Source organism: Dietzia natronolimnaea (genome assembly GCF_002289575.1).
In the GTDB taxonomy this organism is placed as follows: Bacteria; Actinomycetota; Actinomycetes; order Mycobacteriales; family Mycobacteriaceae; genus Dietzia; species Dietzia natronolimnaea_A.
Genome location: NZ_NTGA01000023.1, coordinates 1 through 84,655, shown reverse-complemented (window position 1 = coordinate 84,655; position 84,655 = coordinate 1). Strand labels below are relative to the sequence as shown.

Here is an 84,655-nt window from a genome sequence, read left to right as displayed (position 1 = left end):
GGATCACAGCTTGTTCAGCAGTCTCCTAGAGGATCGCGCCCGGGGTGTACCCGGCGGCCTCCGGGTGGCGGCGGGCGAGTTCCGTGGCCCGCGCGACCACCGCGTCGACCTGGTCTCCCGCCGCCCCCACGAACGCCGCGCGGTCGGACAGCGCCTCGTCGAGCGCCGCGCGATCCAGGGGCAGCCGGTCATCCGCGGCCAACCGGTCCAACAGGTCGGGTTCGCGGCCCTCCTCGCGCATGGCCAGCGCCACCGCGACCGCGTTCTCCTTGATCGCCTCGTGGGCCACCTCCCGCCCGACCCCCGCCCGGACGGCGGCCATGAGGACCTTGGTGGTGGCGAGGAACGGCAGGTAGCGCTGGAGTTCCTTGTCGATCACCGCCGGATATGCGCCGAACTCGTCCAGGACGGTGAGGAAGGTCTCGAACATCCCGTCCAGGGCGAAGAACGCGTCCGGCAGTGCCACGCGACGCACCACCGAGCAGAACACATCCCCCTCGTTCCACTGCGCGCCCGCGAGCTCGGCCGCCATGGAGCCGTAGCCGCGGAGCACCACCTGCAGGCCGTTGACGCGCTCGCACGAGCGGGTGTTCATCTTGTGGGGCATGGCCGACGAGCCGACCTGGCCCGGCTGGAACCCCTCCGTGACCAGCTCGTGCCCGGCCATGAGACGGATGGTCTGCGCCAGCGACGACGGCCCTGCGCCGAGCTGCACCAACGCGGAGACGACCTCGTGGTCGAGCGACCGCGGGTAGACTTGCCCCACCGAGTCGAACGTGCGGGAGAAACCCAGGTGCTCGGCGATCCGGCCCTCGAGCTCTGACATGGCGGCGGCGTCACCGCCGAGGAGGTCGAGCATGTCCTGGGCCGTCCCCATCGGGCCCTTGATCCCCCGCAGCGGGTACCGCTCCAGCAGCGACTCGACCCGCTCGAGCGCGACCAGCAGCTCGTCGGCGGCGGAGGCGAACCGCTTGCCGAGCGTGGTGGCCTGCGCGGCGACGTTGTGACTGCGCCCGGCCATCACGGTGTCGCGGTGGGCGACGGCGTGCTCGGCCAGTCGACGGACGGCCGCCACGCCCCGGTCGCGGACGAGCTCGAGGGAGCGCACCACCTGCAACTGCTCGACGTTCTCGGTGAGGTCCCGGCTCGTCATGCCCTTGTGGATGTGCTCGTGCCCGGCGAGGGCGTTGAACTCCTCGATGCGGGCCTTGACGTCGTGTCGGGTGACCCGCTCGCGCTCGGCGATCGACCCGAGGTCGACCCGGTCGATCACCGCCTCGTAGGCCTCGATCACGCCGTCGGGGACGTCGATGCCCAGATCCCGTTGGGCGCGCAGGACCGCGATCCACAACTGGCGCTCGAGGACGATCTTGTGCTCGGCGGACCACAGCGTGGCCAGGTCGGCGCTCGCGTACCGCGAGGCGAGGACGTTCGCCAGGCGGGGCTTGACGGTCTGCGGGGAAGCGGCGTTCTGAGCGGTCACGCCACCCAGTATCGCAGGGCGGTCAGGAGACCATGGATCCGCCGGTGGACCCGTTGAAGATCTCACTGGCGTTGACGTAGACCTGCTCCACCGTCAACGGGGCCTGCAGCAGCAGCCACGGGCGGAAGATGTACACGGCGGTGGTGATGATCTCGGCGGAACCCATGCGCCGACGGTAGCGTCCCCGGGCGTCCCCCGTGACCCGTTCTCACGGCAGGAGCACCGCTCTCACGGCAACAGCACGGCCTGGAGCCGATCCATGGCCTCGGCGATCGCCTCGGTGCCGCCGGCGAAGCTCAGCCGGACGGTGTGCCGCCCGTCGACGGTGTCGAAGTCGACACCCGGGGTCAGGGCCACCCCGGTGCGGTCGAGGATCTCGGCGCACCACGCCACCGAGTCGTCGGTCCACTGCGAGACGTCGACGTAGGCGTAGAAGGCACCATCCGGCGGAGCGATCCGTCCCACCCCCAGCTCGCCCAGGCGGCGTAGCACCAGGTCGCGGTTGCGGGCGTACCGCCGGACGTGCGAGTCGAGCTCAGCGGCGGAGACCTCTGTGAACGCGGCGACGGCGGCGAACTGGGCGTGCGCGGGCGGGCAGATGGTGAGGTTGCCGATGAGCCGGTCCACGGGGGCGTGCAGGTAGCGCGGCAGCAGCATCCACCCGATGCGCCACCCGGTCATGGAGAAGTACTTGGAGACCGACCCCATCACCACGGATTCGCGGCTGGTCCGCCACGCGCTCGCGCACTCCCGACCGTAGGCGACCCCGTGGTAGATCTCGTCACTGATGAGCAGCGTGCCCCGGTCCTCGCACCAGCGCGCGAGGGCGGCGAGTTCGGCGGCGTCGATGATCGTCCCGGTCGGGTTGGCGGGACTGGCCACGACGAGACCGGCGGGCGCGTGCCCCAGCTCCGCCGCGACGGCCTCGAGTTGGGCGACCGTGGGCTGGTACCGGGTCTCGGGACCACAGGCCACCTCGACGACGCGGCACCCCAACGCCTGGAGGGTGTTCCGGTACGCGGGATACCCGGGGCGGGCCATCACCACCGCGTCCCCGGGGTCGAACGCGGCCAGGAACAGCACGGTGAATCCGCCGGAGGACCCGGTGGTGACGACGACGTCGTCGGCGGCCACCTCGACGCCGTCGACCCTGCGGTGGTGGTCCGCGATGGCCTCCCGTAGCGGCCGGATGCCGAGGGCCTCGGTGTACCCGAGGATCTCGGTGTCCAACGCGCGTCGTGCCGCCTCCAGCACCGGCGCGGGCGCCGGCGTCGAGGGCTGCCCGGCGCAGAGCGAGATCACGTCGCCGTGCGTCTCCTGGCGCCGCGCGGCCGCCGCGAGGACGCTCATGACATGGAAGGGCTCGACGGCCGACCGGCGAGAGGGGGTACGCGCGACGCTCATGCCCCTGACGCTAGCGCCCCCGACACCGAGCGCCGGCGCCCACGTCAGAGGGCCAGGCCGAACACCCACACCATCAGGGTCATGGTGACCAGCGTGATGAGCACGATCCCCACGAGGTTGAGCCAGACACCACCCCGGATCATCTGCCCGATCGTCACGTATCCCGATCCGTAGGCGATGGCATTGGGCGGGGTCGCCACCGGCAACATGAACGCGCAGGTGGCGGCCAGCGCCACCGGAACGGCCAGGAGCATCGGATCGAGCCCGAGCCCCAGCGCCACCCCGCCCGCCACGGGCAGGAAGGTCGCGGCGGTGGCGGTGTTGCTCGTCAGTTCAGTCAGCATCAGGACCCCGCCCGCGGCGACCACGACCAGCAGGACGACCGGCAGCCCGCCGAGGCCTGCGGACTTCTCCCCGATCCACTCGGTGAGCCCGGAGCCGGAGAACTGGGACGACAGCGCCAGCCCGCCGCCGAACAGCAGGAGCACACCCCACGGCAGGGCGAGGGCGGCCTCCCACGTCAGCAGCCGCACGCCACGCGCGGTGCCCGCGGGCATGAGGAACAGCACGAGCCCGGCGATCAACGCGATCCCGGCGTCGGAGACCGGCGGGCTGTCCCACACCAAGGGCACCGCCACCCACGCGACCGCGGCCGCGATGAACACGGCCAGAACGCGCTTCTCGCCCGAGGAGATCGGGCCGAGGCTGCGCAGCTCGTCGTCGAACAGTTTCCGCCCGCCGGGGATCTGCTCGACCTCGGGCTTGAACAGGACCTTGGTGAGCAGGAACCAGGCGATGACCAGCATGACGATGGACAGGGGCAGACCGACCATCATCCACCGGCCGAAGCCCAGGATGATGCCGTGCTCGCTCTCGAGGTAGCCGGCGAGCAAGGTGTTGGGCGGGGTCCCGATGATCGTGGCCAACGACCCGATCGACGCAGCGTAGGCGATGCCCAGCATGAGCGCGGTCCCGAAGTTCGACCGGATGACGGCCTTCTTGACCTCGTCGGATGTCGGGTCCGACGAGGAGTCCATGTGGGGCAGCGCCCCATCCGGGTCCGCCTCCCCACCGGACCCACTCCTGCTCAGCTCCGAGGCCAGCATGAGGACCGAGACCCCGATCGGCAGCATCATGACCGCTGTGGCGGTGTTGGACACCCACATGCTCAGGAACCCGGTCGCGATCATGAACCCGGCGATCACCCGTGTCGAGCGGGTGCCCATCGCGCGGACGGTCAACAACGCGATCCGCCGGTGCAGGTTCCATCTCTGCATGGCGATCGCGATCAGGAAGCCGCCCATGAACAGGAAGATGATGTTGTTCCCGTACTGGGCGCCCACGTCGTCGACCGAGATGTCCTGACCCAGCACCGGGAACGCGATGAGCGGCACCAGCGCGGTGGCCGGGATCGGGATGCACTCGGTCATCCACCAGATCCCCAGCAGGAACGCCACGGCTGCGGTCAACCGCGCGTTGTGCTCCAGATCCCCCGGCATGACCGCGTAGACCACCAACGCCGCCACGACCCCCGCGACGGTCCCGATCACACTGCGGATGAACTCCCCGCGCGGCACGGCCCCGTCACGTTCGCCGGGCGATTTCTGCGCGATCTCCATTCCACGGGTGGGGTCCGGCTCCAGGCCGCTCAGGTGCGGGGCCATGACCATCCTCCGGCCGCTCGGTCGTTCCTGATCGCCGGTCGCCATTCGCCGTCCCCCTCGCGTGTCACACACCCCGGAGCGGTCCCCCGGGGTGCAGTGCACTCACCGTAAACGTGATCCGGGCGCGGGTCAGGCGATCAGCCGCCGAGGGAACCCAACGGTGCCGAGCCGAGTGCGCCCGAGCCCATCGAGAGCGACCCGTCGGGCGCCACCTCGAGGCCGAACACCGCCAGCTCGCGCACCGGCCCACCCGCGTCCCCGACTGACACGACGAGCTCGTACCGCCCCGGCGCGAGGGGCGCGGGGGGTACGAGGGTCACCGCGCGGGTGACGGTGGCACCGGCCTCGACGCTCTGGGGCACCGACGGCCACTGCTGACCGTCGACGAGGACGGGCATCTCCACCCGTTGCGAGCCCGGGCCGGTGAGCGTGGCTCGCAGCTCTCCCGCATAGGCGGCTCCCGTGGAGTCCATCCGCACCGAGGCGTCGAGCACCTGGCGGTCCCGGTCCGGCCGGAGTACCGCGTCCCCGACCGCCGTGAGCCGGACGGGCAGGGAGACGACCGGGTCGGCGGGCCGGGTCGACGACGGGGTGCCGTCGCCCACCACGGGCCACCCGCCGACCCAGTCCAGGCGGTCGAGCATCATGTAGCGCCGCTGCACACCGTTGGGGAGAACGGCGCTGCCGCGGGGCGCGGCGTGGTAGAGCATCCAGTCCTGCCCCGCGTCGTCGGTGGTCACGTCGACGTGACCCGGGCCCACCCAGTCGGCGTCACCCTTGAGGATCACATCTCCGGGGAGCGGCGCGCCCGGCGCCTGCACCAGCGGACGCTGCTGCCGGTCGGTGTACGGCCCCATCACGCTGTCGGCGCGGCCGCCCAGAACCCGGTACTGCGACTGCTCGCCGTCGCAGCACAATCCCGCGCTGGTGAACAGGTGGGTCCTGCCCTCTCTGGTGAGCACGGCGGGCGCCTCCACCCCCGTGCCCGCCACCCGGACGGGGTCCCCGACGAGCGCCGTGCCCGCGGGGTTCATCGGTACCGCGTGGATCCCCTCGAAATTGCCCATGAACATGACGGGCCCGTCGTCGGTGAACACGACCTCGGGGTCCATGGGGTCCAGGTCCTGGTAGGGGGCGTCGGCACCGAAGCAGACGATCGGCGCCGAACCGTGGGTCCACGGGCCCTCGATCCCCGGCGCGGTGGCCATGCCGATACAGGGGGCCGGGCCTCCGGTGGTGTAGTACATGACGGCACCGGTGTCGGTCACGTGGACGTCCGGGGCCCAGAGGAACGAACCCTGGGGCGCCCACGCCGGACGGGAGCCGAAGGCGTCCCCCACGTACTCCCACTCGACCAGGTCGAAGGAACGGAAGTGCGGGATGAGCCGGTAGCCGGCACCGTCCGACCAGTCGTCGGAGGACGCGTAGACGTGGAACGCCCCGTCCGCTCCCCTCTGGACAGACGGATCCGGCGCGATCGACGAGATCACCGGGTTGGCGCCGACGGGGACCGCCGCGGTCGCGGAGACGACGGGGATGACGACGGCCAGAGCTGCGGCCCCGAGGGCGCGGGCACCGCGTGAGATTCTCATCGGCCGATGATAGACCCGCAATCCCCCTTTATGTGACGGTATGTCACTTCGGTCCCGGGCGTCGTTCGCCTACTATCCCTGACTCGCCCGGCGTTCCTTGCGCAGCAGGAAGCGCTGGATCTTGCCCGACGGCGTCTTGGGGAGCTCGCGGACGAAGTGCACCTTCCGCGGGAAGGCGTGGGCGGCGAACTCCGTCTTGACCCACTTCTGCAGGTCCGCCACCGTGTCGTCGTCGCCCTCGACCCCTTCCCGCAGCACGACATACGCCTCGAGCACCTCGCCGGCCAGATCGTCGGGAACGCCGATGATCGCCGACTCCAGGACGTCCGGGTGCCTGGCCAGAACGGACTCCACGTCGAACGGGCCGATCCGGTAACCGGACATGATGATCACGTCGTCGTCGCGGCTCGAGAAGTAGAAGTGACCGTCGGCGTCGAGCGTGGCCGCGTCGCCCGTGTAGTACCAGCGACCGTCCGCGCTGAACCGCTCGGCCGTCTTCTCCGGCGCGTCGTGATACCCCGTGAACCACATGAGCGGGCTGTCGGGGACGTCGATCGCCACGCGGCCGAGTTCCCCGACCGGGGCGGGCTCATCGGCATCGGCCGCGAGCACGGTGCACGCCCAGCCCGGAAGCGGCACGCCCATGGAGCCCGGCCGGACGTCCTCGCGGAGCGAGTCGTGCCAGGGATTGATGATGAACATCCCGTGCTCGGTCTGGCCGTACTGGTCCCGGACCTCGACACCGAACTGCTCGATCGACCACTCGATCACCTCGGGGGTCAGCGGCTCCCCGGCGGAGGAGGCCCGGCGGAGCCTGACGTCCGGGGCGATCTCGCGCTTCGCCCGCATGGTCCGGTAGACGGTTGGCGCGGCAGCGAAGTTGGTGACCCCGTAGTACTGCAGGACCGCGAAGGCCAGTTCCGGGGTGTATCGGGCGTGGAGCAGCAGGCTGCGGCGCCCCACGGCCAGCGGACCGAGGATGCCGTAGTAGAGGCCGTACGCCCAGCCCGGATCGGCGCCGTTCCAGAACACGTCATCGGCGCGCACGTCCAGCCCGGTCTCGATGTACTGATGGAACGCGGCGAGCGCCCGGACGGGGACCACGACGCCCTTGGGGGTGCCGGTGGTGCCGGAGGTGAACAGCATGACCATCCCGGCGTCAGGGCCGGTGACGGCGGCGGCCCGGCCGGACTCGCGGGCGTCGACGATCGTGTGGAGGTCCAGATCCCCCTCCCGGGCCGCGGGGCAGTCCGCGAGCCCCGCCACGACGATCGGCACCGACGTGGTCTCGAGCTTGTCCCGCTGGTCGGCATCCGTCACGATCACCCTGGCCGCCCCGCCGGTGAGCCGCATCTCGATGGCGGGCCACGCGAACGCGGTGAACAGCGGCATGTGCACCGCGCCCAGGCGCCAGATCCCCATGAGCGTGAACACGAGGTCGGCGGACTTGGACATGAGGGTGGCGACCCGGTCCCCCTCGCCCACCCCGAGGGCCGAGAGCGCGGCGGCCACCTTCTCACTCCTCGCCCTGAGCTCGCCGTAGGTGATGTCCCGACCCGACAGGTCGGCATCGATCACGGTGAACGCCACCGCATCGGGATCGTGGCGGTCACACAGGAACTGCGCCGCACTCGCGCCGGGCACGTCGTAGATCGCCAGGAGCTCGTCCGGGGACAACGGGAGGGCGGCGGGTGGAGTGGTCTGGGCCATATCTGCAGACATGTCTCCGGATACTGCTGCACGGACCCGCCGCGCACCACCCACCGACGGGCACCCCCGCTTTCGGGGCTGGTACGACCGCACGGACGCCGTGCACTCTAATGAGACCACCCCTAGCGAGACCACCCCCAGCGAGACCAGCCGACATTTCCCTCAGCGACCCGGAAGGACCCCCATGGCCGTCGACAGACTGCTCCCCAGCGACGAGGCGTACGAACTCCTCGAGATGACCCGCTCAGTCGCGGACAAGCTGCTCGAGCCCGTCGCGGCCCGGCACGAGCGGGATCACACGTATCCCGAGGGTCTGTTCACGCAGCTCGGCGAGGTAGGACTTCTGGGACTGCCCTACCCGGAGGAGTTCGGCGGCGGCGACCAACCCTACGAGGTGTACCTGCAGGTACTGGAGGAGCTGGGCGCCCGGTGGGCGGCCGTCGCCGTGGCGACCAGCGTGCACGGACTGTCGTGTTTCCCTCTGGCCACCGCGGGAACCGACCAGCAGAAGGCCGACTGGCTGCCCGGCATGCTCGCCGGCGAGCAGATCGGCGCGTACTCCCTCTCCGAGCCGCAGGCCGGGTCCGACGCCGCGGCCCTGCGGTGCCGCGCCGTCCGGGAGGGTGACGAGTTCGTGGTCACCGGCACCAAGTCGTGGATCACCCACGGCGGGATCGCCGACGTGTACAACACCTTCGTCCGCACCGGCGAGGGGTCCCGGGGAATCTCGTGCCTGCTCGTGCCCCGGGACACGGAGAACCTGACGTTCGGGAAACCCGAGGACAAGATGGGACTGAACGGCGTCCCCACCACCACCGCCGCCTACGAGGGCGCCCGCGTCGACGCCACCCGTCTCCTGGGCGCCGAGGGCGACGGACTGCGCATCGCGTTCTCCGCCCTGGACTCCGGCCGGCTCGGGATCGCCGCGGTGGCCACCGGCATCGCGCAGCGCGCGCTGGACGACGCGGTCGCCTACGCCGGCGAGCGCGAGGCGTTCGGCAAGACCATCATCGGCCACCAGGGGCTGGGCTTCCTGCTGGCGGACATGGCCGCCGCCGTGGCCTCCGCCCGGGCCACCTACCTCGACGCCGCCCGACGGAAAGACGCCGGCCGGCCCTACTCGCGCCAGGCCTCGATCGCCAAGCTCACCGCCACGGATGCGGCGATGAAGGTCACGACGGATGCCGTCCAGGTGCTCGGCGGCGTCGGATACACCCGGGAGTTCCCGGTGGAGCGGTACATGCGTGAGGCCAAGATCACCCAGATCTTCGAGGGCACCAACCAGATCCAGCGACTGGTGATCGCCCGCGACCTCGCCGGCTGAGATCCCGCGGGCCCGTGGGACCCGCAGCACCTAGAGTTGACGGTATGCCCTCGCCCCCCGACGCCTCCGCCCCCGCCTCTGCGCCCGCCTCTGCCACCACCGAGTACGTGGTCCTCCTCTCGGACGACGGTCGTCCCATCGGCACCGCGGACAAGGCCACCGTCCACACCACGGACACGCCGCTACACCTGGCGTTCTCGTGCCACGTGGTGGACGAGGAGGGCCGCGTACTGCTCACCCGGCGCGCCCTGGACAAGCGCGCCTGGCCCGGCGTGTGGACCAACTCGTTCTGTGGCCACCCCGGTCCGGGCGAGGATCCCGCCGAGGCGATCGTGCGACGGGCCGAACGAGAACTCGGGACGCGGGTCGACGGGATCGAAGAGGCGCTACCGGACTTCCGCTACCGGGCGGTGGACGACTCCGGCATCGTGGAGAACGAGGTCTGCCCGGTGTTCACCGCCCGGATCCGCGCCGATCTGGCCCCGCGGGCGGACGAGGTGTGCGCCTACCGCTGGGCCCGGCCCGAGGACGTCCGCACGGCCGTCGAGGCCACGCCGTTCGCGTTCAGCCCCTGGCTGGTGGAGCAGGCTCCCCGGATGGCCCTCTACGCCCGGGGAGGACAGGCGTGACGCGTCCGGTCATCCCGCCGGGATGCTGATGCGCCCCTCCTCGGCCGCCAGGCCGATGTCGCGACGGAAGTGGCCCCCGCCCAGCTCGACCCCGTCGAGGATCCGGTAGGCCTCCGCCCGCGCGGCGGCCAGGTCGGGTCCCGTACCGACGACGGACAGGACCCGCCCCCCGGCGGAGACCAGTCGTCCGTCCGCGTCCCGCGCGGTCCCCGCGTGGAAGACCCCCGGCTGTTCGGCTCCCTCGAGCACATCCCCCCGGCGCGGCGCGGACGGGTAGTTCTCCGCGGCCAACACGACCGTCACGGCGGCACCGTCGCGCCACACCAGCGGCGGCAGCTCCGCGAGACGCCCCGTGGCCACCGAGTGCAGGACCTCGCCCAGCGGCGACTCCAGCAAGGCCAGCACCGCCTGCGTCTCGGGATCACCGAAGCGGCAGTTGAACTCCACCACCTCGGGCCCCGACGTGGTGATGGCCAACCCGGCGTACAGGAGGCCCGAGAACCCGCACCCCCGCGCCACCATCTCGCGGGCGACGGGCTCGCAGACCTCCGAGACGATGCGATCGACCATTCCCGGCGGCAACCAGGGCAGGGGGGTGTAGGCACCCATCCCGCCGGTGTTCGGGCCGCGGTCCCCCTCGCCGACCCGCTTGTGGTCCTGGGCGGGCAGGAGCGGGACAACCGTCTCCCCGTCCACCAGGCAGAACAACGAGACCTCCGGGCCGTCGAGGAACGACTCGAGAAGCACCGGGTGGCCGTCGTCCAGGCAGGCGAGCGCGTGGGCGTGCGCGGCGGCGCGATCGGTGGTGACCACCACGCCCTTGCCCGCCGCCAGGCCGTCGTCCTTGACCACCCAGGTGGGACCGAACCGGTCCAGCGCCTCGTCGAGGTCGGCGGGCGAGTCGACGACCTCCGCGCGCGCCGTCCGTACCCCCGCCGCGGCCATGACGTCCTTGGCGAACGCCTTGGAACCCTCGATCCGGGCGGCGTCGGACGACGGGCCGAACACCGGGACGCCGGCTGAGCGCAGGGCGTCGCCCACCCCCGCCACCAGCGGGACCTCCGGGCCGATCACGACCAGGTCCACCTCGAGCCGGCGGGCCAGCGCGGTGACGGCCGCGGGATCCGTCACCGCGGTGTCGTGGCACGTGGCCTGAACCATGCCGGGGTTGCCCGGCGCGGCGTGGAGCTCCGTCACCGCGGGATCCGCGGCGAGGGCGACGAGCAGGGCGTGCTCACGGGCACCGGAACCGATCACGAGAATTCGCACAGCGCCCACACTAGTCGCGGCCCCGCTCCGACGTGGCCCCGGTACTGCGGTTACCCGGGGAGTTCGGTCGCGATCCCGTCCGGCAACTCGGCCTGCTCGCGAAGGGCGAGTCCCTCCGGGGTGAGCATGTCCGTCATACAGAGGTCGATCGTGCGGGCCGTCGCGTGGTCCGCATCCGGGGACCCCATCGGCGCGAGTCCGAACATCGCATGCGTACAGAGGCCGCCGATACCGGCCCAGAGCACCTGATGGTCGCTGACCTGGGTTCCCGGCCGGAAGGTCCCGGCCGCGATCCCTCGATCGACGATCGCCTGCATGACGGCGAGGACCTCCGCCGCGGCGAGTGCGACGCCCGGCGACCCTCCCACGGTCTCCACCATCAACCGCGCCCAGGCGGGCTCCGCGACGGCGAACTGCACGACCGCGATCCCCGCGTTGCGCAGATCCACGTAGGCGGCGAGCCCCGGGGCGGAGTCCGCGCCGACGACCCCGGGCAGACTCACACACTCACCCAGCGCGTCGAACCCGCGGGAGGAGACCTCCTCGACCAACTGCTGCCTGTTGGTGAAGTGGCGGTAGGCGGCGGTGGCCGACACGCCGATGACCGGGGCGATCTCCCTCAACACGATCGCCTTCTCCCCGACGACCGCGCCCGCGAGATGGCCTCGTTGATGATGGCGTTACGCAGGTCACCGTGGTGGTAGGACTTCTTCTTCACGGCGTCGTCCGCAGTCCGTGCCGATACCTCGATCATCTGCCCGTCCCTCCGCCATCCTCCGAGGACCCTGCGCCGCTCGTTCTCCGGGTGGCCTACCCGCCATTACACCACGAGAAGCCCTACGAGAACCGCAAGCAGCCGCCCCTGATACGTACGCTGAGAACATGTCGTCCGTATTCAGCAAGATTATCTCCGGCGAACTGCCCGGAAGGTTCGTCTGGGAGGACCCCGAGGTGGTGGCGTTCCTCACCATCGCGCCCGTCGCGGCCGGTCACACCCTCATCGTCCCGAGGGAGGAGATCGACAGGTGGACCGACCTGGAACCCCGACTTCTGGCGCGACTCAACGAGGTCGCCCAGGCGGTCGGCAAGGCGGTCGTGGAGGGTTTCGGGGCGTCGCGAGCCGGGTACCTCATCGCGGGGTTCGAGGTACCGCACACCCACATCCACGTCTTCCCCGCCGAGGACATGTCCGTCTTCGACCTGTCGCGGGCGGACCCCGACACCCCTGCAGAGGTCTCGGACGCGGCGGCCGCCACGATCCGTCGCGCGCTGCGGGACCTCGGCCACGGGGAGTTCGTGCCTTCGGACTGACCGGGCCAGGCGGACAGGGTCAGTGCCCGAGGTCAGTGCCCGAGGTCAGTGCCCGAGCGCGCGCGCCAACTCGCTCATGTCCAGGTAGTCGATCCATTCCCGGACCAGGCCGTCGCGCACCGTCAAGAACGCGCCCGCGCCGAGTTCGATGGCCTGCCCGTCGACGTCGAGGAACATGGTTCTGCTCATCGCGACGGTGTCACCCGAGACCATGATCCGGTGGATCTCGACACGGACGTTGGTGGCGACCTCATGGTTGAACTCGATGAGGTTCGCCAGTCCCTCGCGGCCGTGCGCCTCATAGGACCCCTCGATCCGCATCACGATGTCGGGCGCGCAGAGCGAGGTCGCGGTGGTCACATCCCCACGGAACCTGGACTCGACGAGGGCCCTGGCCACGACGGCGGGGTCGTCGCGGCGCCCATCCTGGCCCATCGGACCGCCTCCGTTCACCGTCTACTCCGTGATCGCGTTCAGCGTGCGCAGGTCCTTGTAGTCCTCCCAGCGCGTGACCAGCCCTTCCTCGACATCGACGAAGGCCAGTGCCGGGATCTCCACTCCCCCCTGGGGCAGGGTGTAGGTCTCGAGTCGCCGGAGGGCGACAGTCCCGGGTTCCGCCACCACCGACTGGACGGTCACATGGATGAACCCGGCCAGGCGCGCGACGTCCTCGATCATGTCGCGGATGCCGTCGTGCCCCTCGTAACGACTGAGGTGCCCGCCGTTGGTGTAGATGATCGTCGGGGCGGAGAGCTTCAGTGCGGCGGCCTCGTCACATGCCGCGACCGCGCGCATCCACGCTTCCGCGACACGCCGTTCGGGATCCACGATCCCGGTTCGGGAGCCCTCGCTCTCGCTGCACACGAGTCACACCCTACCCAGAAGCCTGAGAAACCTGAACCAACGTCCTACGAACGTGGGGCACCCTCGCCGCGCTCCGCTGGGCGAGGTGAGAGCTGGAGACGAGACTTGAACTCGCAACCGCCCGATTACAAGTCGGGTGCGCTACCAATTGCGCCACTCCAGCACGGACCCGGCTCAGCCGGGGTCCGGCACACATCCTAGCCGGATCCCGGCTCGTTCCCCCGACCGCTCCGCCGTGCCCTCGACCACTGTGCCCTCGACCGCCCCGGACTTGACTACGGTGTCCACGTGGAGATCCGCGACGCCGCTGCACCGTTCACCCGCCCGTTGGCGTGGCTGGGTCTGCGCAAGTCCACGATGGACCTGGCGGTCGAACCGCCGCTGTCGCCGATGGCGCCGGTGGACCTGGACGACGACGGCGCCGTCACCGACGTGCTCAATCTCGCCCTGGAGATCGCGGGCATCCTGCTCTCCTCCGGAGAGGGCGCGGCGGACACGGTCGCCCAGGGGGAATCGGTCGCGGCCGCGTTCGGCCTCCCGGGCGCCACCGTCGAGGTCACCTTCACCTCGCTGACCATCGGCGTCAACCGGCGTCGCGGCCGACCACCCATCTCCGTCATCCGGGTCGTCGACTACCGCACCATCGACATGACGAGGGTGACCCGTGTCGCCCGCCTCATCGACCTCATCGTGCGGCGCCAGTTGACCGTCGAACAGGCGACGGCAGAGGTCGAGCAGATCATCGCCTCACCCCACCCGCACACCTTCCGCGTCGCGGTCCTGGGCTGGGCGATGCTCGGCTTCGCCGTCGTCATCCAGCTGGGGGGCAGCCCGCTGGCCGGTCTCCTGTCGATGGTGTCGACGTTCGCCCTGATGTACGCCAACAGGTATCTCGACGGCCACCGCCTGCCGAAGTTCTTCCAGCAGATCGTGGGCGGGTTCATCGCCGCCGCCTGGGCCCTGTTGGCCTACGTGATCCTGAGCGACGACTTCGTGGACATCCAACCGTCCGCCCTCGTCGCCGCGGGGATCATCGTGCTGCTCGCCGGGCTCACGCTCGTCGGTGCGATCGAGGACGCCATCACCGGATTCCCCGTCACGTCGGCAGGCCGTGGCGTGGAGACGATGATCCTCACGGGAGGGATACTCGGCGGCATCACCATCGCCCTGGCGGTGTTCGGACGCCTGGGCTTCTCCCCACCCCCCATCGATCCGACGATCTCCGGCAACGCGCCGCTCTTCCTTACCGTCTTCGCCGCGGGCGTCGGGGCTGCAGGTTTCGCCGTGGCCAGTTACGCGACCGTCCGCGCGACGTGGCTGGCCGCGACCGTCGGGGCCGTCGGGATGCTCATCTTCCAGGTCGTCATCACGACCGGGTTGGGTGTGGTGGTGGGATCGGCTCTCGCGGCCTGTGCGATGGGGCTCTTCGGAGGCATCCTCGCCCGCATCGCGACCGTCCCGCCCCTCATCGTGACCATCGCCGGGATCACGCCCCTCCTGCCCGGGCTCTCGGTCTACCGGGGACTGTCCGCGCTCACCAGCGATCAGACCGGTATCGGCGTGGGGCTGATGTTCCAGGCACTGGCGATCGCGGTGGCCCTGGCCGCCGGCATCGTCTTCGGCGAGTGGGTCACGCGAAATCTGCGCAGGTCCGCGGCCGCCGACCAGTGACGTACGATGTCACCGGACGCCTGCGCCCATCCGGGCCCGCCGTCCCATAACGACACGGGAGGACACACACATGTCAAGCGCCGCAGCGGCCAGCAAGGAGCCCGAGCTCGACGTCGACCTCGAGCCCGTAGCCGACGAGACCGCGTACCAGGCCCAGAGGATCGTGGCCTCGTACGCCGCCGACGCGGACGAGTGCCTGATGCTGCTCGAGATGCTCGGGATCGGTCCCGAGAAGGTCGACCCGGCCGACGCCGAGTAGACCGCATCACGACGATCAACGGGGGTACGGGGATGACGGGCGCGACCGAGCAGGCGCCGGCCGACGCGGGTGCGGACTTCGTCGTCGTGGCCAACCGGCTCCCCGTCGACCTCGTGCGGGGTAAGGACGGCCAGGAATACTGGAAGGCCAGCCCCGGCGGGCTCGTGACGGCCCTGGAGTCCATCCTCAAGGCCAACCACGGGGCCTGGGTGGGCTGGCCCGGAGTGGCGGACGCCTCCCCCGAGCCGTTCGACGCCGACGGGATCCGGTTGCATTCGGTCACCCTGTCCGCCCGGGACGTCGAGCTCTACTACGAGGGCTTCTCCAACGGCACCCTGTGGCCACTCTTCCACGACGTGGTGGTCCCTCCCGAATACCACCGTGAATGGTGGAACGCATACGTGGCGATCAACCGGCGGTTCGCCGAGGCCACCGCCGCGGCCGCGGCCACCGGCGCCACCGTGTGGGTGCAGGACTACCAGCTGCTCCTGGTCCCCCGCCTGCTGCGCGAGATGCGGCCCGACCTCACCATCGGGTTCTTCCTCCACATCCCTTTCCCGCCGGTCGAGTTGTTCATGCAGCTCCCCTGGCGCTCCGAGATCGTCGAGGGCATGCTCGGCGCGGATCTGGTGGGGTTTCATCTCCCAGGCGGCGCGGACAACTTCCGGATCCTCGCCCACCGGCTCTTCGGCCACCCCTCGGCGCGGCTCCGCTCGACGCGGGGGCGGGCGTCCGAGATCCGGGTGGACGACCGGATGGTGCGGGTGGGGGCGTTCCCCATCTCGATCGACTCGGCTGCCATCGACGCGGCCGCCCGCGAGCGCGACACCCGGGCCCGAGCGGAACGCCTGCGCAGCGAACTCGGCTCCCCTGAGATCCTGCTGCTGGGCGTCGACCGCCTCGACTACACCAAGGGGATCGACGTCCGGCTCCGCGCCCTGGAGGAGCTGTTCGAGGAGGGGCGTCTCGAGACCGCCGACGTCACCCTGCTCCAGCTCGCCACCCCCAGTCGCGAGAGGGTCGAGCAGTACCAGATCATGCGCTCGCGCATCGAGGAGTCCGTGGGCCGGATCAACGGCAGCTTCGGCGAGATCGGACACCCTGTGGTGACCTACATCCACCGACCCGTACCCAAGTCCGAGCTCACGGCGTTCTACGTGGCCGCGGACGTCATGCTGGTCACCCCCGTGCGGGACGGGATGAACCTGGTGGCCAAGGAGTACGTCGCCTCCTGCACGGACGGTGAGGGCGCGCTCGTGCTGAGCGAGTTCACCGGCGCCGCCGCCGAACTACGGCAGGCCTATCTGTGCAATCCGCACGACCTGGAGGGCGTCAAGGACGCCATCATGGCGGCCGTCACCGAAACGGAGTACGACCGCCGTCGACGCATGCGGGCGCTGCGCCGGCAGGTGTTGGGCAACGACGTCCACGCGTGGGCACGGCGGTTCTTCGAGACGCTCGACGCCACCTCCGACGAGTAGTCGCACTCAACTCCGACGAGTAGTCGGCGCGCCGCTCACAGCGCCTCCAGCTCACCCAGCTTCCACGTACCGTCAACGCGCTCCATCGACAGACTGAGTCGCGATGCGGAACTGGCCGCCTCGGGATCCTCCCTGGTCGACACCATCCGGTTGAGCATCACCAGTACCGTCACGCTGTCGGCATCCACGACCTCCTGCGGGGCGGCCGCCGCCACGGTCGCGTACACACTGGCCTCCTGCTGTTTGGCCGCGGAGGCCACGGCGGGCATGGATTGCTCGACGAACTCCGTCAGCGCGGGATCGGTGAGTCGCTCGCGGACCGCCGCCAGTTCGGCGTCGACCGTCCGGTGATCGTAGGTGAACATCTGGGTCGCGATCTCGCGCGCCGCGTCCGTCGCCGCGCGGGGGGCGTCCGCGATCTGCTGTTCGGTGGCCGCTTCACCCCTCGCCTCGACGTATTGCCAGGTCGACAGACCGGTGACGACGAGGAGGACCACGGACACCGCGGCCAGGGCGGTGGTCAGCCTGCGCTGACGGGTGGGATCGAGTGGTTCCCGCGACGAGACCGGTGGCGCGGGGGGCGCCGATCCGTCACCAGTGGCCGCCCCGGAACCGCCGTCGGACTCCGCCGCAACCTCGGCCGAACCGGTGCGCGGCATCGCCTCCATTCCCTCGAACAGCCCCCCTGCACGGGCCGCTTCCAGTGCGCGCTCGCGCGCGGCGTCGGCCTTGCGCTGGGCCCGGGCCGCGCGCTCGGCTTCCCGCTGCGCACGCCGGGCGGAGCGGACATCGGGCACGTCGCTGTCGCTCACGGGATGAAGTTCACCCCCGAGACCTTCATCTCGCCGTCATCGTGTCGGTTGACCGTCACCCGGACGCGGTACTGCCGGTCCTGGTCCTCCTGTGACCTCGGGTTGCCGATGGTCTGGTCGATCGCCATGATCACCTCTGCACGCTCGGGGGTGGACTGTTCGACCGCGGCGGCGGAGACCACGCCGTCAGCGACAACGGCTGTGGTCTCGACGACCTCCTCGTAGGAGTCCCGGCGCGGGGTGAACTGCTCGGAGAAGTCTCCCTCGATCATCTCGACGATCCGGTCCACGTCCTCGGTCAGGGTCTCCTGACGGATGGTCATGAGCCGGGTCATCACGTCCGAGGCGAAGTCGCGATAAGACGCGTCCAGTTCGCTCGCGGAGGCCCGGTCGGCGCGGATCGAGGCAGCCTTGCCGCGCTCGGACAACCACAACCCCGAGGACACGAGGGCCGCCACCAGGCACAGGGCCGCCACGACGGACGTGACCGCCAGCCAGCTCCGTCCACCCTCGGTGGGGGTGTCGTCCGGCTGTGGCACTAGATCACTCCGTTCGTCATGATGTCGGCGAGGTCGGCGTCCGCGGCCAGTCTGCTCCCGGTTCCCAGGTTCAGTTGACGATACGTCTTGCCGTCCGCGCCCAGATACTCGCCCGTCGAGGGGTCGTACATCGCCGCGGAGGTCCGGATCTCCCGCTCACCGGTGCCCGACGAGGGCACGACGTTCCACCCGTTGGGGTTGTTGCCGGGCGGACCGACCTCGCTGGTGTCGGGCGGGTTGTGCCCCTCCGGCCGGTAGTCGCCGGCCGCGCATTCCGCCGGCGAGGCGCCGCGGCGGCCCGGGTACTCCATGCAGGGGAGGTTGCGGGCACCACGGACGACCATCTGCGAGTCCTGCGGCACCTTGCAGTAGATGCCGTTGATCTGGGGCGGCACCGACAGGTCGGCGGGAGAGCGACGGTCGGCGGCGGGGAGGAAGCCGGTCGTGCACGGGGGTGTCTCGTTGATCTGCAGGTTGAAGTCCACCTTGATCTCACCGGTGTCGCGGGCGCCCTCGATCGCGGTGAGGATCGAGGAGACCAGCGCCGGGTAGATCACGAGCAGCTGCTCGATCGAACGGTTGTAGACCACGCCCACCTCGCCGACGCTCATGAGGTTGGCCACGAGCACCGGCATGGTCGGCTGCAGATCGTTGAGCACGCGGGTCGCGCGGGCCAACGAATCGGGTCCCCGCTGGATGATCGAGGTGAGCTGGGGCTCGTTGACCCGGAGTTGGTCCGTCACGTCCGCGAGGTTGCGGGTCCACGCCCGGATGGAGTCGGACGACCGGAGCTGGGAGTCCAGGACGGGCTCGGCGTCCTCGATCAGCTGACGGGTGACGCCGGTGTTGACCCGGGCCTCCTCGAGCAGGAGCTGCGCGGAATCGAGGAACTGCTGCAGGTCCCGCTCGGATCCGTTGAACGCGTCGAAGGACTCGCTGATCACGCGGCGCATCTTGGCGTCGTCGATCGACGCCATGAGCACCGTGGCCTGGTCGAGGACGGGGCCGATGCCCTGCGGCATGTCCACCCGGTCCTCACCGAGCACGGTGCCGTCTCTCATCACTCCCCGCGGCTCGCCCTCGGGAACGAACTCGACGTACTGCTCACCCACCGCCGAGACGCTACGGATCTGCGCCCGGGCGTTCTCGGGAACATCGGACCGGGAATCGAAATGGAGGTCGGCCACGACATGACCGGGCTTGAGGGTCACCGCGTCGACCCGCCCGATCACGTTCCCCAGATAGGAGACGTTGGCGTTCTTGTACAGACCGCCGGTGTCGGGCATCTCCAGCGCGACATCCGTGCGCTGCCACCCGAACGCCGTCGGCAACCTGAGGTAGGCGACCGACATGACGGTCAGCGCGATCACTGTGACCACGGCGAAGATCGCCAGCTGGAATTTGACGAACCGGGTCATCGGGGGGCCTCCTCTGGCGTCGCGTCCGGTCCCGGCTCCTCTGCCAGCAGTTCGGCGAAGGGGTTCTCCTCCGACGGTTCCGGCCGGGGGACGTCGAGCGAGAACGGGTCCACGCTCGCCGGCGGGGTGGGTGCGAGACCCACGTACCCCTCGAGCCCGGCCATCCGGTTGCCGAACTCGGTGCCGAGCAGCAGCGTCTCCGCCAGCCGCGGCATCGAGGCATCCGCGTGGATGTAGAGGTTCGCGTAGTCACCTCGGAGGAAGTTGTCGATACCCGCCTGGGGGAACGGGAACGTGATGAGCACGCTCAGTGCCCGGGTCAGGTCGCGACCGGCGTTGGCCAGTGCATCGAGAACGGGCGTGATGTCGCGGAGGTTGGCCACGAGATTCTGCCCGCCTCCGGCGTCGATCACCTGATTGGCCTTGTTTCCCAGGTCCCCGAGCGAGACCATCGCGGTGGTCAGCTCCTGCTTCTGGTCGTTGATCAGGGCCACCGCCTCCGGCATCTGGGCCAGCGCCCGGGCCAGGGTGTCGGTCTGGTCGTTGATCTGCCGGGAGAGCCGGTCCAACCCGTCCATCGCGGCGATGATGTCCGCACGTTGCGCGTCGAGCCCACTGACGGTCGTCTCCAGCTGCTCGATGACCTCCCGGGTGTCGACCTCCCGACCACCCAGTGCGGCGTTGAACTCCTGCGCGATGGTCTCGAACTGCGCCAGGCCACCGTCGGTGAGCACGACCGACAGCGCCGAGAGCGTCTGCTCGGTGGTCGGGTACACGCCGGCCCTGGCCAGGGGGATCACGTCACCGTCCGAGAGGGTTCCCTGGGGGTCACCGTCCGGCGGCGGGAACAGCTCGAGGTGCTGTGATCCGAGGAGGCTGGTCTGACCGATCTTGGCGTGCGCGTTCGCCGGGAGTCTGACCTCCTCGTTGAGCGACACGGTCACTATCGCGGTGTAGTCCTCGACCCTCATTCCGGTGATCGACCCGACGTTCACGTCGTTGACCCGGACCGGGGAGTTGCGGGTGATGGTGGTGACGTTGGGCATCTCGATGGTGACCTCGTACGCGCCGTCCCCCCGGCCCTGCGCTCCGGGCAGCGGGAGGGAGTTCAGGCCCTCCCACGTGCATCCGGCACCGGTGATCAGGACGGCGGCGCCGAGTGCGCCCGCCGCCAGCAATCGCCCCCGGGGGCGCTCGCCGTTCATCTACGCCCCTCCCGTCACGAGGAGGGTGTCGGTCAGGTTGTCTCCCCTGTTGACCACGTTGACCAACGGATCGGGTCGGGCGGACACCGGCTGGACACCCGGGGGGGTGCTGGTCCCCGGCTTCTGGGAGTCCCAGATCTGCTGGGGTTCGGCGGTCGGTGTGATGGGCGGGCTGACGACCCCGTACGGGTAGTTGGAGGTGAGCGAGTTGAACAGCGGCCCCATGTATTCCGCGCACAACTGCGCGTCGGACTCGGCGGTGTTGTTGGCGAGCCCGGCGATGGCACCGCAGATGAAGTTGGTCGGGTTGGCCATCTGGTTGGTGGACAGCACTCCGGTCAGGACGCCCTGGTAGGGCCGGTAGATGTTGTAGAAGTTCGACATCCCGGTGGGACCCACGTGCAGGACCCCCTCCAGGTCCGCCCGCCTCTCCCGGACCACCTCGGTCGCCTGACCCAGCTTGTCGACAGCGGTGCTCACGCGTTCTCCGTTGTTCTCCAGGAATCGATTGATGTCCGTGACGGCGAGATCGAGGTCCCGCAAGGCGGAGTCGATGTCGTCCGTCTGGTCTCCCAGCACCTGGGACACGCTCGCAAGCCTTCCTCCGAACGACACGATCTGCTCCTCGCTCTGGGACAGCGCGGACACGAACAGCTGGAGGTTCTTCAGCGTCGTGAAGAGGTTCTCCCGCCCGTCCGAGAGCAGCGCCATGGTCTGGGAGACCTCGCTGAGCGCGTCGCGGACCTCGGTGCCGTTGCCGTCGAGCATCGCTTCCGCGGAATCGACGAAGTCACCCAGCGGCCCCGTCTCCTCGTCACCGGTGGGAGAGAGCGCCGAGGACAGCTTCATGAGCTGGTCCTTGACCCCGTCCCATTCGACCGGGATGGCCGTGCGGTCGACGGGAATCGAGCCCCCGTCCGGCATCTCCTCGCCCCCCGTGAAGGCCGGGGTGAGCTGGATGAACCGCTCCGCGACGAGAGACTGCGCCACCAGCAGGGCGTTGGCGTCGGCCGGGACGGACACGTCCTCGTCGACCTTCATCGTGACCTTGGACAACCCGCCTTCGGTGGTGATGTCCGTGATGGTCCCGACGCGCACGCCGAGAACCCGGACCGTGTCGTCGACGTAGACGCCCCGGGTCGATTCGAAGTAGGCGCTGATGACCTTGGACCGCGAGGTGAAGAACCACACCGCGGCAACCACGAGCAGGACGACGACGACGAGGGCCACGATCCTGGCCAGCGTGGTCGAGAGAAGTCGGGTCATCGCGGCAGCCTCTTCTCGCCCCAGCCGGGGAATTCGTCCATCAGTGTCAGGCCCGGGACACCCGGCATGGTCGGCTCGCGGACGAGACCCGGTTCGGGCCGGACCCGGTCGTCGATGAGCGGCATGACATCACGGAGGATCGTCTGCTGGTACTGGCCCAGGGAGAGGTTGGAGACGTAGGCGTTGAACCACGGCCCGGAGGCCACGGCCTCGCTCAACGCGGTGGAGTAGGGGACGATCCGGCGCAGACCCAGGTCGATGTCCTCCCTGTTGCGGATCAGCAGGTCCGACACCTGTTCCAACTTGTCCAGGGCGGGCCCGAGCTGCGCCTCGTTGTCCTGCACGAGTCCGGACAGCTGCCGGGCGAGCTCGTCGATGTTGACGATCAGCTCACTCAACGCCCTTCGACGCAGGTCGAGCTGGGTGAACAGCACGTTGCCGTCCACCATGAGCTGGTTGATCTGCTCGCTGCGCTGCCCGAGCACGTCGGTGGTCCCGGCAGCCTTCTCGAGGAGTTGACGCACGCCTTCGTCGCGTTGGTTGAGGGAGGCGGAGAGTCTGGTGATCCCGTCCAGCGCCCCCCTGATCTCGGGCGAGGATCCCTCCATCGTCTCGGCGATCACCGTCAACGCCTCGTCCACCTTGTCGGTGTCCATCGCCTCGACGGTGTCGCTGAAGTCTCCCAGCGCGGAGGTGAGTGAGTACGGAACGGAGGTCCGCTCGAGAGGGATGGTGTTGTCCGGCAGGTCCCCCCGACCGTCCGAGAACACCCCCAGCGCGCGGCGCCCCAGGATGGAATCCGTCTTGACCTGGACGGAGGTGTCCGCACCGAGCGCGACGTCCGTGTCGATGGCGAAGCGCACCCGGACCCTGTCACCGTCGAGCTCGATGCTGCGGACCGAACCGACGTTCATCCCGGCCACCTGGACCGCATCGCCGGTGTTCAGCCCGGCGGCGTCGGCGACGTACGCCGTGGCGTTGCGCGTCCCGTTGACATAGGGGATCCGGTCGTAGTTCAGCGAGATCGCCATCAGCGCTACGGCGCCCAGGGCACCCCAGGCGCCGATGGCCCTGGGGTCGCGGTCCCGGAAACGCAGCTGGCCCCGTGGAGCCCTGGGAGGGGCGTTGTTCGTGGAGTCACTCATCGGGGAAGGAACACCGTCCCGTCGTCTGCTCGTACTGGGGGAGGTAGACGCTCCGGCCCGTGGCGGGGTTGGTGAGCTGCACTATCACGCCGCAGAGATAGAACTGGAAGAAACTGCCGTAGACCCCCAGGCGACTCATCTTCTCGAAGTCGGACGGCAGCCTGTTCATGACGTTCTCGACGAACGGCTCGTCCTCGTTGATCAGAGTGGCCACGCGATCGAGCTGCGCGATGTCCTCCTTGAGCGCGGGCCGCACGTCGGCCAGGAGGGTCGTCATGTTGGCGCTCGCGTCGTTGAGGCGGCTCACCGACTCGCCGATCGGCTCCGAGTTCGCGGCCAACCCCGAGACGAGTTGCTGCAGGTCGTCGACGATCGAGTCCACGTTCTCCTGATTGTCGGACACCGTGGTGAGTACGCCGTTGAGATTGGCGATCACGTCGCCGATGAGCTGGTCGCGGTCGGCCAGGGTCTGCGTGAGTGACGCCGTCGAGGCGAGCAGGTCCTGGACCGTGCCGGCCTCTCCCTGGAACACCTTGACGATCGACTCCGACAGCTGGTTGACCTGGCCCGGGTCCAGGGCGCGGAACAGCGGGCGGAACCCGCCCAGCAGGGCGTCGAGATCCAGCGCCGGGGAGGTCTGGGAGATCGGCAGGGTGCCGCCCGGGTCGAGCGCGGACTGGTCACCCTCACCCCGCTTGAGCTCCATATACCGGTCACCGGTCAGGTTCTCGTAGCGGACCATCGCCTCGGTGCTCTGGTGCACGATCTGGTTGCCCGCCACCGAGAACTGCACTGCCGCGATGTTCCCGTCCTCCAGTCCGATCCGGTGGACACGGCCCACCTCCACCCCGGCGATGCGCACCTTGTCCCCGGACTCCAGTCCGGACACATCGGCGAACACCGCGTTGTATCTCTCCGTATCGCCGGTGCGGAACTCGCTGAAGACCATGACGAGCCCCGCGAGGATGAGCGCCATGACGGTCGTGAAGATCGACAGCTTGATCAGCGTGGCACGGGCGGAGCGTGCGGACGAGCGCCCGGGGGTCACGGGGTCGCCCCGTCCATACCGAGCATGACCTGCAGCAACGTCGGCGGTGCGGGACGGCCGGGCTCGCTGGGAGGGAGCGGACCGAACAGCGGGGCGGGGCGGGACGTGAACACGTCGGGCATTCCCTCCACAGGATTCGAGCCGGTGTCGGTGACGACGAACGGGGCGTGGACCGAGGGGTCCGGGAACGGCAGGCCGTAGCAGTTGGGCCCGGTGCTGGCGTTCACCTTGGGCAGGTCCTTGGGGTACTCGTACGCCCGCGCCCCCTGCTGGAAACCGGACTTGAACACCAGACCGGGTTGGTCCACCCCGCCGAACGCCGACGTCGCGCCCTCGACGCCCTGGTTGAGCCCGACGATCAGGCAGGTGAGCATCGGGTGGTACTCGGCGAGCAGGCTGGTCGAGGCCCGCATGTCCGCCAGGGTCTTGACCAGCTCGTTACCGTTCTCGGACAACAGCCGCTTGCCCGTCTCGCCGGTGCCGATCGCCGAGAGCAACAGCTGCTCGAAGCGCGCCTGGTTGTTGACGACGTTGGCACCGACGTCCGTACCGGAGTCCAGCAGGCGCATGACGTCAGGGGTCACGTCGGCGTACAGATTGGCCACCCTCGACCCCTTGGCCAGATCCCTCTGCAACGTCTCGATCTGCGGATTGATCTCCTGCAGATAGTCGTTCAGGTCGGTGATGGTGCGTCCCACCTGATCACCGCGCCCGTCGACCGCTCCGGAGATCGCGCCGAGGGTCGCGTTCAGCTTCTCCGGCTCGATCGCGGTGAGCAGGTCGGTGAGGTCCTGGAACAGCGTGTTGACCTGGCGATCTCGGCGATGAGACGCAGGGTCTCCTTGGGGTACTGGGTCAACGCACGGGGGGTGGCCACCAGGGAGCGCCAGAAGAAGAGCGCGACGGCACCGAAGTCGTCGACCCGACCGACGGAATACGTGCGGGCCCGCGATAGCCGAGGGAAGCGCGTGGTCTCGATCACCGCCATCCTATGATCCCAACACCTTGACGCCGACCGCCGTGAGGACGGTGTTGACGACGAACAGGGCCATGAAAGCGAAGACGACGGTCTCGTTGACCGCGCTGCCGACCTCTTTCGGGCCCCCACGGACGTAGAGGCCCTTGTAGCAGGCCACGAGGCCGGCCAGCATCCCGAACATGCCTGCCTTGATCTGCGCCAGGACGAGCTCGCCCAGGCCCGTGAGCAGGGTGATCCCGTCGACGAACGCACCCGGATTCACGCCCTGCAGGAGGACGGAGAACAGGAAACCGCCGAGGATGCCGATCGTGCAGACGAGACCGTTGAGCAGGAGGGCCACGAATGTCGACGCGGCCACGCGTGGGACGACCAGGCGCTTGACGGGGTCGATGCCGAGGACCTCCATGGCATCGATCTCCTCCCGGATGGTCCGGGCACCGAGATCCGCGCAGATCGCGGTGGCTCCGGCCCCGGCGACGATGAGGACGGTGACCATCGGGCCGACCTGGGTCACGGCCCCGAGGGCCGCGCCGGCACCGGAGAGGTCCGCCGCGCCGATCTCGCGGAGCAGGATGTTGAGGGTGAAGCTCACCAGGACCGTGAACGGGATCGCCACGAGGATGGTGGCGACCATGGAGACCCGGGCGATGAACCAGGACTGGTCGACGAACTCCCGGCCCTGCCGCAGGATCGACGGGAACGAGACGAACGTGTCGAGACTCATCGCGACGAAGTCGCCGACTCCCCTGAGCGGCGCGTCGAGAACTCTCGGCATGTCGCCCCCTCCTGTCGCGTGCGGCACCCGCCAACCGCCGATCTGAACAAGTGACCGGTTCGGTGTGACGCCGATTACACAGTAGCTAGAACACGTTCTCATTGGCAAGCGGGATCGACCACCCCCGGAGAGTGCCCCTGCCGGCGTGCCGGGAATCTAACACGCGGGCGCAGCACGACAGAGGTCCCCGACGCGTCTCTCAGCAAACGCATCGGGGACCTCATCAGGTCAGGTCAGAGCGTCATGATCTCCGCCGCCGAGAAGGACTTGCCCTCCGGGCGCCCTGACCAGTGATCGGACACCGCGTCGGCGAACGCCCGGCGGCCCCAGACGCCCCCCTCGGCGTCGAACCGCTTCTCCACGACCGGAGCCTCGACCAGCGCGACCATCCCGCCGTATACCACGAACAGCTGGCCGGTGACTTCGGCGGCCGCCGGGGACGCCAGATAGGACACCAGGTCCGCTACCCGGTCGGGCGACAGCGGGTCGGGCCCCTTCGAGTCGTCCCAGTCCTCGAAGACGCCCTCGGTCATCCCGGTGCGCCCCCGGGGGGCGATCGCGTTGGCCGTGCAGCCGATCCTGGAGAGCACGCGGGAGGCCGAGAGTGTGAGTGCGGTGATCCCCGCTTTCGCGGCGCCGTAGTTGGCCTGACCGGGAGGGCCGAAGAGCCCCGCCTCGGAGGAGGTGTTGACGAGTCGTCCGTAGACCGGCGCGTCGGACTTCTTGCTCTCCCCGCGCCAGTACGCCGCCGCGTTGCGGGTGAGGAGGAAGTGCCCGCGCAGGTGCACCCTGACCACGGCGTCGAAGTCGTCGTCGTCCATGTTGAACAACATCTTGTCCCGGGTGATACCGGCGTTGTTCACCACCACGTGCAGGCCCCCGAGTCGCAGCGCCTCGGCCACCATCGCGTCCGCGGTCTCCCGCTCGGACACGTCGCCCACCACGAGCGCCGCCTTCGCTCCCGCCGCCTCGATGTCGGCGATGACGGCGTCCGTCGCCTCGGACGACCGGATGTCGTTGATCACCACGGCCGCCGCGCCCGAGCGCGCCAGCTCCACGGCTTCCGCGGCTCCCAGTCCGGAACCGGACCCGGTGACGACTGCCACGCGTCCGTCGAGGGAGAGGTCCGTCCCGAGGCCCTCCTGACCCGGACCCGGCGTCACTCCGCGACCTTGAGTGCTGCCATCGGACACTTCTCGACGGCCTTGAGTGCTCGCTTCTGCAACTCCTCGGGGACCTCGTCGACGACCACGCGCACCACCTCGTCGTCGTCGTCCAGCTCGAAGACCTTCGGGGCGAGCCCGACGCACACGGCCTGCCCCTCGCAGCGGTCGGGATCCACGTCAATTCTCATACCCGTCCTCCTTGGCCGGGCCCGCGGCCACTGTGGCCGCGGGCATGATTCGATACTATGTGAGTCACGACACTAGAACGTGTTCCACTCGAGACGAGCTTAGGGCATATGGACATCACCTACACCCCGGACCAACAACGGCTGCGCGGAGATTTGCGCGAGTACTTCTCCGCCCTGATGACCCCCGAACGCCGGGAGGCCTTCACCTCCACCACCGGCGAATACGGCCACGGCAACGCCTACCGCGAGATCGTCGCCGAGATGGGCCGCGACGGCTGGCTCACGTTGGGCTGGCCCGAGGAGTTCGGCGGGCGGAACCGCCCGATGGTGGAACAGTTGATCTTCACCGACGAGGCCGCGATCGCCGGAGTGCCCGTGCCCTTCCTCACCATCAACTCGGTCGCGCCGACGATCATGGCGTTCGGCTCCGAGGAGCAGAAGAGCTACTTCCTGCCCCGGATCAGTCGCGGGGAGCTGCACTTCGGTATCGGCTATTCCGAGCCCGAATCGGGGACCGACCTGGCCTCCCTCAAGACCCGGGCCGTCCGCGAACCCGGGACCGGCCAACACGCGGGGCACGATGTCTACCGCATCAACGGCCAGAAGATGTGGACCTCCCTCGTGGCGTACGCGGACTGGATCTGGCTGGCCGCCCGCACCGATCCGGACGCCAAGCGGCACAAGGGCATCTCGATGATCATGGTGCCCACGGACGCCGAGGGGTTCTCGTGGACCCCGGTGCACACGATGGCCGGCCCGGACACCAGCGCGACGTACTACCAGGACGTGGTGGTGCCCGCCAGCAACCTGGTCGGGCCCGAGCACGGGGGCTGGCCTCTGATGACCAACCAGCTCAACCACGAGCGGGTCGCCCTCACCGCCGCCGGTCCGCTCCAGGCCTCGCTGAGGCAGGTCCTGGAGTGGGCGCGCACCACCCGGTCGAGCGACGTCGGGCTCCCCGGTGGCGGCGACGTGATCGACAACGAATGGGTGCGCAGCCACCTGGCCCGGGTCCACGCGATGGCCGAGTACCTGGCCCTGCGCAACTGGGAGATCGTCTCGGCCGACTCCGCGACGCCCACGCGCATCGCGGCGTCGGCGACGAAGGTGTACGGCACCGAGACCGCGTGCGAGGCATACCGGCTCCTCATGGAGGTGCTGGGCACCGCCGGGGCCCAACGCTCCCACTCCCCCACCACGGCCCTCCACGGCCGCATCGAGAGACTGCACCGGTCCGCGCTGATCCTCACCTTCGGCGGAGGCACCAACGAGGTCCAACGCGACATCATCGCCGCCGCCGGGCTGGGACTCCCCCCGGCGCCCCGCATCGCCCCCGCCACGGCCAGCAAGGAGCGCTGACATGGACTTCCGCGTCGACGACACCACCACCGACCTGACCGCCCTCGTCCGCGACATGGGTGAGCGGCTGGTCACCGACGATTCACTCCGCGAACTCGACGCCCGCTTCGGACCCGGCACGGAGGCCGACAGCGGAGGAGACCGGGCGACCGCGCGGTTCCATGCCCGCTACTGGGAGGAACTGGTCCGCGCCGGCGTGCCCGCCGCCCTCGCCCCGGAGTCGCTCGGCGGCGCCGGGCTCGGCGTCGTGGGCGAGGCCCTGGTCCTGCGCGAGCTGGGCCGCGTGCTCGCGCCCGTTCCGCTCTCCCCCGCGATCCGCGCCGCCCACCTGCTCGACGCCGCCGGCCTGTCCGACCGGGCCGCGACCATCGCCGAGGGCCGCGAGATCGCGGCAGTCGGTGACGGGGCCTCACCCGAGGTCGACTGGGCGCCGATCGCCGACGTGATCGTCCAGACCACGTCGGGCGGCCTCCGGGTGACAGATCGGGCCTCCGTCTCGGTCGAGCGGACCGTGCCCGTCGACTTCTCGTGCGCGGGTCTCGTCTCCGACACCGGGCCGGAGCCCAGCACCCTCGAGCCCAGCCCCCTTGCGGGCACGGCCCTGGAGGTCGACGCCCTGCGCCGGCGGGTCCACCTGGCCGCCTACCAGTGGGGCGTGATCGAGGCCGCCCTGGAACGGACCGCCGCCTACGCGAGCACCCGTCACCAGTTCGGCCGACCCATCGGGTCCTTCCAGGCGGTCGCCGCGCGGTTGGCCGACGGGTCGATCGACGTGGACGCCGTACGGCTGAGCACCCTGCGCGCGGCCTATGAACTCGACGCGTGTAGCGGGCTGCCCGGGGCGCCCGCCCACGCCGCGGTGGCATCCGCCCATTTCTGGGCGTGCGACGCCGGTCACCGCCTCGCCCACACCGCGGTCCACGTCCACGGGGGCGTCGGGCTGGACCGCTCCGAGCCCGCCCACCGCTTCTTCCTCGCGGCCAAGGCCGGGGAGTTCCGTCTGGGCGGGGCCACCCGGCAGCTGATCGACCTGGGCGGGGTGCTCGCCGATCACGGCGACCCCTGGGAGTACTCCGCGTGACCGGGTCCGTGCGGACCATCGCGGACGTCGCGGCCGGGCCGCACGCCTCGGTGGCCCGGGCGGTACACGCTCTTCGCGACGTGCGGGACCGCGGCATCTGGTCCGACGGCGAGTTGACCCCCTGGTCGCAGGCGGTCGACGAGGTGGCGGTGCGGATCGCGGCGCTGCGTGAGGTGCTGGGGTCGTCGTCGTCATCATCATCGACCGGTCCGCTGCCCCATGTCGGGCTCCTGCTGTCCGGGACCCCCGAGTATCTCCATCTGCTCGGTGCGGCCGCGTGCTCGGAGATCGTCGTGGCCGGGCTCAACCCCACCCGCCGCGGCGCGGCCCTGGCCCGCGACGCCGCGCTCGCCGACTGTGCGCTGATCCTCACGGACGCCGACCACGCCGGGTTGCTGGACGATCTGACGATCGACGTGCCGGTGATCTCGGTGGATTCCCCGGAGTGGACCGATCTTCTGGCCCGCCACGCCGGCGCCGAGGCGCCGGACCTGTCCACTGTTCCGGCGGGTCCCGACGACCTGGTCGCCCTGGTCTTCACCTCGGGCACCAGCGGCGACCCCAAGGCCGTCCGGATTACCCAGTCCAAGATCTCGGTTCCGGGGCGCATGTTGGCGGACCGGTTCGGGATCGGCCCCGACGACTGCGTGTACAGCGCCATGCCACTGTTCCACTCCAACGCGGTCATGGTGCCCTGGCCGATCGCCCTCTTCACGGGCTGCTCGATCGCCTTGCGCCGCCGGTTCTCCGCCTCCCACTGGCTCGACGACGTCCGTCGCCACGAGTGCACCTTCGCCAACTACGTCGGTGCGCCGCTGTCCTACATCCTCGCCACGCCGGAGAGACCCGACGACGGCGAGAACCCGATGCGCGTGGTGTACGGCAACGAGGCGCCCGCGCAGGTGCGCCGGGAATTCGCCCGCCGCTTCGGTGTGACCGTGGTGGACGGGTTCGGCTCGAGCGAGGGCGGGGTCTCCGTGTCCCGCACCCCGGACACTCCCGACGCCGCACTCGGGCCGCTTCCGGCCGGTGTGTCGATCATCGACCCCGAGACCGGTGCACCGTGCCCACGCGCCCGGTTCGACGCGGCCGGCGTACTGCTCAACGCCGACGAGGCAATCGGCGAGATGGTCGCCGAAGGACCCGGCCTGTTCGCGGGGTACTACGGCGACCCCGCCGCCGACGCCGAACGCATGCGCGGGGGGCGGTTCCACTCCGGCGATCTGGCCTACGTCGATGACGACGGGTGGATCTACTTCGCGGGACGGTCCGGTGGCTGGATGCGGGTCGACGGGGAGAACCTGGCCGCCGCCCCGATCGAACGCGTCCTGCGCCGACACCCCGACGTCGCCGAGGTGGGCGTGTACGCCGTCCCCGCGGGCGAGGTCCGCGGCCCGGGAACGATCGGAGACGCCGTGGCCGCGGGGGTCGTACTGCGGGACGGCGCGGACCCCGTCGGGATGGCCGCGGGCCTGGGGGAATTCCTCGCCGACCAGTCCGACCTGGGCCCCAAGCAGTGGCCGTCACTGTTGCGGGTGACCACCGCGCTCCCCCGCACCGCGAGCTTCAAGTTCAGGGCCCGCGACCTGACCGAGCGGGGGACGGATCCCGCCGGGGATCTCGTCTGGTCGCGTGCGGACGGTCACAGGACGTTCACGCCCGTGTGAGGTGCCGGTAGGTTCTGCGTGTGAACTCCGCACCGCGCCCGAGGGCCGACAGGGCTGACAGGGCCGACGACATGCCCGGCGATGAGGACTTCGGGGTCCCCGCGCTGCCCGAGAAACCGCTGCTCCGCGGGTGGATCCACGCCGGGACCCTCCCGGTGGCCGTGGTCCTCGGTGTGGTCCTGACCGTCCTGGCGGACGGTGCCGCTCTGAAGTGGGCATGTGCGGTCTTCCTGGCCACGTCGTCGCTGCTCTTCGGGATCTCGGCCCTGTACCACCGTCGGACCTGGGGCCCGAGGGCCACCGCGCTCCTGCGTCGGCTGGACCACTCCAACATCTTCCTGCTCATCGCGGGCACCTACACGCCCATGACGGTCGCCGCGCTCGATCCCCCGGCCAGCACGATCCTGCTGGCGATCGTGTGGTCAGGGGCACTGCTGGGTATCGCGTTCCGCCTGTTCTGGCTGTCGGCGCCCCGGTGGCTGTACGTGGTGCTGTACATCGTCCTCGGGTGGACCGCGGTGTGGTTCGCGGGTGACCTCGTGGAGGCCAACCCCGTGGGGGTCGGCCTCGTCCTCGCCGGCGGTCTCGCCTACACCGGTGGAGCCGTGGTCTACGGGTTCAAGCGCCCGAACCCCGTCCCCGGGGTCTTCGGCTTCCACGAGGTCTTCCACTCCTTCACGGTCCTCGCCTTCGGCTGCCACTGGGCGGCGATGCTGCTGTTCATCACGCAGGCCTGACCACACGAACACAGCCGCCCCCGTCGCAGAACTCTCGCGCGCGCATCAGTACAGGCAAGAGTTCATGGACGGGGGCGGCTGTGCGGGAGGGGGGCGGCTGCGGGAGGGGGATCAGCCCAGGGTGCCGCGCAGGCGCTCCACCGCCGCCTCGTACTCTCTCGCGATCTGGGCCATCGTCTCGGCGACCGGGACGACACCCTCCAGGGAACCGATGATCTGGCCCGCCGGCATGGCCACGACCGACGGATCCTGCGCCTCGGAGATCCGCTGGTGCGCCTCCGCGACGAGGACGTTCTGCAGGGGCATCGGCAGCGGGTTCGGGGCGTCCTCGGCAGCCCACGCCTCGGTCCACTTACTCTTGAGCAGGCGTGCGGGCTTGCCCGAGTAGATGCGGGTCCGGACGGTGTCGGCGCTGGTGGCGGCGACGAGCGCCTCCTGCATGGCCTTCGACCCGCCGTCGTCGCCGTACTCGGCGGCGGTGAGCCAGCGGGACCCCATCCACGCCCCCTCGGCGCCCATCCCGATCGCGGCCGCGACCTGCGAGCCACTTCCGATCCCGCCGGCCGCCAACACGGGGGCGCGGCCATCGAGCGCGGCGACGATCTCCGGCACCAACACGAGCGTCGCGACCTCACCGGTGTGACCACCGGCCTCCCCGCCCTGGGCGATCACGATGTCGACTCCGTTGTCCACGTGCGCGAGCGCGTGTTTCTTGGCGCCGGCGAGTGCCGCGACCTTGATCCCGTTGGCGTGCGCGAGATCCACGATGTGCTTGGGCGGGGACCCGAGCGCGTTGGCGATGAGCACCGGGCGGTGCTTGAGCGACATCTCGACGTGCGCCTCGGCGACCGAGTGCAGCCACCCCAGGACACCGGCGTTGTGCTCGGCGTCGTCGCCGAGGGGCGGCACCCCGAGGTCGTCCAGGACCCAGGACACGAATGCCTTGTGCTCCTCGGGGATCATCGCGGCGATGTCGGACGTACTGCCCTCGGTCGGCACCTTGTTGGGCATGACGATGTCGACACCGTACGGCTTGCCGTCGGTGTTCTCGTCCATCCAGGTCAGTACCTCGTCGAGCTCGGCCGCGTCGTTGTAGCGGACGCATCCGAGGACGCCCATACCGCCGGCGCGGGTCACCGCTGCGGCGACCGCCTTGGACGGGGTGAAGGCGAAGACGGGGTACTCGATCCCGAATGCCTCCGCGAGGGGGGTACGAATGCTCACTTGCTGATCTCCTGGCTGTCGTCTGCGGGGCGGGACGCGGCGATCTCCGCGGCCCATCGGTAGTCGGGTTTGCCCGCGGGATTGCGCTTGACCGAGGTCTCTACCCACAGCGCCCGCGGGCACTTGTAGCGGGCGATCTCACGCCGGGCGTGCTCGTTGAGCTCCTCGATCGGCGGGCACTGACCGTCACGCGTGTGGAGGACGGCGGCGACCTTGTGGCCCATGCGGTCGTCGGGGACGCCGATCACGAGCGCGTCGTACACGTCGGGGTGGGTCTTGAGGGCGGCCTCGACCTCCTCGGGGTGGACCTTCTCCCCTCCCGTGTTGATGGACACCGAACCCCTGCCGAGCATCGTCACGGTGCCGTCTTCCTCGACCCGGGCGTCGTCACCGGGGATCGAGTAGCGCCTGCCGTTGTACGTCTTGAACGTGGCGGCGGTCTTGACCTCGTCCTTGTAGTACCCGACCGGGATGTGCCCGGTGCGGGCGACCTTGCCGACGATGTCGGAACCGGGGGGGACCTCGTTGCCGTCGGCGTCGAGGACCGTGGTCTCGCCGTCGATCTTCACGCGGGGACCCCCGGTGTGGGTCTTGCCCTTCTCCGCCAGGGCGATCCCGGAGAAACCGGTCTCGGAGGACCCGATCGAATCCGAGAGCATGACGTTCGGGAAGGCGTCGATGAACTGGTCCTTGACCGAGGGCGAGAACAGGGCCGCGGAGGACCCGATGTAGAACAACGACGACGAGTCGTACTTCTCCGCGTCCCATGCCTCGATCAGGGGCCGCGCCATCGCGTCTCCCGTGATGAACATGAGATTGATCTTGTGCTCGGTCACGGTCCGCCACACCGTCTCCGCGTCGAACTCCGGGATGAGCACGCTGGTGTGTCCGGCGAACAGGGCCATGAGGATCGCCCACTGGGCGCCGCCGTGGATGAGCGGGGGCAGGGCGGTCCGGACCAACACGCCGCCGTCGACGGCCTTGTTCGCGAGCTCCCACTCGTCGGCGACCTTCTCACCGGTGAGGAAGTCGATGCCTCCGCCGAGGACCATGAACACGTCCTCCTGCCGCCACATCACGCCCTTCGGTGAGCCCGTGGTGCCGCCGGTGTACAGCATGTAGATGTCGTCGTTCGACCGCTCACCGAAGTCCCGCTCGGGTGACTGCGCCGCCAGCGCGTCGTCGTAGTGCGCGACGGAGACCCCGTCCGGCGTCTGCGGGTCGGGGGTGTCGGTGCCGTCCTCGATCACCAGGCAGTGCCGGACCCCCGACGTGTGGGGCAGGGCCTGGGCCAGCACGTCCGAGTACCGGCGCTCGTGGACCACCACGACCGAGTCGGAGTTGTCGAGCAGGTACTCGAGTTCCGCCGGGACGTACCGGTAGTTGACGTTGACCATGACCGCGCGGATCTTGAAGATCGCGACCATGGCCTCGACCGCCTCGATGGTGTTGCGGCTGTACACCGCCACCTTGTCGTCCGGCCCGACGCCGACCGATGTCAGGTGGTGGGCGAGTCTGTTGGCCCTGGCCTCCAGTTCTCTGAAGGTGAACGACCGACCCTCCTGGACCAGCACGACCCGGTCCGGAACGCGGTCAACGCTGTGCTCGACGAGATCTCCGATGGTGTACGCCATACACCCAAACTAGAACGTGTTACCGTCAGCCGTGGGCGAAAGCCGTGAACCCGCGTAACTAATTTTTGGAGGCCCGATGACCCGCGTCGAGACGCCCGAGGACCAGCACCTGCTCACCGAACGACGTGGGCACGTCCTGGTGGTGACCATGAACCGCCCCGAGGCCCGCAACGCCCTGTCCGGTCCGATGATGCGCGGCATGGAGGCGGCGTGGGATCTGGTGGACTCCGACCCGGACATCCGTGCGTGCATCCTCACCGGCGCGGGCGGGTACTTCTGCGCGGGCGCGGATCTCAAGGCCATGAACAAGGACGCGCCGGGGGACAAGTTCGTGGGCGGGGGCTGGGACCTGTCCCGTCTGCCCGCGCTGCTCAAGGGTCGCCGGCTGAGCAAGCCGCTCATCGCCGCCGTCGAGGGGCCGGCGATCGCGGGCGGGACCGAGATCCTGCAGGGCACCGACATCCGGGTCGCCGGCCGGTCGGCGAAGTTCGGCGTCTCCGAGGCCCGCTGGGGCCTGTACCCCCTCGGTGGGTCCGCGGTCCGACTCGTGCGCCAGATCCCCTACACCGTGGCCATGGAGGTCCTCATGACTGGCCGCCATCTCAGCGCCGAGGAGGCGGAGCGGTTCGGGCTGATCGGCCACGTGGTCGAGGACGGCACCGCGCTCGACAAGGCACTCGAGCTCGCCGAGCTCATCGCCGCGAACGGGCCCCTGGCGGTGCAGGGGATGATCGAGACGATCCGCCGCACCGAGGGCATGCACGAGGAGGAAGCCTTCCGCGTCGACGCCGAGGTCGGCGGCCGGGTGTTCGCCTCCGCCGACGCCAAGGAGGGCCCCCGCGCGTTCGCGGAGAAGCGCAGGCCCGAGTTCCGCGGGGAGTGACCCGGCGGCGCGGGCCCGGCTGCATTCCCAGCCGGGCCCGCGCCCGGTTACAGGCCCAGCCGGGTCCGGGCCCGCAGCGCCCCGAGGTACCCCGAGGCCAGCCGCTTCTTGGCCGCGGTGAACGGGGGCGTCATGAACTCGGAGACATTGACGTTCCAGGAATGCATGGCCACGGCCCGCTCGTGGCTGAACGTGCGGAAGCCGTAGTGCCCGTGGTAGCCGCCCATGCCCGAGTTGCCGACCCCTCCGAAGGGGACGGCCGGGGAGGCCATCCCGATGCCGAAATCGTTGCCGTAGATGTTCCCCGAGCGCGTGCGGTCGGCCACGAGGTCGAAGCGACTGTTCTTCTCGCCGTACCAGTACAGGACCAGCGGGCTGGGCCGCTCGTTGATGTAGCGCACGGCCTCGTCGAGCCCCCGGTAACCGAAGACCGTGAGCACGGGCCCGAACACCTCGTCCGAGTCGATCTCCATCTCCGGCGTCACGCCAGTGAGCAGCGTGGGGGCGATCTTCCGGACGGACGCGTCCGGTAACCTCTCCCCCGCCGGGGTGGCGTCACGCCGCACCGCGCCCTTGGCCACTGCGTCCTCGATCAGGCCGACGACGCGCTCATAGTTGGACGTGTTGACGATCGCGGTGTACTCGGGGTTGCCCACGATGGCGGGCAGTGTGCGGCGCCACTGGTCCAGGACGGTGTCGCAGAACCTGCCGACGTCGCCCTCGGGGACGAAGACGTAGTCCGGGCACATGCACACCTGGCCACCGTTGATGATGCGGGAGGCCGCGATGCCGCGCGCGGCACGATCGAGGTCGGCGCTGGCGTCCACCACCACGGGGTTCTTGCCGCCGAGTTCGAGGGTGACCGGGGTCAGGTTGTCGGCTGCGTCCCTCGCGACGGACCTGCCGACGCCCGGGGACCCGGTGAAGAACAGGTGGTCGAAGGGCAGGCCGGAGAAGTCCGAACCACGCCCGTGCTCGGGTCCCGCGACGGCCAGTTCGTCGACGGCGAAGTATTCGGGCGCGCGGTCGCAGAGCACCTCCGTCGTGTGGGCGGTGACCGACGACGGCCGGATCATCACCCGGTTGCCCGCCGCGAGCGCCGACCCGGCCGGGACGACGGTCAGGTACAGGGGGAAGTTCCAGGGGCCGATGATCCCGACGACGCCCTTGGGATCATGGCGGACCTGCTGGGTGAACCCCGCCGCGTCTAGGGCCCTGGAGACCCGCGTGGGCTTCATCCACCGGGTGAGGTGGCCGCGCTGATGGTCCAGGTCCGGGATCGACGAGGCGATGTCGGTGATCGTGGAGAACGCCTCGGGCCGGCAACCGTAGTCCTCCCGGATCGCCTCGCTGAACTCGGCCGCGTTGTCCAGCACGAGGCGTTTGAGCCGTTGGATCCGGTCCCGCCGGATCCCGGCGGCGGGCTGTGGGTCGGCGAGGAACGCCTGCTGCTGCCGCTCGAGGATCTGGGCGAGCGTGAGATCACGGGCGGTCGGGGTTCTGGTCATGTGTCCAGGGTAGTGACCGCCCCTCCGGTCGGTTGGGGTTCCGCCTCAGCGGGCGTCCGCCCGGTACGCCTCAGCGGGCGTCCGCCCAGTACGGGTCCTTGAGCGTGCGCTTGACCAGCTTGCCGTTGGCCTGTCGGGGCAGTTCCTCCACCACGTCGATCGACCGCGGCATCTTGAACTTGGCCAGTCGCCCGGAGAGGTCCTCGAGGATCTGGGCCTTGAGCTCGTCGGATTCGACGTATCCCTCGGCCAGCTCCACCACGGCCTTGACCTCCTCGCCCCAGTCGGCGTGCGGGATGCCGAACACCGCCACGTCACGGACGGCGTCGTGGCGGGTCATCTCCGACTCGATCTCGGCAGGGTAGATGTTCACGCCTCCGGAGATGATCATGTCGTTCTTGCGGTCGCACAGGAACAGGTAGCCGTCCGAATCCACGTAGCCGATGTCGCCCATGGTGAACAGCTCGCCGACATAGGTCTTCGCCGTCTTCTCCTTGTCCTGGTGATACTCGAATCTGGATCCGTGCATCTGGAGGTAGACGTTGCCCGTCTCGCCGACGGGGAGCTCGTTGCCGTCGTCGTCGAGGATTTTCAGAGTGGTGGTTTTCCACGGCCGGCCCACGCTCCCGGGCTTGCGCAGCCACTCCTCGCCCGTGATGGTGCAGCCGCCGCCCTCGGTGCCCGCGTAGTACTCGGTCAGGACGGGCCCCCACCAGTCCAGCATCGCCTGTTTGACGTGCTGCGGGCACGGGGCGGCGCCGTGGACGATCGTCCGGAGACTCGACACGTCGTACTTCGCGCGCACGTCCTCCGGCAGTTCGAGCAGTCGCGAGAACTGCGTCGGGACCATGTGGGACTGGGTGACCCCGTGCGCGTCGATCAGACGCAGCATCTCCTCCGGGCTCCACTTGTCCATGAGGACCACCGTCTGACCCAGGTTGAGCGAGATCGCGACGAAGTTGAGCACGGCCGTGTGGTAGAGCGGCGAGCCGCAGATGTGGACGTTGTCCGGGCCCTGGATGCCGAAGCCGGCGAAGAAGAAGTAGTTGGGGACCGTCACCTGATCCGGGGAGGCCCCGGTCAGCGGCCTGCGGACGCCCTTGGGGCGACCGGTGGTGCCCGAGGTGTAGAGCATGGGGGCGCCGAGCGTGCGGTCCGACGGCAAGGAATCCTCGCCGTCTGCCGGGACGGCGAGTTCGGACAGCGGCCGGAACCCCGGCACGTCGCCGATCGCGTAGCAGCGGGCGGGGTCGAGTCCGGCCTCCTCCGCGGCGACGGTGGCCACGTCGGCGAACCTCTCGTCGGCCACGAACACCGTCGACCCCGAGTTCTCGAGAATGTAGGCCACCTCGGGACCCGTCAGGTGCCAGTTGGCGGGAGCGACATAGAGCCCGATCTCCAGGGCGGCGAAGTAGACCTCGAGGAAGCCGATGCTGTTCGGTGCCATCAGGACGATCCCGTCCCCGACTCCCAGCCCGAGCGCGCGCAGCCCACGGGCATGGCCGTGTGCGGCCTCCACGAGTTCGCCGAAGGTCACCTGGCGGCCGGAGGCCTCGATCACCGCGACGCGGTCCGGCTCGGCCTCGGCGATCCGGTAGACGCTGGTGACGTGCTCGCCGGTCCGGGGGTCCGGGACTCCGGCGTCGGCGGGGACGGAGGGTGTGGGTGCGCTCATACCCACCAGACTAGAACGTGTTCCTGTTGTAGGTCCAGGTATTGACTCGGAGGACTATTCTCATCCCATGTCCGCTGACCCCTCCGGGGCCCGGGCGATCCGGGCCACCGATGACGACCGCACCGCGGTCATCACCGCGCTCGACTCCGCGTTGGCCAGCGGCCAGCTCGACCAGTTCGAGCACTACGAGCGGGTGCGGGCGGCCACGTCCGCGCGCGACGTCGACGAGCTGCGCCCACTGTTCGCCGACCTCCAGGGTGTGAGGGTCCGACTCCACGGCGACGCCGGTCCGACCTCCGCGTTGTCGCCCACGGGGGGCGTGACCTCGCGGTGGTCCGCGCCTGAATCGCGTCGGCGCCGACCGTGGGGCGCCCTCGCGGGGGCGCTCGTGGTGGCCGCACTGTTGACCGGGGCGTTCGTGGCGTTCTCCGCCTCCGACGACCCGGACCCGGCCGGACGTGAGGTGACGTCCGTCGACCGCCCGGGCCGTGACGGACAGGGCGAGGCGCGCGTTCTCGACAATCCCGCCCCCCTGTCCCCCGAGGGCCTCGAGCGGATCTTCACCTCCGCCGGCAGGGCGTCCGGGTCCGAGCTGGCCACGAGCCTGGTGGTGCACCCCGAGCACGCGGTGCTGGCCTGGACCGACCCGGTACACCCCAGCCGGACGCTGCGGCAGATCTACCGCGGCGGTTGGTCCGGGTGGGCCGACAGCCCCAGCACCCGCGAGCAGTCGTTCCGGCTGGCCGACCTCGATGCCACCGTGATCGCGCCGGTCGTCGCAGGAGCCGCCGAGAGCCTCGGGATCGCAGGGGAGACCGACGCCTTCCTCAACGTCGCCGCGGACGACGCCGGCCGCCCGAGCTACACCGTCCACGTGCGCAACGACGTCCACCAGAGCGGGTTCCTCGTGGTGGATCACGCCGGCGAGCCGGTGCGCATCATGCCGCCCGGCTGACAGACCGGATCAGTCGATCAGCCGGCTCAGTGACTCGATCTCCTCGACCGAGCGGGCCGTCACCACGAGCATGGTCACGCCCGCGGCCTCCCAGTCGGCGATCTGGGAGCGCACCGAGTCCTCGTCGCCGATGATCGCGGTGGCCTCGACCATCTCGTCGGGCACCGCCGCCGCGGCCTCCTCCTTGCGACCGGAGCGGAACAGCTCGGTGATGCGGTCGACGTCGTCCGCGAAACCCATCCGACGGAACGCCTCGGCGTGGAAGTTCTTCTCCTCGGCGCCCATGCCCCCGGCGTAGAGCGCGGTGAACGGCTTGTAGGCGTCGAGCACCGAGCGCCTGTCGTCGGTGATGTGGAGTTGACACAGGAACGCCACCTCGAAGGCCTCCCGGGTCCGCCGCGCGCCCGGTCGGGCGAATCCCTCGTCGAGCCAGGCGTTGAACTCGTGGGCGGTCCGCGGCGAGGCCAGGAATCCCAGCCATCCGTCGGCGATCTCGGCCGCGAGCGCGACGTTCTTGGGCCCCTCGGCGCCCAGCCAGATGGGCACGTCCTCGCGCAGGGGGTGGAGGATCGACTTGAGCGGCTTGCCCAGGCCGGAGGCACCGGGGCCCTGGTACGGCAGCGCGTAGGCAGGGCCGTCGGAGGTGACGGGAGCCTCGCGGCGGAGCACAGCACGGATGATGTCGATGTACTCCCGGGTCCGGGCCAGGGGTTTGGCGAAGGGCTGCCCGTACCAGCCCTCGACCACCTGCGGGCCGGAGACACCCAGGCCCAGACAGAAGCGGCCGCCGGAGAGGTGGTCCAGGGTCATGGTGCTCATCGCGGTGGCCGTGGGCGTCCGGGCGGACAGCTGCACCACCGCCGTGGACAGGCGGATGCGGTCGGTGAGCGAGCCGTACCAGGCCAGCGGGGTGAACGCGTCCGAGCCCCAGGCCTCGGCGGTGAAGACGGTGTCGAACCCCGCCCTGTCCGCCGCCACCACGAGGTCGGCGTGGTTGGTGGGCGGCTGGGCGCCCCAGTATCCGAGCTGCAAGGCGAATTTCATGGGCCCCAGTGTGACCCACGCCGCCGCGGCGCGGGGCGGGCCCGCGAAAAGCCACACGCCCCGCACTGGAACGTGTTCTACTTGTGGGGTGACATCCAGAGAGATCGTTGTGGACATCATCCCGCCCGACGAGCCCGTGCTCTCGGCATCGCTCGCCCCGTCCTTCGACTACACCCGATCGACCGGGCCGGTCCTCGGCGCGTTCTTCACCGGCCTGCGTGAGGGCCGGCTCGTGGGGACACGCGACTCCCGCGGCGCGGTCCACGTGCCGCCCGTGGAGTTCGACCCCGTCACCCACGAGGCCCTGACGGACCTCGTCGAGGTGGGCTCGGGGACCGGGATCGAGGGCGTCGTCGTCGTCTGGACCTGGGTTCCCGAGCCCGCGGACGTCGCCCCGCTCGACTCGCCCTTCGCGTGGGCCCTGGTCCGGTTCGACGGCGCCGACACCGCCATCCTGCTGCCCCTCGCCGCCGAGGGCCCCGAGGCCGTGCACTCGGGGATGCGCGTGCGTCTGCAGTGGTCCGCCGAGCGGACCGGGACCATCCACGACATCGCGTGCGTGGTCCCCGCGGACGCGGCGGGCGGCACGGGCCCCGGCGACGACGAGCTGAGGCGGTCCTCCGGGGACGAGGCGGTCTCCATGCTCATCACGCCGATCGGACTCTCGGTGACCCACACCGCCTCGCCCGCCGAGAGCGAGTTCCTCCGGGCGATCGTGCAGGGCCGGATGCTCGGGCGCAGACGCTCAAACGGGCCCGAGGTGTACGTCCCGCCGCGGGACTACTGCCCCTCGGACGGGGTGGCGATGGGCGAGTACGTGGAGGTCTCCGACGTCGGGACCGTCACCACGTTCGGCATCGTCAACGTGCCGTTCGCGGGACAGGAGATCACGCCTCCGTACGTCACCGCGTACATCCTCCTCGACGGGTCGGACGTCCCGATCCAGCACCTGGTGCTGGGCTGCGAGGCGTCGGAGGTGCGCATGGGGATGCGCGTCCGTGCGATCTGGACGCCCGAGGCGGACCGCCCCGCCTCGATGAAGGCCATCACGCACTTCGAACCCACCGGCGACCCCGACGCCGACCCCGACTCCTACGCCCATCACCTGTAGAGGACACCCGTGACCCCCACCGCACCCCGGGACGTGGCCGTCGTCGGTTTCGCCCACGCCCGACACACAGAGTCCACATTCGGTACCACCAACGGCGTCGAGATGCTCGCGCCCGTCTTCGCCGAGTGCTACCGCCAGACGGGTCTGGACCGGACCGACATCGACTTCTGGTGCTCCGGCTCCTGCGACTACCTGGCCGGGCGGGCCTTCTCCTTCATCTCCGCCGTCGACACCATCGGCGCGGTGCCCCCCATCAGCGAATCGCACGTGGAGATGGACGCCGCCTGGGCGTTCTTCGAGGCCTACCTCAAGATCGCCACCGGACAGGCCGACACCGCACTGGTCTACGGGTTCGGCAAGGCCTCGGCGAGCACGGACCTCGACTCGGCCATGGCACTGCAGCTCGACCCGTACACGGTCGCGCCGCTCTGGCCGGGTCGGCACCACATCGCCGCGCTCCAGGCCCGCGCGGGGATCGACGCCGGCACGTGGTCGGAGGGCGCGATGGCCTCGGTCGCCGCCCGCGCCACCGGCAGGGACGAACGTGAGCTGCTCGCCGAGCCGTACGTGGCCGACCCGCTGCGCCGTCATGACTGCCCGCCGGTCACCGACGGAGCCGGCGCGATCATCCTCGCCTCCGGCGACCGGGCCCGCGAGCTGGTCGACACCCCGGCGTACGTCACCGGCATCGAGCACATCGCCGACTCCGCCGAGTTCGGCGCCCGCGATCTCACCGACTCCCCCTCGGCCCGCGCCGCCGCCGTACGCGCCACCCGGTCGTCGGGTGACCGGCCCGATCTCGGGGGCGTGACCGTCGCCGAACTGCACACCCAGTACACGCACCAGGAGCTGCTCCTGCGTTCGGCACTGGGCATCGGCGACCACGTGGCCGTGACCCCGTCCGGCGGATCGTTGCTGGCGGACCCGCTGTTCTCCGCCGGGCTCGAGCGCATCGGGTACGCCGCCAACGACGTCATGGAGGGCCGCACCGAACGCGCCCTCGCCCACGCCACCAGCGGACATCTGCTTCAGCAGAACCTCATCTGCCTCCTGGAAGGACGCCCCGCATGAGCGCCCACAGCCCCGGACTGCCCGCGGCCGTTCTCGGCACCGGCCAGACCCACCACGTCGCCCGTCGCACGGACGTCTCCATGTCCGGCCTCTGCCGCGAGGCGATCGACGCCGCCATGGCAGACGCCGGGGTGGGGTGGGACGAGATCGACGCGGTGGTCGTGGGCAAGGCCCCCGACCTGTTCGAGGGCGTGATGATGCCCGAGCTCATGATGGCCGACGCGCTCGGCGCGGTGGGCAAACCGCTCCTTCGCGTCCACACCGCCGGCTCCGTCGGCGGTTCCACGGCCGTTGTGGCCGCCTCGCACATCCAGTCCGGCCGTTACCGCCGTGTCCTGGCCGTGGCGTGGGAGAAGCAGTCCGAATCCAACGCCATGTGGGCCCTGAGCCTGCCCGTGCCGTTCACCGCCCCCGTCGGCGCGGGAGCCGGCGGGTATTTCGCCCCCCACGTGCGGTCCTACATCCGTACCACCGGCGCCCCGGAGCACGTCGGCGCCATGGTGGCGGTCAAGGACCGACTCAACGGGTCCATCAACCCCCACGCCCACCTCAAGCAGCCCGACCTCACCGTGGACAAGGTGCTGCAGGGGCAGATGCTGTGGGACCCCATCCGCTTCGACGAGACCTGCCCGTCCTCCGACGGCGCGTGCGCGATCGTCCTCGGGGACACCGCGGCCGCCGAGGAGGTCGAGTCCACCGGCCGCCGTGTCGCGTGGGTGCACGCCACTGCGCTGCGCACCGAGCCCGGAACCTTCGCCGGCCGCGACTACGCCAACCCGCAGGCCAGTCGGGACGCCGCGGCGGCCCTGTGGGCCGAGGCCGGGATCACCGACCCGGCCGAGGAGATCGACGCCGCCGAGATCTACGTCCCGTTCTCGTGGTTCGAGCCCATGTGGTTGGAGAGCCTCGGGTTCGCGGCTCCGGGCGAGGGCTGGCGCATGACCGAGTCCGGCGCCACCGCCCGCGACGGGTCGCTGCCCGTCAACCCCTCCGGCGGGGTGATGTGCTCCAATCCGATCGGCGCGTCCGGAATGCTGCGCTTCGCCGAGGCCGCCCGGCAGGTCATGGGCCGCGCCGAGGAGCACCAGATCCCAGGGGCGCGCAAGGCCCTCGGCCACGCCTACGGTGGCGGGTCCCAGTTCTTCTCCATGTGGGTCGTCGGATCGGAACGCAGGCGATGAGCAACCCCTACCTGGACGCCGGCGGCATGTACCGGCCGCTCGAGATGAGCGAGGCGGCGTCGGCGAGTCCCGCCTACGCCGCCGCGCGCCGTTCGTGGGCCGCGACCAACGCCGGCGACCGCGACGCCTGGATCGCCGGATGGAACCCCGAGGGCACCATCGAGGATCCCGTGGGGCCGTCGATGTTCGACGCCGAGGGCATCGGTCACACCGGTACTGAGCGGCTCCTGGAGTTCTGGGAGAAGGCCGTGGCCACCCCGGACCACATCGAGTTCCGGTTCGACCGCGGGATCGCCGCGGGCGACGAACTCCTCTGCGTCGGCACCATGCGGACCCACATGGGCTCCAGCATCATGGAGATCGACATCGCCGTGGACTACCGCGTCGACTCCCAGGGGCAGCTCGTGAACCTCCGCGCCTTCTGGGAACAGGACGTGGCCATGGCCTCAGGACTACGACCGCTGACCGACGACGACCGCGCCGCCATCGCCGGTGCCGTCAAGAAGGACGTCTGACATGCCACGTGTAGTGGACGCCGAGTTCTCCGTCCCCATCTCCTTCTCCCCGGTCGACCAGATCATGGACATCGCCCGCGGGGCCGAGGCCGCCGGTTTCGACCGGATCGTCCTGCCCGACTCGCTGTTCCACCCGCGGCGCCAGGACGAGGACTATCCGTACACCCCGGACGGCTCGCGGATGTGGGACGCCGACACCCAGTGGGTCGAGCCCCTCGTCGCGTCCGCAGCCATGGGCGGGGCCACCTCCCGCATCCGTTTCTGCCCGCAGGTGCTCAAGGTCGGCCCGCGCAACCCGCTGCTGCTCACCAGGCAGGTGGCGTCGGTGGCGCTGCTGACGGGGAACCGGCTGGATCTGGGCGTGGGGATCGGCTGGGACCCCAACGAGTTTGAGTGGTGCGGCGCGCCGTTCAAGGGCCGCGGCAAGCGCACGGACGAGTCGCTGGCGATCGTGCGCGAGGCCCTGCGGGGTGAGTGGATGGAGTTCCACGGCGAGCACTTCGACTTCGACGAACTGATCTTCACCCCCGCCCCCAGCGAGCAGGTGCCGTTCTACGTGGGCGGTCACACCGAGATCGCGCTCAAGCGGGCCGCGAGGGTGGGCCAGGGCTGGACCAGCGCCATGATGGGCTACGACGAGATCGTCACCACCGTCCGGCGGCTGGGCGAACTGCTCGAGGCCGACGGCCGCTCACTGGCCGAACGCGGCGACGGGAAACCCTTCGCGATCCAGGTGGTCTGCCTCGACCGCTTCGGCACGCGGGGTTTCACGGAGTTGGCCGAGGCCGGGGTCACCGACATCATCGTGATGCCGTGGATGATCGACGGCCACGGATTCGACTGCTCCACCCAGCAGAAGCTCGACTCCATCGCGGCCTTCGGGGAGAAGTACGGCCTCGGCTCCTGAGCTACTGACGGTCTCGTCAGCCCGCGGCCAGGCTGCCTGGCGGACATGCCCCCACGGTTGGCGGACTTGCCCCCGCGGTTGGCGGACATGCCCCCGCGGTTGGCGGACTTGCCCCCGGGGTTGGCGGACTTGCCCCCGGGGTTGGCGGACTTCTCGTGCGATTCCGGGCCGGTTTTCGGCACCTCCTGCCTGCCAGCTGAAGAAGCATGTCCGCCAACTCGGGGAGCGGGTCCGCCCGGTCTGCCGGACCGCCACGTGAGCCAGGCGGACTGAACTCGTCGTGGTTCCTGTGAATCGTCGTCATCCCCGTCCACATTGACGTCGTCACCCGCCGGTCGACACGTGATGACCGGTCAGGATTGCCGACATGAGACGCGACCGGCGATTCCGAGACACCCGGCCTCCCACCCCGCTCCCCGCCTCGTTGGCGGATGCGGTTGCAGACGGGCAGCCATTCGCGGCGAGCCCGGCCCTCGAGACCGGACTCGTGACGAGATACTCGCTCCGATCGGCGTTCAGAATGATCGTCCCCGGTGTGTATGCCGCGAAGGGGGCACGGTTGAGCAGGTGGGACTTCATACGTGCAGTCGACATCTGGGCGCCTGCAGACGCGGTGATCGGAGGGTGGTCCGCCGCGTATCTCCACGGGGAACACTGGTACTCGACAGAGCGGGGCAACGGCGTCGTCGATGTCTTCACCTCAGCCGAGCCCCGCGTGCCGACCGGGGTTCGGGAGCGCAGGCTGCGGCAACCCATCCCGGCCGCGGACGCGTGCGAGATCGGCGGAATACGAATTACCGCACCAGCCCGAACCGCGGTCGACGTGGCAAGGTGGTCCACTGGCGCTGATCGGAAGATCTGCATCGTGGACTCCGTGTGCTTCGCCACCAACACCAGCGTTCGCGCGGTTGCCGACGCTGCAACGCGGATGCCCGGCCAACACGGGGTCTCGAGGGTGGTTCGACTGCTCGACGCCTGCGACGCGGACGCGCACTCTCCGCAGGAGAGCCTCCTCCGGCTCAGAATCGAGCGCTCTTCACTGCCTCAGCCTGTCTCGCAGTTCGAGATATGCGAACCGTCGGGATATCTCCTGACAATTGCCGACCTCGCGTACGCCCGCGAGAAGGTCGCGATCTTCTACGACGGCAGGCATCACGGAGATCCGGAACAGTGGCGCCGGGACCTCCGGATCACCGCTCGGTTGGCGGACCTTGGCTGGCAGGTCGTCCGTGTGACAAAGGGAATGCGCCCGGAAGAGGTCATCGGCCACATCGCGAGTGCCCTGACCCGCGCCCGACGAGACCTCCGGCACCTGACTTCATCCTGAACGAGCCCTCGCGTGGCAGCTGGCGGACACCCCACCCCGCTTGGCGGCCATGTCCTCGCCGCCGGCGGACACCCCTCGCAGCTGGCGGACCCGATATGCGGAGACCGAGCCTGAAACGCGAGAAATGTCCGCCAGCCCGAAGCTCGTGTCCGCCAGCCAGGCTCGGAGCAGTCGAGGTGATTGCTGGAGAGGTAGTCGGATGCGAGCTCGGGCGGGGGCGGGGTGACATGCGCCTGCCGAGTGCCTCAGGCAGGAACGGAGGCCGCGATGTCCGCCAGGCAGGTGAGGATCTCCCGGTGGGTGTCCTCCGTCGCCTCCAGGTGCATGAGGTGCCCCGCCGGCGAGGAGATCGCGCGGACCATGCGGACGTCGTCGTGGTGTCGCCCGAGTTTCGAGAGCGGATCCCGTCCGTGGAAGCCCTCGAGGTCCGGGTCGTGCTCGGAGTAGAGGAAGTAGAACGGCACCGGGTTTGTCTGTCGCTTGAACTCCTTACGCGCTGACCAGGACACGTCCATCGCCCGATACCACTGCAACGGGCCGGCGAACCCCGTGCGGGCGTACTCGGCCTCGTAGACGTCCATCTCCTCGACCGAGAGCCAGCGCCACGGTAGCGGCGGCGCCTCGGGCAGCGCCTCGAGATAGGTCGACCCCGGGGGGTGCTGCCACACGTCGAGGTAGTGGTAGTCCGCCGACAGTGCGTAGAAGACCCTGGTGAGGAACTCCCGCTCGCGACCGGCGAGGTCGGCCTCGGCCACTCCCGGCTGCGAGAAGTAGTGGAGGTGCAGGAAGTGCTTCTCGGCCATCATCGCCGAGCCCTCCAGCGGCGGGACCGTCCCGGCGGTACCCATGAACGGGTTCTCCATCCCGATCACCGAGCGGACCCGGCCGGGTTCCAGATGGCAGGTGTCGTACGCGACGCCCGCCCCGAAATCGAAACCCACCAGCACGACCCGCCCAGCCCCCTCGGCGTCACACACCGCGAGGACGTCGTCGACCACCTCGCGCGGCGAGTAGGCCTCCACGTCGGCGGGCGCGGCCGACCGTCCCATGCCACGCAGGTCCGGTGCGATGACCCGCCACCCCGCGGCGGCGAGGGCGGGGATCATGCGGTGCCAGGTGAACCAGAAGTGCGGGAACCCGTGGAGGAGGACCACGGTGCCCGGGGAGCCGGCCGTGGGGGCGGGCTCGGGGGCCGGCTCGGCGACGACGTAGTGCAGCCGAACGCCGTCGCGGTCGACGTGGCGGTGGTCGGACACGGAGCCGGACATCAGGACGACGAGCCCCGGGTCAGCGCAGGACCGGGCACTTGTAGTCGACCGTCCACTCGGTGATGCCGTTGAGCCACCCCGAACGGATGCGGGAGGGCTCACCGAGCGCCTCCAGATTGGGGAGATGATCGGCGATGGCGTTGAAGATCAGTTCGATCTGCAGCCGGGCCAGGTTCGCCCCGATGCAGTAGTGCGGGCCGTTCCCGCCGAAGCTCAGGTGCGGGTTGGGGTCGCGGAGGATGTTGAACGTGAAGGGGTCGGAGAAGACGTCCTCGTCGAAGTTCGCCGAGCCGTACATGATGGCGGCGCGATCACCCTTCTTCATGGTCACCCCCCCGATCTCGACGTCCTCGGTGGCGGTGCGCTGGAACGAGGTGATCGGCGAGGCCCAGCGGAGGATCTCGTCATAGGCGGTCGCGGGGCGCTCGGCCTTGAACAACTCCCACTGCTCCGGGTTGTCGAGGAAGGCGACCATCCCGTGAGTCGTGGCGTTGCGGGTGGTCTCGTTGCCGGCGACGGCGAGCAGCACCACGAACCAGCCGAACTCGTCGGCGGTGAGCCGCTCGCCGTCGATGTCGGCCTGGATGAGCTTGGTCACCAGGTCGTCGCGGGGATCGACCTCACGCTTGGCCGCGAGCTCCTGCGCGTAGGACAGGACCATGGCATTGGCCATCTGCGACTCCTCGACCTTGCCGGGCACGTCGTAACTCGTCATCTGGTTGGACCACTCGAAGATCTGGTGACGGTCCTCGAGCGGGATGCCGATGAGCTCGGCGATCGCCTGCAACGGCAGTTCGGAGGCGACCTCGGTGATGAAGTCGCCGCTACCCTTGGCCGCCGCGGTCTCGACGATGACCCGCGCCTTCTCGGCGAGGTGGTCGCGGAGCTTCTCGATGTTGCGCGGGGTGAATCCCTTGGAGATGGTGCGCCGGTACTTCTTGTGCTCCTCGCCGTCCTGATTGATGAACAGCAGGCGGGTCAGTTCGACGATCTCGCGCTCGGTTCCGGGTGCGAAGCGCGGGATCGCCGTGTTCTCGAACGTGGAGAACACCTCGTTGGTGCGGCGGGAGATCTCCTTGACGTCCTCGTGCTTGGTGACCACCCAGTAGCCGTGGTCATCGAACCCGTCGGCTCCGGGTTCGTTGGCACACCACCGGATCGGTTCGGTCCGACGGAGGTGGGCCCACTCGGGATGCGGTAGGCGCTTCTCGTAGAGCTCCGGGTCCGTGAAGTCGAAACCCTCGGGAATGGTGACTGCCTGCACTTGGTACTCCTTGACCGCGTCGGATGCGTCTCGTGCTCGGCGACCGACGACCCCGGGATACTGCGAACCCGGGATCCGAGCGGTAATCTAGAACACGTTCCACTCACCATACTAGAACACGTTCCCCCCGGGCGCCCGATCCGCTGCGCTCGTTCTTCCGGAAGGACCACCATGGGCAATCCCGTCATCGTCGAGGCCGTTCGCACCCCGATCGGCAAGGCGCGCGGCGCACTGTCGGGCCTGCACCCCGCACATCTGCTGGGCGCCTCCCAGAAAGAGGTCATCCGCCGCGCCGGGATCGACGCATCGCTGGTCGAGCAGGTCGTCGGGGGGTGCGTCACCCAGGCCGGCGCCCAGGGGAACAACGTCACCCGCGGCGCGTGGCTCGCCTCCGGGCTGCCGTGGCAGACGGCGTGCACGACCATCGACTGCCAGTGTTCGTCGGCGCAGCAGGCCACCCATTTCATCGCCAACCTCATCCACGCCGGCGCCATGGACGCGGGCATCGCCTGTGGCGTCGAATCGATGAGCTGGATCGCGCTCCGCGCAGCCGTCGGGGACGGCTCCAACGGGATGCCCCGACCGGACGACTGGTCGATCGACCTGCCGGACCAGTTCACCGCCGCCGACCGCATCGCCCGGCGCCGCGGGCTGAGCCGGGAGGACCTGGAGGAGCTGGGCGTGCGGTCCCAGGCCAACGCCGCGCGTGCGTGGCAGGAGGGCCGGTTCGATCGCGAGACCTTTGCCGTCGAGGCCCCCGAACGCCTCAAGGACGGCACCTACACCGGCGAGACGGTGACCGTCACCCGGGACCAGGGCCTGCGTGAGACCACCGCGGAGGCGCTCGCCGGCCTGAAGCCGGTGCTCGACGGCGGCCTGCACACCGCGGGGACGTCCAGCCAGATGTCCGACGGCTCGGCGGCGGTCCTGCTCATGGACGAGGACGTCGCGAAGGCCCACGGCCTCTCCCCTCGCGCGCGGATCGCACACCAGGCCCTGGTCGGCGGGGAGCCGGAGTACCACCTCGACGGCCCTGTCCAGGCCACCCAGCGCGTGCTCGACCGCTCAGGGATGTCCATCTCCGACTTCGACCTCTTCGAGTGCAACGAGGCCTTCGCCTCGGTACTGCTCAGCTGGGCCGCCGTGCACGGTCCGGACATGGACAAGGTCAACGTCAACGGGGGGGCCATCGCGATCGGTCATCCCGTCGGCAGCACCGGGGCTAGGCTCGTCACGACCGCCCTGCACGAGCTCGAGCGCACGGACGGCGAACGCGCCCTCATCACGATGTGCGCGGGCGGCGCCCAGGCCTCGGCGAGCATCATCGAGAGGATCTGACATGAGCAGCACCACCATCGAGACAGCCGCAGCCCGCAGGAACGAGGTCTTCTCGGCCATCTCCTCCGCCAATGGCACGGAGGACGCGGTGGAGGCGATCGCACACCTGCTGGCCGTGCCCGTGGACCAGGCGCGCGAGGTACTCAAGACCCCGCTCGAGGCATTCGTGGGACATACGACCGACCACCCGGTCGGGTCGGGGCCGCACGGTTTCAGCCTGTTCCCGTTCCGCGACACTGCAGATCACGCCGATCTGTACCACTCGCGGTCCTCTGATGAGACGTCGGCGACGGCCGGCGAGTGGGACCAGCAGAAGACGGAAGAGGAGCGGAAGGCCGGCCTGGCACGGGTCGAGGCCGAGTCCGCGATGTGGTTCGTGGCCGTGGACACCTCGCGCGACCAGCCGGTGGGCCTGGTCTTCGGAGAGCAGATCGACGACGGTGATGTCGACGTGGCCATCTGGATCCACCCCGAGGAGCGCAAGAAGGGCTTCGGCCTGGCGGCCCTGAAGGAGTGCCGGCGCGAGCTGGCGGCGTTCTTCCCGGGCAAGCACGTGATCGTCCGCGCGCCGCTCCCGGGCTCGAGGTGAGCGAGGAGCACCCCGGGGTGGAGACCGGCGTGGACGATCCCCGGCGCTCCAAGCCGTGGGTCCTCGGCATCATCAAGGTGATGTCCCGCGTTAACACCTGGACGTATCGCGTCTCCGGTGGCCGCATCGGCGGCAACTGGAGGGTGGGATCGGCGCTCACGGCGCCGGTTCCGGTCTGCCTGGTGACGACGACGGGGCGCAAGTCCGGCGAACCGCGAACGGTGCCGCTGCTCCACCTCCCGGATGGCGACCGGGTGCTGCTCGTCGCCTCCCAGGGGGGTCTGCCCAGGCACCCCCAGTGGTACCTGAACATCCTGGCGAACCCGGAGGTCACCATCCAGGTGGGCCGGAGGACCAGGGCGATGACGGCGAGGGAGGCGTCCGTAGAGGAGCGCGCGGCGCTCTGGCCCCGCCTCGTCGAGCGCTACGCCGACTTCGCCTCTTACCAGGCCAACACGAGCCGGGTGATCCCGGTGGTGATCTGCGAACCGACCGGCTGACTTCGCGACTACCGCCCCGGCCGGGGTCTCTCCACGCGAGAGGCCCCGGCCGTTGTCGTGGCTCTGGGTGTTTTCTTACCTCAGGTGGCCGATCTGACGACTGTTTATCAGTCCATTATCACCTCATTCGTCACTCCAGCACCATTTCCTGAGCAAAGCGTTGACACCCACTCAGCCTTAGAGGATCCTTATGCGCGTTAGATGTCCGGACCTTGGTCCACAGGATCCAGTCGTCCGAGGGGTCATACCACCGAAAGGACCTCCCCCATGAACAAGCCCACCAGGGCCGCCGCGGTCGCGGCATCAGTACTCCTCGCCGCGTCCGGCGTCCACGGCACGGCCAACGCGCAGGACCTGGGCAGCATCATCGATGCGCTCGGCCCGATCACCGGCTCCATCGGTGACCTCGACGGGGGTTCGGCGGGTCTGGATCCGCTCAGCGGTTCAGCCGATCTGCCGGCTCTGAGCTCCGAGCCCCTCGCCGGGTCCACGGCCCTGCCGGGCAGTTCGGACCCGCTCGGCGGATCCTCGGCCCTGCCGGGCAGCTCGGACCTGCTCGGCGGCTCGGCCGAGCTCCCCGGCAGCTCGGACCTTCTCGGGGGGTCGGCCGCCCTCCCGGGCAGCTCGGACCTGCTCGGCGGCTCGGCCGAGTTCGGCTCGACCGACATCGGGTCGCTCGGCATGATGCCCCTGTCGACCGAGCTTCTCGGCGGATCCGCCGAACTGCCCGCCTCCTCCGAACTGCCGCCGTTGTCCACGGACCTGCTCGGCGGGTCTGCGGCGCTCCCGGGCAGCTCGGACCTGCTCGGCGGCTCGGCCGAGTTCGGCTCGACCGACATCGGCTCGCTCGGCATGGCACCGCTGTCCACCGACCTGCTCGGCGGCTCGGCCGACTTCACCTCCTCCGACCTGGCTCCGCTGTCCACCCAGCTGGACCTGCTCGGCGGGTCGGCCGAGTTCGGCTCCACCGAGGTCGGTTCCGCCGGGATGGCACCGCTGTCCACCGACCTGCTCGGCGGCTCGGCAACCTTCACCTCCTCCGACCTGGCGCCGCTCGTCGGCTCGGTGGGCATGGCCCCGCTCTCCACCGAACTGCTGGTGGGCTCCGGGGACGTGGGATCGACCGGCATGACGCCGCTGTCCACGGAACTCCTGGGCGGCTCGGCCGAGTTCGGTTCGACGGAGGTCGGTTCCCTCGGGATGACCCCGCTCTCCACGGAGCTCGATCTTCTCGGCGGTTCCGCCGAGTTCACCTCGTCCGATCTCGCGCCCCTCACCGGGTCCGAGGGCATGGGGTCGCTGGGGATGACCCCGCTGTCCACCGAGCTCAACTTCCTCGGTGGGTCCGCGGAGCTCCCCCCGTTGTCCGCCAACTTCCCGGACGGTTCGACGGCCGGCATCGGCGGCTCCGCTGAACTCGTCGGCGAGGGGATCGCCGGTTCGCTGACCAACGGTTCCGCCAATCAGCTCGCCGGCTCGGTGGAGAGCAACTCCGCCGACCCGATCATCGGGTCGATCGCCGAGGGCGGCATCCTGCCCGCGCTGTCCGGCTCCATCGAGGAGGTCTCCGGATCCCTCTCGGGCAACAGCGGCTCCACGGGCCAGAGCTCGGATCTCATCACCGGCTCGACCGGTGGCAGTGCCGAAGTCCTGACCGGGTCCTTCGGCGATCTCACCGCGGTCAACGGGTCGCTCACCGCGCTCACCGGTTCGCTGGAGAACGGGTCTGTCGAGAGCATGGGCTCGACCAACCTCGGATCGATGGTCGGCCAGGCCGGATCCCTGGAGGCCGCGGCCAGCCTGGGTGGCGAGAGCGGTTCGGGGGTCGCCCTCCTTCCGGTCCTCTCGCTGGGCGGCACGCTCGTGCTCGCCGGTGCCGCGATCAACGGTGGCGTGGCGCTGCCGGCCCTGCCGCCCCTGCCGGGCCTGCCGCCCCTGCCCACGATCTGCGACCTCCCGCAGGAGCAGGTCGACCAGCTCGCAGGCGCCGGATCGGTCGACGCTCAGAACTGCCCGGATCCCGAGAACTGAGCACCTGACCCCGGGCGTCGACCCGGGCACAGAGATGGAGCCCCGCACCGTGACGGTGCGGGGCTCCATCTCTTGATCCCGGAGGACGGCCCCGGGCCGAGCGATTCAGCGGGCGCCGTAGACGGGCACCGGCGACGGGGACGCGGTGAGCAGTCGCGGCACCACCGACCCGAGCTCTACCGGGTCCCACTTCGCACCCTTGTCCTCGGACGCTGCCCGCTGCCACCCGTCGCACACGGTGACCTTCCCGCCCTCGACCTCGAACACACGCCCGGTGACCTCGTCCGACTCCGCCGACCCGAGCCACACGACCAGCGGCGAGACATTGGCGGGGTCCATCGCGTCGAAGGAACCGTCCTCGGGTGCCGCCATCTGTGACGCCATGCCCTCCCCGGCGGAGGTGGTCATGCGAGTACGCGCAGCGGGAGCGATCGCGTTGGCGGTGACGCCGTACCCCTTCATCTCCGCGGCGGTCTGGATGGTCAACAGCGCGATTCCGGCCTTCGCGGTGGCGTAGTTACCCTGTCCGACCGATCCGAAGAGCCCGGCCCCCGAGGAGGTGTTGATGACCCTGGCCCGGCGGGGGCGGCCGGCCTTCGATTCGGCGCGCCAGTACTCGGCGGCGTGGCGCAGAGGCGCGAAGTGACCCTTGAGATGGACGTTGATCACGGTGTCCCAGTCCTGCTCCCCCATACCGACGAGCATTTTGTCCCGGAGGAAGCCGGCGTTGTTGACCAGCACGTCGAGGCCACCGAAGTGGTCGATCGCCTGATGGACGAGTTCGCGTGCGCCCTCCCACGAGGAGATGTCGTTACCGTTGACCACGGCCTCACCTCCGGCTGCCCGGATCTCCTCGACCACCTGCTCGGCCGGGGACTCCCCCACGTCCGATCCGTCGAGACCGGCGCCGAGGTCGTTGACCACGACCCTGGCTCCCTCGGCGGCGAAGGCCAGTGCGTGTTCCCGCCCGATTCCGCGGCCGGCGCCGGTGACGATGACGACGCGTCCGTCGCAGATTCCCATGGTTCTCCTCGGATAGATGTTCGGTGATGTCAGGACGTCGTGTTGGCGTTGGACGCCGACAGGAACGCCGGCTTCTCGCCACCGCCGTGAACCAGGAGCTCGGCTCCGGTGATGTACGCCGCCAGTGGGGATGCCAGGAACGCGGCCGCCTGGCCCACGTCGCGTGGATCCGCCATCCGTCCCATGGGGATGGTGGCGTCGACCGCGGCCACCCCGTCGGCGTCCCCGTAGTGCATCTCGGCGAGCTCGGTCCTCACCGGACCCACCACGACGGAGTTGATCCGCACCGCGGGCGCCCACTCGACGGCCAGGGATCGGGTCAGGGAGTCGATCCCCGCCTTGGCCGCACCGTAGGACGCCGTTCCCGGCGAAGGCCGGTGCCCGGACACCGAGGAGATGTTGACGATCGCCCCTCCGGCCGGCTGCATCACCCGGTTCGCCTCCTGGGCCACCGTGAGCGCGGACAACAGGTTCAGCGCGACGATCTTGGAGTGGAAGTTAGGGCTCGCATCAGCGGCCAGGGCGAAGGGGGCCCCACCGGCGTTGTTTACCACCACGTCGAGCCGGCCGTGCCGATCCACGATGCGGTCGACCATCGCGCGGACCGCGTCGGGGTCACGGAGGTCGACCGAGTGGAACTCGAGATCGGCGACGTCGGACCCTTCGTCGGCGGGGCGCCGCGCGCAGGTGACGACGACGGCCCCGGCTTCGCGGAAGACCCTGCTGATCCCGGCGCCGACGCCGCGGACGCCGCCCGTGACGAGGACGACCCTGCCCGCCAGACCCAGATCGATGTGCGACATGCGTGCTAGCCTACCAAGCAAGCGTTTGGTCAGTCACCCGGCCGCTGAACCACACAGCGTCGGCGTGCGAAGGGAGCACCATGGGCATCACCCTCGACAAGGGATCGGACGGCATCGCGACCGTCACCGTCGACTTCCCCCCCGTCAACGCCATACCCTCCGCGGGATGGTTCGAGCTCGGCGAGCAGATCCTCGCCGCCGGGCGCGACCCGGAGGTTCACGTGGTGATCCTGCGGGCCGAGGGCCGCGGGTTCAACGCCGGCGTGGACATCAAGGAGATGCAGAACTTCGAGGGTTTCGACCACCTGCTCGCCGCCAACCGCGGCTGCTACGTGGCTTTCAACGCCGTGTACGAGTGCGCGGTCCCCGTGATCGCCGCGGTGAACGGCTTCTGTGTCGGCGGCGGGATCGGGCTCGTGGGGAACGCGGACTGCATCGTCGCCTCCGACGACGCGGTGTTCGGCCTCCCCGAGGTGGACCGGGGAGCGCTCGGAGCGGCCACCCACCTGGCCCGCATGGTACCCCCGCACATGATGCGCACCCTGTACTTCACCTCCCGCAACGTCACCGCGCAGCAGCTCCACCAGTGGGGCACCGTGTACGAGGTGGTCCCCCGCGACCAGCTCGACGCGGCCGCCCGGGACCTCGCCGAGACGATCGCCGCCAAGGACACCCGGGTCATCCGCGCGGCCAAGGAAGCCATCAACCACATCGATCCCGTCGACGTGAAGTCCTCATACCGGATGGAGCAGGGCTTCACCTTCGAACTCAACCTCGCCGGCGTGGCCGACGAGCACCGAGACGAGTTCGTCAAGAGCGGGACGAACCTGGACAGACGAACTGATCGAGCCGAGAGGACGGGCGAGAACAAGTGACGACGACCCCCACCCCGCGCGACAAGCGCACCAGTCTCGACGAGGCGGTGTCGCGCCTGCGCAGCGGCATGACCATCGGCATCGGCGGATGGGGCTCACGGCGCAAGCCCATGGCGCTCGTCCGGGCGATCCTCCGCCGGGAGGACCTCACCGACCTCACGGTGATCTCCTTCGGCGGACCCGACCTGGGGCTGCTCTGCTCGGCCGGGAAGGTGTCGAAGGCCTATTACGGTTTCGTGTCCCTGGACTCCGCGCCGTTCTACGACCCGTGGTTCGCGCGTCGGCGCACCGAGGGATCGATTCTCTCCCGTGAGATGGACGAGGGCATGGTCCGGGCCGGCCTCACCGCCGCCGCGCACCGCCTGCCGTTCATGCCCACCCGCGCCGGGCTCGGCTCGGACGTGTTCCGGTTCTGGGGGGACGAGCTCACGACCGTCGACTCCCCCTATCCGGTGGACGGCCGGACAGAGACCCTCGTGGCGATGCCGGCCCTGCGGATGGACGCCGCCCTGATCCACCTGGACAAGGCGGACAGGCACGGGAACGCCGCGTTCACCGGCGTCGACGGGTACTTCGACGACCTCTACGCCATGGCCGCCGACACCGTCCTGCTCGAGGTCGACGAGGTCGTGGACTCCGCCGACGCGCTGATGAACGAGGTCGGCCCGCAGCGCATGCTGCTCAGCCGCATGTTCGTGGACACCGTCTCCGAGGCCCCGAACGGCGCCCACTTCACTTTCGCCGGCGGATACGGCCGCGATGAGGCGTTCCAGCGCCACTACGCCACCGCCGCCAAGGACGACGCGTCGTGGGCGAGCTTCGTCTCCGAGTTCCTGTCCGGGTCCGAGGAGGATTACCAGACGGCAGTCGCCGCCTTCGCGGAGAAGGTCGCCGCCGAGAAGGCCGCCGCTGCCGCAGACAAGGGAGCCAAGTGATGACCGACCCCACCACACAGCCCGCTGCCGCTCAGTCCATCAGCAGGGCCGAGTACTGCGCCATCGCGTGCGCGGAGATCTTCGCCGGTGCCGGGGAGATCTTCGCCTCGCCCATGACCCCGATGGCCACCATCGGGGCGCGGCTCGCGCGTCTGACCTCCGAGCCGGATCTGCTCATCACCGACGGGGAGTACCGCTTCCTCGGCCAGACCCCGCCGCTGGGCAAGGTCATCGATTTCGAGGGGTACATCCCCTTCCCCCGGGTGTTCGACGTCCTGCAGGCCGGCACACGCCACGTGGTGATGGGTGCCAACCAGATCGACCGCTTCGGCAACCAGAACCTCTCCGCCTTCGGCGACGACGTCCAGCAGCCCACGCGGCAGATGTTCGGCCTGCGGGGTGCGCCCGGCAACTCGATCAACCACGCGACCAGCTACTGGGTGGGCAAGCACTCCACGCGCGTGTTCACCGAGGAGGTCGACATCGTCTGCGGCGTGGGTTACGACCGCTACACCCCGGGCGATCCGGCGTTCCGGTACCACCACCTGCACCGGGTGGTGTCCAACCTCGGCGTGTTCGACTTCGGCGGGACCGACCACGGCATGCGTGCGCTGAGCCTGCACCCGGGCGTCACCGCCGAGGAGGTCGCGGAGAACACCGGCTTCGAGATCGAGGGCCTGGCGGGGGCCGCGGTCACCCGAGCCCCGTCCGCCGAGGAGCTGAGCCTCATCCGGGAGGTGCTGGATCCGCGCGGGTTCCGCGACCGTGAGGTGCCGTCCGCATGAGTGCGCCGACCATCACCACAGCCTTCACCGAGCTCGTCGGGGTCGAGTACCCGATCGTCCAGACGGGCATGGGGTGGGTCTCCGGACCCGAACTGACCGCGGCCACCGCAAACGCCGGCGGTCTGGGGATCATCGCCTCGGCCACGATGACGTACCAGGAACTCGAGAACGCCATCGTGCGCACCAAGGAGCTGACCACCCGACCCTTCGGGGTCAACCTCCGCGCCGATGCCGAGGACGCCGCAGAGCGGTGCGAGCTGATGATCCGACACGGGGTGACGGTGGCGTCGTTCGCCCTCGCACCCAAGCCCGAGTTGATCGCGCGCCTCAAGGACAACGGCCTCGTCGTCGTCCCCTCCATCGGCGCGGCGAAGCACGCCGTCAAGGTGGCGTCCTGGGGCGCCGACGCGGTGATAGTCCAGGGCGGCGAGGGCGGAGGACACACCGGCCAGGTCGCCACGACGCTGTTGCTGCCGAGTGTCATTGACGCCCTCGGTGGTGCCGGGAACACCTCCATCCCCGTCATCGCCGGTGGAGGCTTCTTCGACGGCCGCGGCCTGGTGGCCGCGCTCGCCTACGGGGCCGCGGGCGTGGCCATGGGCACACGCTTCCTGCTCACCAGCGACTCCCGGGTCCCGGACGCGGTGAAGAAGCAGTATCTGGAGAAGGGACTGCAGGACACCGTCGTCTCCACCCGTGTCGACGGGATGCCGCACCGCGTCCTGCGCACCGGCCTGGTCAACGCGCTCGAGTCCGGCAGCCCCGTCAAGGGGATGCTGGCCGCGGTCCAGAACGCCAACAAGTTCAAGTCGATGACCGGCATGAAGTGGCAGACCCTCGCCAGGGACGGCCTCAACATGAAAAAGGCCTCCGAGCGAACCTGGCAGCAGATCGTCATGGCCGCCAACACCCCGATGCTGCTCAAGGCCGGGCTGGTCGAGGGCAATACCGAGGCCGGTGTGCTCGCGTCCGGCCAGGTCGTGGGGATGATCGAGGACTTACCCAGCTGCGACGTGCTTATCCAGCGGATCATGACGGAGGCGCACCAGCGGTTGAAGGCCCTGCGGGAGATGGACTAGTAACCCCACCAGAACCACGGGAAACTTCTTTCACCAACCCGCCGGCCGGAAACGCCGACGGGTGCGGTCGTGTTAGCCCAATCAGCACTTCCTCAGGACTTTCTTGGCCTACCCTGAGAGCCGTTGTCCCCCAATCGGGGACCCCGGCCCCGCACCCACAGGAGAACACGATGACCCCCCACCGCACCGCAGTCCGCGTCGCTGCCGCCCTCGGCGCCACCGCCGCCCTCACCCTCGCCGGCGCCGGCGCCGCGTCCGCCGCCACGGCCGCGAACCCCGTGGTCAACGGCAACACAGTGTCCGTCACCTTCGAGAAGGACTTCGTGGTCGACGCCGACACGTGTGTCGCCGCGGTGGTCCCGACGTCGAGCGCCCCGGCTCTCCTCACCCAGCTCGAGGCGCTCAACAACCTCGACCTCACCGCGATCAACAACCTGATCAACAGCATGGCCGACGTGACGTTCCTCCAGACCGGCGGCCTCGTGCCCAGCCCGATCGCCAGCGTGACGATCGCTGACGTCACGGTGTCGGCCACCGTGCCGTCTAACGTCTACGCCGTGGTCAGCTACTGCCTGCTCGGTGGGTCGGACATCGGCGGGCCCGTGCTCGTCGGCGATCCGCTCGATGCGATCCAGGGCAGCCTCGGCGGGCTGTCGACCGAGGACACCCTCGGCACCCTGTCCTCGGCGACCGGCGAGGGCGACGCCAGCGGACTCGGCAGCCTCCTCGGCCTGCTCGGCGGCGGCGAGGGCGGCGGCCTCGGCCTGGACACCCTCTCGGCCGAGGGCTGACCACGAGAGCAGGCCTCACGCGTCACAGGCCCCGCACCGGGTGGTGCGGGGCCTGTCTCGTGGTGCGGGGCCTCGGGGGCGGCGCGTCAGGAGTCGAGTCGCTCGATGATCGTCACGTTGGCGGTGCCGCCGCCTTCACACATCGTCTGCAGGCCGTAGCGGCCGCCGGTGCGCTCGAGTTCGTTCAGCAGGGTGGCGAACAGCTTCGCACCGGTCGCGCCGAGCGGGTGGCCCAGCGCGATGCCGCCGCCGTTGGGGTTCACCCGGGCCGGGTCGGCACCGATCTCTTTGATCCAGGCCAACACGACGGGGGCGAACGCCTCGTTGATCTCCACCACGTCGATGTCGTCGATCGTCAGTCCGGTCTTCTCCAGAGCCCACCGGGTGGCGGGGATCGGCGCGGAGAGCATCATCACCGGATCGTCACCGCGCACGGTCAGATGGTGGATCCGGGCACGCGGCGTGAGGCCGTACTTCTCCACCGCCTCGGCGGAGGCGAGCAACCCGGCGGACGCACCGTCGGAGATCTGCGACGCCACGGCAGCGGTCAGCGACCCACCCTCGGCCAGCACGGGTAGGGAGGCCATCTTCTCGAGGGTGGTCTCGCGCGTGGTCTCGTCGGCCTCGAGACCGGCGAGCGGGACGTATTCGTTCGCGAACCGGCCCTCGGCGATCGCGGCGCGGGCGCGGGTGTGGGACTGCAGTGCCCACTCCTCCATCTCCCCCCGCGAGATGTCCCACTTGTCGGCCATCATCTGGGCACCGTTGAACTGGGAGATCTCCTGGGAGCCGAAGCGGGAGACCCATCCGGTGGAGCCGGTGAACGGGTCGTCGAATCCGTACTCACGGCCGGCGAGCATGGCGGAGGAGATCGGCAGCGCGCTCATGTTCTGCACGCCCCCGAACAGGATCACGTCCTGGGTGCCGGACATGATCCCCTGGGCACCGAAGTGGATGGCCTGCTGACTGGAGCCGCACTGGCGGTCGACGGTGGTCCCGGGCACACCGAGGGGCATCCCGGCGGCGAGCCACGCGGAGCGCGCGATGTTGCCCGCCTGCGGGCCTATGGCGTCCACGCAGCCGAAGATCACGTCGTCGACCACCTCGGGGTCGATCCCCGTGCGCTCGACCACCGCGCTGATGACGTGCGCGCCCAGGTCCGCCGGGTGCTGGCCGGACAGGCTCCCGCCGCGCTTTCCCGCAGGCGTCCGGACGGCGTCGATAACGTAGGCCTCGCGGCCGGTCACGCTGGTCATGTGTCTCCTCGTGGATGGTGTCAGGTGGGTTCAGTCGACGGCCAGGCCGTCGAGCACGATGTGCAGGTACTGGTCCGCGATCGCGGCGTGGTCGTCGTCGTCCTCCGGCCTGTACCAGCGCACGGCCACCCACACGGTGTCGCGGAGGAACCGGTAGGTGAGCCTGATGTCGAGGTCGGGACGGAACTGGCCGGACTCGATGCCCCGGCCCAGCACGTCGGTCCACATCTCACGGAACTCGGTGTTGCGCTCGCGGAGGTAATCGAACCTGGGGTTGCCCCGGAGATGCTTGAGTTCGTCCTGGTAGATGGCCACCTCGTCCCTGTGACGGTGAATGGCCTCGAACGAGACGCGGACCAGCCCTTCGAGGGTCTCCCGGGGCGAGGAGCCCGCCTGAACGATCCGGTGATAGTCCCCGAAGAGGGAGTCGAGGAACCCGCGGAGGATCTCGTCTACGATCGCCTCTTTGGACGAGAAGTGGTGGTAGAGACTGCCGGAGAGGATGCCGGCGGCGTCCGCGATGTCCCGCACGGTGGTGGCTCGCAGGCCGCGCTCGGCGAAGAGCCCGGCGGCGATCGCCAGGAGCTCCTCACGTCTGGTCGTGCTGGTCATCCGGCCACTCTACCAACCAAGCACTTGCTAGGGACGGTCCGGTGGCCGCATGGCCGCGTCGGTCCACCCGTCGTCGACGCGTTCTGCCTAGACTCCCCCCATGCGCTCCACCGTCTTCTCCTTCCCTCGCTCCTCCGGCCCGCGCCGAGCGGGTCGCCGGGTCCTCGCGGCCTCGGCGGCCGTGGGCCTCACCCTGGGCCTGGCCTCCTGCACGATCGGCGAGAGCGGTGACGACGCGGCCCCCGCGGAGACCACGCCCGCGACGAGCGAGATGCGTCAGGAGCAACCCACCGGCGCGCCGGGTGCGCCCGAGGCCGGCGTGGATCAACTCGTCCTCAACGCCCAGGACGCTCCCGAGCTCGGTCTCGCCCCCGTCTCGGCCGAGGAGATCGCCGGAGGGGTCGGCGCCCTCGAGGACATCGCCGCCGGCGTCCGCGTGGACCCCGAGCGCTGCGCCGACTTCAGCCAGGACGCGTTCCTCGCCCAGGCCGAGCCGGGTGCGATCGCCATCCAGGCGGGCCAGAGCGAGAACACCGCGTACGCGGTGTCGGTGACGACGGTGACGGCAGGCCTCAACGATCGTGACCGGCTGATCGTCGACTGCCCCACCATGACCGTCACGATCCCGCTCGAAGGGACCGAGGTGACGACCCGCGCCGAGAACCAGCTGTTGCCCCTCGAGGCGCCGGAGGGCGTGGAGCACTTCGCGGCCATCACGCAGAACAACGCGATGGACATGATGGGCCAGGAGCTGCTCACCGGCAACGTCCTGATCACCGGGGTCGTGCGGGGAATCGGCGTGTCCGTCACGGTCGCCAACGCGGCGGGGCCGGTGTCGGACGCGGAACGGGACACGGCCGTCGACGCCTTTGCCAAGCAGGTCGAGAAGATCCGCAACGCCTGATCTGCTTCGCTCCCCCTCCCCGGGTGCCGCCAGGGGGTCAGGCCCGCTGTGACGAGATGGAGACGACCTCTCCGGTGAGGTACGTGGTGTAGTCGCTGGCGAGCATGGCGATGGTCGCGGCCACCTCCCAGACGTCCGCGGCGCGTCCGAAGGCCTCCTTGGCGGCGAGTTCGTCGAGGAGTTCAGCGGAGGCCGACTTCTCCAGGAACGCGTGTCGGGCGATGGAGGGCGCGATCGCGTTGATGCGGACGCCGAAGTCGGCCCCCTCGATCGCCGAGCACCGGGTCAGCGCCATCACGCCGGCCTTCGCCGCCGCGTAGTGGGCCTGCGCACGCTGGGCGCGCCACCCGAGCACGGAGGCGTTGTTGACGATCACCCCGTTGTGGGGCACCTCGCGGAAGTACCGCAACGCCGCACGGGTCGCGCGAAAGGTTCCGTTGAGCGTGATGTCCAGGACCCGGTCCCAGTCCTCGTCGGCCATGTCGACCAGTTCGCCCTCGCCGCCGAATCCGGCGTTGTTGACCAGCACGTCGATCCGGCCGAGCGTCCGTGCGGCGCCGATGATCAGCCCGTCGACATCGGAGGTCGACTGCACGTTGCACGTGATGGCCTCGAAGCGCTGGTCGGGGAACTCGGCGGCGAGCGCGTCGCGGGCCTCGTTCATCCGGCGCTCGTGAAAGTCGGACACCAGCACGTCGGCGCCCTCGAGCGCGGCGCGACGGGCGGCCGAGAATCCGATGCCCGTGCCCGCGGCGGCCGTCACCACGACCTTCTTGCCCGCGAGCAGCCCATGGCCAGGGGTCTCCTGCGGCACGGTGGCGAGGGGGGAGGTGGCAAGGGGGGACTTGTGCTGGGTCATGACGGCCTGGCCTCTCGGGGTAGTCCGAGCACGCGCTCGGAGATGATGTTGCGCTGGATCTCGTTGGATCCGCCGTAGATCGTGTCGGCGCGGGTGAACAGGAAGAGCCGTTGCCACCGCGCCAACTCGAGGTGCTCGGGGTCGTGGAGGTCGGTGGCCGCACCCTCGGAGTCGTGGGTGGGCCCGGTGAGCGACTCCGCCCCCTGCACGATCATCGCCAGTTCGCCGAGGTCGCGGTGCCAGGTGGCCCACAGGAGCTTGGCCGCCGAGGCGTTGCCACCGGAGGCGTCACGCTCGGCGAGTGTGCGCAGAGCGTGGGCGCGGATCACCCTGAGACCGACCCAGGCACGCGTGATCCGTTCACGCACGGCGGGGACGTGCGCGCTGCCGTTGGACCGGGCCATGTCCACGATCTGGTCGAGTTCGCGGGCGAAGCCGACCTGCTGGCCGAGGGTGGACACCCCGCGCTCGAACTCCAGCAGGGTCATGGCGACCTTCCAGCCCTCGCCGCGCTCCCCCACGATCATCCCGGCCTCGGTGACCGCGTCGTCGAAGAAGACCTCGTTGAACTCGGAGGTCCCGGTGAGCTGCTGGATGGGCCTGATCTCGACGCCCGGTTGGTCGAGGGGCACCAGGAGGAAGCTCAGTCCCTTGTGCCGACTGGTCCCCTCCTCGGTGCGGGCCACGACGAAGACCCACTGGCTCAGATGCGCCAGGGAGGTCCACACCTTCTGGCCGTGCAGATGCCACCTGCCGTCCTCACCCAGGCGGGCGGTGGTGGACACGTTCGCCAGATCGGACCCCGCTCCCGGTTCGGAGTAGCCCTGGGCCCACAGTTCGGTGACGTCGAGGATCCGGGGCAGGAAGCGGTCCTTCTGCTCCGGCGTGCCATGGGCGATGAGGGTCGGGCCGAGCAGCGTCTCACCGAGGTGCGAGACCCTCGCCGGGGCGTCGGCCTTCGCGTACTCCTCGTGGACGCGGACCTGCTGGCTGAGCGACGCCCCCCGTCCGCCGTACTCGACCGGCCACCCCACGCAGGTCCACCCGGCCTCGGCCATGTGCCGTTCCCAGGCCAGACGCCGCGCGAAGAACTGGTGCTCGCTGCCCGGCCCGCCGGTCCCCCTGATCTCGGCGAACTCACCGGTGAGGTTGGCGTCCAACCACGTGCGGAATTCCGCGGCGAACTCGTCGTCGGTCATCTCCGACGCCGGCCTGCGCGGGTCGGATGCCGTGCTCTGCGTCATTCCACCACACTACCAAGCACTTGCTTGGTTTGCCGGAACCGCCCGCCCCTGCGGACGTCGTCGGGTGTGATGGTCGGCATGAACACCCCTGACACCCCCCTGAAGGGCAAGGTCGCACTGGTCACCGGCGCCGCCCGGGCACAGGGCCGGGCCCACGCCGTCCGCCTCGCCTCGGAGGGGGCGGACGTCGTGGTGACCGACATCTGCGCCCCGGTGTCCGCCTCCGTCTCCTATCCGGCGCCCGGCCCCGACGACCTCGCCGAGACCGTCCGCCTGGTCGAGCAGGCCGGGGGCAGGGCCCTCTCGGCGGAACTGGACATCCGGGAGCTCGGACCGCTCCAAGAGTTGGTCGCCCGCACCATCGCCGAGTTCGGCCGGCTGGACATCGTCGTGGCCAACGCCGGCGTGCTGAACTGGGGCCGCCTGTGGGAGCTGCCGGAGGACGACTGGGACATGGTCATCGGCGTCAACCTGAGCGGTACATGGCGGACGATCCGCGCTGCCGTGCCGGCGATGATCGAAGCGGGCAACGGCGGTTCGATCATCATCGTCAGTTCCTCGGCGGGACTCAAGGCGACGCCGGGCAACGGCCACTACTCGGCCTCCAAGGCAGGTCTGGTGGCGCTGACCAACTCGCTCGCCCTCGAGGTGGGGGAATTCGGCATCCGCGTCAACTCGATCCATCCCTATTCCGTGGACACGCCGATGATCGACCCCGACGGGATGGCGGAGATCTTCGGCCGGTTCCCCTCATATCTGCACAGCTTCTCGCCGATGCCCCTGAAGAACGTACTCGCGGACGGCGCCAGCACCCTGGCCGACTTCATGCCGCCGGAGGAGGTCTCCGACATGGTGTCGTTCCTGGCCGGGGACGGATCCCGGTCCGTCTCGGGTGTCCAGATCCCGTTCGACCGGGGCGCCCTCAGGCACTGAGCGCGCGGGTCGACCAAGCAGGTGCTTGGTACCGTGGTGGAGGCCACACCCCGCAGCACCCGAGGAGTCCGCGATGACCGACCGCTCCGCCGCCACCCGCCCCGCCTCCGCCGACCGCGCCCAGACCGGCAGCGAGGTCGAGACCACGGTCGCGGCCCTGCGCCGGGCGGCGGCCCTCTGGCCCGATCGCGAGGCGGTGGCCGACGTCCAGCCCGGCCAGGACACCCGGTGGACCTGGGCGCAGCTGCTCGAGGAGACCCGCCGGTTCGCAGCGGGCCTCGTCGCGCGCGGGGTCCAGGCCGGTGACCGGGTGGTGATCTGGGCGCCCAACACCCGCCACTGGATCGTGGCCGCGCTCGGAGTGCAGTACGCCGGCGGGACGGTGGTCCCCGCCAACACCCGCTACACCGGTAGCGAGACGCTCGACCTGGCGCAGCGGACCCACGCGACCGCCGCGATCGTCGCGGGCGCCTTCCTCGGCGCCGAGCGGATCGCCGAGCTGACCACGGCTGCGGGCGGGTCGCTCGCCACGGCCACCGCACTGCGGACGATCGTGCGGATCCCCCTCGACGGCGGTGACACGGCGGGCGCCGACATCACCGTCGTCGACATCACCGCCCTCCAGTCGGAGGCCACCGCCGCCTCGATAGCGGAGGCGGATGCCCGGGCGGACGCGGTGACGGGCGACGATGTCGCCGACATCCTCTTCACCTCGGGCACCACCGGCAAGAGCAAGGGCGTGGTGGCGCTGCACCGGCAGACCGTCGCCGGGGCGCGGGCGTGGGGATCGAACGGCGGACTCACCGAGCGCGACCGCTACCTCATCGTCAACCCGTTCTTCCACAGCTTCGGCTACAAGGCCGGCTTCCTGGTCTGCACCCTCTTCGGCGCGGCGGTCATCCCGCTCGCCGTATACTCCCCCACCGAGACCATGCGGCTCGTGCAGGACGAGGGCGCCACGGTCCTCCCGGGCGCCCCCACGATCTTCCAGACCATCCTCGACGCCCCCGACAGGGCGGAGTTCGACCTGTCCTCACTGCGGCTGGCGGTGACCGGCGCCTCGGTCGTCCCGGTGGTCCTGGTCGAGAGGATGCAGTCCGACCTCGGGTTGGAGACGGTGCTCACCGCCTATGGCCAGACCGAGACGATGGGCTTCATCACCACCACCACCTCGGACGACGACGACGTCACCGTGGCCACCACCTGCGGCCGGGCCTACCCCGGCATGGAGATCAGGATCGGTGATAAGGGTGAGATCCTCACCCGCGGCGAGATGGTCATGCAGGGCTACCTCGACGATCCGGACAACACCGACGCGACCATCGATGCCGACGGGTGGCTGCACACCGGCGACGTCGGCGAGATCGACTCCCGCGGCAACCTGCGCATCACCGACAGACTCAAGGACATGTACATCACCGGCGGGTTCAACGTGTACCCCGCGGAGATCGAGCAGACCCTGGCACGCCTGGACGGAGTGGTCGAGAACGCCGTCATCGGCGTTCCCGACGACCGCATGGGCGAGGTCGGCAAGGCGTTCGTGGTGCGCCGCGAGGGCTCGTCGCTCACCGAGGAGGACGTCCTCGGGTTCTGCCGCGAGCACCTCGCCAACTTCAAGCGCCCGCGGGCAGTGGAGTTCGTGGACTCCTTCCCGCGCAACGCCTCGGGCAAGATCCTCAAGACCGATCTCCGATGAGCGGGGGCCTGCTGCCGGGGGCCGTCCTGGTCACCGGCGCGTCCGGCGGCATCGGCGGCGCGGTGGCGCGCCGTCTGGCCGTCGAGTTCCCCCGGTCCCCCCTGGTGCTGGGGTTCCGTTCGACCGAGCCGGTGGACCTGGCGGCGGAGCTGTCCGGGCCCGCGTCCGCCGATCCGGGACACCACCCCGGCGCCGCCCGACGAAGCGTGGAGTGCGTGAGGCTGGCCCCGGGGCGCGACGGGTCCGACGACGACGTGGCGGCCGCGATCGACGGCATCGCCGCCCGGCACGGCGGGATCGCCGTCCTCGCCCACTGTGCCGGGCCCCATGTACCCATGGTCCACCTGTCCCGGACCAGCCCGGCGGAGCTTCGCACACAGCTGGGTGCGGACGTCTCCGGGTTCTTCGCGATCGTGCACCCGGCGCTCCCGCATCTGCGCGAGGTGGGTGGCAACGTCGTCGTCGTCACCACCGCCGCCACCACCCGCTACCCGGTCCGCGACGGCCTGTCGGCGGCCCCCAAGGGGGCGGTCGAGCAACTCGCGCGGGGGCTGGCCGCGGAGGAGGGCCGCTACGGCGTGCGCGTGAACTGCGTGGGCCCGGGGATGCTCACCGACGGGATGGCCGAGCGGCTCATCGCCTCCGGCGACCTCGACGACCGCGCGCTCGAGGTCACCCGCGCGAACATCCCCCTGCGCCGGTTCGGCACCGCGGACGACGTCGCCGAGGCCGTGGCGTTCCTCGCCTCCGACCGCGCGGGCTTCATCTCCGGCCAGAAGCTCGACGTCGACGGTGCTTATGGCGTCTGAACGACGGTGCGTACGGCGTCTGAATCCGATCCGGCGGGCGGGTCCGGTACAGTACCAACCAAGCACTTGCTAGGTGAGGAGAGTCCCAGCTCATGACCGACGCGCCCATCCCCCCGGTCCTCGGCGTCCACGACCTCGGCCCGGACACGCACCCGGTCGCCTACGAGGTCACGGGCGGTACCGCCTACGTCACCCTCAATCGGCCGGACTTCCGCAACGCGCAGAACTCGGTCATGACGTACTCCCTGGACAACGCCTTCGTCCGGGCCGTCGAGGATGACGCGGTCAAGGTCATCGTCCTGCGGGCCAACGGCAAGCACTTCTCGGCAGGCCACGACATCGGCACCCCCGAGCGAGACCACCACGTGGAGTACCCCAACCGCGCGGCGCTCTGGTGGGACCACACCACCCGCGGCGGCGGAGACCGGCGCCTGGCCCGCGAGACCGAGGTCTACGTCCAGATGTGCCGCCGCTGGCGGGAGATTCCCAAGCCGATGATCGCCCAGGTGCACGGCGCGTGCATCGCCGGCGGGCTCATGCTGGCATGGGTCTGCGACTTCATCGTGGCCTCGGACGACGCGTTCTTCTCCGACCCCGTGGTCAAGATGGGCATCCCGGGCGTGGAGTACTTCGCCCACGCCTTCGTGCTGGGCCCGCGGCGCGCGAAGGAGATCCTCTACACCGGTCGCAGGTTCGGCGCGGCCGAGGCGCTCGAGTGGGGGATGCTCAACCACGTCGTCCCGCGTGATGAGCTCCAGGCCAAGGTCGACGAGATCGCCGGGGAGATCGCCGCGATGCCCGCCTTCGGACTGACGCTCGCGAAGAAGGTCATCAACTCCAACGAGGACCAGATGGGCCTGCAGACCTCCCTCGACACGGCCTTCGGCTGGCACATGTTCGCCCACTCGGCCAACGCCGAGCCCGACGACACCGACTCGTTCTCCGCCTCGCTCGGCGGGATGGACGCCCGCTCGATGCGCGACAGCGCGAACACGGGCTCGACCGGCGGCCCTGCCTCGACCGGCAAGCAGAAGGACTGACGACGTGGATCTGGATCTGGACGCCTCGACACAGGAGTTCCGCCTCGAGGTCCGCGAGTGGCTCGCCGAGAACGTGCCCGCCGAGTCGCTCCCGCACATGGACACCCGCGAGGGCTTCGAGGCCCACCGACAGTGGGAGCGGACGATGGCCGACGCCCGCATGTCGGTCGTGTCGTGGCCCGAGGAGTACGGCGGCCGCGACTGTGGGCTGGTCAACTGGGTGGTCTTCGAGGAGGAGTACTTCCGCGCCGGCGCCCCCCTGCGCGTGAGCCAGAACGGCATCTTCCTGCTGGCCCCGACCCTCTTCGACCACGCGACCCCCGAGCAGCTGGCGCACATCATGCCGCGCATGGCCCGCGCCGACGACATCTGGGCGCAGGCCTGGTCCGAGCCCGAGGCCGGCTCCGACCTCGCGTCGCTGCGCTCGACCGCCCGGAAGGTCGACGGCGGCTGGGTCCTCAACGGACAGAAGGTGTGGTCGACCCGCGCTTCGTTCGCCGACAAGGGCTTCGGACTGTTCCGCACCGACCCCGACGAGCCCCGCCACAAGGGCCTGACCTACTTCATGTTCGACCTGCGGGCCGAAGGCGTGACCGTGCGCCCGATCGATCAGCTCGACGGCCTACCCGGCTTCGCGGAGCTGTTCCTCGAGGACGTCTTCGTTCCCGACGATCCGGCGAACCCGGCGGAATCGGGAGTGATCGGCGAGGCCAACCAGGGCTGGAAGGTGGCCATGTCCACCGCCAACAACGAGCGCGGGCTCTCCCTGCGCTCCCCCGGGCGGTTCCTGGCCACCACCGACCGCCTGCTCGAACTGTGGGGATCCGCCGCACCGGACCTGGACGACCGGACCCGGGGCGCGCTGGCCGACCGCGTGGTCGACGCCTGGATCGGCTCCCGCGCGTACGAGCTGAGCACCTGGAACACGGTCACCACGCTCACCGCCGGCGCCAACCTGGGGTTCGAGTCCTCGATCAACAAGGTCTTCTGGTCGGACTGGGACATCGCGACCCACGAGACCGCCCTGGACCTGCTCGGCACGGCAGGTGAGCTCGCCGGCGAGCAGTGGATGGACGGGTACCTGTTCGCCCTCGCCGGGCCCATCTACGCCGGAACGAACGAGGTCCAGAAGAACATCATCGCCGAGCGTCTCCTCGGCCTGCCGCGCGGCTGAGAACGGGGTTTTCCATCATGCAGTTCGCACTCGATCCCGAGATCGTCGACTTCGTCGCCAGCATCGACTCGCTGCTGACCAAGTCGGACATGCCCTCGGTGATCCGCTCCTGGGCCGCCGGTGACACCGCGCCCGGCACCGCCGTGTGGGGCCGCGTCGCCGAGACCGGCGCCTCCGCGCTGCTCGTGTCGGAGGAGTCCGGTGGGGCCGGCGCCACGGCAGTCGAGGCGGTCGCCGCCCTCGAGGCCCTGGGCCGACACGCGGTACCCGGGCCGGTAGTGGAGTCCGTCATGGTGGCACCGCGCATCGCCGCCGCGCTGGGTCGCGACTCCGGCGAGGACGTTGCCGGGGCCGTCGCCTCCGGCACGCTGGCGTCGGTCGCCGTGCCCGGGGTGTCGCCGTTCGCACCCGACGCGCACGTGGCGGAGTACCTGTGGGTGGCCGACGACGACGAGGTGTTCGCCGCCGAGCCCGGCGAGGCTCGTCGCTCGGTCGACCGGGCCCGCACGGTGTCCACACCGACAGCCGGTGCCCGCGTGGCCGCCGTGAGCACCACCGACCTGATCAACCACGGCGCGCTCGGGACGGCCGCCCAGCTCATGGGCCTCGGACAGGCGATGCTCGACATGAGCGTCGCCTACGCCACGCAGCGCTCTCAGTACGGCAAGGTCATCGGCCAGTACCAGGCGCTCAAGCACCAGCTCGCGGAGGTCGCCATCGCGCTGACAATGGCCCGCCCGCTGGTGTGGGCGGGCGCCCTGGCGATCGCCGAGAACCCGGACGACCCCGACGCCGCCGTCCGCGACGTCTCGGCCGCCCGCGTGGCCGTCGCCGACGCCGCCTACCTCTCGGCCCGCACGGCGCTGCAGATCCACGGCGCGATCGGCTACACCCTCGAGCACGATCTGGGCCTGTGGTTGACCAAGACCCGCGCGCTGCAGACGGCCTGGGGCACGCAGAGCTACCACCGCGGGCGCGTGCTGGACCGTCTGGAGAACGCCCGATGACCGAGCCCGCGTCCCCCGGTGTCGACACCGAGGAGCAGGCCGCGCTCCGGCAGTCGGTCGCCGCGCTCCTCGACAAGAAGTCCGACCCGGCGGCCGTACGGGCCGCCATCGTCTCCGAGCACGGTCACGACCCCGCCCTGTGGTCGACTCTCGTCGAGCAGATCGGGGCGGCGGCGCTGTCGGTCCCCGAGCGGTACGACGGCGCCGGCGCCACCTGGGTGGAGACCCACCTCGTCTGCGAGGAACTGGGCCGGCGACTCACCCCCTCCCCCCTGCTCGGGTCCGCGGTGCTCGCCGCCCAGGCGGTGCTGGCCTCCGGAGACGAGTCGGCCTGCGCCCGGATCCTGCCCGGCATCGCCGCCGGCGAGCAGGTGGCCCTGTGCTGGGCGTCCGGGGACGGTTGGGCGTCACCGGGTGTCACGGCGTCCGGCGGCGGCACGGCAACCCTGAGCGGCACGGCCCACCACGTCCTGGGCGCCGACACCGCCTCCACGCTTCTCGTGGTCGCGATCACGGGCGGACAGGTGGGGCTGTTCGAGGTCCCCTCCGACGCCACCGGACTCACCGTGACCCGGGTGCCCGTCATGGACCCCACCCGCACGATGGCCCGCGTCGCGTTCGAGTCCGTCTCAGCGACCCCGATCCGGACCCGCCCCAGCTTCCTGGCCCGGCTCCGCGCCGCGGGGTGGGCGGCGATCTCCGCCGAACAGGTGGGTGCCGCGCGGGCCGTGCTCGACGCGACCGTGAGGTACACGCAGGAGCGCACGCAGTTCGGCCGGACCATCGGGTCGTTCCAGGCACTCAAGCATCGGATGGCCGACATGTACGTCAGGGCGGAGACCGCGGCGTCGCTGTCCTACGCCGCCGCGGCGAGGGTCGCCGAGGCGCACGCGCTCGGGGAGGGGCCAGAAGCCGACGAGGCCGCCTACGCCGCGGAGATCGAGGCCGCCGCGGCCAAGGTGTACTGCTCCGAGGCGGTGCAGTGGATCACCGGAGAGGCCATCCAGCTCCACGGGGGGGTCGGGATCACCTGGGAGTACGACGTCCAGCTGTACTTCAAGCGGGCCCACGGCACCGCGCAACTGCTCGGCCAGCCCCACGAGATCCTGGCGGCGCTAGAGGTCGCCGCGGGCCTCTAGAATCACCCGTATGAGCCCCTTCCCCGAGCACGGACGGACCAACGACCAACGACTCGCCGAGGACCTGGCGGCACAGGCCGGACGGCTGCTCACCGATCTGAGGGTCTCCCGCGTGGCCCCGGAGGAACTGGGCGACTTCGCCGAAGGCGAGGCCCGGGCCGTGATCGTGGACCGGCTCGCGGTGGCCCGTCCCGACGACCTGGTCTTCGGCGAATGGAACCCGGAGTCGCGGGAGCGCCTGGAAGCCGAGCGGGTGTGGATGATCGACCCGCTGGACGGTGTCAGCTCGTACTGCACCCCGGGGCGCCCCGACTGGGCGGTCCACGTGGCCCTCTGGGAGCGCGGACCCGACGGCACCGGCGGGATCACCGCGTGCGCGATCGCCATGCCCGCGTACGGGCGCGTGATCACCGGACGGGGGGCCACCACGTACCAGCCGATCTCCATCATCCGCGGACCGCGCCCCGGTCCACTGGTGCCCCCGCGGGAGGACGATCGCCTGCGCATCGCCGTCTCTGAGGCCGATCCGCCGGCCTTCGCGGAGGAACTCGCCGAGTCCCTGGGCGCGTCGCTGGCCCGCCTCGGCTCGGGCGGTGGCAAGACCGCCACCGTGGTGGAGGACGAGTGTGACGCCTACATCCACACCAGTGGCCACCACCAGTGGGACTCGGCCGCCACCTACGGAGTGGTACGCCAGCGCGGTCTGCACGCCAGCCGACTCGACGGGTCAGAGCTGGTCTACAACGGCGAGGAGATAGATTTCCCGGACCTGCTCGTGTGCAAGGAGGACGTCGCCGACCGCATCATCGAGGCAGCCCGGCAGTACCTCTGATCCGGATCCCCGGACCGGCCCCCTAGTCCTCCAGGCCCCGGTAGCCGGAGAACCGCTCGGCGATCTGATCCTCGGTCACCCCGTAGTCGGCGAGTGTGTAGCGGTGGGCGGGTGCCCGGTCGCCGGACAGGCTCCTGGCGTTCTCCGCCTCGACCGCTTCCCGCACGTCGTCGTCGAGCCCCGCGCCGGCCGCGGAGTACACCCGCTCCACGACTCCCGCGGGGTCCTCGATCAGTTCCCGGTGGTTGACGTCCACGAACGTCGCCCGCGAACCCGGGTCCGCCTCGTGCCGGGCGCGGACCGCGTCGAACTCGGCCACGCCCCGCGCCCACAGGTCGAGCTGCGAGGACCCGATGTAGTCCGGGGTGAACCGGGTCGACCAGTCCGCGGCGGTCCGGTGCGCCAGCGAGAACATGGACGCCATGGATTTGCGCGGGTCGCGGTGGGTCTGCACCACCACGGCGTCGGGGTACACCTCGAGGAGCGCGTCCAGCGCGAACAGGTGACTGGGGTTCTTGAGCACCCAGCGGCGACCGGGGTCGTCCGCACCGATCAACTGCAGGTTCCGCTTGTGCCGCCTATACGCGGGGACCCAGTCCACGCTCTGCAGCCATGTCGAATACCCGTCGAGCCTGACGAGACACTCGTACGAAGCCGACGTCGCGGACTGGCGGAGCAGCTGCCAGCACTCCTCCAGATCGTCGGCGGAGATGTAGTGCACCCCTCCGTAGTCGGGGTTCTCCGACATGAACCCGGCGTACAGGTCGCGCAGGCCGCGGTAGGTGGGGTCGTCCTCCCACTGCTCCCGCGGCGGCCGCGGCTTGGGCACCTCCGTGAGCCACAGCTCGAGCCCCTGGTTGGCGGGGTCGGCGCCGAGGAGCCGGTGCAGCGCCGTGGTCCCGGTCCGGGGCAACCCGGTGACGACGACGGGCCGCACGATCTCGATGTCCGCCTGGGCCGGGTCCGCCGCGAAGCCCGCCTGGGAGACGAGCCGCGCCACCATCGCGCCCTTGAGCACCGACCGCCAGTACTTGCTCCCGGCCGGGGTGAGACCGGCATCGGAGTGCAGGGAGTCCAGCAGCACGCCCAACGCCTCGCGGTGGTGGTCCGGACCCTCACCGAAGTCCTCCAGTCCGATGGCCCGGGAGGCGCTCGCGTGCAGGTCCTCGACGGTCCCGACGTGGACCCTCTCGTCGTCGGTCACGGCCGATCCGGTCATGAGAGTCCTCTCCGCGCGAACGCGTCCTGCCGCGCGGCGATACGCTCGCGCCACTGCTCGGGGCTCACCCGCTGGGCGTCGTAGCCGGGGACCTCGCCGGCGAGCTGGTCGAACGGCACCACCTTCACCGCCGGACCGAGCTCCGGGGTGATGGGCTCGCTCACCCGCTGCCACCGGAACTGCATGATGCCCTCGCGGTGCCCCAGGGTCTCGATCCAGTTGGCCAGCCCGGGGTCCCGGTCGGCCACGACGAGGTGGATCATCCCGTCCTCGTCGACGTGTGCCTGGTCGGCGGTGAGACTCGTCTGGTGATGGACATAGTCGAGCGAGGCGTACCACATGTTGCCCAGCTGGAACCCCTGGTAGGGAACCCCCGCGACGGGCACGGAGATCACCATGGCCTCGTCGGCCCCGAGCTCGAAGACCCCGGCCGAGGAGAACTGGGTCGTGAGCCCACCGGGGGTCTGCCGGGGCTCGTTCAGCGTGTTGCGTTCCTGGTCACCGAAGAACCACTCCGGGAACGCTATCCATGTCCGCAGCCTCCCGACCAGCGCCTGGGCGAGCTTGGCGTAGAACTTCTCCTGCCCGGCGAGCGTCACCGGCTCCGGCGCGGTGCCCACCGTGTCGACCCTGCGAAGGATGGCCGACCCGGCCACCTCACGGCTCCAGTCGGAGTACACCTCGCGGACGGCGATCATGGACGACCCCGGGTGCAGTACCACGTAGCCGGAGTCGCCCTCGTCGTCGTCGTGCCGTGGTGGCCCCAGACGGAAGCGATACCGTCCGTCGTCGTCGATCTCGAGAGCACGGTCGTCGAACGCGGCGTGCGACGCGGCGCGTTCATCGGCCGAGTACGTCCCGGCCATGACCTGGAACGACAGGTCCGCGGTGGTGCCGCGACGGCCCTCGATCACGTACTCGGCGCCGTCGGCGAGGTTGGCGTAGAAGTACAGGGTGTCCGGGTTGTCCAGGCCCATCTTGGTGTACGGGCCCGTGGCCTGGAACAGCTGCGGGTGCGTGCGTCCGCGGTGCTGACCGGTCTCGATGGAACCGCGGATGGTCCCGAGTAGATAGTCGAGACCCTCCGCGACGTCCTCCTCGGTCCGCACATGCGGCGCCGACCGGATGATCTCCTCCGCCTCGGCCAGCGCTCGGGACAGGGGCGCCGTCGCCCCTGCCGGCCCGTCGACTGCCGCCCCGTCCATCGCGCCGCTCACAGCCACGTGTACGAGTCGGCGGACGTGATGAAGTTCTCGAGCTCTTCCTGCTCAGGCGTCGGATCCACGACGTCCTCCTCAATACTCAGATACGCACCGCGGTAGAACAACAGCGGCCGGACGTCCCGCTCGGTCGGTCCGAGGTGGGCGACACGTCCCAGGACGATCCAGTGGTCCCCACCGTCGAGGACCTGGTCGATCTCACAGTCCAACCAGGCCATCACGCCGTCGATCACCGGCGACCCGAGCGGGCTCGGTGACCAGTCGATCGACGCGAACTTGTCGTCGCCGCGACGGCCGAAGGTGGAGGAGACGCCCTCCTGCTCCTCGGAGAGGATGTTGACGCAGAACCTGCCGGCCGCCTCGATCCCCTTCCACGAGCCCGACGTCTTCATCGGGCAGAACAGCACCAGGGGCGGTTCGAGGGAGAGGGCGGAGAAGGACTGGCAGGCGAAACCGACCGGCGCATCGTCCGTGACCGCCGTGATGACGGTGATCCCGGTACAGAACTGGCCGAGTGCGTCGCGCAGGTCCCGAGTGGAGAAGCTCTGCCCCTCCGGGGGATGGTCGGTGCTGCTCATGTGAAGTCGGTCCTCCCTGGACTGGGTGGTACGTGGGCATCATCGCCTCCCGGGCGGTAGCGCCCGGGAGGCCAGCCTAGGCTCCTACTTGAAGCCCACGGAGAAATCGTGGCCCCACAGGCTCACCGCCGTGGACTCCCGCGCGACCCAGTCCGCATCGTCGACCTGCACGCCCTCGCAGCCGTATTCGCAGTCGAAACCACCGGGCGTCTTCATGTAGAAGCTGAGCATCTTGTCGTTGACGTGACGACCGAGCGAGGCCGACATCCTGACCTTCTTGCGCAGCGCCCGGTCCAGCGCCAGCCCCACGTCGTCGGCCGACGCGACCTCGACCATGAGATGGATGATCCCGGTCGGGTTGGGGAAGGGCGTGAACGCCAGGGAGTGGTGGCGGGGGTTGCAGCCGAGGAAGCGCAGCCAGGCGGGTTCCCCGTCGGCCGGTCGACCCACGATCTCCGGCGGCAGACTCATCGAGTCGCGGAGGGAGAATCCCAGGACGTCCCGGTAGAACTCGAGCGCCGCCACCTCGTCCGGGGTGGAGAGCACGATGTGGCCCGCCCCCTGGTCGCCGGTGACGAACTCGTGACCGTAGGGCGTCGGGATGCGGCGGTGCTGCAGCGCGATGGTGTGGTAGATCTCCAGCGTGAACCCGGCGGGGTCCTGGCAGGTGATCAGTCCGCGAACCCTGCGGTCCCGCTTCACCTCGTCCAGGGCGTCCTGCCAGGGCACCCCGGCCGCGTCGAGACGTCGCCTGACATCGTCGAGCTCCGCCTCGTTCGCGCACTCCCAGCCCACCGCGGCGAGCGCGTCCTCCGGTCCGGAGACGATGATCCACCGGTGCGGGTTCTCGTCCATACGGAAGTAGAGTGCATCCGGGTCGTCGCCCTTGCCCTCGACGAATCCGAGCACCTTGGTGCCGTACTCACGCCAGGCGTCCATGTCGGTGGCGTAGATCCGCACGTATCCGAAGTTGCTTATTGCCATGCCAAGTCAGTCCTCTCGATCCGCTCGGGCGGATCAGACCATCGAATCCGTGACCTTTTCGCCGAACTCGTTCTGTCCGTACATGATGTACGCCTTGGTCGCCTCGTTGGCCGCGTGGACCCGACCGGCGTTGGCATCGCGCCAGAAGCGCTGGATCGGCGAGGTGTCCTCGAGCGCGCGGGCGCCGGAGTTCTGGAACAGCAGCCCGATGGCGTCGATCGAGCGCTGGGTGGCGCGGACCTGGTCCCGGCGGGCGCGGGTGCGGATGTCCATACCCGGGACGTCGCCGGCCTTGATCAGGTCCATCTCCTCGCGGACGTTCCGCATCAGCTGCAGCCACGCGGCGTCGATGTCACCCGCGGCCTCGGCGAGCCGGACCTTCGCGAACGGGTCGTCCTTCACCTTGGTGCCGAACGCGGCACGGACCCGCGCGCGCTGGTGCTCGCGGTGCACCTCGTAGCACCCGAACGCCATCCCGACGATCGGCGTGGAGATGGTGGTGGGGTGGATGGTGCCCCACGGCATCCGGTAGATCGGGTTGGTGTTGACCTCCAGACCCGGGCTGGTCGTGTTGGCCATGTCCCCGAAGGACAGCACCCGGTGGGCGGGGATGAGCGCGTCGGAGATCAGGATGTCGTTGGACCCGGTGCCCTTGAGTCCGGCGACGTGCCAGACGTCGAGGATCTCGTACTGGGACTTCTCCACGAGGAAGGTGCAGAAGTCGATCATCTTGCCGCTGCCGTCCAGCACGGGACCGCCGACGAACACCCAGTCGGCGTGGTCGCAGCCCGAGGACCAGGACCACTTGCCGTTGAGGAGGAACCCGTCGTCGGTCTTCGTGGCCGCGCCCATCGGGGCGTACGACGACGAGATGCGGACGGTGGTGTCCGAGCCCCACACGTCCTCCTGCGCCTGCTGCGGGAACAGGGCCAGGTGCCAGTTGTGGATTCCCAGGATGCTGGCGCACCATCCGGTTGACGGGCAGGCCGTCGCGATGGTCATGGCAGCGGTGTAGAAGGCCTCCATGTCCGCCTCGTACCCGCCCCACTGAGCGGGCTGACAGAGCTTGAAGAAGCCGGCCTCGTCGAGCTCCGCGATGTTCTGCGGATGGACCCTGCGCAGGTCCTCGGTCTCCTGCGCACGCTCGGCGAAACCGGGCAGCAGTGCTTTGATCCGGTCGATGACCTCGTGGTTGGCGTGCTCGCTCATGTGATCCCTCTCTGGCTTTTGTGGGCCGCTTGGCCTTAGACTAGAACACGTTACAGTTTTCCACCAGACTGAACCGCCCGGAACTCAGGCTATGGCACCCCGTGCCAGCGCCGACAGGGATTGGTTGTGACCGGCATCCCGATTCTATAACCTGTTCTCATCCGGCTCATGCCCTCAGGAGGATCATCATGACCGCACACGGCTCGGCCCCCGGAGCTGTCCGCGAAATCGACACGGGCGAGACCCGGGATCGTTACGCGCGCGGCTGGCACTGCATCGGCACCGTCAAGGAGTTCAGCGACGGCGCCCCACACTCCATCCAGGCCTTCGGCACCAAGCTGGTCGTCTGGGCGAACGACGAGGGTGAGATTAACGTCCTCGACGCCTACTGCCGGCACCTCGGCGGCGACCTCTCCGACGGCGAGGTCAAGGACGGCAACATCGCGTGCCCGTTCCACGACTGGCGGTGGGGCGGTGACGGCAAGTGCAAGGGCATCCCCTACGCCAAGCGCGTCCCGCTGCGCGCCAGGACCCGCGCCTGGATCACCAACATCCAGTCCGGCCAGGTCTTCGTCTGGCACGACCACGAGGGCAACCCGCCCCGCGACGAGGACGCGATCCCGGTGGTCGCGGAGTACGGCACCGGCGAGTGGACCGACTGGGAGTGGAACCGCCTCGTGATCGAGGGCTCCAACTGCATGGAGATCGTCGACAACGTGGTCGACATGGCCCACTTCTACTACATCCACTTCGCGTTCCCCACGTACTTCAAGAACGTCTTCGAGGGTCAGACCGCCACCCAGTACCTCAACACCAAGGGCCGGCCGGACCACGACCCGACGGGCGGCAAGTACGGCGACACCCTGCTCGAGTCCGAGGCGTCCTACTTCGGTCCGGCGTACATGATCAACCCCCTCAAGCAGATGTACGGGGACTTCGAGACCGAAGCGATCCTCATCAACTGCCACTACCCGATCGACCAGAACTCGTTCGTGCTGATGTACGGGCTGTCGGTGAAGAAGCCGGCGGGTTTCGACGACGCGACGGCCGCCAAGATGGCCGCGAAGATCGCCACCTTCTTCGGCGAGGGCTTCCTCCAGGACGTCCGCATCTGGCAGCGCAAATCGCAGATCGCCAACCCGCTCCTGTGCGAGGAGGACGGTCCCGTCTACCAGCTCCGCCGGTGGTACGAGCAGTTCTACGTGGACCGCGACAAGGTCGAGCCCGAGATGCAGGAGCGGTTCGAGTTCGAGGTCGACACCACCGCCGCCAACCAGTACTGGGAGGGCGAGGTCGCCGAGAACATGCGCAAGCAGGAGGCCGGTGAGGCCGAGATCTCGGACGAGCAGACCCAGTACACCGGCATGGCCGAGGTCGCCGGGGAAGCGAGCGCCTCCCGCGCGGAGAAGTGATGTTCAAGCAACACGACTCGCGGCGCGCGCCCACCTGGGATCAGTCCGACCCGGCGCGCGCCGCGCGGCTGCACGGCGACACCGATCTGGATCGCGAGACCTACACCCGGGCGGGTTTCCAACCCGTCGAGTGCCGCGCGTGCGGCACCTGCGCATCAGTTCGGAAGAACAGCGAGAAGCACACCTCGATCCAGTGGACCGCGGGCAGTGACCGCGCGTGCCCCGTGCTCACCGACTGGCGAGCGGGCGGGGAACGACCGCAGGGCGAGGACACCTGCCCCCGGATGCTCGCGAGCATCCGGTACGCCTTCGCAGAGGGTCTGATCGCGCTCGCCGACGGCGTCGATCCAGCTGACACCGATCACATGGTCAACCCTCTGTACGTCCCCGAGTAGGACGTCCGGAGTGATCTCCCGCACCGCCTCACGCAAGCGATAGGCTCCCAACCCATGACCGCCACCCCACAACTCGGCTCCTTCGTGCGCGAACTCTCGATCGCCGAGGTGATCGAGGAGACGGCCGACGCCAAGTCGATCGTCTTCGAGATCCCGGCCGGCGCGGAGGACGATTTCCGGTACACCCCCGGCCAGTTCCTCACCCTGCGGATCCCCAGCGACCAGACCGGGTCCGTGGCGCGCTGCTACTCCCTGTCGAGCTCCCCCACCGAGGACTCCCGTCTCAAGGTGACCGTCAAACGCACGGTCGACGGCTACGGATCCAACTGGCTGTGCGACAACGCCGAGGTCGGCATGTCCATGCACGTCCTGGCACCGTCGGGCATCTTCACGCCCAAGAACCTCGACCAGGACTTCATCCTCCTGGCTGCCGGCTCCGGCGTCACCCCGGTCATGTCGATCCTCAAGTCCGCGCTCGCCCAGGGCACCGGCCACATCGTCATGGTCTACGCCAACCGCGACGAGAAGTCCGTGATCTTCAAGGACGAACTGCAGACCCTGCAGCGGGAGAACCCCGATCGACTCACCGTCCTGCACTGGCTCGAGTCGGTGTCAGGCATCCCCTCCCCCGAGATGATCGGCAACCTCCTGCACCCGGTCGCGACCAAGCGCCAGTCCTACATCTGCGGCCCGGCGCCGTTCATGGAGACCGTCAAGGACGGCCTCCGCCGCGCGGGAGCCGACATGCATCTCATCCACACCGAGGGGTTCTCCTCGATCGAGGGCGACCCGTTCGCCGAGATCGTGATCGACGATTCGCCCGGCGACGACGGCGCCGGGCCGGCGACGGCGATCGTCGAACTCGACGACGAGACCCACGAAGTCTCGTGGCCCCGCAACACCCCGCTGCTCGACGTGCTGCTGTCCAAGGGGATCAAGGCACCGTTCTCCTGCCGCAAAGGCGAGTGCTCCGCCTGCGCCTGCGTCCTGAAGTCCGGCGAGGTCGAGATGATCCACAACGGGATCCTCGATCCGGAGGAGGTCGAGGAGGGGTACGTGCTCAGTTGCCAGCTCCTACCCAAGACCGATCGTGTCGAGGTCTCGTACTCCGAGTGACACACTCCAGGGTGTGAACCACCCCCTCGTCACCTTCACCTCCAGGTACGGCTCCACCCGCCGCTACGCGCACGCGCTCGCCGAGACGCTCGGAACGCGGGCCGTGGACCTCGCGTCGATGGGGGACGCGGCCTCCGCCGACCCGTTGATCGTCCTCGCTCCCCAGTACGTCACGACCATCCTCGGGCGACGGCGCATCATCCGGGCGATCCGATCGGCTCCGGGCCGTACGGCGCTCGTCGTCGTCGCCCTCTCCCCCGCCGACGATCCCGGGCGCGGCGCCCTCGCGCAGAAGCTCGTCGCGGCCACCGGCCGCGCGGCCACGGTCTTCCAGTTGCGCGGGGACCTCGACCCGGACCGGCTGCGGTGGTGGGATCGGGTGCTCATGGCCGCGCTGCGCAGAGAGTTGCGCAGGACCCCGGACGAACCGGTGGCCCGCCTGCTGCTGCCACGTGAGCGGGTGGAGCTGGTCGACGAGTCCACCCTGGGGCCGATCGTGGACTGGGTGCAGCGGCGCGAGTCCTAGACTCCGGCCTGCTCCTTCTGGATCTCCAATGCGATGTCGATGAGCTGGTCCTCCTGGCCTCCCACCAGGCGGCGCTCGCCCGCGCGGATGAGGATCTCCGACGACGGCACGCCGTACCGGTTCGCGTGCCCCTCGGCGTGCTTGAGGAACGACGAGTAGCACCCCGCGTAGCCGAGCATCAACGCCGACCGGTCGACGACGCACTCCGTGGGCATGAGCGGGCGCACCACGTCCTCGGCGGCATCGGCGATCTTGAAGAAGTCCACACCGGTGGTGATGCCGAGCTTGTCGCACACGCCGACCAGTGCCTCTACCGGGGTATTGCCGGCTCCGGCTCCGAAGCGGCGCGTCGAGCCGTCGATCTGCTGCGCACCGGCGCGGATGGCCATGATCGAGTTGCCGACGCCGACGTCCAGGTTCTCGTGTCCGTGGAATCCGACCTGGGCGTCGTCGCCGAGTTCGGCGACCAGCGCGGCGACGCGGTCGGAGACCTGGTCCATGACGAGCGCACCCGCGGAGTCGACGATGTAGACGCACTGGCACCCGGCGTCGGCCATGATGCGGGCCTGCTTGGCGAGCACCTCCGGCGGCTGGGTGTGGCTCATCATGAGGAACCCGACGGTCTCGAGGCCGAGCTCGCGGGCGTAGCCGAAGTGCTGGATCGAGACGTCGGCCTCGGTGCAGTGCGTGGCGACGCGGCAGATCGATCCGCCGTTGTCGCGAGCCGCGAGGATGTCGTCCTTGATCCCCAGTCCCGGCAGGGTGAGGAAGGCGATCTTGGCCTGCGTGGCGGTCTCGGCCGCGACCCTGATGAGGTCTTGGTCGTAGGACTTGGCGAAGCCGTAGTTGAAGGAGGCGCCGCCGAGCCCGTCACCGTGGGTGACCTCGATGACGGGGACCCCGGCGCCGTCGAGCGCCGCGACGACGTCGCGGACGTCGGAGATCGAGAACTGGTGGCGCTTGTGGTGCGAGCCGTCACGCAGCGACGAGTCGGTGATCCGGATGTCGAGTTCCGAGCTGTACGCGCGGGCGTCGGCGTTGTACGGGTTGGTCCTGTCCATGGTCCTCACACTCCGTGGGTGGTTGTCGCGAGCCTGGTCCTGGCGATGTCCTCGCCGACCTTCGTGGCGGCGGCGGTCATGATGTCGAGGTTGCCGGCGTACGGCGGGAGGAAGTCGCCGGCGCCCTCGACCTCGACGAAGATGGCGACCCGCGCCATACCGCCGGTGATCTCGGTGGGCGGGTCGAACTGTGGCTCCTGGAGCAGCCGGTATCCGGGGACGTACTCCTGGATCTCCTTCTCGCGCTTGCGGATGGCGGTGGTGATGAGGTCCTGGTCCGCATCCTCGGGGATCGCGCAGAAGATGGTGTCGCGCATGATCATCGGCGGCTCGGCCGGGTTGAGGATGATGATCGCCTTGCCCCGCTTGGCGCCCCCGACCTTCTCGATGGCCAGCTTGGTGGTCTCGGTGAACTCGTCGATGTTCGCCCGTGTGCCCGGCCCCGCCGATTCGGAGGAGACGGAGGCGACGATCTCCGCGTACTCCACCGGGACGACCGAGGAGACAGCGTGGACCATCGGGATGGTGGCCTGGCCGCCGCAGGTGACCATGTTGTGGTTGGGCGCCTCGACGTGCTCGTGCAGGTTCGCGGGCGGGATGACCATGGGGCCCACCGCGGCGGGGGTGAGGTCGACGGCGGTGATGCCCGCGGCTTCGTAGCGGGGGGCGTAGGCCTTGTGGACGTAGGCGCTGGTGGCCTCGAACAGCAGGTCCGGCTTCTCGCCCCCCGCCTCGATCGAGTCGAGCAGCTCGTCGGCGCCACCCGACATGCAGGTCAGCCCGTGGTCGGCAGCGCGCTTCATCCCCTCGGACTCCGCGTCGATGCCGATCATCCACTTGGGCTCGATGAACTCGCTGCGCTCGAGCTTGTACATGAGGTCGGTGCCGATGTTTCCCGATCCCACTATCGCCGCGGTGAGCTTGGTCTTCACTGTCATGCCGTCAGTCTCTCGACGCCGACCGCCCACCACAATCGGGCGTGCCGTTCAGCGGCACACTCTGTGCGGTGGGTGCCCGGCGACCCTGTCAGGCGGGGCGGGGGCGGTGGGCGCCGGGTGGGTTGGTGAG

Annotated in this window: 82 protein-coding genes and 1 tRNA gene; 40 read left to right on the top strand and 43 right to left on the bottom strand. The window is 69.8% G+C overall.

Features of this window, described 5'->3' with window-relative positions; translation table 11 throughout:
- Nucleotides 1-25: 25 nt before the first annotated feature.
- The 6 genes from purB to CEY15_RS13425 all read right to left on the bottom strand — a co-directional run bounded on the left by purB (nt 26) and on the right by CEY15_RS13425 (nt 7,865).
- Nucleotides 26-1,483, bottom strand: a complete 1,458-nt coding sequence (purB, locus tag CEY15_RS13445; RefSeq protein ID WP_095718878.1) for an adenylosuccinate lyase — start codon at nt 1,481-1,483, stop codon at nt 26-28.
- A 22-nt stretch (nt 1,484-1,505) separates the two neighbouring features.
- On the bottom strand, nt 1,506-1,649 hold the full coding sequence (locus CEY15_RS18505) for a hypothetical protein (RefSeq protein ID WP_156607098.1): 144 nt from the start codon (nt 1,647-1,649) through the stop codon (nt 1,506-1,508).
- Nucleotides 1,650-1,711: 62 nt separating this feature from the next.
- Entirely contained in the window at nt 1,712-2,887 is a 1,176-nt protein-coding gene (locus tag CEY15_RS13440) for an aminotransferase class I/II-fold pyridoxal phosphate-dependent enzyme (RefSeq protein WP_095718877.1), read from the bottom strand.
- 44 nt (nt 2,888-2,931) lie between these two features.
- Nucleotides 2,932-4,551 carry an SLC13 family permease gene (locus CEY15_RS13435; protein WP_245847618.1) on the bottom strand — a complete coding sequence of 540 codons (1,620 nt, stop codon included), beginning with the start codon at nt 4,549-4,551 and terminating at the stop codon, nt 2,932-2,934.
- 137 nt (nt 4,552-4,688) lie between these two features.
- Nucleotides 4,689-6,143, bottom strand: a complete 1,455-nt coding sequence (locus tag CEY15_RS13430; protein ID WP_095718875.1) for a family 43 glycosylhydrolase — start codon at nt 6,141-6,143, stop codon at nt 4,689-4,691.
- 72 nt (nt 6,144-6,215) lie between these two features.
- Entirely contained in the window at nt 6,216-7,865 is a 1,650-nt protein-coding gene (locus tag CEY15_RS13425; protein ID WP_176475114.1) for an AMP-binding protein, read from the bottom strand.
- A 172-nt stretch (nt 7,866-8,037) separates the two neighbouring features.
- Between CEY15_RS13425 and CEY15_RS13420 the strand changes: the two genes are divergently transcribed.
- A complete protein-coding gene (locus tag CEY15_RS13420) occupies nt 8,038-9,177 on the top strand; it encodes an acyl-CoA dehydrogenase family protein (RefSeq protein WP_095718874.1) in 1,140 nt (379 codons plus the stop codon).
- A gap of 44 nt (nt 9,178-9,221) precedes the next feature.
- Nucleotides 9,222-9,806 (top strand): isopentenyl-diphosphate Delta-isomerase, encoded by a 585-nt coding sequence (idi, locus tag CEY15_RS13415; protein ID WP_095718873.1) that lies wholly within the window; start codon nt 9,222-9,224, stop codon nt 9,804-9,806.
- A 9-nt stretch (nt 9,807-9,815) separates the two neighbouring features.
- Here idi and purD read toward each other — a convergent pair whose 3' ends face one another.
- Genes purD through CEY15_RS19010 form a run of 3 tightly spaced genes read right to left on the bottom strand, consistent with a single transcriptional unit; the run spans nt 9,816 to nt 11,829 of the window.
- The gene (gene purD, locus CEY15_RS13410; RefSeq protein WP_095718872.1) at nt 9,816-11,075 is read right to left on the bottom strand and encodes a phosphoribosylamine--glycine ligase; all 1,260 of its coding nucleotides are present in this window, start codon (nt 11,073-11,075) and stop codon (nt 9,816-9,818) included.
- A gap of 50 nt (nt 11,076-11,125) precedes the next feature.
- On the bottom strand, nt 11,126-11,701 hold the full coding sequence (locus CEY15_RS13405; protein WP_245847617.1) for a TetR/AcrR family transcriptional regulator: 576 nt from the start codon (nt 11,699-11,701) through the stop codon (nt 11,126-11,128).
- Nucleotides 11,695-11,829, bottom strand: coding sequence for a hypothetical protein (locus CEY15_RS19010; RefSeq protein WP_281254070.1), 135 nt, complete (start codon nt 11,827-11,829; stop codon nt 11,695-11,697). The genes CEY15_RS13405 and CEY15_RS19010 overlap by 7 nt, the downstream gene beginning before the upstream one ends.
- 128 nt (nt 11,830-11,957) lie before the next feature.
- Between CEY15_RS19010 and CEY15_RS13400 the strand changes: the two genes are divergently transcribed.
- Nucleotides 11,958-12,386 carry an HIT family protein gene (locus CEY15_RS13400; RefSeq protein WP_095718871.1) on the top strand — a complete coding sequence of 143 codons (429 nt, stop codon included), beginning with the start codon at nt 11,958-11,960 and terminating at the stop codon, nt 12,384-12,386.
- Between the two features lie 45 nt (nt 12,387-12,431).
- On the opposite strand, the gene CEY15_RS13395 is transcribed toward CEY15_RS13400, so the two are convergent.
- The 3 genes from CEY15_RS13395 to CEY15_RS13385 form a co-directional block, all read right to left on the bottom strand.
- Nucleotides 12,432-12,821: a nuclear transport factor 2 family protein gene (locus CEY15_RS13395; RefSeq protein WP_017835307.1), complete on the bottom strand. Its 390-nt coding sequence runs from the start codon at nt 12,819-12,821 to the stop codon at nt 12,432-12,434.
- A gap of 21 nt (nt 12,822-12,842) precedes the next feature.
- Nucleotides 12,843-13,250 (bottom strand): nuclear transport factor 2 family protein, encoded by a 408-nt coding sequence (locus CEY15_RS13390; protein WP_095718870.1) that lies wholly within the window; start codon nt 13,248-13,250, stop codon nt 12,843-12,845.
- A gap of 90 nt (nt 13,251-13,340) precedes the next feature.
- A tRNA-Thr gene (locus tag CEY15_RS13385) sits at nt 13,341-13,413 on the bottom strand.
- Between the two features lie 125 nt (nt 13,414-13,538).
- On the opposite strand from CEY15_RS13385, the gene CEY15_RS13380 reads away from it, so the two are divergent.
- The 3 genes from CEY15_RS13380 (at nt 13,539) to CEY15_RS13370 (ending at nt 16,661) form a co-directional block, all read left to right on the top strand.
- Nucleotides 13,539-14,921: a threonine/serine ThrE exporter family protein gene (locus CEY15_RS13380; RefSeq protein WP_017835322.1), complete on the top strand. Its 1,383-nt coding sequence runs from the start codon at nt 13,539-13,541 to the stop codon at nt 14,919-14,921.
- 70 nt (nt 14,922-14,991) lie between these two features.
- Nucleotides 14,992-15,180 carry a hypothetical protein gene (locus tag CEY15_RS13375; RefSeq protein WP_017835323.1) on the top strand — a complete coding sequence of 63 codons (189 nt, stop codon included), beginning with the start codon at nt 14,992-14,994 and terminating at the stop codon, nt 15,178-15,180.
- Between the two features lie 32 nt (nt 15,181-15,212).
- Nucleotides 15,213-16,661, top strand: a complete 1,449-nt coding sequence (locus CEY15_RS13370) for an alpha,alpha-trehalose-phosphate synthase (UDP-forming) (protein WP_017835324.1) — start codon at nt 15,213-15,215, stop codon at nt 16,659-16,661.
- Nucleotides 16,662-16,696: 35 nt separating this feature from the next.
- On the opposite strand, the gene CEY15_RS13365 is transcribed toward CEY15_RS13370, so the two are convergent.
- From CEY15_RS13365 to CEY15_RS13310, 11 genes are all read right to left on the bottom strand, one after another.
- Complete coding sequence (locus CEY15_RS13365; RefSeq protein ID WP_095718869.1) at nt 16,697-17,473, bottom strand: hypothetical protein; 777 nt, start codon at nt 17,471-17,473, stop codon at nt 16,697-16,699.
- On the bottom strand, nt 17,470-18,012 hold the full coding sequence (locus CEY15_RS13360; protein WP_095718868.1) for a hypothetical protein: 543 nt from the start codon (nt 18,010-18,012) through the stop codon (nt 17,470-17,472). The genes CEY15_RS13365 and CEY15_RS13360 overlap by 4 nt, the downstream gene beginning before the upstream one ends.
- Complete coding sequence (locus CEY15_RS13355) at nt 18,012-19,430, bottom strand: MCE family protein (RefSeq protein WP_095718867.1); 1,419 nt, start codon at nt 19,428-19,430, stop codon at nt 18,012-18,014. Before CEY15_RS13355 ends, CEY15_RS13360 begins: the two co-directional genes overlap by 1 nt.
- A complete protein-coding gene (locus CEY15_RS13350; protein WP_095718866.1) occupies nt 19,427-20,635 on the bottom strand; it encodes an MCE family protein in 1,209 nt (402 codons plus the stop codon). Before CEY15_RS13350 ends, CEY15_RS13355 begins: the two co-directional genes overlap by 4 nt.
- Nucleotides 20,636-21,901 carry an MCE family protein gene (locus CEY15_RS13345; protein WP_095718865.1) on the bottom strand — a complete coding sequence of 422 codons (1,266 nt, stop codon included), beginning with the start codon at nt 21,899-21,901 and terminating at the stop codon, nt 20,636-20,638.
- Nucleotides 21,898-23,046 carry an MCE family protein gene (locus CEY15_RS13340; RefSeq protein ID WP_095718864.1) on the bottom strand — a complete coding sequence of 383 codons (1,149 nt, stop codon included), beginning with the start codon at nt 23,044-23,046 and terminating at the stop codon, nt 21,898-21,900. Before CEY15_RS13340 ends, CEY15_RS13345 begins: the two co-directional genes overlap by 4 nt.
- Nucleotides 23,039-24,094 carry an MCE family protein gene (locus CEY15_RS13335; RefSeq protein ID WP_095718863.1) on the bottom strand — a complete coding sequence of 352 codons (1,056 nt, stop codon included), beginning with the start codon at nt 24,092-24,094 and terminating at the stop codon, nt 23,039-23,041. Before CEY15_RS13335 ends, CEY15_RS13340 begins: the two co-directional genes overlap by 8 nt.
- A complete protein-coding gene (locus CEY15_RS13330) occupies nt 24,091-24,846 on the bottom strand; it encodes an MCE family protein (protein WP_245847619.1) in 756 nt (251 codons plus the stop codon). The genes CEY15_RS13335 and CEY15_RS13330 overlap by 4 nt, the downstream gene beginning before the upstream one ends.
- A gap of 237 nt (nt 24,847-25,083) precedes the next feature.
- The gene (locus CEY15_RS13320) at nt 25,084-25,848 is read right to left on the bottom strand and encodes an MlaE family ABC transporter permease (RefSeq protein ID WP_095718862.1); all 765 of its coding nucleotides are present in this window, start codon (nt 25,846-25,848) and stop codon (nt 25,084-25,086) included.
- Between the two features lie 233 nt (nt 25,849-26,081).
- Nucleotides 26,082-27,011 (bottom strand): 3-oxoacyl-ACP reductase, encoded by a 930-nt coding sequence (locus CEY15_RS13315; protein ID WP_095718861.1) that lies wholly within the window; start codon nt 27,009-27,011, stop codon nt 26,082-26,084.
- Nucleotides 27,008-27,202 (bottom strand): ferredoxin, encoded by a 195-nt coding sequence (locus CEY15_RS13310; RefSeq protein ID WP_031264415.1) that lies wholly within the window; start codon nt 27,200-27,202, stop codon nt 27,008-27,010. Before CEY15_RS13310 ends, CEY15_RS13315 begins: the two co-directional genes overlap by 4 nt.
- A gap of 108 nt (nt 27,203-27,310) precedes the next feature.
- Here CEY15_RS13310 and CEY15_RS13305 point away from each other — a divergent pair, with 108 nt between their 5' ends.
- The 4 genes from CEY15_RS13305 to trhA are packed head-to-tail and all read left to right on the top strand — an operon-like array spanning nt 27,311 to nt 32,046.
- Nucleotides 27,311-28,561 carry an acyl-CoA dehydrogenase family protein gene (locus CEY15_RS13305; RefSeq protein WP_095718860.1) on the top strand — a complete coding sequence of 417 codons (1,251 nt, stop codon included), beginning with the start codon at nt 27,311-27,313 and terminating at the stop codon, nt 28,559-28,561.
- 1 nt (nt 28,562) lies between these two features.
- On the top strand, nt 28,563-29,642 hold the full coding sequence (locus CEY15_RS13300) for an acyl-CoA dehydrogenase family protein (RefSeq protein WP_095718859.1): 1,080 nt from the start codon (nt 28,563-28,565) through the stop codon (nt 29,640-29,642).
- A complete protein-coding gene (locus CEY15_RS13295) occupies nt 29,639-31,309 on the top strand; it encodes an AMP-binding protein (protein WP_095718858.1) in 1,671 nt (556 codons plus the stop codon). Before CEY15_RS13300 ends, CEY15_RS13295 begins: the two co-directional genes overlap by 4 nt.
- 20 nt (nt 31,310-31,329) lie before the next feature.
- Nucleotides 31,330-32,046 (top strand): PAQR family membrane homeostasis protein TrhA, encoded by a 717-nt coding sequence (gene trhA, locus CEY15_RS13290; protein ID WP_176475113.1) that lies wholly within the window; start codon nt 31,330-31,332, stop codon nt 32,044-32,046.
- 111 nt (nt 32,047-32,157) lie between these two features.
- On the opposite strand, the gene CEY15_RS13285 is transcribed toward trhA, so the two are convergent.
- Together CEY15_RS13285 and CEY15_RS13280 are read right to left on the bottom strand one after the other, a co-directional pair.
- Entirely contained in the window at nt 32,158-33,264 is a 1,107-nt protein-coding gene (locus tag CEY15_RS13285) for an NAD(P)H-dependent flavin oxidoreductase (protein ID WP_176475118.1), read from the bottom strand.
- A gap of 2 nt (nt 33,265-33,266) precedes the next feature.
- Entirely contained in the window at nt 33,267-34,904 is a 1,638-nt protein-coding gene (locus CEY15_RS13280) for an acyl-CoA synthetase (protein WP_095718855.1), read from the bottom strand.
- A gap of 76 nt (nt 34,905-34,980) precedes the next feature.
- Here CEY15_RS13280 and CEY15_RS13275 point away from each other — a divergent pair, with 76 nt between their 5' ends.
- The gene (locus CEY15_RS13275) at nt 34,981-35,787 is read left to right on the top strand and encodes a crotonase/enoyl-CoA hydratase family protein (protein WP_095718854.1); all 807 of its coding nucleotides are present in this window, start codon (nt 34,981-34,983) and stop codon (nt 35,785-35,787) included.
- Nucleotides 35,788-35,834: 47 nt separating this feature from the next.
- On the opposite strand, the gene CEY15_RS13270 is transcribed toward CEY15_RS13275, so the two are convergent.
- Both CEY15_RS13270 and CEY15_RS13265 read right to left on the bottom strand, forming a co-directional pair.
- Nucleotides 35,835-37,295, bottom strand: coding sequence for an aldehyde dehydrogenase family protein (locus tag CEY15_RS13270; RefSeq protein ID WP_095718853.1), 1,461 nt, complete (start codon nt 37,293-37,295; stop codon nt 35,835-35,837).
- Nucleotides 37,296-37,365: 70 nt separating this feature from the next.
- Nucleotides 37,366-38,970: an acyl-CoA synthetase gene (locus CEY15_RS13265; RefSeq protein WP_176475112.1), complete on the bottom strand. Its 1,605-nt coding sequence runs from the start codon at nt 38,968-38,970 to the stop codon at nt 37,366-37,368.
- A 67-nt stretch (nt 38,971-39,037) separates the two neighbouring features.
- On the opposite strand from CEY15_RS13265, the gene CEY15_RS13260 reads away from it, so the two are divergent.
- Nucleotides 39,038-39,925, top strand: coding sequence for a DUF1707 SHOCT-like domain-containing protein (locus CEY15_RS13260; protein ID WP_095718852.1), 888 nt, complete (start codon nt 39,038-39,040; stop codon nt 39,923-39,925).
- 9 nt (nt 39,926-39,934) lie between these two features.
- On the opposite strand, the gene CEY15_RS13255 is transcribed toward CEY15_RS13260, so the two are convergent.
- Nucleotides 39,935-40,969 (bottom strand): LLM class F420-dependent oxidoreductase, encoded by a 1,035-nt coding sequence (locus CEY15_RS13255; RefSeq protein ID WP_095718884.1) that lies wholly within the window; start codon nt 40,967-40,969, stop codon nt 39,935-39,937.
- 88 nt (nt 40,970-41,057) lie between these two features.
- On the opposite strand from CEY15_RS13255, the gene CEY15_RS13250 reads away from it, so the two are divergent.
- The 6 genes from CEY15_RS13250 to CEY15_RS13225 all read left to right on the top strand — a co-directional run bounded on the left by CEY15_RS13250 (nt 41,058) and on the right by CEY15_RS13225 (nt 47,081).
- Nucleotides 41,058-42,080 (top strand): Zn-ribbon domain-containing OB-fold protein, encoded by a 1,023-nt coding sequence (locus CEY15_RS13250; RefSeq protein ID WP_245847616.1) that lies wholly within the window; start codon nt 41,058-41,060, stop codon nt 42,078-42,080.
- Between the two features lie 9 nt (nt 42,081-42,089).
- Nucleotides 42,090-43,151: a thiolase domain-containing protein gene (locus CEY15_RS13245; RefSeq protein ID WP_017835350.1), complete on the top strand. Its 1,062-nt coding sequence runs from the start codon at nt 42,090-42,092 to the stop codon at nt 43,149-43,151.
- Complete coding sequence (locus CEY15_RS13240; protein ID WP_095718851.1) at nt 43,148-44,332, top strand: thiolase domain-containing protein; 1,185 nt, start codon at nt 43,148-43,150, stop codon at nt 44,330-44,332. Before CEY15_RS13245 ends, CEY15_RS13240 begins: the two co-directional genes overlap by 4 nt.
- On the top strand, nt 44,329-44,847 hold the full coding sequence (locus CEY15_RS13235) for a nuclear transport factor 2 family protein (RefSeq protein WP_095718850.1): 519 nt from the start codon (nt 44,329-44,331) through the stop codon (nt 44,845-44,847). The genes CEY15_RS13240 and CEY15_RS13235 overlap by 4 nt, the downstream gene beginning before the upstream one ends.
- A gap of 1 nt (nt 44,848) precedes the next feature.
- Complete coding sequence (locus CEY15_RS13230; RefSeq protein ID WP_095718849.1) at nt 44,849-45,754, top strand: TIGR03619 family F420-dependent LLM class oxidoreductase; 906 nt, start codon at nt 44,849-44,851, stop codon at nt 45,752-45,754.
- A gap of 487 nt (nt 45,755-46,241) precedes the next feature.
- Nucleotides 46,242-47,081 carry a type IV toxin-antitoxin system AbiEi family antitoxin gene (locus CEY15_RS13225; RefSeq protein ID WP_141244262.1) on the top strand — a complete coding sequence of 280 codons (840 nt, stop codon included), beginning with the start codon at nt 46,242-46,244 and terminating at the stop codon, nt 47,079-47,081.
- Nucleotides 47,082-47,326: 245 nt separating this feature from the next.
- Here CEY15_RS13225 and CEY15_RS13220 read toward each other — a convergent pair whose 3' ends face one another.
- Nucleotides 47,327-48,349, bottom strand: a complete 1,023-nt coding sequence (locus CEY15_RS13220; RefSeq protein WP_245847615.1) for an alpha/beta fold hydrolase — start codon at nt 48,347-48,349, stop codon at nt 47,327-47,329.
- Between the two features lie 19 nt (nt 48,350-48,368).
- A complete protein-coding gene (locus tag CEY15_RS13215) occupies nt 48,369-49,613 on the bottom strand; it encodes a cytochrome P450 (RefSeq protein WP_095718847.1) in 1,245 nt (414 codons plus the stop codon).
- A gap of 171 nt (nt 49,614-49,784) precedes the next feature.
- Between CEY15_RS13215 and CEY15_RS13210 the strand changes: the two genes are divergently transcribed.
- The 4 genes from CEY15_RS13210 (at nt 49,785) to CEY15_RS13195 (ending at nt 54,071) form a co-directional block, all read left to right on the top strand.
- A complete protein-coding gene (locus CEY15_RS13210; RefSeq protein WP_095718846.1) occupies nt 49,785-50,951 on the top strand; it encodes a steroid 3-ketoacyl-CoA thiolase in 1,167 nt (388 codons plus the stop codon).
- A gap of 1 nt (nt 50,952) precedes the next feature.
- Nucleotides 50,953-51,540 carry a GNAT family N-acetyltransferase gene (locus tag CEY15_RS13205; RefSeq protein WP_017835358.1) on the top strand — a complete coding sequence of 196 codons (588 nt, stop codon included), beginning with the start codon at nt 50,953-50,955 and terminating at the stop codon, nt 51,538-51,540.
- 80 nt (nt 51,541-51,620) lie between these two features.
- Complete coding sequence (locus CEY15_RS13200) at nt 51,621-52,040, top strand: nitroreductase family deazaflavin-dependent oxidoreductase (RefSeq protein ID WP_176475116.1); 420 nt, start codon at nt 51,621-51,623, stop codon at nt 52,038-52,040.
- A gap of 267 nt (nt 52,041-52,307) precedes the next feature.
- Nucleotides 52,308-54,071 carry a hypothetical protein gene (locus CEY15_RS13195; protein ID WP_095718844.1) on the top strand — a complete coding sequence of 588 codons (1,764 nt, stop codon included), beginning with the start codon at nt 52,308-52,310 and terminating at the stop codon, nt 54,069-54,071.
- Nucleotides 54,072-54,176: 105 nt separating this feature from the next.
- Here the strand turns inward: CEY15_RS13195 and CEY15_RS13190 are convergent, their stop codons facing one another.
- A complete protein-coding gene (locus tag CEY15_RS13190) occupies nt 54,177-55,094 on the bottom strand; it encodes an SDR family oxidoreductase (RefSeq protein WP_095718843.1) in 918 nt (305 codons plus the stop codon).
- A 29-nt stretch (nt 55,095-55,123) separates the two neighbouring features.
- Nucleotides 55,124-55,897, bottom strand: a complete 774-nt coding sequence (locus CEY15_RS13185) for an SDR family oxidoreductase (RefSeq protein WP_017835362.1) — start codon at nt 55,895-55,897, stop codon at nt 55,124-55,126.
- 80 nt (nt 55,898-55,977) lie between these two features.
- Here CEY15_RS13185 and CEY15_RS13180 point away from each other — a divergent pair, with 80 nt between their 5' ends.
- From CEY15_RS13180 to CEY15_RS13160, 5 genes are all read left to right on the top strand, one after another.
- On the top strand, nt 55,978-56,772 hold the full coding sequence (locus CEY15_RS13180; protein ID WP_095718842.1) for an enoyl-CoA hydratase family protein: 795 nt from the start codon (nt 55,978-55,980) through the stop codon (nt 56,770-56,772).
- Nucleotides 56,769-57,707: a CoA transferase subunit A gene (locus CEY15_RS13175; RefSeq protein WP_095718841.1), complete on the top strand. Its 939-nt coding sequence runs from the start codon at nt 56,769-56,771 to the stop codon at nt 57,705-57,707. The genes CEY15_RS13180 and CEY15_RS13175 overlap by 4 nt, the downstream gene beginning before the upstream one ends.
- The gene (locus tag CEY15_RS13170; protein ID WP_095718840.1) at nt 57,707-58,492 is read left to right on the top strand and encodes a CoA-transferase subunit beta; all 786 of its coding nucleotides are present in this window, start codon (nt 57,707-57,709) and stop codon (nt 58,490-58,492) included. Before CEY15_RS13175 ends, CEY15_RS13170 begins: the two co-directional genes overlap by 1 nt.
- Nucleotides 58,489-59,571: an NAD(P)H-dependent flavin oxidoreductase gene (locus tag CEY15_RS13165; protein WP_095718839.1), complete on the top strand. Its 1,083-nt coding sequence runs from the start codon at nt 58,489-58,491 to the stop codon at nt 59,569-59,571. The genes CEY15_RS13170 and CEY15_RS13165 overlap by 4 nt, the downstream gene beginning before the upstream one ends.
- A gap of 170 nt (nt 59,572-59,741) precedes the next feature.
- Nucleotides 59,742-60,362, top strand: a complete 621-nt coding sequence (locus CEY15_RS13160; RefSeq protein ID WP_095718838.1) for a hypothetical protein — start codon at nt 59,742-59,744, stop codon at nt 60,360-60,362.
- A gap of 86 nt (nt 60,363-60,448) precedes the next feature.
- Here CEY15_RS13160 and CEY15_RS13155 read toward each other — a convergent pair whose 3' ends face one another.
- Both CEY15_RS13155 and CEY15_RS13150 read right to left on the bottom strand, forming a co-directional pair.
- Entirely contained in the window at nt 60,449-61,618 is a 1,170-nt protein-coding gene (locus CEY15_RS13155) for an acetyl-CoA C-acetyltransferase (RefSeq protein WP_017835368.1), read from the bottom strand.
- A gap of 30 nt (nt 61,619-61,648) precedes the next feature.
- Nucleotides 61,649-62,230: a TetR/AcrR family transcriptional regulator gene (locus tag CEY15_RS13150; protein ID WP_017835369.1), complete on the bottom strand. Its 582-nt coding sequence runs from the start codon at nt 62,228-62,230 to the stop codon at nt 61,649-61,651.
- A gap of 100 nt (nt 62,231-62,330) precedes the next feature.
- On the opposite strand from CEY15_RS13150, the gene CEY15_RS13145 reads away from it, so the two are divergent.
- Nucleotides 62,331-63,134, top strand: coding sequence for a hypothetical protein (locus CEY15_RS13145; protein WP_095718837.1), 804 nt, complete (start codon nt 62,331-62,333; stop codon nt 63,132-63,134).
- Between the two features lie 37 nt (nt 63,135-63,171).
- On the opposite strand, the gene CEY15_RS13140 is transcribed toward CEY15_RS13145, so the two are convergent.
- Nucleotides 63,172-63,993, bottom strand: a complete 822-nt coding sequence (locus CEY15_RS13140; RefSeq protein ID WP_095718836.1) for an SDR family oxidoreductase — start codon at nt 63,991-63,993, stop codon at nt 63,172-63,174.
- Nucleotides 63,990-65,237: an acyl-CoA dehydrogenase family protein gene (locus CEY15_RS13135; protein WP_176475111.1), complete on the bottom strand. Its 1,248-nt coding sequence runs from the start codon at nt 65,235-65,237 to the stop codon at nt 63,990-63,992. Before CEY15_RS13135 ends, CEY15_RS13140 begins: the two co-directional genes overlap by 4 nt.
- A 78-nt stretch (nt 65,238-65,315) precedes the next feature.
- Here CEY15_RS13135 and CEY15_RS13130 point away from each other — a divergent pair, with 78 nt between their 5' ends.
- The 8 genes from CEY15_RS13130 (at nt 65,316) to CEY15_RS13095 (ending at nt 73,867) form a co-directional block, all read left to right on the top strand.
- Nucleotides 65,316-66,170 carry a mycofactocin-coupled SDR family oxidoreductase gene (locus tag CEY15_RS13130; protein WP_095718880.1) on the top strand — a complete coding sequence of 285 codons (855 nt, stop codon included), beginning with the start codon at nt 65,316-65,318 and terminating at the stop codon, nt 66,168-66,170.
- 73 nt (nt 66,171-66,243) lie between these two features.
- On the top strand, nt 66,244-67,866 hold the full coding sequence (locus tag CEY15_RS13125; RefSeq protein ID WP_095718835.1) for a FadD3 family acyl-CoA ligase: 1,623 nt from the start codon (nt 66,244-66,246) through the stop codon (nt 67,864-67,866).
- Nucleotides 67,863-68,675, top strand: coding sequence for an SDR family NAD(P)-dependent oxidoreductase (locus tag CEY15_RS13120; RefSeq protein WP_095718834.1), 813 nt, complete (start codon nt 67,863-67,865; stop codon nt 68,673-68,675). Before CEY15_RS13125 ends, CEY15_RS13120 begins: the two co-directional genes overlap by 4 nt.
- A 92-nt stretch (nt 68,676-68,767) precedes the next feature.
- Entirely contained in the window at nt 68,768-69,715 is a 948-nt protein-coding gene (locus tag CEY15_RS13115) for an enoyl-CoA hydratase (protein ID WP_095718833.1), read from the top strand.
- A gap of 4 nt (nt 69,716-69,719) precedes the next feature.
- A complete protein-coding gene (locus CEY15_RS13110; protein WP_095718832.1) occupies nt 69,720-70,889 on the top strand; it encodes an acyl-CoA dehydrogenase family protein in 1,170 nt (389 codons plus the stop codon).
- 17 nt (nt 70,890-70,906) lie between these two features.
- Complete coding sequence (locus CEY15_RS13105) at nt 70,907-71,896, top strand: acyl-CoA dehydrogenase family protein (RefSeq protein WP_095718831.1); 990 nt, start codon at nt 70,907-70,909, stop codon at nt 71,894-71,896.
- On the top strand, nt 71,893-73,035 hold the full coding sequence (locus CEY15_RS13100; protein WP_095718830.1) for an acyl-CoA dehydrogenase family protein: 1,143 nt from the start codon (nt 71,893-71,895) through the stop codon (nt 73,033-73,035). Before CEY15_RS13105 ends, CEY15_RS13100 begins: the two co-directional genes overlap by 4 nt.
- Before the next feature lie 10 nt (nt 73,036-73,045).
- Nucleotides 73,046-73,867: an inositol monophosphatase family protein gene (locus CEY15_RS13095; protein WP_095718829.1), complete on the top strand. Its 822-nt coding sequence runs from the start codon at nt 73,046-73,048 to the stop codon at nt 73,865-73,867.
- Between the two features lie 22 nt (nt 73,868-73,889).
- Here the strand turns inward: CEY15_RS13095 and CEY15_RS13090 are convergent, their stop codons facing one another.
- The 5 genes from CEY15_RS13090 to hsaA form a co-directional block, all read right to left on the bottom strand.
- Nucleotides 73,890-75,086 carry a sulfotransferase family protein gene (locus CEY15_RS13090; RefSeq protein WP_095718828.1) on the bottom strand — a complete coding sequence of 399 codons (1,197 nt, stop codon included), beginning with the start codon at nt 75,084-75,086 and terminating at the stop codon, nt 73,890-73,892.
- Complete coding sequence (locus CEY15_RS13085; RefSeq protein WP_095718827.1) at nt 75,083-76,291, bottom strand: hypothetical protein; 1,209 nt, start codon at nt 76,289-76,291, stop codon at nt 75,083-75,085. The genes CEY15_RS13090 and CEY15_RS13085 overlap by 4 nt, the downstream gene beginning before the upstream one ends.
- An 8-nt stretch (nt 76,292-76,299) precedes the next feature.
- The gene (gene hsaB / locus CEY15_RS13080) at nt 76,300-76,884 is read right to left on the bottom strand and encodes a 3-hydroxy-9,10-secoandrosta-1,3,5(10)-triene-9,17-dione monooxygenase reductase subunit (protein WP_095718826.1); all 585 of its coding nucleotides are present in this window, start codon (nt 76,882-76,884) and stop codon (nt 76,300-76,302) included.
- An 84-nt stretch (nt 76,885-76,968) separates the two neighbouring features.
- Nucleotides 76,969-77,868 (bottom strand): iron-dependent extradiol dioxygenase HsaC, encoded by a 900-nt coding sequence (gene hsaC, locus CEY15_RS13075; protein ID WP_095718825.1) that lies wholly within the window; start codon nt 77,866-77,868, stop codon nt 76,969-76,971.
- A gap of 33 nt (nt 77,869-77,901) precedes the next feature.
- Nucleotides 77,902-79,077 carry a 3-hydroxy-9,10-secoandrosta-1,3,5(10)-triene-9,17-dione monooxygenase oxygenase subunit gene (gene hsaA / locus CEY15_RS13070; protein WP_095718824.1) on the bottom strand — a complete coding sequence of 392 codons (1,176 nt, stop codon included), beginning with the start codon at nt 79,075-79,077 and terminating at the stop codon, nt 77,902-77,904.
- Between the two features lie 188 nt (nt 79,078-79,265).
- Here hsaA and CEY15_RS13065 point away from each other — a divergent pair, with 188 nt between their 5' ends.
- The 4 genes from CEY15_RS13065 to CEY15_RS13050 are packed head-to-tail and all read left to right on the top strand — an operon-like array spanning nt 79,266 to nt 82,526.
- On the top strand, nt 79,266-80,489 hold the full coding sequence (locus CEY15_RS13065) for a Rieske 2Fe-2S domain-containing protein (protein ID WP_095718823.1): 1,224 nt from the start codon (nt 79,266-79,268) through the stop codon (nt 80,487-80,489).
- Entirely contained in the window at nt 80,489-80,884 is a 396-nt protein-coding gene (locus CEY15_RS13060) for a hypothetical protein (protein ID WP_095718822.1), read from the top strand. Before CEY15_RS13065 ends, CEY15_RS13060 begins: the two co-directional genes overlap by 1 nt.
- A gap of 54 nt (nt 80,885-80,938) precedes the next feature.
- Nucleotides 80,939-82,000 (top strand): ferredoxin--NADP reductase, encoded by a 1,062-nt coding sequence (locus tag CEY15_RS13055; protein WP_095718821.1) that lies wholly within the window; start codon nt 80,939-80,941, stop codon nt 81,998-82,000.
- A 13-nt stretch (nt 82,001-82,013) separates the two neighbouring features.
- Nucleotides 82,014-82,526 carry a flavodoxin domain-containing protein gene (locus CEY15_RS13050; RefSeq protein WP_095718820.1) on the top strand — a complete coding sequence of 171 codons (513 nt, stop codon included), beginning with the start codon at nt 82,014-82,016 and terminating at the stop codon, nt 82,524-82,526.
- Here the strand turns inward: CEY15_RS13050 and dmpG are convergent.
- Both dmpG and CEY15_RS13040 read right to left on the bottom strand, forming a co-directional pair.
- Nucleotides 82,523-83,587, bottom strand: coding sequence for a 4-hydroxy-2-oxovalerate aldolase (dmpG, locus tag CEY15_RS13045; protein WP_095718879.1), 1,065 nt, complete (start codon nt 83,585-83,587; stop codon nt 82,523-82,525). The two genes, CEY15_RS13050 and dmpG, sit on opposite strands and share 4 nt — an antisense overlap.
- Nucleotides 83,588-83,592: 5 nt before the next feature.
- Nucleotides 83,593-84,519, bottom strand: a complete 927-nt coding sequence (locus CEY15_RS13040) for an acetaldehyde dehydrogenase (acetylating) (RefSeq protein WP_281254071.1) — start codon at nt 84,517-84,519, stop codon at nt 83,593-83,595.
- Between the last annotated feature and the right edge of the window lie 136 nt (nt 84,520-84,655).

Coding starts and splice junctions, on each gene's coding strand:
- CEY15_RS18505 (WP_156607098.1), bottom strand. CDS start 1,649: ATGGGTTCCGCCGAGATCATCACCACCGCCGTGTACATCTTCCGCCCG.
- CEY15_RS13440 (WP_095718877.1), bottom strand. CDS start 2,887: ATGAGCGTCGCGCGTACCCCCTCTCGCCGGTCGGCCGTCGAGCCCTTC.
- CEY15_RS13435 (WP_245847618.1), bottom strand. CDS start 4,551: ATGGCCCCGCACCTGAGCGGCCTGGAGCCGGACCCCACCCGTGGAATG.
- CEY15_RS13430 (WP_095718875.1), bottom strand. CDS start 6,143: ATGAGAATCTCACGCGGTGCCCGCGCCCTCGGGGCCGCAGCTCTGGCC.
- CEY15_RS13425 (WP_176475114.1), bottom strand. CDS start 7,865: ATGTCTGCAGATATGGCCCAGACCACTCCACCCGCCGCCCTCCCGTTG.
- CEY15_RS13420 (WP_095718874.1), top strand. CDS start 8,038: ATGGCCGTCGACAGACTGCTCCCCAGCGACGAGGCGTACGAACTCCTC.
- idi (WP_095718873.1), top strand. CDS start 9,222: ATGCCCTCGCCCCCCGACGCCTCCGCCCCCGCCTCTGCGCCCGCCTCT.
- CEY15_RS19010 (WP_281254070.1), bottom strand. CDS start 11,829: ATGATCGAGGTATCGGCACGGACTGCGGACGACGCCGTGAAGAAGAAG.
- CEY15_RS13400 (WP_095718871.1), top strand. CDS start 11,958: ATGTCGTCCGTATTCAGCAAGATTATCTCCGGCGAACTGCCCGGAAGG.
- CEY15_RS13395 (WP_017835307.1), bottom strand. CDS start 12,821: ATGGGCCAGGATGGGCGCCGCGACGACCCCGCCGTCGTGGCCAGGGCC.
- CEY15_RS13375 (WP_017835323.1), top strand. CDS start 14,992: ATGTCAAGCGCCGCAGCGGCCAGCAAGGAGCCCGAGCTCGACGTCGAC.
- CEY15_RS13370 (WP_017835324.1), top strand. CDS start 15,213: ATGACGGGCGCGACCGAGCAGGCGCCGGCCGACGCGGGTGCGGACTTC.
- CEY15_RS13355 (WP_095718867.1), bottom strand. CDS start 19,430: ATGACCCGGTTCGTCAAATTCCAGCTGGCGATCTTCGCCGTGGTCACA.
- CEY15_RS13350 (WP_095718866.1), bottom strand. CDS start 20,635: ATGAACGGCGAGCGCCCCCGGGGGCGATTGCTGGCGGCGGGCGCACTC.
- CEY15_RS13345 (WP_095718865.1), bottom strand. CDS start 21,901: ATGACCCGACTTCTCTCGACCACGCTGGCCAGGATCGTGGCCCTCGTC.
- CEY15_RS13340 (WP_095718864.1), bottom strand. CDS start 23,046: ATGAGTGACTCCACGAACAACGCCCCTCCCAGGGCTCCACGGGGCCAG.
- CEY15_RS13320 (WP_095718862.1), bottom strand. CDS start 25,848: ATGCCGAGAGTTCTCGACGCGCCGCTCAGGGGAGTCGGCGACTTCGTC.
- CEY15_RS13310 (WP_031264415.1), bottom strand. CDS start 27,202: ATGAGAATTGACGTGGATCCCGACCGCTGCGAGGGGCAGGCCGTGTGC.
- CEY15_RS13305 (WP_095718860.1), top strand. CDS start 27,311: ATGGACATCACCTACACCCCGGACCAACAACGGCTGCGCGGAGATTTG.
- CEY15_RS13300 (WP_095718859.1), top strand. CDS start 28,563: ATGGACTTCCGCGTCGACGACACCACCACCGACCTGACCGCCCTCGTC.
- CEY15_RS13280 (WP_095718855.1), bottom strand. CDS start 34,904: ATGGCGTACACCATCGGAGATCTCGTCGAGCACAGCGTTGACCGCGTT.
- CEY15_RS13275 (WP_095718854.1), top strand. CDS start 34,981: ATGACCCGCGTCGAGACGCCCGAGGACCAGCACCTGCTCACCGAACGA.
- CEY15_RS13270 (WP_095718853.1), bottom strand. CDS start 37,295: ATGACCAGAACCCCGACCGCCCGTGATCTCACGCTCGCCCAGATCCTC.
- CEY15_RS13265 (WP_176475112.1), bottom strand. CDS start 38,970: ATGAGCGCACCCACACCCTCCGTCCCCGCCGACGCCGGAGTCCCGGAC.
- CEY15_RS13260 (WP_095718852.1), top strand. CDS start 39,038: ATGTCCGCTGACCCCTCCGGGGCCCGGGCGATCCGGGCCACCGATGAC.
- CEY15_RS13255 (WP_095718884.1), bottom strand. CDS start 40,969: ATGAAATTCGCCTTGCAGCTCGGATACTGGGGCGCCCAGCCGCCCACC.
- CEY15_RS13240 (WP_095718851.1), top strand. CDS start 43,148: ATGAGCGCCCACAGCCCCGGACTGCCCGCGGCCGTTCTCGGCACCGGC.
- CEY15_RS13235 (WP_095718850.1), top strand. CDS start 44,329: ATGAGCAACCCCTACCTGGACGCCGGCGGCATGTACCGGCCGCTCGAG.
- CEY15_RS13230 (WP_095718849.1), top strand. CDS start 44,849: ATGCCACGTGTAGTGGACGCCGAGTTCTCCGTCCCCATCTCCTTCTCC.
- CEY15_RS13220 (WP_245847615.1), bottom strand. CDS start 48,349: ATGTCCGGCTCCGTGTCCGACCACCGCCACGTCGACCGCGACGGCGTT.
- CEY15_RS13210 (WP_095718846.1), top strand. CDS start 49,785: ATGGGCAATCCCGTCATCGTCGAGGCCGTTCGCACCCCGATCGGCAAG.
- CEY15_RS13205 (WP_017835358.1), top strand. CDS start 50,953: ATGAGCAGCACCACCATCGAGACAGCCGCAGCCCGCAGGAACGAGGTC.
- CEY15_RS13200 (WP_176475116.1), top strand. CDS start 51,621: ATGTCCCGCGTTAACACCTGGACGTATCGCGTCTCCGGTGGCCGCATC.
- CEY15_RS13195 (WP_095718844.1), top strand. CDS start 52,308: ATGAACAAGCCCACCAGGGCCGCCGCGGTCGCGGCATCAGTACTCCTC.
- CEY15_RS13190 (WP_095718843.1), bottom strand. CDS start 55,094: ATGGGAATCTGCGACGGACGCGTCGTCATCGTCACCGGCGCCGGCCGC.
- CEY15_RS13185 (WP_017835362.1), bottom strand. CDS start 55,897: ATGTCGCACATCGATCTGGGTCTGGCGGGCAGGGTCGTCCTCGTCACG.
- CEY15_RS13180 (WP_095718842.1), top strand. CDS start 55,978: ATGGGCATCACCCTCGACAAGGGATCGGACGGCATCGCGACCGTCACC.
- CEY15_RS13170 (WP_095718840.1), top strand. CDS start 57,707: ATGACCGACCCCACCACACAGCCCGCTGCCGCTCAGTCCATCAGCAGG.
- CEY15_RS13165 (WP_095718839.1), top strand. CDS start 58,489: ATGAGTGCGCCGACCATCACCACAGCCTTCACCGAGCTCGTCGGGGTC.
- CEY15_RS13160 (WP_095718838.1), top strand. CDS start 59,742: ATGACCCCCCACCGCACCGCAGTCCGCGTCGCTGCCGCCCTCGGCGCC.
- CEY15_RS13155 (WP_017835368.1), bottom strand. CDS start 61,618: ATGACCAGCGTGACCGGCCGCGAGGCCTACGTTATCGACGCCGTCCGG.
- CEY15_RS13150 (WP_017835369.1), bottom strand. CDS start 62,230: ATGACCAGCACGACCAGACGTGAGGAGCTCCTGGCGATCGCCGCCGGG.
- CEY15_RS13145 (WP_095718837.1), top strand. CDS start 62,331: ATGCGCTCCACCGTCTTCTCCTTCCCTCGCTCCTCCGGCCCGCGCCGA.
- CEY15_RS13140 (WP_095718836.1), bottom strand. CDS start 63,993: ATGACCCAGCACAAGTCCCCCCTTGCCACCTCCCCCCTCGCCACCGTG.
- CEY15_RS13135 (WP_176475111.1), bottom strand. CDS start 65,237: ATGACGCAGAGCACGGCATCCGACCCGCGCAGGCCGGCGTCGGAGATG.
- CEY15_RS13130 (WP_095718880.1), top strand. CDS start 65,316: ATGAACACCCCTGACACCCCCCTGAAGGGCAAGGTCGCACTGGTCACC.
- CEY15_RS13125 (WP_095718835.1), top strand. CDS start 66,244: ATGACCGACCGCTCCGCCGCCACCCGCCCCGCCTCCGCCGACCGCGCC.
- CEY15_RS13120 (WP_095718834.1), top strand. CDS start 67,863: ATGAGCGGGGGCCTGCTGCCGGGGGCCGTCCTGGTCACCGGCGCGTCC.
- CEY15_RS13115 (WP_095718833.1), top strand. CDS start 68,768: ATGACCGACGCGCCCATCCCCCCGGTCCTCGGCGTCCACGACCTCGGC.
- CEY15_RS13105 (WP_095718831.1), top strand. CDS start 70,907: ATGCAGTTCGCACTCGATCCCGAGATCGTCGACTTCGTCGCCAGCATC.
- CEY15_RS13100 (WP_095718830.1), top strand. CDS start 71,893: ATGACCGAGCCCGCGTCCCCCGGTGTCGACACCGAGGAGCAGGCCGCG.
- CEY15_RS13095 (WP_095718829.1), top strand. CDS start 73,046: ATGAGCCCCTTCCCCGAGCACGGACGGACCAACGACCAACGACTCGCC.
- CEY15_RS13090 (WP_095718828.1), bottom strand. CDS start 75,086: ATGACCGGATCGGCCGTGACCGACGACGAGAGGGTCCACGTCGGGACC.
- CEY15_RS13085 (WP_095718827.1), bottom strand. CDS start 76,291: ATGGACGGGGCGGCAGTCGACGGGCCGGCAGGGGCGACGGCGCCCCTG.
- hsaB (WP_095718826.1), bottom strand. CDS start 76,884: ATGAGCAGCACCGACCATCCCCCGGAGGGGCAGAGCTTCTCCACTCGG.
- hsaC (WP_095718825.1), bottom strand. CDS start 77,868: ATGGCAATAAGCAACTTCGGATACGTGCGGATCTACGCCACCGACATG.
- hsaA (WP_095718824.1), bottom strand. CDS start 79,077: ATGAGCGAGCACGCCAACCACGAGGTCATCGACCGGATCAAAGCACTG.
- CEY15_RS13065 (WP_095718823.1), top strand. CDS start 79,266: ATGACCGCACACGGCTCGGCCCCCGGAGCTGTCCGCGAAATCGACACG.
- CEY15_RS13060 (WP_095718822.1), top strand. CDS start 80,489: ATGTTCAAGCAACACGACTCGCGGCGCGCGCCCACCTGGGATCAGTCC.
- CEY15_RS13055 (WP_095718821.1), top strand. CDS start 80,939: ATGACCGCCACCCCACAACTCGGCTCCTTCGTGCGCGAACTCTCGATC.
- dmpG (WP_095718879.1), bottom strand. CDS start 83,587: ATGGACAGGACCAACCCGTACAACGCCGACGCCCGCGCGTACAGCTCG.